This is a genomic window from Streptomyces coacervatus, assembly GCF_029223485.1.
Taxonomy (GTDB): domain Bacteria; phylum Actinomycetota; class Actinomycetes; order Streptomycetales; family Streptomycetaceae; genus Streptomyces; species Streptomyces coacervatus.
Genome location: NZ_JARHTP010000004.1, coordinates 507,453 through 615,004, shown reverse-complemented (window position 1 = coordinate 615,004; position 107,552 = coordinate 507,453). Strand labels below are relative to the sequence as shown.

Genomic DNA, 107,552 nt, shown 5'->3' with positions numbered 1-107,552 from the left:
CACCCCACCGCCACCCCCGCCCTCACCACCGACTCCGACACCACCCCCGGAGCCCTCCCCGTCCCCGATCCCGCCCGGCCCGGAACCGGTGCCGAATCCGGAGCCCGGGCCACCGCTGACCTGAACACCGCCAACTTGCCTTACGCAGGCGGGAATTGAGGTTCCGGGCAGGCCGGTTGTCGCGTGTATGACCCTTGGCGTAGCGCTCGCTCTCCAGAACCGGATCGATCCCACGGTGCAGCTCGCACGGGAGGCCCATGAGGCCGGCCTGCGCTCCGTGTGGTTCGGGCAGACCTTCGCGTACGACTCGCCCTCGCTCGCCGCGATCGTCGGCCGTGAGGTGCCCGGACTGCACGTCGGGACCGCCGCGATCCCCGTCTTCGGCCGGCATCCGCTGCTGGTCGCCAGTCAGGCCCAGACGGCCCAGGCCGCCACCGGCGGCCGCTACCACCTCGGACTCGCGCTCGGCACCAAGCACCTGACGGAGACCGGCTTCGGTCCCCTACGAGCGCCCCATCGCCCGGCTCCGCGAGTTCCTCACCGCCCTGCGCCGGCTCGTCGAAACGGGCAGCGCCGACTTCCACGGAGAACTGCTGACCGCCACCACACCGCTGCCGGCCGCGGTGCCGGGCGCCGAACCGCCGGTGCCGCTGCTGGTGGCCGCCATGGCGCCGCAGGCCCTGCGCGCCTCCGGCGAACTGGCGGACGGCATCCTGCCGTTGCTGGCCGGTCCGCGCGCCCTCGCCGAGCACATCGTGCCGGCCGTCACCGCGGCGGCCGAGGCGGCGGGCCGCCCGGCACCGAGGATCGTCGCGTTCGTGCCCGGCGTGGTCACCGCCGATGTCGAGGCCGTACGGCAGACCGCGACCGAAAGGCTCGCGTTCTACGAGCAGTTCCCCTCCTTCCAGCGCGTCATCGGCCTCTCCGGCGCCACCCGCGCCGCCGACGTGGCGGTCATCGGCGACGAGGAGACCGTCGCGGCCGAGGTGCGCCGCTACCGCGAGGCCGGCGCGACGGAGGTGGTGTTCACCGCGACGGATCTGGGCGGCCCGGAGGACCAGCACCGAACGTGGAGACTGCTTGGAGAACTGGCGGCCGGCTGAGCGGCCCGGTGGGATCCCGCGCCCCGTAAGGGGCGCGGGGCTGCATCAATGTGCGGCTCCGCCGCGTGGGCGCGACCAGCCCCCACCGGCCCGCGGTTTCAATCACCGCTGCATCCAGCGGAGCGCTACGCGGAGACCTCCGACCGATCCCCGCCCCACAGCGTGTGGAACGCCCCGTCCCGGTCCGTGCGCCGGTACGTGTGCGCCCCGAAGAAGTCGCGCTGCCCCTGCGTCAGCGCGGCAGGCAGCCGTTCCGCGCGCAGGGCGTCGTAGTAGGCGAGGGCCGCGGCGAAGCCGGGGGTCGGGACGCCCTGGCGGGTGGCGGCGATGATGACCTCGCGCCAGTCGTCCTGGGCGTCCGCGATCTCGCGCGCGAACGCGTCGTCGGACAGCAGGCTCGGCAGGTCGGCCCGGGCGTCGTACGCGGCCCGGATGCGGTCCAGGAAGGCCGCGCGGATGATGCAGCCGCCGCGCCAGATCGCGGAGACGGCGCCCAGGTCGATGTCCCAGTCGTACTCGTCGCTGCCCGCCTGGATCTCGTGGAAGCCCTGCGTGTACGACACGATCTTCGAGGCGTAGAGGGCCTGCTCCACGCGGTCCGCGAAGGCCGCGGCCTCCGACTCGGACAGCGGGGACGCCTTCGGGCCGGCCAGCCCGCGCGAGGCCTCACGCAGCGCCGCGTGACCCGACAGGGAGCGGGCGAAGACCGCCTCCGCGATCCCGGACACCGGAACGCCCAGGTCGAGGGCGATCTGGACGGTCCAGCGGCCGGTGCCCTTCTGCTCCGCCTGGTCCACCACCACGTCCACGAACGGCTTGCCCGTCGCCGCGTCCACATGGGACAGCACCTCGGCCGTGATCTCGATCAGATAGGAGTCCAGCCGGCCCGTGTTCCAGGTGCGGAAGATCTCGGCGATCTGCGCGGGGGAGTATCCGGCCACGTCCCGCAGCAGCTGGTACGCCTCGCCGATCAGCTGCATGTCGGCGTACTCGATGCCGTTGTGGACCATCTTCACGAAGTGCCCGGCACCGTCGGGACCCACGTGCGTCACACAGGGCGCGCCGTCCTGCGCCTTCGCGGAGATCTTCTCCAGCATCGGGCCGAGCGAGTCGTACGACTCCTTGGGGCCGCCCGGCATGATGCTCGGCCCGTTCAGCGCGCCCTCCTCGCCGCCGGAGACGCCCATGCCGACGAAGTGGATGCCCTGTTCGCGCAGCGCCTTCTCGCGGCGGCGGGTGTCCGCGAAGTGCGCGTTGCCGCCGTCGATGATCATGTCGCCGGGCTCCAGGAGCGGCGCGAACTCGTCGATCACCGCGTCCGTCGGACCGCCCGCCTTGACCATGATGACCAGCCGCCGCGGCCGCTCCAGCGCCGCCACGAACTCCTTGGCGGTCTCCGCCGCGACGAAGTCGCCCTCGTGCCCGAACTCCTCCACCAGGGCGTGCGTGCGCGCCGCCGTCCGGTTGTGCAGCGCGACCGTGTAGCCGTTGCGCGCGAAGTTGCGGGCGAGATTGCGGCCCATGACCGCGAGTCCCGTGACGCCGATCTGGGCTGAGTTGCTCATTCGGTTGGCTCCTAAAGGATCCGGTATCGGTGGTGCCGGTCGTGCACGTCAGTATCGCCCCACCGACCATCCTGACTTGCCGGTACGCCGGGCGCATGTCCGGGGTGCCCGACGTTCCGCAGGCAGATACGCACGACCGACCCCACCTGCCTCAGCATTTCTGCAACTGCGGCGTATTCCTGTTTCCTTGAGGGACAGTGCGGCCGAATTGCTGTCTTGTCATGGCCTGTTCGGGGCGCTTACTTTTGGCCCTCCTGACGCATGTCGAGGGGGATCTTCATGGCCGTACGCGGCCGGCACCGCCGGTATCAGCCGAACAGGATCAACCGCGCCTCACTCACCGTCACGGTCGGCGGCGCCGGCATGGCCATCCCGCTGATCGGCACCGGCTCCGCGCACGCGGCCGACGTGTCCACCTGGAACAAGGTCGCCGCCTGCGAGTCGACGAACAACTGGACCATCAACACGGGCAACGGCTTCTACGGCGGACTGCAGTTCACCCAGTCCACCTGGGAGGCCTACGGCGGCGCGAAGTATGCGCGGCGCGCAGATCTGGCCACCAAGGACGAGCAGGTCGCCGTGGCCGAGAAGGTCCTCAGGGGGCAGGGGCCACGTGCCTGGCCGGTGTGTTCTGCACAGGCCGGGCTGACGCGCGGCGGCGGCACCCCCGGCATCCACCCCGACGGCACCACCGCCGAGAAGACCCCGGCGAAGGACGTACGGCCGCAGACCACGCCCCAGTCGAGGGCGGGCACCGCCGAGATGTACACCGTGGTGCGCGGCGACAGCCTCTCGCAGATCGCCGAGACCGAGCATGTGCCGGGCGGGTGGCAGCGGCTGTACGCCGCGAACCGGAAAACCGTCGGTGGCGACCCCGACCTGATCCTCCCCGGTCAGCGGCTGAACCTGCGGGCGAAGGCCCCCGCGACGGCTCACCCGGCGACCCGCACGACGCCCCACACCGGCTCCAAGTCCTCGACCCACACCGGCTCCAAGTCCTCGACGGAGAAGGCTTCTTCGGCCACCGAGGAGAAGGCCACGACCAGCCACTCCCTCGTCGCCCCGGTGAGCGGCCCCATCGGCACCCCGTACCACGTGGCCGGCTCCTCCTGGTCGAAGGGCTACCACACCGGCGTCGACTTCCCCGTGCCCACCGGCACGACCGTGAAGGCGGTCGCGGCGGGCCGGGTCGTCTCCGCCGGCTGGGGCGGCTACTACGGCTACCAGGTGGTGATACGGCATGCCGACGGCCGATACAGCCAGTACGCCCATCTGTCGGCGATCTCCGTGAAGGCCGGGCAGAGCGTGGGCGGCGGACAGCGCATCGGCCGCTCCGGGGCGACGGGCAACGCAACGGGCCCACATCTGCACTTCGAGGTGCGGACGGGGCCCGGCTTCGGCTCCGACATCGACCCTGTCGCCTATCTCAGGGCCGGTGGCGTCAGGATTTGATGCGTACCCGGTGCCGGTCGGGGTCCGGCGACGGGATGTACGAGCCGCCGTAGAAGGGACCGTAGAAGCGGTAGCGGGCCGGGTCCGGGGGCAGCGAGTCGTCCTCGTCGTAGGCCACTGCCAGGACGGTGGGTCCCACCTGGGCGGGGACGAGGACCTCGGCGCGGAGCGCGGCCGTCGGCTGCCCGGGAATCGTGGCGAGCAGTTCCTCGACGGATCCCTCGATGGATTCCTTGACGAGGGCCGCCTCGGTGACCGGCGGCGCGGCGGGCTCCGGCGCGGCCTCGGCGGTGGTGCGGGCGATGCGCTCCGTGGTCAGCAGGATGAGGCCGCCGGCCGCGACCACGCCGCAGCTCAGCGCGAGCGCGGTGCCCGTGCTGCCGTACCGGAAGGTCTCGCCGAACATCGTGATGCCGACCGCGGCCGCCACCACCGGGTTCACGACGGTCAGCGTGGCCAGCGGAGCCGCGAGCCCGGCGCCCCGGTAGGAGGCCTGGGACAGCAGCATGCCGGCCGTGGCGAAGACGCCGATCACGGCGAGGGAGGGAAGGTCGGTTGCGGTGACGCCGCCGGTCCAGTCGACCGCGACGGTCTTGGTGAACACGGACGACATGCCGAAGGCTATGCCGGACGCGGTCGCGAGCAGCATGCTGCGCACCGCGGGATGCCGGTGGGCGGCCCGTCCCGCGATCATCAGGGACGCGACCACGCCGCCGGAGACCACGGCCACCGCGATCCGCTGGGCGGTGTCCAGCGACTGCGCGTCGGAGGAGCCGACCAGAGCGAGCAGACCGGCGAGTCCGACCGTCGCCATGATCGCGCCCCGCCAGGCGGTCGCACCGGCCCTGCGGCCCACGAACAGCGCCGCCATCGGCAGCGCGAACACTATGGTCAGCGCGCCCAGCGGCTGCACCAGGCTCAGCGGGCCATAGGCGAGCGCCACCACGTGCAGCAGTCCGCCGAGGCCGTTGAGGGCCACCGCGGCCCACCAGGTCGGCCGGCGCAGCGGCGCGTACTCCTGAACGGGGGAGGACACCGCCACGTACTCCTGCACGATCGCCCCGCCGGCGTACGCGACGGCGGAGACGAGCGAGAGAAGAACGGACAACGCGAGGGCACTCATGTGCTGCTCCTCTGCGTGTGGCGGGGGCGCTGCGCCCTGCGCGACGAACGGTCGGCCTTCATAGCCAACACGATGCCTTGTCGATCTGTTCCCGTCGTCGTCCCTGAGCAGGCAATGGGTCCTACTGCCGATGGAGTACGAATCGGGCGCCGTCCTCCCCAAGGTGGGCGACACGGGGTGGAGGCCCCCCAGGGGCAACCCCTAGGGAGCTTGGTACTACTGCTCCTCGTGGACCTCGAACAGGATCTCGCCGCCCTCGGACCGCTCGGCGGCTTTTTCGTACTACGGACGGGCGGAGCGCCGCGCACGCCACTACCGACGCTCGCTCGCGTGTACGAGAACCGGTCTTCGGATGTGTACGGAAATGCTATTACTTTTCGGGTTGAAAAGGTGGCGAACGCCCTCCGTGCCCCCGAGTTGCGGATCGCCGCCTCCGTGGCCCAGCAGGGGCTGGCGGCCCGGCTCTGGTCGGTGATGCTCGGCTGTGCCGCGGTCTACGGCCGCGTGCCCGACCTCGACCCCGGGCTGCTGCACTGGGACCCCGACGCCTCCGCCCCCGGCGACCTGTGGCTCTCCGAGGTGCGCCCGCTGCCCGCGGACTCCGCGACCGTCGCCGATGTCGTCCTGCACGGCCACCTCGCCCCGCTGGCGACGGCCCTGCGGGCGCACTACCGGATCGCGCCCGGCCTGCTGTGGGGCAACGCGGCCTCCGCGCTGGCGGGAGCCGCCCGCCAGCTGGACCACTGGGCAGGTCCGCTCGGCCGTACCGAGGCCGCCACCCGCACCCGTACCCTCGCCGCCGAACTCCTCGCCCACCCCCTCCTGGCCGGCGCCGGCACCCTCACCGGTACCGCCTTCCGGCGCCGCAGCTGCTGCCTCTACTACCGGGTGCCCGGCGGGGGAGTGTGCGGTGACTGTTGCTTCCTACGACCGCCGCGCTCTTCCGCGCGCGGCGCATCTGGGTGACCATGAGGGAACCGGTCGCCGAGAGCTGGGGGTTGCGGGTGCGAGTGGGACTGCTGACCCGGGAGTACCCCCCGGATGTGTACGGCGGTGCGGGCGTCCATGTCGAGTTCCTCGCCCGGGAGTTGAACTCCCTGGTCGACCTCGAGGTGCACTGCTGGGGCGAGGGCCGCGGAGTGGGCGTCGTACGCCACCGCTCCTGGGCCGCCCTCGACACCGCCAACGACGCGCTGCGCACCTTCTCCGTGGACCTCGCGATGGCCGCCGGCCTCGAAGGCCGCGAGCTCGTGCACTCCCACACCTGGTACGCCAACCTCGCCGGCCACTTCGGCAAGCTGCTGTACGGCATACCGCATGTGATGACCGCGCACTCCCTGGAGCCACTGCGCCCCTGGAAGGCCGAGCAACTCGGCGGCGGATACGCCCTCTCCAGCTGGGCCGAGCGCACCGCGATCGAGAGCGCCGACGCCGTGATCGCCGTCTCCGGGGCCATGCGCGAGGACATCCTCACCTGCTATCCGACGCTGGACGCGGCCAAGGTCCAGGTCGTGCACAACGGCATCGACACCACGCTCTACCGACCGGACCACGGCACCGACGTGCTGGACCGAATCGGCCTCGACACCGGCCGTCCGTACATCCTGTTCGTCGGCCGCATCACCCGCCAGAAGGGCGTGCCCCATCTGCTGCGGGCCGTGCGGGACATCGATCCGGGCGTGCAGGTCGTGCTGTGTGCCGGGGCGCCGGACACGCCGGAGATCGACCGGGAGTTCCGCGATCTCTATCAGGAGCTGAGCCGCGTCCGCGAGGGCGTGCACTGGATCCCGCAGATGCTGCCGCGTCCCGAGGTGATCCAACTCCTCACACACGCCGCCGCGTTCGTCTGCCCGTCGGTGTACGAACCGCTCGGCATCGTCAACCTCGAGGCGATGGCCTGCGGGACACCCGTCGTGGCCTCCCGGGTCGGCGGCATCCCCGAGGTCGTGGACGACGGCAAGACGGGCCTGCTCGTCGACGTGGACGACGACTTCGAGGCGGGCCTCGCGCGGGCGCTGGACTCGGTGACCGGTGACCCGGAGGCCGCCCGGCAGATGGGCGAGGCCGGCCGGGAGCGTGCGGTGGGGGAGTTCGGCTGGGACGCGGTCGCCCGGCGCACGGTCCGGCTGTACGAGGAGATCCTCAAACAGGAATAGCACAGACAGATCGGCCGGGAGCGCCTCGAACAGGCTTACTGTGCCCCGTGCAGGGGCAGGCATGGATCAACCACGGTGAGGGGAGCGGCCATGCGTCGTGGCGGACCTTCGGTGCTCGGGATCGTACTGGCGGGCGGAGAAGGCAAACGCCTGATGCCCCTGACAGCGGACCGCGCGAAACCAGCGGTCACCTTCGGCGGCACATACCGCCTCGTCGACTTCGTCCTGTCCAACCTCGTCAACGGCGACATCCTGCGCATCTGCGTCCTCACGCAGTACAAGTCGCACTCGCTGGACCGGCACATCACCACCACCTGGCGGATGTCCAGCCTGCTCGGCAACTACGTCACCCCGGTCCCGGCCCAGCAGCGGCTCGGCCCGCGCTGGTACCTGGGCAGCGCCGACGCGCTGCTGCAGTCGCTGAACCTCGTGCACGACGAAGGGCCCGAGTACGTGGTGGTGTTCGGCGCCGACCACGTCTACCGCATGGACCCCCGCCAGATGCTCGCCCAGCACATCGAGAGCGGCGCGGGCGTCACGGTCGCGGGCATCCGCGTCCCGCGCTCCGAGTCCTCGCAGTTCGGTGTGATCACCCCGGGCTCGGACGGCCTGACGGTCGAACGCTTCCTGGAGAAGCCCGCCGACCCGCCCGGCCTCGCGGACGACCCGGAGACGGTCTTCGCCTCGATGGGCAACTACATCTTCACCACCAAGGCCCTGATCGAGTCGCTGCAGCGGGACGCCGAGGACGAGCACTCCATCCACGACATGGGCGGCTCGATCCTGCCCCAGCTCACCGACCGCGGCGAGGCCCAGCTGTACGACTTCAGCGCCAACCACGTGCCCGGCGAGACCAATGGCGACCGCGGCTACTGGCGCGACGTCGGCACCCTCGACGCGTACTTCGACGCCCATATGGACCTGATCGCCGAGCGCCCCGCCTTCAACCTCTACAACCGGCAGTGGCCCATCTACACCCACTCCAACCAGCTCTCCCCGGCCCGCTTCAACGCGGGCGGCATGGCCAGCGAGTCGATCATCAGCGCCGGCTGCCTGATCCGGGGCCAGGTCACCCGGTCCGTGCTGTCCCCCGGCGTCAGGGTCGACCCGGGCGCCGTCGTCCAGGGCTCGATCCTGCATGACAACGTCCACATAGGCCGGGGCGCGGTCGTGCGCGGGGCGGTGCTGGACAAGAACGTCGAGGTACCGCCGGGCGCGACGATAGGCGTCAACCCGGAGCGGGACGCGGAGCTGTACACCGTCTCCAAGGGCGGAGTGATCGCGCTGGGGAAGGGGCAGATCGTCACCTAGGCGCCGGGCGGCCGCATCGACTCGAAGTTCTTCATGATCACCTCGCTGGTCTTGCGCAGCTCGTCCTTCGGGCTGATCTGCAGATACTCGCTGCCCGGCTCGGTGTGGACGGGCACATGGCCGGGCGGGGCGTAGAACGCGTCCCCGCTCTGGTAGGTCTCGTCGTGATCCGCGTAGTGGAAAGTCAGCTCGCCCTTGAAGACATAGCCCCAGTGCGGGCACTGGCACCGGTCGTCGGGCAGTCCCTTGAGCAGCGGCCGGTGGTCGATGTCCTCGCGGAACGTCAGGAAGTCGACCGTGTAGTCGTCGAACTCCTCGGAGCGGTCCACGACCGGGCCGTAGTCGCCGCCCTCGGTGGCCGTGTCCCTGGAAACCTTCGGCATCTTCGTCGCCTTCTCTCCGCCGAGGTGGGCTCTCCTGCCCATCCTCCGCGCCGGCCAGGGGAACGGCATCCGCTGGAACTTGTCATGTCCCTGGACGGAATGCGGAATCCGTGTTGTCATGCCAACTGCTGTCCATGACAACGTTGTTATGGAGGTTCCGTGCGCATCAGACGCCTCAGAGACCGACTCGCCTTACTGCTCGCCGCGGCCCTCGGCGCCGCCGGACTCGCCACCGCCCCTACCGCGACCGCCGCCGACGACCCTGTCGAGATCCACGGCCTGAAGGGCGAGTACTACACCCAGTCCGCCCCCGGCGCCTTCGACTTCGACCAGCTCAAGGCCACCGGCTTCGACCCGAACCTCGACTTCGACAACCTGGAGCCGCGCCTTGCCTTCACCACCGGGCAGTCGGACGACGTCAGCGTCCGCTGGACCGGAAAGATCGTCCCGGAGAAGACAGGGCCCCACACCTTCTCGATCATCGGCGACAACGGCTTCCGGCTGTGGATCGACGGGAAGATCGTCATCGACCACTGGGTGGACGACTGGGACCACGAACAGACCGGTGAGCCGGTCGAGTTGACCGCGGGCAGGGCCTACGACATCAAGGTCGAGTACTTCGAGCACTACGGCGGCTCCAACCTCCACCTGCGCTGGACCCAGCCCGGCGGCAGCAAGGAGGCCGTCCCCCAGTCGGCCTTCCGCCTCCCCGACGGATGGGCCTACAACGGCGCCACCGCCGCCACGGTCACCGGCACCGGCCGCACCCTCAAGCTCGACTTCGCCCAGCGCCTCGCCGCACCCCCGGCCGGCCTGACCGACCACCTCGTAGCGGTGATCGGCGGCGCGAAGTGGCCGCTGGGGGCCGCGACACTGGACCCGGCCGATCCCAGCACGCTGCTCGTCGCCCTGAAGGAACCGGTCGTCGGCAACAGGACCGGCACCGCGCACGGCACCGCCGACGTCCGCTACGACGGAAACGGCGGCCTCGGCACCGCGGACGGCAACGTTGTCAAGCAGTTCTGGAGCAGCGGCCCCAACCATTCCACGTACGAACTGCGCACTAAATGGGCCGACCAGGTGGGCCCGGACAACGCCCTGCCCGAATACCCGCGCCCACAGCTGACCCGCACCGACTGGCTGGGCCTCAACGGCCGCTGGCAGTTCGCCGCGGCCCGGGCGGGGGAGCAGCCGCCGGTCGGCAAGACGCTCGCCGAGCGCATCCTCGTCCCGTATCCCGTGGAGTCCCAGCTCTCCGGCCTCGAACGGCACGAGGACCGCATGTGGTACCGCCGCACCTTCACCGTCCCCGCCGACTGGAACATCGGCTCCGGCAAGCGCCTCAGGCTCAACTTCGGCGCCGTCGACTGGCGGGCCGAGGTGTACGTCAACGGCACCAAGGTCGCCCAACACCAGGGCGGATACGACAAGTTCGGCGCCGACATCACCGACGCCCTCAAACCCGGCCGCACCCAGGAGCTGATCGTCGGTGTGTACGACCCCACCGACGCGGCCGCCGGCGAGAACCCGCCGCTGGGCAAGCAGCGGCTGAACCCGAGCGGCATCTGGTACACACCGACCTCGGGCATCTGGCAGACGGTGTGGATGGAACCGGTGGCGGCCGATCATGTCGACTCCCTGAAGCTGACCCCGGACGTCGCGCACAGCACCCTCACCGTCCAGGCGCAGGGCGTCCGCGACGGCGTACCGATCACGGCGACGGCGTACGACGGACACCGCAAGGTCGCCACGGCCCGGGGCCGCACCGGCGGCCCGCTGACCCTCACCCTCGACAACCCGCACCTGTGGTCGCCGGACGACCCGTTCCTCTACGACCTGAAGGTCACGGTCGGCGCCGACCGCGTCGGCAGCTACTTCGGGATGCGCTCGATCGCCGTCGAGAAGGTGAACGGCGTCCCGCGCACCCTCCTCAACGGCAGACCGATCTTCATGATGGCCACCCTCGACCAGGGCTTCTGGCCCGACGGCCTGTACACCGCACCTACCGACGACGCCCTCGCCTTCGACCTGAAGGTCCACAAACAGCTCGGCTTCAACGCGGTGCGCAAGCACATCAAGGTCGAGCCCGACCGCTGGTTCTACTGGGCCGACCGGCTGGGCCTCATGGTGTGGCAGGACATGCCCGCGATGACCGCCGGGGTGAACCCGAGCGCCGACGCCCGCGCCGAGTACGAGCGCGAGATGAAGCAGATGATCGACCAGCACATCAGCAGCCCGTCGGTCGTCATGTGGGTCACCTTCAACGAGGGCTGGGGCCAGTACGACGAGGCCCGCATCGCCGACCAGGCGGGGGCCTGGGACCCGACCCGGCTGGTCGACTCCATGTCGGGGCTCAACCTCGGGGCCGACGGCGGCACCGGCGACATCATGGACGAGCACGGCTACCCCAGCCCCACCCTGCCGCCCCACCCCGACGGCCGACGCGCCCTGGTCAGCGGCGAGTACGGCGGCCTCGGCCTCGCGGTGCCGGGACACGCGTGGTCCGTGCAGCAGTCGTACGTCGACGTCGACCCGACGGCCTACACCGACGACTACCTGGCCAAGCTCGCCGAGGTGCACGCCCTGGCCTGCAAGGGCGGCAACGGCGCGGTCTACACCCAGATCTCGGACGTCGAGGGCGAGCTGAACGGCCTGCTGACGTACGACCGCAGGGTGCTCAAGCCCGACGCGCAGCGCGTCCACGACGCACAGCAGGCCTTGATCCGCGACGCTTCCCGAGCGACTCCCGCAGGCTGCCCGACCGCCTGAGCCCGAGCCCCATCACGCCCGACGGAGGACTTCCCGTATGAGATGGACCCGGCGCCTGCGCCTGTGCCTGGCGGGGGCGGTGGCAGCGTCCGCGCTGTTCGCCGTACCCGCCACCGCGCAGGCCACCGAGCCGAACGACGGTCGACTCACCGATCTGGTCAACCCGTTCATCGGAACCCAGAACGAGGGCAACACCTATCCCGGCGCCGCCGTGCCCTTCGGCATGGTGCAGCTGTCGCCGGACACCGGCCACTACACCGGCTACGACTACGCCCACAACCACATCCGAGGGTTCTCGCTCGTCCATCTGTCCGGCGTCGGCTGCGGGCTCGGCGGTGATCTGCCCGTGCTACCGACCACCGGTGACGTCACACAGACGGACTACGCCAAGTACGCCGCCGAGTTCAGCCATGACGACGAGACCGCGAGCCCCGGCTACTACCGGGTCGGCCTGAAGTCCGGCATCGGAGCCGAGCTGACGGCGACCGAGCGCACCGGGGTGCAGCGGTACACCTTCCCGGCCACCGACAAGGCCAACGTCCTGCTGAACGCGGCCCAGTCGCTGCACAAGAACGTCTCCAGCGAGGTCGAGATCCTCGACAGCCGCACCGTGCGCACCGCCATCACGGGCCGTGGCTTCTGCCAGGACACCAAGCCGTACACGGTCTACACGATCACCCGCTTCGACCGGCCCTTCACCGCGTACGGCACCTGGGACGGCTCGACCGTGACCCCGGATTCGAAGAGCGGAGCCGGCGGCGCGTACGTCCGCTTCGACACCACCAAGGACCGCACGGTCGAGGCGACCACCGCCCTGTCCTACGTCGACGCGCACGGCGCGGCGGTCAACCTCCGTGCGGAGGGCGGGCGTTCCTTCGACGCCGTACGCCACAAGGCGCAGCAGGCGTGGGAGGACCGGCTCGACGACGTCCGCGCACAGGGCGGCAGCGACACCCTGCGCCGGACCTTCTACTCGTCCCTGTACCGGTCCTTCCTCGCACCGAACATCGGCAGCGACGCGGACGGCCGCTACACCGGCTGGGACCAGAAGATCCACCGGACCGACGGCTTCACCTACTACCAGAACTGGTCCCTGTGGGACACCTACCGCACCCAGTCCCAGCTGCTGTCCCTGCTCGCGCCCCGCGAGGCCCGTGACATGGCGATCTCGGTGATCAAGATCTCCGAGGAGAGCGGCTGGCTGCCCAAGTGGGGCTACGGCACGGTCGAGACCAACATCATGACCGGCGACCCGGTCACCCCGTTCCTCACCAACGCCTACCAGCAGGGCCTGCTCAAGGGCTACGAGGAGCGGGCGTACCGGGCCCTGAAGCAGAACGCCGACGGGGTGCCGCCCGCGGACTCGCCCGCCGTGGGCCGGGAGGCGAACAAGGAGTACATCGCCGACGGGTTCGCGCCGTACATCAAGGGCCGCCCGCATGTGAAGCCCGGTGACTCGGACTACGACCACGGCGCCTCGGCGACCCTGGAGTACGCCCTGTCGGACGCCATGCTCGCCCAGATGGCACGTGGCCTCGGCCACGACGCCGACGCGGCGCGCTATGCCGCCCGCGCCCAGAGCTACCGGCACATCTTCGACCCCTCGACCGGCTTCTTCCGCGCCCGCGACGCCTCCGGTGCCTTCACCGGGCCGGCCGACCCGGCGCAGAGCGAGGGCTTCCACGAGGGCACGTCCTGGCAGTACCAGTGGCTGGTGCCGCAGGACCTGCCCGGCATGGTCGGCCTCATCGGCGGCAAGCAGGCGGCCAACGACCGGCTGGACTCGTTCTTCGCCTACGACCAGCTGCTGGCCGACCCGGCGAAGACGGCCCGCGAGGTATGGGTGAACGGGCCCTACGACTACTACAACGCCGACAAGTACAACCCGCAGAACGAGCCCGACCTCATCGCCCCGTACACCTACCTGTCGACCGGCGAGCCCTGGAAGACCACCGACGTCGTGCACGCGGCGCTGACCCTCTTCACGGACACGCCGACCGGCATGACCGGCAACGACGACCTCGGCACGATGTCCGCGTGGAACGTGCTGTCGTCGATCGGGATCTTCCCGGTGCAGCCCGGCTACGACACCTGGGGGCTGTCCACGCCGGTCTTCGACCGGGTCGACCTGACCCTGGACCGCCGCTACTACCCGCGCGGCGCCCTGACGATCACCGCGCAGGGCACCTCCGCCGCCGAGCGGTACATCCAGTCGGCCCGGATGGACGGGGCGGCCTACGACCGGACATACCTGACGACCGGTTCGTTGCGCTCCCTGCGCTCGCTCGACTTCACGGTCGGCTCGCGCCCGTCTGAGTGGGGTACATCGGCGCAGGCGGCGCCACCTGCACTGAAGTGACCTCAGGTGTCTCTTGAGTCCCGCCTCTCACAGCGAGGCGGGACTTAATCTGCTGTTAACTGTGCGTAGCTTGATCGTACTTGACCGTAATCGCTCAGGGGAGGTTGACTGCTGCCTCACCCGTCGTCGACGCGAGGCAAGCCCTTGACTTCTGACCAGCTCGCTCCCCTCGACCTGGCGTTCTGGAACCTCGAGTCCGCCGAACACCCCATGCACCTCGGTGCGCTCGGGGTCTTCTCGTCCCACTCGCCCACCGCAGGCGCCCACGCCGCCGACCTGCTCGCCGCGCGGGCCGCGGCCGTACCGGGACTGCGGATGCGCATCCGGGACATATGGCAGCCGTCCCCCCTGCAGCCGCTGTCCTTCGGCAGCGCCACCCGCGAGCCCGACCCCGACTTCGATCCGCTCCACCATGTGCGGCTGCACGCCCCGACCGCGGACTTCCACGCCGAGGCCGGCCGGCTCATGGAGCGCTCGCTGGAGCGCGGCCGGCCGCCGTGGGAGGCGCATGTGCTGCCGGGGGACGACGGGGTCTCCTTCGCAGTGCTGTTCAAGTTCCACCACGCCCTGGCCGACGGGCTGCGCGCGCTGACCCTCGCCGCCGCCATCCTGGACCCGATGGACCTGCCGGAGCGAAAGCCCCGCCCCGAGGAGCCCAGGCGCGGCCTGCTGCCCGACGTGCGCAAGCTGCCCGGCCTGGTCAGGGGGACGCTGTCCGACGTGGGCCGCGCCCTCGACATCGGCGCCTCGCTGGCCGTGTCCAGCCTCGGGGTGCGCTCTTCGTCGGCGTTCACCGCCGAGGCCACCGGCACCCGCCGCACCGCCGGCGTCGTCCTCGACCTCGACGACGTGCACCGCGTGCGCAAGGCCCAGGGCGGCACCGTCAACGACGTCCTGATCGCCCTCGTCGCGGGCGCCCTGCGCCGCTGGCTCGACGAGCGCGGCGACGGCAGCGACGGCGTCCGGCCGCGCGCCCTGATCCCCGTCTCCAAGCGCCGCCCGCGCACCGCCCACCCACAGGGCAACCGGCTCTCCGGCTACCTGATACGGCTCCCCGTCAACGACCCCGACCCGCTGGGCCGCCTCGACACGGTCCGCTCCGCCATGGACCGCAACAAGGACGCCGGCCCCAACCGGGGCGCGGGCGCCGTCGCCCTGCTCGCCGACCATGTGCCCGCGCTCGGCCACCGGCTCGGCGGCCCGCTGGTCAGCCAGGCCGCCCGGCTCTGGTTCGACATCCTGGTCACCAGCGTCCCGCTGCCCAGCCTCGGCCTGAAGCTCGGCGGCAACCCGGTCACACAGGTCTTCCCGTTCGCCCCGCTGGCCCGCGGCCAGTCCCTTGCGGTGGCCGTCTCCACGTACCGCGGCCGCGTCCACTACGGCCTGGTGGCCGACGCCGAGGCCGTACCGGACCTGGACCGGCTGGCCGCCGCCCTCACCGAGGAGGTACAGACGCTGATCTCTGCCTGCGGTCCCTGATCAAGGCGGGTTTGGTGGACCGGCCCGGCGCTCCGTAAAATTCGCCGTTCGAAAGCGAGCGCGACCGGAGCGCCGCACGGGTGATCAGGGAACGGCAGCGGCGATGACGGTGACAGACAACGGCTCGGCGGCCATGGACGAGGTCGTGTACGGGCCCGGCATCGACCCGGAGCGGCTCGCCGTCTGCCTGAGCGTGCTGGAGGAACTCGACAAGCTGGAGGTCGACCACCCCGACGCGATCGCCGTGCGCCGCGCCACCGCCGGCGTCTACCGCACGGTCAAGCAGCGCCGCCGCCAGGAGCGCCGGGCCGCCAAGACCGCGCACGACAAGGCGGTCACGGAGGCCACGGCGACCGGCTCCGCCCAGCGCATCGACGACGAGACCGAGGGCATCCTCCCGTCGTCGGTCACCGAGGAGGGCAGGATCGCGGGGATACTCCAGCGCCCCCGCTCCTGCTACACCTGCAAGACCCGGTTCGTGGAAGTCGACTACTTCTACCACCAGCTCTGTCCCGACTGCGCCCGCCTCAACCGCGGCAAGCGCGACGCCCGCGCGGACCTCACCGGCAAGCGCGCCCTGCTCACCGGCGGCCGCGCCAAGATCGGCATGTACATCGCGCTCAGGCTGCTGCGCGACGGCGCCCACACCACGATCACCACGCGTTTCCCGAAGGACGCCATCCGCCGCTTCAAGGCCATGGACGACTCGGCGGACTGGATGCACCGCCTGGAGGTCGTCGGCATCGACCTGCGCGACCCGGCGCAGGCCGTCGCTCTCGCCGACCAGGTCGCGGAGGCGGGCCCGCTCGACATCCTCGTCAACAACGCGACGCAGACCGTACGCCGCCTGCCCTCGGCCTACGCCGCCCTGGTCGACGGCGAGAGCGCCCCGCTGCCCGCCGGGGAGCTGCCCGCCCACCACGTCATCGGCGCCTTCAACTCCGGCGCCGTCGACGGCATCGCCGCGCTGCCGCTGGGCACCAGCGGCCTGGACGCCCAGAAGGTCGCCGACCTCGCCCTGGTCGCGGGCAACGCCAGCGTCGCCCGGCACCTCGACGGCACCGCGATCGACGCCGGCGGCCTGGTCCCCGACGTCGTCGACACCAACACCTGGGTGCAGACCATCGAGCAGATCTCCCCGGTGGAGCTCCTCGAAACCCAGCTGTGCAACTACACGGCGCCGTTCATCCTGATCAGCGCGCTGCGCCCGGCCATGGCCGCCGCCGCGAAGAAGGCGACCAGCGGACGCGCGTACGTCGTGAACGTCTCCGCGATGGAAGGCGTCTTCGGCCGCGGCTACAAGGGCGCGGGCCACCCGAACACCAACGCCGCCAAGGCCGCGATGAACATGGTGACCCGCACCAGCGGCCAGGAGATGTTCCAGACCGACGGCATCCTCATGACCTCGGTCGACACCGGCTGGATCACCGACGAGCGCCCCCACTACGACAAGCTGCGCCTTGCCGAGGAGGGCTTCCACGCACCGCTCGACCTGGTCGACGGGGCCGCACGGGTTTACGATCCGATTGTGCGCGGCGAACAGGGCGAGGACCTGTACGGCGTCTTCCTGAAGGACTACGCGCCCGGCAAGTGGTGAACCACCGGCCGTGACGCGTGGCCCGGCGACCGTCGGGATGCCGGACCCTGGTGAGTACCGCGCCAGGGAGTGACCATGGCCAGTCACAGCATCGATCCGCGAGCGCACGGCGATCCGCGCAACCGCTACCCGACCGACGAGGAGTTCTACGCGAGCGATCGCCCGGAACACGCCGCACTGCCGGAGGACCGGCCCCGCGGAGGCAGGACCGAGTTCGTCCCGCTCAAGCACCGTGGTACGTGGGCCACGGTCGCCCTCGTCGCCGGCATCATCCTGCTGATCCTCGTAGGGATCGCACTCTTCCCGTGAGGGAACCACAGCCACCGTCAGGAGCGAGGTGGTGCGTATGAGCGAAGGCGGTCGTGGACGGCGTACTCCCGCGCGGAGTGCGCCGTCCTGACGCGTGTGCCCCCGTCCACCAGCAGATCCGCGCCGGTGACCCACTCCGCGGCGTCCGAGGTCAGCCACACCACGGCCCGCGCGACGTCCTCCGGCTCACCGATCCGCCCCAGCGGCAGCCCGGCGGCCAGCTGTTCCTCTCCCGGCTCCCACACGAACCGCGCCATCTCGGTGCGCACCAGCCCGGGGGAGACGGAGTTGACCCGTACCTTCGGCGCCAGCTCCCCGGCGAGCTGCTGCGTCAGATGCAGCAGCGCCGCCTTGCTGGTGCCGTACGCGCCCACATTGGGCCCGACATGTCCGGCGCCCTCCGTGCAGACGTTGACCACCGAGCCGCCGTGCTCGCGCATCCAGGCCCGCCAGGCACACTGCACCAGCCGCAGGGGCGCCTCGACATTCACCGCGAACGCCTCCCGCCACGCCCCGGGATCGGCATCCATCAGCGGTCCGTACGGCTGGTTCGTCGCCGCGTTGTTGACCACGACGTCGATCCGGCCGAACGCGCGCAGGGCCAGCTCCGTGACCTCCCGCAGATGATCCGGATCCCCCACACTGCCGCTCACGCCGATGCCGCCCAGCTCGTCCGCCGTGCTGCGCACCTCGTCCGCATCCCGCGCGGTCACACACACCAGCGCCCCCGCCGCGGCCAGCTGCCCGGCAACGGCACGCCCGATCCCGCGCGTCGCCCCGGTGACGACGGCGGCCCTGCCCCGCAGCCCGTAACCCTCAAGTCCGTACGACGACGTCATCGCCGTACCGTCTCATGACGGACCGTCAGTCAACAGCCCCCAGACGGGAGTTGCGCGCCGCGACGAGCTCCAGCACCGTGCGCCAGTCCTCCAGCACCCCCGCGTCGAAGCCGGCGCTGCGGCCCTCCTCGTCCGCCTGGCGCAGGCGCAGCAGATCGTCGTCGGCGGGCAGCTCGCAGCGATGGTGCTCGCGGACGAGCCGGGACACCCGCTCGCCGAGCAGGCCCCGCACGGCGTCGGCCGCGCAGTCCGGGTGGGCGGCCTCGTCGCCCGGCCGCAGCAGCGGGCCTATCGCATGGACCAGCCCCGCGACCTGGAGCTCCTTGTCGGCGGGGCGGCGGCGCCGCAGCAGTGCGGCGGTCTGCAGCGCGTGCTGGTGCAGATCGACCCGGCGACTTCGCAGGCCCGGGGCGTCCCATGAGCCCCGGCAGGCGTGCAGCAGATCCATCAGCTCTTCGACACTGCGCAGCTCCATGCGCCAGTCCTTCCGCCGGACAAGCCGTTGCCGTCCCGTCAGCAGATCATGGCCGCCTTGCGATTCGGCCAACGGGACTTGAACTGCGCGGCCGTTTCGCAGCTCTCCGTGACCTCACGTCGCAGCCGAAGCCTCCGCGTCCTCGGGCAGCCGCTGTCCCGTCACCGCGGAGAAGCAGTGCACGCCGTCGGCGCGCACCGCCACCCGGAGGGTGGCTCCCCTGCCGTACGTGGGGCGTCCCGGGAGTCGCACGACGATGCGGGCGAGGCCCTCGCCGGACCACGCGGTCGTATGCAGGTAGACAACGGCGCCGGTGTCCTCGACCGCCTCCACCACGAGGTCCAGTCCCGGGCTCTCCCGGTCCTGAGGGGAGAGGAAATCGAACTGCTCGGGCCGGACGCCGAGCACGATCTCTTCGGCGCCTCCGGCTCCGGCCGCGCGCAACGTACCGCGGGGCAGCGGCACCTCAAGGGCCCCGAGCCGGGCGCCGGCCGCGGACAGCGGAAGCCGGAACAGGTTCATCGCGGGCGACCCGATGAAACCGCCCACGAAGGTGTTGGCCGGGCGCGCATAGACCTCCTTCGGTGTGCCCACCTGCTGCAGCACCCCGTCCTTGAGCACGGCCAGGCGATCGCCCACGGCCATCGCCTCGGCCTGGTCGTGGGTGACGTACACCGTGGTGATCCCGAGGTGGTTCTGCAGCCGGACGAGCTGCGTACGGGTCTGCGCCCGCAGCCGGGCGTCGAGGTTGGACAGCGGCTCGTCCATCAGGTAGACCCGCGGGTCCCGCACCAGCACCCGTCCCGTCGCGACACGCTGCTGCTCGCCGCCCGCCAGCGATCCGGGTCGGCGGGCGAGGAACTGCTCGATGTCGAGGACGGACGCGGCGTACTCGACCCGTTGCCGGGCGCGCACCCTGGACATGCGGGCGATCTTCAGGGCGAAGCCGATGTTGTCGGCAGCCGACAAATGCGGGTAGAGGGCGTAGTCCTGGAACACCATCGCGATGTTGCGGTCCCGGGGCGGAAGATGGGTGACGTCCCGGACGCCGATGAGGATCGATCCCGAGTCGACGTCCTCCAGTCCGGCGAGCATGCGCAGACAGGTCGACTTCCCACACCCGGAGGGACCGAGCAGGACCATGAACTCACCGTCCTCGATCTCGAGGTCGAGCGAGTCGACGGCAGGCCGGTCCATCGACGGGAAGCGCCGGGTGGCCTTGTCGAAGGTGACGGACGCCATGACATCCCCCCTCCCGGACATGTTCCTCGCACCCAGCATGGAACGGGTGTTGGCCTTCGGCACGCTTGTAGGCCGAACGAGTGACAGGAGAGGCGTTGGAAACCGGACGACTTATGACAGTAACCCCAAGTTTTCAGCCCCATAGAGCAGACGCCCGCTCATTTGGTTAATCTGGAGTGGACGGACAGTACAACCGGGTCCAACCCACACCCACGTCCGTCCCGGGGCAAGCCGGTCGACAACGGCCTGTTCTCACACGAGTTACCGGCGCCACCGCGTCCGAACTGCTTTCGACTCACACCCGAGCGGGCGTCAGGCGCCGGACCGCCAAGTGGCCGGCACGCCCCGAGGGTGACCCGACACATAAGGAGTGCGCGGTGACACCAGAGAAGACGAATCGCGAAGAGCGCCCCAAGGAACGCACGGAGCGCCCCGGCCGACGGTCGGACGAACTCGGCAGCCTGGAAGTCTGGGCCCACGCGGCCCCCATCCGCCTGGCAGGCTACGAGGACGACCTGGCCGAGCCCCACATCCTGCCCAGCGTGGACTGAACCGGCAGGAGCCTTCGCGATCGCCGAGCATGGGCGTGCGACACTCACGCCCATGCAGATCAGAGAAGCCGCGGCCGAGGACTGGCCGCGGATCTGGCCTTTCTGGCACCGCATCGTCGCCGCCGGCGAGACCTACACCTGGGACCCGGACACCTCCGAGGAGGCTGCCCGGGCCCTGTGGATGAACCCGGCCAAACATGTCTACGTCGTAGAGGACGAGACCGGCGCCGTCGTCGCCTCGGCCTACGTCACCCCCAACTACGGGGGCCCCGCTGCCCACATCGCCAACGCCGGCTTCATGGTCGACCCCGATCAGGCGGGCCGCGGCATCGGCCGTGCCCTCGCCGGACACATCCTGGCCGCTGCCAAGTCCGACGGCTACCAGGCGATGGTCTTCAACGCCGTCGTCGAGACCAACCCGGCCGTGCAGCTGTGGACCTCCTTGGGCTTCGAGATCCTCGGCACGGTGCCGGACGCTTACGAGCATCCGCGGTACGGGCGGGTGGGGCTGCATGTGATGTACCGGGCGCTGTAGGGCTCCGCTACTCCTTGCGCCCTGTCACGGCCACGGTCACTCCGAGGCCGATCATGGTGAGGCCGCCGACTCCGCCGACCATGGAGAGCCGACGCGGGGAGCGCGCGAACCAGCTGCGGGCGGTGGAGGCGATCAGCCCCCACACGCTGTCGGAAGCCAGCGCGATCACGTTGAAGACCAAGCCCAGCAGCAGCATCTGCACCGTGACGTGTCTGCTGTCGCGGTCCACGAACTGCGGCAGCACGGCCGCGAAGAACACAATGGTCTTCGGGTTCGTCACACCGACCGTGAACCCCTCCCAGAACGTGCGCAGCACGCTGTGCGCCGGTACCTCGCCGCCCGCGAACACCGCCCGCAGCGAACCACGTTCGCGCCACGCCTTGACGCCCAGGTACACCAGATAGGCCGCGCCGGCCATCTTGAGCACCGTGAAGACGAGCACCGAGCGTTCCACGACGGAGCCGATGCCGAAGGCCACCGCCACGACGAGCAGATAGGCCCCGAGCGTGTTGCCCACGACAGTGGTCAGCGCGGCCCGGCGCCCCTGCGCAAGCGCTCGTCCGATCACGAACAGCACACTGGGGCCGGGTATCACGATCAGCAGGAAGGACAGCGCCGCGAAGGCGAGCAGACGATCGGCGGACATCATGCGGTCCATGCAAGCACGGGGCGGGGCCGGTCTTCAGCCCTATTTCTCCCGGGGCTCGCTCCTTCGGGATCTACGCCTCTGCCTGCGCCGTGCACGCAGGCCGCTCCGTGCGCCGGCGCAGCCGTTCGGCGAGGGGCAGGGCCGCCGCGCCGAGGAGGAAGCCGTAGACGGTGACCAGGCCGTGGCCGTTGTCCTGGGCCAGCCACATTGCCAGGCCGGCCGCGGGCACGCTCAGCGCGAGCAGACGCTGCCTCGTGTCGCTCGTGGTCAGGAGGAGGGCCGCCGCGAGCGTGGCGGCCAGGAAGTACGTCGCACCGGAGCTGCCGGCGAAGTTGCGCGGGTCGGTGCTGTGGGAGGTCTCGCCGAACAGCGCGTCGATCCGCTCGGGCAGCAGGATGCCGGCGGCGAAGAGGCCCACCATGAGGGGGCCGCGCCAGAACCACTGGGCCAGCGCGGCCATCGCCGCGAGTGTGACGATGTTCCAGGCTGCGCCGAAGAAGCCGCCGTTCTGCATGAACACCGATGTCACCACACGCCACCAGCCGCTTTTCCGCGGGTCGCTGTCGAGCGCGTCCATCGCCCCGGACCAGCAGAGCTGGAGCACCACGCCGCCGACCACCACCGCCGTGAGGGCGACGGCCGCCCACGGGACGGGGCGTCGGCGGAGGGTGTCCTCGCCGATGAGGGCCAGACCGCTCTTGAACATCAGCACCATCAGTGCTGCGGTCGTCAGGTTGAACACGATGGCGCCCACGCGGATCAATCCCCCGTTGTAATGATCACGGTTCTAGGTCGGGTGGAACATAACCCCTACTCCAGCGGCGCCGTCCGCTGCCATGGATGCAGCTTCTCCAACTGCTGCGCCACCTCCAGCAGCATCGCCTCCGAGCCGGGGCGGCCCACCAGTTGGACGGCACAGGGGGCGCCGGAGGGCAGGCTGCCGAACGGGACGGACATGGCCGGCCAGCCGGTCAGGTTCCACGGCGGGGTCAGGGGCGAGTAGTTGGTGTTGGCGAGGACGTTGGCCAGCCAGCCGCGCTCGTGCCAGGCCTCCGACTTGGGGGAACGGCGGGCCAGCGCGGGCGTGAGCAGGACGTCGTACTCGGCGAAGAACGGCTCCATGCGGCGGCGCAGCTGCTCCCGGCTGTCGCCGGTGCGGACGCTGCTCAGGAAACGGCGGCCGATGGTGGCGTGCACACGGGTGCGTCGGGTGAGCAGACGCGGGTCCAGGCCCTGGGCGTCCACCGCAGTGCCCGCGGTCCAGTGGGCGAGGGACATCGTGCTCAGGGAGAGCGGGTAGGGCGGGTCGGCGCGGCGGACCTGGTGGCCGGCCTTGATCAGGACGGCGGCCGCGTCCCGGGCGGCGGCCGTGTACGGCTTGCTGATCGTGACGCCGGCCAGCGGGCTGCGCAGCGAGACGGCGATCTTGCGCATGGCGGGCTCGGACGGCGCCGCGGCCTCGGTGTCCGCCAGGACCGACAGCATCAGCCGTACGTCCTCGACACTCGTCGCGAGCGGACCGTTCTCCGACATACCGAACCAGTCGCCGTCGCCGATGCCCGCCGGGACGACCCCGTGGCCCGGCTTGATGGTGACCAGGCCGCAGTTGGCGGCCGGGATGCGCAGCGAGCCCATGCCGTCGTTACCGAGGGCGATCGGCACCAGGCCGGCGGCGACCGCGGCAGCGCTGCCGCCCGAGGAACCGCCCGCCGTGCGGGTCGGGTCCCAGGGGTTGCGGGCGGTGCCGTGGACGCCCTCGGTGGTGCCGAAGATGCACAGCTCGGGCACGTTCGTCAGGCCCACGACCACCGCGCCCGCCGCCCGCAGCCGGGCCACCGTGATGTGATCCTCGGTGGCGGGCGTGTCCGGTGTCGCCGCCGAGCCGACGCGGTTGGACTCGCCGCGCACCGCAAGGTTGTCCTTGACCGCCACCGGCACGCCGGCCAGCGGCAGTTCGGCCAGATCGTCGCGGGAGGCCAGCTCGTCGGCCTCGGCGAGCGCCGCCTCGGCACGCACGACCCGGAATGCTCCGACCCGCCCGTCGAGCCGCTCGATCCGGTCGAGGTGCTCGGCCACCACTTCACGGGGCGTGGCCCGCTTCTCGCGTACGGCGGCGGCGATCTCGGCGGCGGTCCGGCCGACCCAGCTGGTCACGGGCGCTCCTCGGGGTGCGGTACAGGCAACTACTCATGAGTACGCAGAGCACTCTGCCCCGCTGCGGCCTCCGCGTCGAGAGCACTCGCTCTTGGACATTCGGGCGGCTCTTCTTGGACTTTTCGCGGGACGTCCGTCGGCCGCGACAACCTTCGCCCGCAGGTCATCCGATCAATGGGGCAACTCCGGCCCGATCACGCCCCATTGACAGGCTCCTGAGCCCGCCCAATCATCAGACATCGGATGAATCGGGAGCCGCTCATGAGTATGAGTCCCTGTCCAAGACGCCAGGTCCTGACTGCCGCGGCCGGAGTCGCCGCCGCGGCCGCCCTGCCCCTCACCACCTCGACCGAGGCGCAGGCCGCCGCACCGGTCGACGACCGCGCCGGATCACCCCACTGGGTCCCCGTCCCCGACCCGGTCCCCGTCCCGCTCGACAGCCTCTACGACAACGACGGCATCGACACCGCCTCCGCCCGCGGCGGCGACTTCGACGGCTCCGGCTACACGTTCCCGGGCGAGGAACTCCCCGTCGGCCGCGTCGAGGTCGAGGGCATCCCCTTCCTCTTCCCGGCAGCGACACAGGGTGCCAAGAACAACGTTGTCGCGCTCGGCCAGCGCATCGAACTCCCCAAGGGCCAGTACCTGTCGGCCGTGTTCCTCACCGCCGGCAGCTACGGCAACGCCTCCGGCAAGGTCACCGTCCATTACGCGGACGGCTCGACCAGCACCGCGGGCCTGACCGCCGCCGACTGGTACTCGGCGGGCGGCTCCCTGTCCGCGCCGTACCGCTACAAGCCGGACGGCACCAAGGACCAGCACAGCGTCGGGATCGGCACCTCGGAGGTGTGGACCGATCCGCGGCGCGAGACAGTCGCCGTCACCCTGCCGGTCGCCGGCCCGGCCGAGGTGAACAAGACGTCCCTGCACATCTTCGCCCTCTCCCTCCAACCCGTCGCCCAGGGACGGGCGTTGGCCCTGCGCGACGCCCACTCCACGAACTCCCTGCTGCCCGCCACCGGCGCCCAGAGCGTCGAAGCCACCGTCGTCAACGCCGGCACCGTCGCCGTCCTGGCCGCCGACGAGGTGTCCGTACGCGTCGATGCCCCCGGCGCCCGCACCGTCGAACCCGCCCGCATACGCCGCCTCGACCCCGGCGAACAGGCCCGCGTCCGCATCGGCATCCGCAACCGCACGGGCACCGCACCCGGAACGGAGCGGGACGGCTCGGTGACGCTCACCGGACGGGGCTCCCAAGTCGCCGCCAGCCACGGAAAGTTGACGCTCGGCACCGCCGACTACCAGCCCACCGAGGCCTCCCTCTCCGGCCACCAGGCGCCGTACTGGTTCCAGGGCGCCAAGTTCGGCATCTTCATCCACTGGGGCGTCTACGCGGTGCCCGCCTGGGCACCGGTCGGCAAGCAGTACGCCGAGTGGTACTGGGACCAGATGCAGGACCCGAACAACCCGACGTACGCATACCACCGCGACACCTACGGGGAGGACTTCGCGTACGACGACTTCATCCCGCGCTTCACCGCGGAGAAGTTCGACCCGCGGGCGTGGGTGGAGCTGTTCCGGGACGCCGGCGCCCAATACCACGTCCTGACCTCGAAGCATCACGAGGGCTTCGCCCTGTGGGACACCAAGGTCTCCGACCGCAACGCCGTGAAGCTGGGCCCGAAACGGGACCTGCTGAAGGAGCTGTACGACGCGTCCCGGCGCTACGCCCCCGAACTCCACCGCGGCCTCTACTTCTCCATGCCGGAATGGTTCAACCCCGACAACCCGTGGATGGGCCACGCCCCGCGCAACCCCTACACCCTCGACCCGGTCCCGTACACCGGATACACCGCAGGCAAGGACTATGTGAGGGACTACCAGGCCCCGCAGCTGCTGGAGCTGATCCACGGCTACGACCCGGAGCTCATCTGGTGCGACATCGGCGGCGTGAACGACAGCCTCCACGTCCTCGCCGACTACTTCGACCACGCCAAGAACCGGCCCCGTCCGGTCGACGTCACGGTCAACAACCGCTCGGGCATCGCCTTCCACGACTTCACGACCCCCGAGTACACGACGTACGAGAACACGGTCGTCGCCAAGTGGGAGTCCAGCCGCGGCCTCGACCCCTTCAGCTACGGCTACAACAGCGCGACCCCGGACGACGCCTACATGACAGCCGAGGAGGTCGTGCGCAGCCTCGTCGACATCGTCTCCAAGAACGGCAACTTCCTGCTCGACATCGGCCCGCGCGCCGACGGCACGATCCCGGAGATCATGCAGACCCGGCTGCGCGAGACGGGCGCCTGGCTGGCGGTCAACGGCGAGGCGATCTACGACACGACGTACTGGTCGCGCATGGCCCAGCTCGGCGACGACCTGCGCTTCACCGTCCGCCCCGACCAGGCCTTCTACATCCACTCCCTGACCCGGCCGGGCGCGAAGCTCACCGTCGAGGCGCCCGTCCCCGTCCAGACCGGCGACAAGGTGACGATGCTCGGCCACGACCGGGCCCTGACCTGGACCGTCAGCAAGGGAGCACTGGTGATCGACGTACCCGAGACAGCCCGGAAGGCGGGACAGCACGTGTGGGTGTTCAAGGTGGAGTGGCATGGGTGAGTTGAGAAAGAGACTGCTGGGGCTGTTCGGCAGTGCGGCGGCGCTGACGCTGCTGGTGGCGCCGACCTCGGCGGTCGCGCGGGACCAGCAGAAGGCGCCGGTCACCGTGCCGGCGCTGACCAACTGGGCATCGGAGTCCGGCAGTTATCAGTACGGCAGGGGCGTGCGGCTGGTCGCCGACAGCCCGGCCGAGCGCCGGGTCGCGGACACCCTCGCCGACGATCTGCGGGCGGCGGGCCATGGCACCGTCCCGGTCGTCGGTGGTGGCGCCCGCACCGGCGACATCGTGATCGACGTACAGCCCGCGACGACCTCACTCGGCGCCGAGGGCTACGAACTCCACGCAGGCCGACGGCTGTCGGTGACCGGCGCCACCGAGACCGGCGCCTTCTACGGCACCCGTACCCTCCTCCAGCTCCTCGCGCAGGGCGACCGGATCCCCGCCGGGCGCACGGTCGACGTCCCGCGCTACAAGGAGCGGGGCGTCGGCGTCTGCGCCTGCTACATCCACATCACGCTGCCGTGGCTGGAGAACCTGGTCCGCGAGATGGCGTACAACAAGCTCAACCAGCTGCTCGTGGAGCTGAAGGTGAAGAGCGACGCGCATCCGGAGGCCGACACCTGGGGCTACTACACCAAGGACGAGATACGGCAGCTCGTCGCCCTCGGCGACAAGTACCACGTGGAGATCATCCCGGAGATCAACTCCCCGGGCCACATGGACCCCTGGATCGAGAACCGCCCCGACCTGCAGCTCACCGACTCCGACGGCAACAAGCAGCCCGCCCGGCTCGACGTCACCCAGCAGGCGGGCTTCGACTACTACACCAGCCTCATGGACGAGTACGCCCAGGTCTTCACCGCCAAGTCCTGGCACATGGGCGCCGACGAGTACATGCTCGGCTCCGACTACTCCAAGTACCCGCAGATGCTGCGCTACGCCCAGGAGAAGTACGGCGCGAGCGCCACCCCGCAGGATGCCTACATCGACTTCATCAACCGCGTGCAGGCCTACGCCGCGAACAAGGGCAAGCAGCTGCGCATCTGGAACGACGGCCTCACCGGCGCCAACACCGTCCCGGTGGCGGCAGGCACGACGGTCGAGCACTGGCTGAACGTGACCACCAAACCCAGCCAACTCATCGCCCAGGGCTACCCGTTGATGAACGCCGCCTACTCGCTCTACCTGATCCGCGGCGGTTTCCACAGCGACACCGAGTCCCTCTACGACCAGAGTTGGGACCCGCGCAGCTTCGACGGCGAGAAGCTGGCGTCCAGCAAGGGGATCACCGGGGCGAAGATCAGCCTCTGGCCGGACAACGGCCGCGGTGAGACCGAGAACGAGGTCGCCGTCGAACTCTGGCCCGCACTACGGCACATCGCGCAGACCACCTGGGGCGACCCCCATCCCGACGCCACTTACGCCGAGTTCACGGCGCGTGGTACGGACGTCGGGCACGCGCCCGGGTGGCGGGACCTGACACGGCTTCCGCTGGCGGACGGCACGTACACCTTCCGTACCACCGGCGCGTCCTTCGAAGCCGACATCACGCGCACCGCCGACGGATACGCGACCGTGCGCACCGCGGAAGGCTGCCTGGAGGTGAGCGGCGGCAAGCTGACCCTCAATGTGCCGCTCCAGCCCGGCGTCGAGGCGACCTGGAAGGCGTGCGACGCGACCGACACCCTGCAGCGCTGGCAGCTGACCCCCGCGTCCGACGGCTTCCAGCTGGTCAATGTGATCACGCAGATGGCGCTGACCGTGACGGGCGACGGCCGGCTCGTGCAGTACCCGCCGGACCAGCGCACCCCCGCCGTCTGGCACCTGACCGCACCCTGATGTGAGGAGTGGACCTCAAAATGGCCCTCTCAAGACGCCTCTTCGTGACCTCGGCGGCCGTGCTCGCCACCACCGGCCTGCCCGCGCTGCCGGCCTCGGCATCCCCGCGGCCTGCCGAATCCCGCTACCGCATCCCCGTCAGCCCCGACGACACCGCGGACGAGCTGGTCCGCAAGGCCTCCCAAGTCCGGCCCACCGCACGGCAGATCGCCTGGCAGGCCCTGGAACAGACCGCGTTCCTGCACTTCGGCGTGAACACTTTCACCGGCCTGGAGTGGGGTACCGGTGACGAGGACCCCAATGTCTTCCAGCCGACCGGCCTGGACACCGACCAGTGGGCCCGCGCCCTGCGCGACGGCGGCTTCAAGCTCGCCATCCTCACCGTCAAACACCACGACGGCTTCGTCCTCTACCCCTCCCGTTACACCAACCACACGGTGGCGTCGAGCAGTTGGGAGGGCGGCCACGGCGACGTGCTGCGTTCCTTCGCCGACTCCATGCGCCGCTACGGCCTCAAGGTCGGCGTCTACATCTCGCCCGCCGACGAGAACCAGTACCTGCACGGCGTGTACGCCAACGGCAGCGCCCGCGCCACCCGGACCATCCCGACCCTCGTCGACGGCGACACCCGCTCCCCGGACCGCTTCTACACTCTGGACGCCACCGACTACGGCGCCCACATGCTCAACACCCTCTACGAGGTGCTCACCCAGTACGGCCCGATCGACGAGGTCTGGTTCGACGGCGCCCAGGGCCGCATCCCGCCGGGCAAGGTCGAGGACTACGACTGGGACGGCTGGTACACCCTGGTCAGGTCACTGGCCCCGGAAGCGGCGATCGCCGTGACCGGCCCGGATCTGCGGTGGGTCGGCAACGAGGCCGGCACCGCGCGGGAGAACGAGTGGAGTGTCATCCCGGTCAAGGAGAACCAGTACGGCCGCACGGACTGGGCGCTGTCGTACGACACGCCCGACGAGGGCAGCCGCACCGCGCTCGTCACTGCGCTGCCGAACACCGACTACCTGCAGTGGTGGCCCGCCGAGTGCGACGTGTCGATCCACGACGGCTGGTTCTACCACCCCGATCAGCTCCCCAAGAGCGTCGACGACTTGATCGACATCTACTTCGGTTCGGTGGGCCGCAACGCGGTCCTGCTGCTCAACGTCCCGCCGGACACCGACGGCCTGCTGGCGGACCGGGACGTGGCACGGCTGCGCGAGTTCCGCGAACGCGTGGACCGCGAGCTGCCCGAGGACCTGGCGCGCGGAGCCCGGACCACCGTCTCGCCGGGGCAGGTCGCCGTCGACCTCGGCACGGAACGGGAGGTGGACCGCATCCGGCTGGCCGAGGACATCCGGCACGGCCAGCAGGTCGAGAGCTTCGTCGTCGAGGCGTACCGCGACGGCGCCTGGACGCAGGTCACCGGCGCCGGAACGATCGGCGCGAGCCGCATCCTGCTCCTGCCGACGCCGATACGGGCCCGACGGTGGCGGCTGCGGGTGACGGGGGCGCGGGACGCCGTACGGATCGCGCGGTTCGAGCTGTACCGGTCACGGGTCTGAGGCGTACCCGCGGCGATGATCCACAGGCCGGACGCGAGGTCAATTCACCGGGGCTTTTGGGCTGCCGGAGCGTCGGTGCAGGCGGATCCGCCAGACGACCAGGGCCACGACGACGGCCGCGGCAGCGGCCAGGGCGACGGTCCGGCCGACCAGGCTCACGGCCCGCTCGTAGGCGGCTCCCGCGGCATAGCCGAGGAGGACGTTGCCGACGCCCCAGATCAGGCCGGCCAGGGCGTTGTAGAGCAGGAAGCGGCGGTACGGCATGTCCGACGCGCCCGCCATCGCCGGGACGAGGGACCGGAAGAAGCCGACGAAACGGCCGACGAACACCGCTGCCGGGCCGCGCCGCCGGATCAGGTCGCGCGCCTTGTCCACGCCCTCGGCCCGCCGGCGCAGGGGGCGGCGGTCGAGAAGCGGCGGTCCGAGCCGTCGGCCGATCTCGTACCCGACGCTGTCCCCGGCGATCGCCGCCAGGACGACGGCGACCGTCAGCCAGGCCAGGTCGACGGTGCCCTGCCGGGCCAGCACACCGCCGACGATCACAGCGGTCTCGCCCGGCAGCAGAAACCCGACGAACAGCGCGTCCTCGGCGAACACCATGGCCGTTACCACGACGTACACCACGGCCCCGGACAGCCCGGCGAGCCAGTCGACAAGAGCGTGCATCTGCCGACTCCTTCCCAGCCCCTTACGAGTACCCGGCAGGAGCGGTCTCGCCCGAGGCCGTGCGGAGCAGCAGAAAGTACACCGCGGTCCTGGTCAGGACCGGCGCGGCGGGCTCAGATCTCCTTGAGGACCTGTTCCAGGAAGGGCACCGAGTCCACGGGCGGCGAGGCCACCAGGCTGAGGCGGTCCATGACCGCGAGGTAGTGGTCGACCTCCTCGGGTTTGTCCAGGTACAGGGCGCTGGAGAGCTGCTCCAGGTAGACGACGTCCGGCAGGTCGGGGACGGGGAAGCGCAGCACGGTGATCGGCCCGCCGGCCGCCGCATGGCCGCCGACGTGGAAGGGCAGCACCTGGAGCGTCACATTCGGCCATGCGGCCGCCGCGATGAGGTGCTGCAGCTGGGCACGCATCACCGCGGCCCCGCCGAGCGGACGGCGCAGTGCCGCCTCGTCCACCACGACCCACAGCTTCGGCGCGTCCGGCCGGGAGAGCAGTTCCTGCCGGGTCATGCGCAGCTCGACCCGGCGCGCGATGGCGTCCGGGGAGGTGATGGGGTGGCCGAGCCGGATGACGGCCTCGGCGTACGCGGGGGTCTGCAGCAGGCCGGGGACGAACTGGACTTCGTAGGTACGGATGAGGGAGGCGGCCTCTTCCAGGCCCAGATGCTGCTCGAACCAGCCCGGGAAGGCGTCGCCGTACGCACGCCACCAGCCGGGTTCGTTGGCTCGCCGTACCGAATCCAGGAACTCCTGGCGTACGGCCGGGTCGCGGACGCCGTACAGGGTGAGCAGGTCGGCGATGTCACGCTGCTTGAAGCCCACCCGGCCCAGCTCCATGCGGCACAGCTTGGCGTCCGAGGCGCGTATCGCCGAAGCGGCCGTGTCCCGGCTGATGCCCAGGGATTCGCGCAGGCGGCGCAGGCGTGTGCCCAGCATGATGCGCTGCACCGTCGGCCCGCCGCGGCGCAGGCTCAGGACGTCGACATCGGAGGGAATGGGTTCGCGCTGAACTGCCGTCATGGTCATCCCCTCGGCCGCCGCACCGGCTGCTGCTGCATGTATTCGGGACTCAACCAAGGAGAGTAGCACCGAGGCGTCGTACGGCTGCGGTGCGTGAAGTGGCCGGAAGGCGCCGACCGTCGACCGGCGCCTTCCGGCTGTCCGCGGGTGTGCCCGACCTCAGCCGGCGGGGAGTAGGCCGTCGAAGTCGCCGTCCTTCACACCGCGGACGAAGGCGGAGATCTCGGCGCTGGTGTAGACGAGCGCCGGACCCTGGGGGTGGCGGGAGTTGCGGACGGCGACGCTGCCGTCCGGGAGGGCGGCGAGCTCGACGCAGTTGCCCTCGGGGTTGCTGTGGTGGCTCTTGCGCCAGACCGCCTCTGCCAGCTCGGTGGCAGGCATGCCGTTGCTCACGTGCTGCATCTGAACCTCTTTGAGATGAAGTCGCGTTGAGGTGGACTCGCGGTCGGCGCTGCAATTGCATCTTCAATTGCATCCACGGGTGGTGTGCGGGACGATAGCGCCCGGCGCCCGCCACTGGCAAGATCGTCTGCAATTGCAGCGGTAATTGCCGATGCACTTGCGTACGGACTGGCGGACGTAGCACGATACTTCGCACAGGTGTAGCGCTCGGTTGTTCTCTCCGCAGGGGTACCAGGGGGCGCGATGTCCGCAGAGCAGGTCGCAGAACCGGTCAACCCCCTGCATATCGAGGCGACTTGGCAGTGGCTGTGCCAGGCCGTGGATCACATCGGCCGGCCCGGACCCGGGCTGAGCTTCCCCCTCGCCCCCAGCTCCGAGGACGGGCCCGGCCCCACCGACTGCTCGGTGCTCGTCGTACCGCCGATTCCCCAATCCGCCCACATCGCCCGCGACTTCACACGAACGACGCTCGTCGACCGGGCCGCGGACGAACGCGTCGAGGACGTGGCGGTCACCGTGTCGGAACTGGTCAGCAACGCCCTTCGCTACGGCCAGGCACCGGACGGCGAGGGGGAGTTGCATCCGGCGCTGTGGCTCGCCCACTGGGACCGCTGGTCCTGCGCCGTGTGTGCGGTCACCGACGAGAGCGATCTGATCCCCGTCGCCGTGGACGCCGAAGAGCTCGCCGAGTCGGGCCGCGGACTGCAGGTCGTCTCGGCGTTGAGTGACGCATGGGGCTTCAACCCCCGTCCCGACGGCGGAAAGGTCGTCTGGGCCCTGTTCCGGCTCTGACGCTGCGGTGGCTGGCCAGGACCTGCACCGCGGGGTACACCGATAGGACCAGAGCCGAGGAGGTGCGGTCCCGTGGGTGAAGTGCACGTGTCGGCGCAGGACGGCGAGGTGCGCGTGGGGCTCGGCGACGACCTCGTGGTGCGGCTGGCCGAGAACGCCACCACCGGGTACCGGTGGCACGTCGAGGGCATCGAGGGCGGGCTGGAGGTGGCGGCCAGCGACTATGCGCCGCCGGGAGAGCTGGCGCCGGGCGCCGGAGGGACCCGGGTGCTGCGGTTGCGGGCGACAAAGGCCGGTGAGGGGCGGCTGGAGCTCGTGCTCAGGCAGCCGTGGGGTGACGATGTGGCCGACCGGTACGCGCTGCGCGTCACCGTCGAGTGACGCGCGAGGGGCCGCGCCGGCACGGTCGGACGCGGCCCCTCGCCGAGCAGGGTGACAAGGGTTACAGCAGGTAGATCTCGTGGACCAGGCCGTCCGCCTCCTCACGGAAGGAGATCGGCCGGCCCGTCTGGCGGGCCTGGGAGGCCAGCGTCGTCAGCGCGGTGAACGCCCAGTCGCTGCCGTTGAAGATCTTCTTCCAGGCGCCGCCCTTGACATGCAGGAAGGCGTTGCGGGTCTGGTTGATGGACCACATCGCGTCGACGATCGCGTTCTGCGTCCACGTTCCCGTGACCGCCGTGGCGGCCTGCGCCGCCGCGAACGCCTGCAGGTCGCCGTGGAGTTCGGGCGTGATCGTCGGCCGGGCCTCGCCGGACGCCGTCTGCTCGAACCGCGCGATCATCACATCACTGGCCGGCTTGCCCGGCGCGCCGGGCGCGCTGCCGTTCAGGCCGACGTCCACACCCGGCGGCAGCAGTACGGGCCGGCCGGCCTCGTCCTGCTCGGCCGCGGAGCGGACCGCCTGCGTGGTGGGCGGCTGCTGCTTCGGCTGCTTGGGGCCGCTGTTCTGCGGGCTCATGTCGTGCTCTCCTCTCCCTGGTTCCGCGGTCTCACCAGGCGTAGATCTGCTGGACGCTGCCGTTGTCCTCGTACAGGCCGACCTTGGCGCCGTTCGCCTTGGACGCGGCGAGTTCGGCGAGCATCGCCGAGTCGGTCGCGCCGACGGAGCCGTTGAGGCTCAGCCAGCCGCGCAGCTCGCCGTACGCCCATACGTTGGCGTCGGCCTCGTTGCTCCACAGCGCGAGGATGCGCTGGTCGGGCAGCCAGTTGTGGATGAGCGTGCCGAGCGCCGCCACGTTGTGCCAGGTCTCGATTCCGCACTCGCCGTAACCGATGCGGAAGAAGCCCTGCTCGCCCCAGCCCGGACCCCAGCTGTTCTTGCCGATCCAGCACTGCTGCGCGTCGTCGTAGCCGACGAGCGTGACGCAGTGGCCGCCCGCGAGGTCACCGGTGCGATGCCGGTAGACGCCGCTCGAATAGCTGAAGAAGTCCTGGTAGACCAGGAAACAGGCGGTGATGGAGCCGTAGTTGGCGATATCCTCCTTCATCGCCGCCGGGTTGTTGGTGACCGACTGCCAACTGCGGATCTTCACCAGCCGGTTGGGCCAGTCGGCGTTGAGCTTCGAGGCGTCCTGGTCGCCCGCCGTGTACGGGAAGTACTCCTCGATGGTGATGCCGTTGTCGCGCGCCTGGTCGGCGAGGGGCTCCGGGAACCAGCCGTTGCCGCAGTTCCGGCCGGCCTGGCGGCCGTAGTAGTAGAAGGCCTGTGCCTCGGACAGGTCGACCGGGAGATAGGGCGCGCCGTAGCCGTAGCGAGTGACGTGCTCCATCATGCCCACGGTGCCGAAGGCCACGCAGGAACCGCACGAGCCCTGGTTCTTGACCGGCGTCGTGTAGTTCACGCCGCCGATGTTGCGCAGGTCGAACGCGGCGGGCGCGCCCACCGAGTCGGCGGTCGCCGCCACGGCGGCCGCGATGTTGCTCTGCTTCGCGTTCTCGATCGCGGAGCGGTCGCCGGAGTCGACGGGGACACCGAGGCGCACCACGCGCTGCTCCTCGGTGAGCGCCGTCATGCTGGTCGTGGTCATGTGCCACGGATTGCCCGCCTGGTCGAGTACCGACCTGAGGTGGTCGAGGTCCAGCGGGTCGCTGACAGGCATGAGGAACCCTCCTTCGTTCTCGGGGCGTGTCGGTGCCTTTGCCGGCCGCTGCACGGCGGGCAGGGCAGGGCGGAGCGCGAGCGGGCCCCGACGGGGCGGGGGCGCGTCCGTGACGCCGTGCGGGCACACGTCGCCGCACGGCGGGAAGCGGTGGGAACTACGACTACGAAAAGGCGGGGCGGACGGCGCTGCTCGCCGGATCACGCCTGGGTGAGATCACATTCTCTGAGAGGCTTTCACAGCCGTACCCCCGTAGATGAGCGACAGCGTGGCAACCCCCGGGGCTCCGCGGCTGTCGAGAGGCAGCTAAGCAGAGAACCGGGGGGTCGGGAATACGCCGGAATGGGGGTACCGCAAGGGAGAGGCCGCCCTCCTCTTGGCCGCCGGAGCGACGGCTCAGGCGCCCCGCGCCACCCCCGTGCTCTCCCGCACGATCACCCGGGGCACCGGCACCCGCACCGTCAGCGCCGGACCGCCGTCCAGCAGCGCGGTCAGTGCCCTGGCCGCCGTACGGCCGAATTCCACGCTGTCGCGGGACAGGGCGGACAGCCGCGGCTTGACCATGCGGCACAGGGCCGAGTCCTCCCAGGCCACCACCGACACGTCGGCCGGTACCGAGAAGCCGAGTTCGGTCGCGGTGGCCACGCCGGCGACGGCCATCACATCGTTGTCGTAGATCAGTGCGGTCGGGGGAGCGGGGCGCTCCAGGACCCGGCGGGTGACGGCCGCGCCCTCCGCGTCCGAGTAGTCGGTGGTCACCGACTCCACCTCGGTCAGGCCCCGGCGCACCGCCTCGGCGCGCAGAGTGCGGATACGGCGCTCGGTGTGGGCCAGGCCCGGAAGGCCCGCGATATGCACGATCCGGCGGTGGCCCAGCGCAGACAGCTCGTCCACGACCGAGGCCATCGCGCCCGCGTCGTCCGCCCACACCGTCGACAGGCCGGGGTGGCGTTCGTCGGGAGCGCCGCCGATCACCACGGCAGGCAGGCCGAGTTCGTCGAGGAGGCCGGGACGCGGGTCGTCGGTGCGGGGATCGACGACCAGGACGCCGTCCACTCGGTGCTCGGCCCACCAGCGCCGGTAGACCGCGCACTCGTCGGCGATGTCCTCCACCACCTGGAAGAGCAGGCCGAGATGACGCTCCGCCAGCACCTCCTGTATGCCCGAGACGAGTTGGAGGAAGAAGGAGTCGACGCCCAGGGTGTCGGCGGGGCGGGCCAGCACGAAACCGACCGTCGCCGCGCCCTCCCCGGACAGCTGACGGGCCGCCGTGCTGGGCCGCCAGCCCAGCTGCTCGGCGACCCGGCGCACACGGTCGCGGGTGCCGTCGGAGACGCCGGGCCGGCCGTTCAGAGCGAAGGAGACGGCGCTCTGGGACACCCCGGCATGCCGTGCGATGTCCTTCATCGTCGGGCGGCGCGCCGGTGACCGCTTGCCTGACACGGTGTTCCCCATTCCCCTGACACATTCCCACGTCAGTATGCACTAATGCGGTTCAGCTGGAACGCCCTAATGCGTATTAGCAACTAAAGAGATTAGCCCTGCTGGGGCCATTGACGGGCCTGTGAAACTGCGTGCAAGGTCTGCGTCGTTGGTCAACTCCGCCCCCAAGGAGGCCGGTTCACCGTGCCCGCATCCCGCAGAACCTTCGCCGCTGCCGCCGTCGCCGCCCTCGTCCTGCCGCTGAGCGCCTGCGGCTCCGGGAGCGACGACGGGGGATCGGCCGACGCCTCCGGCAAGGTCGAGGGCGACATCACCTTCCAGACCTGGAATCTCCGCGCCAACTTCAAGCCGTACTTCGAGGGCGTCATCGCCGGCTTCGAGAAGAAGTACCCCGGCACCCAGGTGAAGTGGATCGACCAGCCCGCCGAGGGCTACGCCGACAAGATCAGCGCGGACGCGGCCGGCGACACCCTGCCCGACGTCGTCAACGTCTCCCCGGACCTCGTCGCCCCGCTCGCCAAGGCAGGCCTCGCCCTCGACCTCGACAAGACGGCAGCCAAGTACAAGAAGGAGTATCTGGAAGGGGCTTGGGCCAGCCATCAGATACCAGGCATGACCGGCACGTACGCCTTCCCCTGGTACCTCAACACCGGCCCGCTGTTCTACAACAAGTCCCTGTTCAGCAAGGCCGGACTCAACCCCGACCAGCCCCCGAAGACATACGACGAACTCTTCGCCGACGCCCTGGAGCTGGCGAAGAAGAGCGACGGCAAGGTCGCCACCCTCGCCAACGTCCCCACCGTCGAGGACTTCGGCCGCTACGGCGTCGGGCTGATGAACAAACAGGGCACGGCCTTCTCCTTCAATGACACGAAGGGCATCGAACTCCTCACCAAATACAAGGAGTTGTACGACGCCAAGGCGCTCGACCCGCAGGCGCTGACCGCCACCCCCGAATCGTCCGGCAAGAAGTTCCTCACCGAGGCCGTCGCCATGAACCCCGGCAGCGCCCTCGACCTCGGCAACTTCAAGAAGAACGCGCCCAACCTGTACAGGAACATCGGCATCACCGATCAGATCACCAGCACCGGCCACGTCAACATGTACGTGATGGGCGTGATGGTCAACTCCAAGACCAAGCACACCCCTGCGGCCGTCGCCTTCGCGCACTACGTCACCGACGCCGAGCACCAGATGTCCTTCGCGAAGAAGGTCGCCATCTTCCCGAGCACCGCCGGCTCGCTCGACGACCCGTACTTCACCAAGGAGGACGGCACGGACGAGACGCGGGTGCGGATCGCCGCCGCCAAGTCGCTGAAGAACGCGGTGAATTACACGCCCGTCCTGTTCAGCGAGCAGATGAAGACCGCACTTCGGAACGAGGTGGCCAAGGCCCTACAGGGCAAGGAGAGCCCCAAGGCGGCTCTCGACAACGCTGTCAAGGCCTGCAACACGCTGCTCCAGCAGCAGGGCTAGTCCGCGATGGCCACCTCTGCCGTGTCCCGGGTGCGAAGTGCGAGGGGCATGAGGCGCGTGCGGCGTCAACTGCCCACCAGCCCCTGGCTGTTCGCCGCCCCCGGACTGCTGATCACCGGCGTGTTCGTCCTCTACCCGTTCGTCTCCACGCTGGCCAACGCCTTCACCGACCGCCGCACCCTGATCCCGGGCCACTTCGTGGGCCTCGCCAACTTCCGCGAGCTGCTCCACGACGACATGTTCTGGACCGGACTGCGCAACAGCACGCTCTACGTCCTTGGGGTCGTCCCCGCGCTCGTACTCCTGCCCCTGCTGCTCGCGCTGCTGGTGCAGAAGAACATCCCCGGCATCACCTTCTTCCGGTCCGCCTTCTACACCCCCGTCGTCGCCTCGATCGTCGTCGTCGGGCTCATCTGGGTGTGGCTGCTCGACGAACGCGGCCTGATCAACTCCCTGTTGGAGACGATCGGCATCGGCCGGGTCGGCTTCCTCAGCGACCAGTGGCTGCTTCTGCTGAGCGCCATGGCCGTCACCGTGTGGAAGGGCCTCGGTTACTACATGATCATTTATCTGGCGGCGCTGGCGAATGTCCCGCGCGAGCTGCACGAGGCCGCCGCCGTCGACGGTGCGGGCGCGGTGCGCCGCTTCCTCACGGTCACCGTCCCGGCCGTCCGCTCCACCATGGTCCTGGTCGGCGCGCTCTCCTCGGTCGCCGCCTTCAAGGTGTTCTCCGAGGTGTACCTGATGGCGGGCCCCAGCGGCGGGCCGGCCGGCGAGGACACCACCCTCGTCATGCTCGTCCAGCGCACCGGCACCGGCCTCACCGGCCGTGTCGGCTACGCCTCCGCCCTCTCCGTCGTCGTCTTCGTCGTCACCGTGGCGCTGATGCTGCTCGTCCTGCGCGCAGATCGGAGGGACGAGACATGAGCGTCGCTGAGAAGGTACGGCCCGTGCAGCAGCCGACTGCCGTACGGGAGCCCCGCGTTCGGGTCACCGACGAGCACGGCCGCCGCATCCGGGTCTGGGAACTCGCCCTGCGCTACGTCCTGTTGCTCGCCGTACTCGCCCTGACCGTCGGCCCCTTCCTGTGGCAGCTGTCGACCTCGCTCAAGGGGCCGACCGAGGACATCTACAGCTCCCCGCCCAGCTTCCTGCCCGGACACCCCACCCTGCACAACTACGAACGGGTCGCGGACACCATCCCGGTGTGGGACTACGCCTTCAACTCGCTGAAGGTCGCCACCGCCAACGTCGTGACCAACTGCGTCGGTTCGGCCCTCGCCGGCTACGCCCTGGCCCGGCTGCGCTACCGCGGCCGCCGCGTCGCCACCCTCGCCTTCATCCTGGCGATGCTCGTGCCGGTGGAGGGCATCATCATCGCCCAGTTCACGACCATGCGGGAGCTCGGCCTCAACAACACCCTCGTCGGTGTCGTCCTGCCGGGCTGCATCGGCGCCATGAACGTGCTGCTGATGCGCAACGCCTTCCTCAACCTCCCGTACGAGATCGAGGAGGCGGCCTACGTCGACGGCGCCAACGCATGGCAGCGGTTTCTGCGCATCGCCCTGCCGTCGGTGAAGGGGACCCTCGCCGTCGTCGCCATCTTCGCGTTCATGGGCGCCTGGGACGACTTCCTGTGGCCGCTCATCGTGTTGAGCGACCCCTCCAAGTTCACCCTGACCATCGGCCTCAACTACCTGCACGGCACCTTCGCGGGCGACGAACGGCTCGTCGCCGCGGGCACGGTCATCGCCGTCGCACCGCTGATCGCCCTCTTCGCCTGTCTGCAGCGGTACTTCTTCCGCGGGGTGGGCGAGGGGGCCGTCAAGGGCTGACCCCCGCCATCGAGCATCAAGGACTTCCGTATGCCTCCTGCCGTGCGCTTCGGCGTCAACTACACCCCCAGCGAAGGGTGGTTCCACCACTGGCTCGACTTCGACCTCGACTCCGTACGCGCCGACCTCGACTCCATCGCGACCCTGGGCCTGGACCACATCCGGGTCTTCCCGTTGTGGCCGTACTTCCAGCCCAACCGGTCGCTGATCCGGCCACGGGCCGTCGAGCAGCTCGTCTCCCTGGTGGACGCCGCCGCCGAGCGCGGACTCGACGTCAACGTGGACGCTCTGCAAGGCCACTTGAGCAGCTTCGACTTCCTGCCGGCGTGGACGCGTACCTGGCACCGGCGCAACCTCTTCACCGACCCGGACGTGCTCGACGGCCAGGCCGCCTATCTGCGCACCCTCGCCGCCGCCCTCGCGGACAGGCCGGGATTCCTCGGCATGACCCTCGGCAACGAGGTCAACCAGTTCTCGGCGGGCCCGCACCCCGACCCCGACCGTGCCACCGAGGCACAGATCGACGCCTGGCTGGAGCGCATGCTCGCCGCCTGTGAACAGGGCGCCCCGGGCAAGCTGCATCTGCACGCCGAGTATGACGCCACCTGGTATCAGGACGACATGCCGTTCACCCCGGCCCAGGCCGCCCGGCACGGTGCCGTCACCGCCGTACATTCCTGGGTCTTCAACGGCACCGCCCAGCGGCACGGCCGCACTGCCGTCCCCACCGAACACCACGCCGCCTACCTCGTCGAACTCAGCAAGGCCTGGGCCGAGGACCCCCACCGCCCCGTCTGGCTCCAGGAGGTCGGCGCACCCGCACCCCTGGTCCCGCCCGAGCACGCCGCCGCCTTCACCGAGGCGACCGTCGCGAACGCCCTGGACTGCCCCGACCTGTGGGGCATCACCTGGTGGTGCTCGCACGACGTGTCCCGGGACCTCGCCGACTTTCCCGAACTCGAATACGGGCTGGGCCTGTTGACCAACGACCGGCGCGCCAAGGACACCGCACGGGTACTGGCGGAGGCTGCGGCGCGCGCTGACGCGTACACCCCGCCCGCACCCCGCACCACGGCACTCGTCGTCCCCGCCGACCCTGCTGCACGCTCGCTCTGCGCGCCCGGCGGAGCGGTCTTCGACGCCTACTTCCGGCTGACCGCCGACGGCGCCAGGCCCACCACCGTCCTCGACACCCGCGCGGACGACAAGGACCACCTTGCCGAGCGCGGCATCACCGAAGTCGTCACTCCCGAACAGGTACTCCACACCCCACAAGGAGGAACCAGCTCGTGAACCCCACCAGACGCACCGTCCTGCTCGCCGGCGCCGCGGCCGCGCTGCTGCCGCCGCTGCCCGCCTTCGCGGTGCCGCAGACCGCCGCGGCCACTCCGCCGTACGCCTCCTACTGGTACCCGGATTCGCTGCCCTCGGGTACTCCCGGCACCGGCATCACCTGGCGCAGCCTGAAGTCCTGGACGGCCGACACCGACACCGACCTCGCCTTCAACGCAGCCTCCGTCCCGCTCGCGCCGCGCTTCACCCCGACCCCGGCGAACAGCACCGCCCGCTCCGGACAGGCCCGCATCCAGTCGCTGGTCTCCTTCGGGCCGACGTCGGGCAACCCCTCGCAAGGCTCGGCGACCGCCGACTACTACGCCCTCACGCACTGGGCGTACCTCGACGAGCTGGTGTTCTGGGGCGGCTCGTCGGGGGAAGGGCTGATCCTCGCGCCGAACGCGCCGATCGTGGACGCCGCCCACCGGCACGGCGTCCCGGTCCTCGGCAATATCTTCCTGCCGCCGACCGCCTATGGCGGGCAGTTGCAGTGGACGCGGGACCTGGTGCAGAAGGACTCCTCCGGGCGCTATCTGCTGGCCGCCCAACTCGTGGCCGTCGCCGCCGCGTACGGCTTCGACGGTTGGTTCGTCAACGCCGAGACCGGTGGCGGGAACGCCGCGCTGGGTGCCGACATGCTCGGCTTCGTCAAGGAGCTGAAGTCGCTCGCCGCCGCGCGGGGGCAGCGGGTGACCTGGTACGACGCGATGACCGTGAACGGCACGGTGAGCTGGCAGGGCGCGCTCGACAGTCAGAACCAGGCGTTCTTCCAGGCTGCCGACGACATGTTCGTGGACTTCCGGTGGAGCGCGGGCACCCTCGCCTCGTCCGGGGCGAAGGCCGACCAACTCGGGCGTAATCGCTACGAGTTGTGGGCGGGTGTCGATGTCGAGTCCAACGGGTCGAACACTTCGGTCAGTTGGGACGCGATCGTGCCGAGGAGTAAGGCGCATGTCACGTCGATCGGCTTCTACCGGCCCGAGTGGACCCGCAACCACTTGCCGGCGTCCCGGACTCCGGGTGACTTCCACGCCGTCGACGACCGATTCTGGACCGGCCGGTCGCTGGATCCCTCGCGGCCGGACGCCTCCGATCCCTGGCGGGCGCCCGCGGTGTCGGTCGCGGACCGGTCGACGGTCTCCGGGGTACCGTTCGCGAGCGTGTTCAACACCGGTCACGGGCTGCGGTGGTACGAGGACGGGGCGGTCACCTCGGACGCGCCCTGGAATCACCTCGGGTTGCAGGACCGGCTGCCGTCGCGGCGGTGGGTGGTGCGGACGGAGGGGCAGCGGCCTGCTGTTTCGTTCGACTTCGCGGACGCGTGGCGTGGTGGCAGCAGCGTGCTGGTGGACGGTGAACTGGACGAGCCCACGACGGTGGAGTTGTACGCGACACGGCTGCCGATCGCTGTTGACACGGTTGTCGAGCTGACGCATCGGACCGACGCGGGGGCTGTGAACGTCGAGCTCGCCGTGGCCACCGCCGAGCCGAGCGCTCCGGGTGCGACACCGCCGTACGCATATCTGCCTGTGAACTCGGTCAACGGCTGGCAGACCGTGACCGTCCCGCTCACAGGGCTCGAAGGCACCGTCCATGCCATCGGCGTGCGGCTCACCGCGACCGACGGGCCTGTGAAGTGGCGCCTCGGCGGGCTGGCGGTCCGCGACACCGCCGACACGCCCGACGCCCCCTCCGGCCTGCACATCACCGCCGCCTCGGGAGGCGACCTGCGCCTCGCCTGGAACCCCGCCCCCGGCGACGTACGCCACTACACCCTGCACCGTCTCCTGTCCGACGGCACCCGGCGCTTCCTCGGAGCCACCGGCCAGCGGGCCTACTTCCTCGCCGGCCTGAAGCCTGAACAGGGCGAGTCCCAGGCGCGGTTCGAGCTGCGTGCCGTGGGGGAGCTGTACACCTCGTCGGACCCCGTCACCGTGACCCACACCTGGTAACCACCCACCACCGGAAGACCCCGGTAGACCTACGGAGCACCCCGCATGCATGACGACCGCAGCCTGGTCGAGGCCCGTCTCAAGCGCGTTCTCGACGAGCGCATCCGCCCCGCCGTGTACCCCGAGTCGGTGCCGCTGGAGGTGGCGGTGTGGCACGCGCCAGGCGAGCCCGTGCCGGTGGTGGAGGGGCTGGCCGCCGAGCCCGTGCCGATCGCAGTGGGCGCCCGGTGGGGTGCTCCGTGGGGGACCAGCTGGTTCCGTGTCACCGGGACGGTCCCCGAGACATGGGCCGGCCGGACCGTCGAGGCGATCCTGGACCTCGGTTTCGACGAGAACATGCCCGGTTTCCAGTGCGAGGGCCTGGTCTACCGGCCCGACGGCACCCCGGTGAAGGGTCTCAACCCGCGCAATCAGTGGGTGCGCGTCGGTGCACCCGTCGTCGGCGGCGAGGAGGTGCGCCTGCACGTCGAGGCCGCCTCCAACCCCGTCATCCTCGACTATCACCCCTTCCTGCCCACGCAGTTGGGCGACAAGGAGACCGCCGGCAGCGAACCCCAGTACATCCTCGCCCGCATGGACCTCGCCGTCTTCGACGAGACGGTGTGGCAGCTGGTGATCGACCTGGAGGTCCTCGGCGAGCTGATGGCCGAGCTGCCCGTGGAGTCGGCCCGGCGCTGGGACATCCTGCGGGCGGTGGAGCGCGCGCTCGACGCGGTGGACCTGCAGGACGTCAACGGCACGGCGGGTGCGGCCCGTTCACGCCTCACCGGCGTTCTCGCCGCACCTGCCGCCCCCTCCGCACACCGCATCAGCGCCGTCGGCCACGCGCACATCGACTCGGCATGGCTGTGGCCGCTGCGCGAGACGGTCCGCAAGGTCGCCCGTACGACCTCCAACATGACCGCGCTCCTCGACGACGAGCCCGACTTCGTCTTCGCCATGTCGCAGGCCCAGCAGTGGGCGTGGGTGAAGGAGCACCGGCCCGAGGTGTGGGCGCGGGTGAAGAAGGCAGTGGCGGACGGGCGGTTCGTGCCGGCCGGCGGCATGTGGGTGGAGTCGGACACCAACATGCCGGGCTCGGAGGCGATGGCCCGTCAGTTCGTGCACGGCAAGCGGTTCTTCCTCGACGAGTTCGGCATCGAGAACGAAGAGGCCTGGCTGCCCGACACCTTCGGCTTCGCCGCCGGGCTCCCGCAGATCATCAAGGCCGCGGGCTCCAAGTGGCTGCTGACGCAGAAGATCTCCTGGTCCCAGACCAACAGGTTCCCGCACCACACCTTCCGTTGGGAGGGCATCGACGGCACCCGGATCTTCACGCACTTCCCGCCCGTCGACACCTACAACTGCTCCATGAAGGGCAGCGAAATCGCCCACGCGGCAAGCAACTTCAAGGACAAGGGCGTCGCCCGCCACTCCCTCGCGCCGACCGGCTGGGGCGACGGAGGCGGCGGCACGACCCGCGAGATGGTCGCCAAGGCGGCCCGCCTCCGCGACCTGGAGGGCTCGGCGACCGTCGGCTGGGAGACCCCGCGGGAGTTCTTCGAGAAGGCCGAGGCCGAATACCCCGAACCGCCCGTCTGGGTGGGCGAGCTCTATCTCGAACTCCACCGTGCCACCCTCACCAGCCAGGCGAAGACCAAGCAGGGCAACCGCCGCAGCGAACACCTCCTGCGCGAGGCCGAACTCTGGGCCGCCACGGCCGCCGTACGCACCGGATTCCCTTACCCGTACGAGGAGTTGGACCGGATCTGGAAGACGGTGCTGCTGCACCAGTTCCACGACATCCTGCCCGGCTCGTCGATCGCGTGGGTGCATCGGGAGGCGCGGGCGACGTACCGGCGTCTCGCCGCCGAGCTGGAGGCGATCACCGAGGCGGCCCAACAGGCCCTGGCGGGCGAGGGATCGATGCCGGTCGTCTTCAACTCCGCCCCGCACGCCCGTCACGGCATCCCGGCCGGCGGCGCGGGGACGGCGACCGCCGAAGGCAGGACGACATCGACCCCGCGCCCCGAGGGCGGGCACCTCCTGGACAACGGCCTGCTGCGGATCGCGATCGACGCCCAGGGCCTCGTCGTATCGGCCTACGACATCGAAGCCGACCGGGAGACGATCGCCCCGGGCCGGGCGGCCAATCTCCTCCAGCTCCACCCCGACTTCCCGAACATGTGGGACGCCTGGGACGTGGACGAGTTCTACCGCAACACCGTCACCGACCTGACGGAGGCCGACGAGGTGGCCCTCGGCGAGGACGGCGCGTCGGTGCGGATCGTACGGTCCTTCGGGGCCTCGCACGTCACGCAGGTGCTGTCGCTGCCGCCGGGGGAGCGGCGGCTGGTGCTGGACACGGAGGTGGACTGGCACGAGACGGAGAAGTTCCTGAAGCTCGCCTTCCCGCTGGACGTGCATGCCGAACGGTATGCGTCGGAGACCCAGTTCGGGCACTTCCACCGGCCCACGCACACCAACACCTCCTGGGAGGCCGCCAAGTTCGAGGCCTGCAACCACCGCTTCGTCCACTTCGAGGAACCCGGCTGGGGTGTCGCCGTCGTCAACGACTCGACGTACGGCCACGACGTGACCCGCACGGTCCGCACCGACGGAGACCGCGGTACGACCACCACGCTCCGGGTGTCGCTGCTGCGCGCCCCGCGCTTCCCGGACCCGGAGACCGACCAGGGCATGCATCGCTTCCGGCATGCGCTGGTGCCGGGGGCGGGGATCGGGGACGCGGTGCGGGAAGGGTGGCGGATCAATGTGCGGGAAGGGTCGGTCAACGGGGCAGGTGAAGTCGCTCCGTTGGTGACGGTCGATCATGAGTCGGTCGTGGTGACTGCGGTCAAGCTCGCCGACGACGGCAGCGGCGACGTGGTGGTTCGTTTCCACGAGGCCCACGGGGGTCGCGCCCGGGCCACGTTGACGGCCGGCTTCGAGGTGGCGGGCGTGACGGAGACGGATCTGCTGGAACGGCCGGTGCCCGAAGCGGCGGTCGAGCGGGGTGAGGGAGACCAGGTCGGTGTGCGGCTGCGCCCCTTCCAGCTGGTGACCTTGCGGTTCCGGCGGGCCTGACACGGCCCGGCGCAGGCATGATGTGCCGATGAGAAGAAGAACGATCACCGACCGGGACTGGGCCGCCGCGCCGGATCCCGTACTGGCGCTCGCGCAGCAGGACTTGGCGTTCTACGCCCGTACCCGGGACCGGTCGCGACGCATGCACTACGCGACGGAACTTGGCGCCCTCGCCGCCACCTCCTCGACGGTGGTGGCGGCGGGGCTGCACGCCCCGGCGTGGCTGACTGCCCTGATCGCGGGCGGTGCCGTCTTCTTCACGGGCGTGCGCCAGCTGTTCAGCCCCGCCGCGCGATGGGTCGTCGGCGGGCAGTCCCACGAGTCGTTGCGGCGGGCCGTCGACCGCTACCGGCTGCTGCCGCCCGCGGAACGCGACGCCGCGGCGCGAGCCGCGCTGCAGACGGCGATCGAGGAGGTGGGCGGCAACGAACTCCGGGAGTGGTCCGAGACCCAGGGCCAACGCGGGGAGCCGCCCGTGCCGACACCGGGCGGCTGATCGAGATGCCGTCCTGTGTTCTGCTGCCGGCCGGCCAGGTCGTCGCCCGTCGGGTAATCACCGTCAGCCGGCAAGAACCGCTTCCATCACCTTCCGGGCGATGGGAGCGGCCAGTTCGCCGGTGATCGCATCGGGATGGGCGGCGTCGCCCTCGATGAGGACGGCGACGGCCACGCGGGGACGGCTGCCGGTCATGGCGTAGGAGATGAACCAGGCGTACCAGCGGTCGGCCTTGTCCACGTGCTCTCTGGTGACGCCGGACTTGCCACCCACTGCCGCGCCGCTGATCCGGGCCTTCGCTCCGTTGCCGCTCGTGACGACCGTCTGCATGATCAGCTGCAGTTGACGGGCGTTTTCCGAGCTGAGGGGCTGTCCGTAGCGTGTGAGGACGTGCTTGTCGGGGGCGCCGTCGGCCGGCCGGGTCTCCTCGACGAGGTAGGGCTTCATGAGCTTCCCGTCGTTGGCGATCGCCGCTGCGACCATGGCCATCTGGAGCGGAGTCGCGGTCGTGTCGAACTGGCCGAGGGCCGAGAGCGCGGTCTGCTGCCGGTCCATCGTGGTGGCGAAGTTGCTTCGGGCGGCCGGGATGGGAACGGACAACTGGTCGTTGAAGCCGTACTTCTCGACCTGAACGAGCAACTTGCGGCCGCCCAGGTCCGCACCGATCTTGCCGAAGACGGTGTTGCAGGACACCCGCAGGGCCGTCTGGAGGGAGGCGTCACGACATGGCAGGTCACCGTCGTTGCGGAGTTCGACCTTGCTGTCGGGCAGGGTGTAGGGGAGGGGTGAGTCGGTGGCTTCGGTGACGGACTGGTACAGGCCCTCCTCCAGGGCGGCGCCAGCGGTGACGACCTTGAACGGGGAGGCGGGTGGGTAGGCCTGGCCCAGCGCGCGGTCGAGAAGAGGTCTGTCTCGGTCGGTGTTGAGGTCGTTCCAGGCCTGCTTGTCACTCCGGGTACCGCCGGTGACCGTGTTCGGATCGTACGAAGGGGTGCTGACCAGGGCGAGGATCGCGCCGGTCGTGGGATTGAGGGCGACCACGGCGCCTTTGTCCCGGCCGAGGCCTTGGAAGGCGGCCTGCTGGGCGGTGGCACTGATGGTGGTGAGTACGTCGTTGCCCTTCGCGTGGTTGCCGGCGGTCAGAACGGAGTTCTCGGCCTTCTCCAGGAGGCTGGTCCCGTGGGTGTGGGAGGCGTAGCCGGTGACGGCCGCGTAGAGCGGACCCTCGGTGTAGGTGCGCTGGTAGCGAGGGTCGTGCCCGGTGTCCTTGTTGCCGGTGACGGCCTTGCCGCCGACGAGGATGTTGCCGCGGGGGCGGTCGAAGGGACCGGTCGCTCCACTGCCTGAGGATCCGGAGCGGTTGGTGAGCAGCAGGCTCAGGGTGAGGGTGCCGGCGGTGAGGAGAGCGGCGAGGACGATGGCGCGTGTTCGGGTCAGCCGCGGTCTCGGGAGGCGTGAGCGGATCGGCGCGGTCACTGTCGGGGCCGGTACGGGGAGGGCCGGGGTGGACGGTTGCGGGCGCCGCGGCGCGTGGGCGATCGGGATGTCGCCCCGACTGCCGAACATCCAGAGCTGCGGGTTCTGGTGCGGTGTGACCTCGCGGACGCGGTCGCCGACGTATTCGGCCAGTTCGGCCAGCCCCACAACGCCGTCGCCGCCCAGGTCGGCCGCGCCGGTGCGCAGGCCTTCGACGAGCGCTCCGGTGAACAGGGACGGCCCGCGTCGTCCTGAGGGTCGCCCCGCCACGTGGTCGCCCTCGAAGGCGTACTCCACGGCACTGGTGGCGGTGAGCACCGCACGGCCGCGCCCGCCGACCGTGCGACGCAGGGCGGTGAAGCTGTCCTCGACGTGGACGTCGTCGTCCGCCCTGCTGACCAGGCCGCGCTCGAACGCCCCGGCGTAGCAGCAGTCGAGAAGGAGTGCTGCCCGCTGCGCCCTGCTACGCATCATCAGCCGTCCGACGTACTCGGCGGGGACGGCCGTGGATTCCAGGCGGGTGTGCACGGTGTCGGAGGCCGCGAGAAAGAGCCGTCCGATGTCGTCCTTCAGCCCGTGTCCGGCGAAGTGCAGCAGCAGGACGTCGCCCGGCGCTCGGTCGGCGAAGAAGTCCTCGATCCTGCGGCGCAGGACGTGCGAGGACGGGTTGTCCAGCACGCCGAGGGTGAAGTCGCCGATTGCCGGATCGCCGAGTACCCGGGCGAGTTGTCTCGCGTCACGTGTCGGGGCCCACAGGCTGCGCAACTCGCTGTGCTGGTAGGTGGCGGTGGCTACGAGGAGAGCGTGCCGACCGGAGCCGAGCTTCGGTTGCGTCATGGCCTGTCACGGGTGACGGCGGCCAGCCAGGCGTTGGCGAGGCGGCGCTGTTCCGCGCTGTCCACTCCGGTGACCTCGAGCCGATGACCGTTGATCTCCAGGACGGCGGTTCCTCGGCTGGTCCGGCCCAGCCAGTCGCGTACGACCGTGACTACTTGGACGAGCAACGGGATCGTCGGCTCCAGGACGACCGCCAGGGCGCCCATGATCTCGACGACGTCCGCCCGGGTGCCTTCCGGCGCGGGTCCGGCGGTTCGTGGCCCGACGCGGGCGACGCTCAACTCAAGGAGATCGGAGCGGAGTCCCTCGATCTGCGTGGGCACAATGTCCGAGTCCTGGTCGTCACCTGCGACGGCGATGAGGCTCAACTCTGTGGGCATGGTGGGCGTCTCCTCCCCCTGCGGAGCCGACAGGAGCTCAGTGTGGCATCCGGCCGGTCCGGAAGGGGAGATACAGCCATCTGTCCTGCAAACGCCTAGATCTGATGAGAAGTTGGGTCCGAATGCGACTTGCAGACCCGACCGGCGCCCTACCCCGCGAGCTGCGACCGCAGCCACTCCTCCACTTCCCCCACATGCGCGGCCGCGGCCGCCCGCGCCGCCTCCGGATCGTGTGCCACCAGCGCCCGGTGGATCGCCGCGTGCTCCCGCCGGGTCCGGTCGAAGGCGCCCTCTTCCTGGTAGCCCCGCCACACCCGGGCGCGGAACGTTCGCGACGACAGGCCCTCCAGGATGGCCGCCATGGTGTCGTTGCCCGCGGCCGCCGCGATCTCGCGGTGGAAGGCGAGGTCGTGGGCGATGATCTCCTCGGGGTCCTCGGTGGCGTTCATCGCCATCAGGTGCTTCTCCACCTCGGCCAGCTGATCCGGCGTGATACGGGCGGCGGCCAGCGCCGTCGCCGTCGACTCCAGGATGCGGCGCACCTCCAGGAGCTCCACCAGACGCGGGCCCCGGGACAGATCGGCGACCACGCCGAAGGTCTCCAGCAGGTCACCGGCCTCCAGCTGCGTGACGTAGATGCCGGAGCCATGGCGGGCCTCCAGCACGCCGAGCACCGTGAGCGCGCGGATCGCCTCGCGCATGGAGCTTCGGGAGATGCCGAGCTGGGCGGCGAGGTCACGCTCGGTGGGCAGGCGCTGGCCGGGCTCCAGACGGCCCTCCCCGATCATGGCCTTGATCTGCTCGATGGCGCGCTGCGTCACGGTGCCCTTCTGTGGGGCTGTCTCGTCCACGCCATTCCTCCACTCACCGGGTGCGCCGCAGTCTAACCGGCAAGGTGGTCGGACCACTATGGCTCGAATCCAGGGAAATCTGTCGCCTGAGGCTGTTCTTTCGGCAGAGTGGTCTGATAAGTATGCGGGCATCTGCTCGAACACGCTCAACGAGGAGCCGCCAGATGCCCGGCAGGACAGTGAGGAAGCGGAACAGGTTTCGAATGATCGGTGTGCTGGCCGTGGCAGCGGGCGCCTCGCTCGCCCTCGCCGCGTGCGGAAGCACCAAGGACACCGGGGGCTCCGGCAGTGCTGGAGGCGGCGGCACCGGCAAGGTCGGGGTGATCCTGCCGCTGCTGACCTCGCCGTTCTGGCAGTCGTACAACGACTACGTGCCGAAGATGGCGAAGTCCGAAGGTGTCGACGCCCTCAAGACGGTCAACTCCAACAGCGACCCCTCGCAGCAGATCACCGACATCAACAACCAGCTCAACCAGGGCGTGAAGGGATTGGTCGTCGCCCCGCTGGACAGCGCCGCCATCGAGGCCGGCCTCGACCAGGCCGATCGCAAGGGCGTGCCGGTCGTCGCCGTCGACGTGGCGCCGGACAAGGGCAAGGTCGCCATGGTCGTACGCGCCGACAATGTCGCGTACGGCACCAAGGCCTGCGACTACCTCGGCCAGCAGGTCACCAGCGGCAAGGTCGTGCAGATCATGGGCGACCTGGCCTCGGTCAACGGCCGTGACCGCTCCGAGGCCTTCCGGTCCTGCGTGAAGACCAAGTACCCCAAGCTCAAGGTCCTGGAGATCCCCGCCAAGTGGGAGTCCGACACCGCGGCCTCCAAGCTCGACACCCTGCTGAACGCCAACCCCGACATCAAGGGCATCTATATGCAGGCCGGTGGTGTCTACCTCGCGCCGACCCTGCAGACCCTCAAGGCGAAGAGCATGCTCAAGACGGTGGGCCAGAAGGGCCACATCGTCATCGTCTCCAACGACGGCATCCCGCAGGAGTACGACGCCATCCGCAAGGGCCAGATCGACGCGACCGTCTCCCAGCCCGCCGACGCCTACGCCAAGTACGGCATGTACTACATCAAGGCGGCGATGGAAGGTAAGACCTTCAAGCCGGGCCCGACCGACCACGACTCGACCATCGTCAAGCTGCCCAGCGGCATCCTCGAGGACCAGCTGCCCGCCCCGCTGGTCACCAAGTCCAACGTCGACGACCCCAAGCTCTGGGGCAACACGGTCAAATGAGCGTCCAGGAGAGCCAGTTGGTGCCCCTCGTCGAGGCGCGGGGCATCGTCAAGCGCTACGGTCCCACCACCGCCCTTGCCGACGGCCGGCTCACCGTGCTGTCCGGCGAGTCGCACGCCCTCGTCGGCCGCAACGGCGCCGGCAAGTCGACCCTGGTCACCGTCCTCACCGGACTCCAGGCGCCCGACGAGGGCACGGTCCGCTTCGACGGCGAGCCCGCGCCCCAGCTCGCCGACCGGGACGCCTGGCGCCGCAAGGTCGCCTGCGTCTATCAACACCCCACGGTCGTACCCGAGTTGACGGTCGCCGAGAACCTCTTCATCAACCGGCAGCCGCTGCACCGCGGCTTCATCAGCTGGCGTCGGCTGAAGACCGAGGCGGCCGCGCTCCTCGACACCTGGGACGTGCACGTCGACCCGGAGGCGCGCACCGCCGACCTCAAGGTCGAGGACCGCCAGATGGTGGAGATCGCACGGGCGCTCAGCTTCGGCGCCCGCTTCATCGTCCTCGACGAGCCGACCGCCCAGCTCGACAAGCGGGAGATCGAGCGGCTCTTCAGCCGCATGCGTGCGCTCCAGGACTCCGGCGTCACCTTCCTGTTCATCTCGCACCACCTCCAGGAGGTGTACGAGGTCTGCCAGACCGTCACCGTGCTGCGCGACGCCCGCTGGATCACCACGGCCCCCGTCGCCGACCTGCCGAGGGCGGCGCTGATCGAGGCCATGGCGGGCGAGTCCATGGAGACGATCGCCGAACAGGCCGTGCAGGAACAGATCGTCGACGACTCCGCTCCCGTACTCCTCGAAGTCCGCGGGCTCACCTCGGACGCGTACGACAGCGTCGACCTGACCGTCCGCCGCGGCGAAGTCGTCGGGCTCGCCGGCTCCAGCGCCAGCGGCAAGATCGAGCTGGCGGAGGCCATCGCGGGGTTGCGTGCACCCACCGCCGGAACGGCCCGACTGGACGGCGAGCGGCTGCAGTTCGGATCCGTGCAGGCCGCCCTGAAGGCCGGCATCGGCTGTGTCCCGCGCGACCGGCACGAGCAGGGCCTGGTCCGCGGGATGACCATCGGCGACAACGCCACCATGAGCGTCCTGGACCGGTTCGGCCGCTTCGGCTTCATCGGCACCGACCGCAAACGCGGCTTCGCCACCGAGCTGATCGACCGCCTCGACATCCACGCCGAGGGCCCCGAGCAGCCCGTCTCGGACCTGTCCGGCGGCAATGCGCAGAAGGTCGTCATGGCCCGCGCCCTCGCCTCCGACCCGCGACTGCTCGTCCTGATCAACCCCACCGCGGGCGTCGACGTGAAGTCCAAGGAGTCGCTGCTGGCCCGCGTGGACAGCGCCCGCGAGGACGGCACCGCGGTCCTGGTCGTCTCCGACGAACTCGACGACCTGCGGCGCTGCGACCGCGTCCTCGTCCTCTTCCACGGCCGCGTGGTCGCCGAGCACCCGGCGGGCTGGCGCGACCACGAGCTGATCGCCTCCATCGAAGGAGTGGACCACCATGGCTGACACCAAGGCGGCCGAGCCGCTCGCGCCGCTGAGCGCCCCCGTCGCGCGGTCGGCCAAGACGGTACTGCTGCGCCGGGCGCGCGAACTCGCCCTCGTACCCGCCCTGTTGCTCCTGATGGTGCTGGGCGCGGTGGTCAACGACGCGTTCCTCACCGAGCGTAACCTGATCTCCATCCTGGGCGCCTCCGCCGCGCTCGCCATGGTCGTCCTCGCCGAGTCCCTCGTGCTGATCACCGGCAAGTTCGACCTGTCCCTGGAATCGGTCGTCGGTATCGCGCCCGCCGTGGGAGCGCTCCTCGTGCTGCCGGCCGCGCAGTCCGGCTGGGGCACCGAACTCCCCCCCGGGCTCGCCCTGTTGGCGGTCCTGCTGGTGGGCGGGGCGGTCGGCGCCTTCAACGGCGTCCTGGTCGTCAAGTTCAAGCTCAACGCGTTCATCGTGACGCTCGCGATGCTGATCGTCCTGCGCGGTCTGCTGGTCGGCGCGACCAAGGGCAAGACGCTGTTCGGCATGCCCGACAGCTTCTACTCCCTGGCGACCACCACCTTCCTGACCGTCCCGATGTCGGTGTGGCTGGCGGCGGTGGCCTTCGCCGTCGCCGGGCTCGTCCTGAAGTACCACCGCGCCGGCCGCGCCCTGTACGCCATCGGCGGCAACGCGGACGCCGCCCGTGCGGCCGGGATCCGGGTCGACCGCGTGATGCTCGGCGTGTACGTCGCCGCCGGTGTCCTCGCGGCGGTCGGCGGGATCATGCAGACCGGGTACGTCGGCGCCATCAGCGCCAACCAGGGCCAGAACATGATCTTCACCGTGTTCGCGGCGGCAGTCATCGGCGGCATCAGCCTCGACGGCGGCAAGGGCACCATGTTCGGCGCCCTGACCGGCGTACTCCTGCTGGGTGTCGTACAGAACCTGCTCACCCTCGCCCAGGTGCCGTCCTTCTGGATCCAGGCCATCTACGGCGGAATCATCCTGGTCGCCCTCATGATCGCCCGTGTGACGACAGGCCGCGCACAGGACTGACCTCCTCCGCCCGACCTGCCCCCGACCGAAAGGCCCTCCGTGTCCCCGACGCCCGGCACCCCCGCCCGTATCTCCGCGGTCGACACCTACGACATCCGGTTCCCGACCTCACGCGAGCTCGACGGCTCCGACGCCATGAACCCGGACCCCGACTACTCGGCCGCGTACGTCGTGCTGCGCACAGATGGTGAAGAAGGCGCGGACGGTCCGGAGGGGCACGGGTTCACCTTCACCATCGGGCGGGGCAACGAGGTCCAGGTCGCCGCGATCCACGCGCTGCGCCACCACGTGGTCGGACGGTCCGTCGACGAGGTGTGCGCCGACCCGGGAGCCGTCTACCGGGATCTGATCGGGGACAGCCAACTCCGTTGGCTGGGGCCCGAGAAGGGGGTGATGCACATGGCGATCGGCGCCGTCATCAACGCCGTGTGGGACCTGGCGGCCAAGCGCGCCGACAAACCGCTGTGGCGGCTGCTGGCCGAGGCCGACCCCGAGTGGCTGGTCGGGCAGATCGACTTCCGGTACCTGACCGACGCCCTCACCCCGGACGAGGCGCTGGAGATCCTGCGTCGCGGCAGGCAGGGCGCCGAGGAGCGCACGGGCAGGTTGCTGGAGCGCGGATACCCGGGGTATACGACGTCCGCCGGATGGCTCGGCTACAGCGACGAGAAACTGACCCGGCTCGCCGCCCAGGCTGTCGCCGACGGCTTCACGCAGATCAAGCTCAAGGTCGGCGCGGACCTCGACGACGACGTACGCCGCTGCCGGGTTGCCCGCGCCGTCGTCGGCCCGGACATCCGCATGGCGATCGACGCCAACCAGCGCTGGGGCGTCGACGAGGCGATCCGCTGGACCAAGGCCCTGGCCGAGTTCGACCCGTACTGGATCGAGGAGCCCACCAGCCCCGACGATGTCCTCGGCCATGCGGCGATCCGCAAGGCGGTGGCCCCGGTCAAGGTCGCCACCGGCGAGCATGTCCAGAACCGGATCGTCTTCAAGCAGCTCCTGCAGGCCGGCGCACTCGATGTCGTCCAGATCGACGCGGCCCGTGTCGGCGGCGTCAACGAGAACCTCGCGATCCTGCTGCTCGCCGCCAAGTTCGGCGTACCGGTCTGCCCGCATGCGGGCGGCGTCGGCCTGTGCGAACTCGTGCAGCATCTGTCGATGTTCGACTACGTGGCGGTCTCCGGCACCACCGAGGACCGGGTCATCGAGTACGTCGACCATCTGCACGACCACTTCCTCGACCCGGTGGTGATCCGCGAGGGTCACTACACGGCACCCACCGCGCCGGGCTTCTCGGCCGCCATGCGACCGGAGTCCATCGCGCGGTACACCTTCCCCGGCGGTACATTCTGGGCCGCCGACCTCGACGAGAAGAAAGGACGGGCCGCATGAGCGACTTCGAGGGGCTGAGGGCCCTGGTCACGGGCGGGGCCTCCGGCATCGGGCGGGCGACGGCCGAACTCCTCGCCGCCCGCGGCGCCCAGGTCGCCGTCCTGGACCTCGACCCGACCTCGGTCGACAAGCCGCTGCTGGCCTACCGGGCCGACGTCACCGACGACACATCCGTACGGGAGGCGGTCGCCGCGGCGGTCACCGAGCTCGGTGGCCTCGACATCGTGATCAACAACGCGGGCACCGGCGCCCGGGGCACCGTCGAGGACAACAACGACGCCGAGTGGCACCGCGTCCTGGACGTCAACGTGATCGGCATGGTCCGCGTCGCCCGCGCCGCGCTGCCCCACCTGCGCCGGTCGCAGCACGCGGCGATCGTCAACACCTGCTCCATCGGCGCCACGGCCGGCCTCCCGCAACGGGCGCTGTACTGCGCCAGCAAGGGCGCGGTGTACTCGCTGACCCTCGCCATGGCCGCCGACCACGTCCGCGAGGGCATCCGCGTCAACTGCGTCAACCCCGGCACGGCGGACACCCCGTGGGTCGGCCGCCTGCTGGACGCGGCCGACGACCCGGCCGCCGAACGCGCCGCACTGGAGGCCCGCCAGCCCACCGGCCGCCTGGTCAGCGCGGCCGAAGTCGCGGGCGCCATCGCCTACTTGGCCAGTCCGCTGTCCGGTGCCACCACCGGCACGTCACTCGCCGTGGACGGCGGAATGCAGGGCCTGCGCCTGAGGCCGGTGGGCCAGTGACAGCGAACCGGCTGGGCGGCAGCAACGTCGACGTCAGTCCGCTGGCCTTCGGCGGGGCGGTGATCGGCAACCTCTATACGGAGGTGAGCGAGGAGCAGGCGTACCAGGCCGTATCCGCCGCCTGGCACCAGGGCATCCGCTACTTCGACACCGCCCCGCACTACGGTCTCGGCCTGTCCGAACGGCGCCTCGGCACCGCCCTGCGCGAACACCCTCGTAGCGCCTACGCGGTCTCCACCAAGGTGGGCCGCCGCCTGGAGCCCTGGGACGGCGGTGGCGACGACCTGGCCAACGGCTTCGCGGTGCCGGCCACCCGGCGGCGCGTGTGGGACTTCAGCGCGGACGGCGTACGCCGCACCCTGGACGCAAGCCTCGAACGGCTCGGCCTCGACCGCGTCGACGTCGTCTACCTCCACGACCCCGACGACCACGCCGAACAGGCCTTCCGGGAAGGCTATCCGGCCCTGGAGAAGCTGCGCTCCGAGGGCGTGGTCGGGGCGATCGGCGCCGGGATGAACCAGGCCGGGATGCTCACCCGCTTCGTCCGCGACACGGATGTCGACGTCGTCCTGTGTGCGGGCCGCTACACGCTCCTCGACCAGCGGGCGCTGGCCGAGCTCCTGCCTGCGGCCGAGCAGCGGGGCACGTCGGTGGTCGTCGGCGGCGCCTTCAACTCCGGTCTGCTGGCGGACCCGAAGCCGGGAGCCACGTACAACTACGCGGCCGCGCCGGAGGAGTTGCTGAAGCGCGCCCTGCACCTGAAGGCGATCGCCGACCGCCACGGCACCACCCTGCGCGCCGCCGCCCTCGCTTTCTGCGCCGCGCATCCGGCGGTCGCGAGCGTGCTCGTGGGCGCTCGCTCGGCTGCGGAAGTCCGCGACTGCGCCGAGCAGTTCGCGGCCGACGTGCCCGCCGCGCTCTGGCAGGAGCTGCGCGAGGAAGGCCTGCTGCCGCCCGACGCCCCCGTCCCCGCAGAGGAGGCGTGATGAGAGTCGCCCTGCACACCAAGGTCCGCGCGTCCCGCATCGCCGAGTACGAGTCCGCCCACCGCGAGGTCCCGAAGGAACTCACCGACGCGATCCGCGCGGCCGGCGCCACCTCGTGGACGATCTGGCGCAGCGGCACCGACCTCTTCCACGTCCTGGACTGCGAGGACTACGCCCTCCTCCTCGCCGAACTGGAGAAACTGCCGGTCAACATCGCCTGGCAGGCCCGCATGGCGGAACTGCTGGAGGTGGTCCACGACTACTCGGGCGAGGGTGCGGATGCGGGCCTGCCGGTGGTCTGGGAGCTGCCATGACCGTGGACGCCCATCACCACGTCTGGGACCTGTCGGTCCGGGACCAGGACTGGATCCCCGAACTCAGCCCGCTCCGCCGCAACTTCACCGTCGCCGACCTCGAACCTCAGGCGAGTGCAGCGGGAGTCGACCGCACGGTCCTCGTCCAGACGATCACAGTGCCGGAGGAAACCCCGGAGTTCCTGGCACTCGCCGCCGCCCACGACCTGATCGCGGGTGTGGTCGGCTGGACGGATCTCACCCGCCCGGACATCACCGACGAGCTCTCCCGCCTGCGCGAACTCCCCGGCGGCCACTACCTGAAGGGCATCCGCCACCAGGTCCAGGGCGAGCCGGACCCCGAGTGGCTGCTCCGCCCGGACGTACACCGGGGCCTGGCCGCGGTGGCCGAAGCGGGCCTGGTCTACGACCTGGTCGTCCTCCCGCACCAGCTGCCGTCCTGCACGAAGGCGGCCGCCGCGCTGCCCCAACTCACCTTCGTCCTGGACCACTTGGGCAAGCCGCCCATCGCCTCCGGCGCCCTGAATCCCTGGGCCGCCGAACTCCGCGCCCTCGCCGCCCTGCCGAACATGGTCGCCAAACTCTCCGGCCTGGTCACCGAGGCGGACCCCGCCTCCTGGACCGTCGACGACCTCCGCCCGTACACCGACACGGCCCTGGAGGCCTTCGGCCCGGACCGGCTGATGTTCGGCTCGGACTGGCCGGTGTGCACGGCAACAGCCACTTACGCCGAAGTCCTCGACATCACACGCCAGTTGACGAGTACAGCCGAACACGCACAGCTGTTCGAGTCCACCGCAACCCGCGTCTACGGTCTGGCCGATCCCGGCAAATGATTGCGCGCTCTCAGCGCGCCGACGGCTCGGAGGCGGTGAAGCGCTCGAAACCCGCGTGGAAGGCCGTGCCCTGCGGGTCGGTCGCGCTGTAGTGGAAGGCCGCCAGACCGCAGCCCCTATCGGCGAAGGCGGCTCCGGTGTACGAGGCGACCCGGGTGCCGTCGACGGCGAGCTCCACCTTGATCAGGCCCGCCCCGGCCGAGGAACAGGTCATCGACATGTCGACCTGCTGCTGACTGTCCACCTTCAGGCCCAGGTTCGCGAGATTGACCTCGACGACCCGGTCATGCTGGAAAGCTCCCTTGAACCGGAACTCGCGTACGATCAAGGCCTCCTGATCGGTCGTCACATACGCCGCCCAGCGGGAGCCTTTCCGGTAGTCCCCCGAGCCGTTGCACCACAGTCCGACCCCGCCCTCGCCCCCGTACCACTCCGCCTGGGTGCTCAGCTCCACCGCGAACGAGGACGGCTCGAAGGGCGCCTGCGGCCACACCTCCAGCTCAGTCCTCGGATCCACCAGCATGGTCCCGCCCTTGTGCGTGATCTTCGCCAGGGTCGGGTCCTTGTGCGACCAGTCGCCGGAGTCGGTCAAGTCATCGGTGTACGAGAGGGGTTGGGAGCCCGCGGATCTCCCGGACGACGGGGACGAGGACGGGGAGGCCGAAGGTGATCCCCCCGAGGAGGTGCTGAGCACGACGGCAAGCAGCACCGCCGCCGCGGCACTGCCGGCCGCGAACCCCCACAGCCGCAGCTGCTTGGCGCTCCCGCGTCCGGGCCGTGGCGGTTGCGGTGGCGTGCCCGGCCCCGTCTGCCCACCCTCCGCCGCCCCCGCGAGCCGGGTGACGAGCTGGGCGGCGGTGGGCCGTTCCGCCGGGTCCTTGCGCAGACAGTCGGCGACGACCGAACGGACCGGCTCCGGCACCGCCGCGAGATCCGCGTCGCGCTCGCACACGGCGACGATCACTTCGTAGGCGTTCTCCCCGTCGAAGGGATGCCGCCCCGTGGCGGCGAAGTACAGCGTGCCGCCGAGGGAGAACACGTCGGAGGCGCTGGTGACCCGGTCCGACTTGACCTGCTCGGGCGACATGTACGCGGGCGAGCCGAGCACACCGCCCGGGGTGGTGAGCGCCGACTCGAGCAGCCGGTCGTCCCGGGCGATACCGAAGTCGATGATCCGCGGACCGTCCGGGGAGAGCAGGATGTTGGACGGTTTGATGTCCCGGTGCACAATGCCCACCCGGTGCACCTGCGCCAACGCGTGCGCGACAGCCAGCGCGAGCGACTGGAGCCGCCCGGAGGACAGCGGGCCACTGGCCGCCACATGCTGGTGGATCGTAGGTCCCGGGACGAACTCGCTGACGATGTACGGGTGCCGCCCGGACAGGTCGGCGTCGAGAACCCGCGCCGTGGCCAGCTCGCCGACCCGGCTCGCCGCACCGAACTCCCGGCGTACGCGGGCGAGCGCGACCTCGTCGTACTCCTTGCCCGGCAACAGGAACTTCACCACGACCTGCTGCCCCGCCCGGTCTCTGGCGAGCCACACGACACCTTGCCCGCCCCGGCCCAACTCGCGCTCGCAGACGTACCCGCCCACCGACAACTGCATCCGCGGATCCATGCCCCCGCCCCCAGCCCCGCCCCCGGTTACATGGCTGCCCTCCAGCGTATCGGCCTTTGACGGTGGGGGAGAGGCTCACGACTTCTGTGCCACCCCCGCCAAGCGCGTAGGCGGCAGATACTCCCGCACATACGTCCGCTCCCAGCACGCCCCTGTCTCCCGCAGCTCCCGCCAGCTCGTGTACTCGTAGCGGAAGAGGCGGGCCCGGACATGGCGGGGCGGTGCGTCGGGCGGGAACGGGGAGCGGCGCAGCAGGCGCAGTGTGTCGCGGTCGTTCTCCAGGAGCCGTTCCACCAGGGCGCCGAACCACGGGCCGGCGTACGAGGGTGAGAGCGCGGCGAACCACATCAGCCAGTCCAGGCGCAGGTGGTAGGGCGCGAACTGGCGTGGCCAGTGCCGTGGATCGCCCGGCTTGCCCTTGAACTCGTACTCCCGCCAGTCGGAGTCCTCGTGCGGTACGGCGTCGTACGTGCCCTCGACGACCACCTCGTAGCGGATCCGGCTGACGCTGCCGAACGCGCCGTAGGTGTTGACCAGATGGAGGGGGTCGAAGGAGCGGTTCATGATCTGGCGGCGGGAGATCATGTTCGCCACCGGGTGGTAGCTGAGCGCGAGGAGCAGCGCGGCGACCGCGAGGACCACGGTCTCGTACCAGAGCGGGGCGCCGGGCACGGAGGACGGCGCGCCGGCAGGGAGCTTCAGTGCGGAGACGGCGAGCACGATGGTGATCCAGTTCAGCCAGGCGAAGTTGCCCGACAGCACCAGCCACAGCTGAGTCACGATCATCAGCGACGCGGCGGCCGTGGCGACCGGCTGCGGGGTGAACAGCAGCACGGGCACGACGAGTTGGGTGACGTGGTTGGCGGCCACCTCGACCCGGTGCAGGGGGCGGGGGAGGTGGTGGAAGAACCAGCTCAGCGGGCCCGGCATCGGCTGCGTCTCATGGTGGTAGTACAGGCAGGTCAGCTTCCGCCAGCACGCGTCGCCGCGCATCTTGATCAGGCCCGCACCGAACTCCACCCGGAACAGGATCCAGCGCAGCAGGAAGAGGACCACGACCGGCGGGGCCACGTCGTCGTTGCCGAGGAAGACGGCCAGGAAGCCCACCTCCAGCAGCAGGGACTCCCAGCCGAAGGCGTACCAGGTCTGGCCGACGTTGACGATCGAGAGGTACAGGACCCAGGGCACCAGCCACAGCAACATCCCTGCCCAGAGGGGGAGTTGGGAGTCCACTCCGGCGATCAGCGCCGCCGAGACCCCGCAGCCCGTCCAGGCGCAGGCCGCGAAGAAGCGGTCCGAGTAGTGGAGTTGGAACAGGCTGGGCGCCTGTCTGAAGCGCACCCGGTCGACGAAGCGGGGGACCGGCAGCATGCCCCGCTCGCCGATCAGCGCACGGAACTGCAGGGCTGCCGTCAGGAACGCCACGAGATACAGGCCGGCCAGAGCCCTCTGGAAGACCAGCCGGCTCCACCAGTACTCGGGTGCGATGAACCAGTCCACGGCCGTGCCCTCCTCACTCCATTGTCGCGCCGAACCCTATGTCACTCTCCGTATATCCATCTTCCGCTTGCGTAACCCAAGTGAGTGACGCAGACAATGGTGATGAATTGTCTGAAGTGAGGCGGGAGGAACAGGAGGAAGAGGTGCGGAAAGTCACCGGAACCTTCGCCACGGTCTGCGCGCTCATGACGGCGCTCCTCGTCGCCGGCTGCGTCGCCGGCGTCCGCAGTGTCGGCAAGGACACGAAGTCGAGTGAAGAGGTATTCCTCCAGCCCGTCGCGGCACAGGGCCCGGACCCCTTCACGCCCTCCACGGCCGTTTCGACGGCCACCCCTTCGCCCGCCACTCGCACACCGCGTACGGACCCTTCGACGTCGACGGAACCTGCGCAGGCGGTGCGGTCGATCCCCGGCTCCACGCCCGGCCTCTACGGCGGCACCGAGCGCATCGGCAGCTGCGACGTCGACCGGCAGATCGCCTACCTGACCTCGGACCCGGCCAAGGCCCGCGCCTTCGCCGAGGTCGTGGGCGTCTCCCCGGCGTCCGTCACCGGCTATCTGCGGGGGCTCGCCCCGGTCGTGCTGCGCGCCGACACCCGGGTCACCAACCACGGGTTCCGCGGCGGCCGGGCCACCAGTTTTGAGGCCGTGCTCCAGGCCGGCACCGCCGTCCTGGTCGACAACCGGGGCGTGCCCCGCGTGCGTTGCGCCTGCGGAAACCCCCTGAAACCGGCCACGGCGACCGAGAGCGGCCGGCACCTCAACGGCCGCCCCTGGTTCGGCTACCGGCCCGCCCAGGTGATCGTGGTGACACCGGCACCCCAGGTGATCACCAACATCACGATCATCAACATCGTCGACAACACCTGGATCGAGCGGCCCATCGGCCACGGCGTCCATCACGACCACACCGTGTCCCCACCGACGTCGACGACGCGTCCGCCGAGCCCGGACCACAGCGGGGCGAGCACCGGGCCGAGCACGAGCACCGGCAGCCCTTCCCCGAGTGCAAGCACCGGCACCCCCTCCCCGAGTGCAAGCACCGGCAGCCCCTCCCCGAGTGCCCAGAGTTCCTCCCCGAGCGACCTGAGCCCCTCCCCGTCCGGGTCTGCCACCGGCTGTGCAACCCCGACCCCCACCCCGGGGGCCACCGGCGACGTGACGACCGGAAAGCCGTCCGCCGGGCCCACCGGCTGTCTGTCGACGACGGCCACAGCCGCACCCCCGGCGTCGAAGCCCGGCTCCAGCACGCCCGGCGCGGCGACGACCGCAACGCGGGTACCCGAGACGTCCCCGGGCCCCACGGACGAGATCGGCCCCGGGACAGTGACGGACACCCCCGGCCTGCCCGACGGCGGCGGACTGGTCCCCGGCGGCACCACGAGCCGCAGCATCCTCGACAGCCCCACGGGCGTTTTCGGCAGCTGACCACCGACGGCGACCGGGAAGCCGGGAATTCCTCCCCGCTCCCCGGTCGAAGAATCGTGCGAACCCTGGCAAGGTGTCCCCATGGTTGATCGGGGCGTGAGCGCCCTGTCTCTCCCGGACGACTGGCCCGCCCACCCGGATCCGATCCTGGCGCTCAATCGCATGGGCAGCTTCGACTGGGACCTGGACAGCGGTCTGTTCCACATGGACGCCCAGGCCCACGAGGTCTTCGACCTGCGCCCCGACGAATACGACGACCACCCCGAGACGCTCGCCGTCCGGGTCCCCCGGGCCGAGGCCTACCGGCTCGACGGGCTGGTCGCCCAGGCCATGAAGGACGGCAGCGAGAACTACGGCGCCTACTTCCGTATCCGCCGCCGCGACGGCACCCTGCGCTGGACCCACACTCAGGGCTACATCCGGCGCGACGAGACGGGCCGCCCGCGCCGGATCATCGGCATCGTCCGGGACGCCACCCAGGAGCTCAGCGAGAGCCAGGACGGCCGCGAGGAGGCCGCCGAGGACGCGGCGCGGCGCGAGCAGACCAACGTCGTCCAGCTCACCACGGCCGCCCTCGCGCACGCCCGCACCGTCCAGGACGTCATCGACGTCCTCAAGGACACCCACGGCCTCGTCCACCTCGGCGCCACCAGCCTGGTCATGGGCCGGGTCGAGGCAGGCCGCATCCGGTTGATCGCCGAGGGCCCCGCAGGCAGCTTCGTCCCCGGCACCGACCTCACCCGCATCGACGAGCCCTACCCGATGAGCGAGGTCGTACGGACCCTCGCGCCCCGTTTCATCGAGTCGCCGGAGGAGTTCGCCGAGGGCTACCCCAAGCTGTGGCCGCACCTCACCGACCTCAACATCACGTCGGCCGCCTACCTGCCGTTGATCGTCCAGGCCCGGCCGATCGGCGCCATGGGCCTGCTCTACAGCGACCGTCGCGGCTTCACGCCCGAGGAACGCAACGTCCTGCTCGCCCTCGGCAGCAGCATCGCCCAGAGCATGCAGCGCGCCATGTTCTACGAGCAGGAGAAGGACCTCGCCACCGGCCTCCAGCAGGCGATGCTGCCGCGCACCATCCCCAGCGTCCGCGGCGCCGACGTCGCCGTCCGCTACCGCTCCGGCTCCACAGCGGGCTCCCTGGGCCGTGACATCGGCGGCGACTGGTACGACCTGATCCCGCTGCCCGGCGGCCGGGTCGGCGCCGTCATCGGCGACGTCCAGGGCCATGACACGCACGCGGCCGCCGTCATGGGCCAGCTGCGCATCGTGCTGCGCGCCTACGCCGCCGAGGGGCACACGCCCGCGACCGTCATGGCCCGCGCCTCCGTCTTCCTCCATGAACTCGACACCGACCGCTTCGCGACCTGCCTGTACGCGGAGGCCGACCTGACCACCGGGGTGGTCCAGGTGGTCCGCGCCGGTCACATCGACCCGCTGATCCGGGCAGCTGACGGCAGCTGCCGCCGCATCTCCCTGCCGGGCGGACTGCCACTGGGACTGTCCGCCGAGTTCGGGAGCCTCGAATACCCCGTCGGCACCCTCGAACTCGACCCCGGCAACACCCTCCTGCTGTGCACCGACGGCCTGGTCGAACAGCCCGGCGCCGACCTCGACGACGGCATGCGCACCCTCACCGCCCTCATCACCGGCGGCCCGGACGACGTACGGGACCTCGCGGACTGTCTCATCGACGTGGCCGAGGAACGCGGCGGCGACGACGACGTGGCCCTGCTCCTGCTGCGCCGCCGCGGACTGGACACCCCGCAGTCCGGCGGTCGGCTCCAGCAGCATGTGGCACCGGGCGACCCCGAGGCCCTGACCTCGGCCCGGCACATGATCCGGGCCGCGGTCCGCGCATGGGGCGCCCGGGACCGCGCCGACGAGATCGAGCTGGTCGCCGACGAAATGATCACCAACGCGCTGATGCACACGGAGGGATCCGCGATCGTCACCCTCCGGGTCCTCGGCGGCAGCGACCGCCGGCTGCGCGTCGAGGTCGAGGACTCCTCCAGCGCCCTGCCGCGCCGCCGCGAGGCGGGGGAGTCGGGGGTCTCCGGCCGGGGCCTGCTCCTGGTCGACCTGCTCACGGACGTGTGGGGCGTGGAGGCGCGGGGCGGCGGCAAGTGCGTGTGGTGCGAGTTCGTCGTCCCGGACCTCGACTGAACCCACCTGGCACTGTCGGTGCCGGGTGGCACTCTGGACGTATGCCGGAACTCCCCGAGGTCGAAGCGCTCAAGGACTTCCTCACCGAGCACCTGGTCGGTCACGAGATCGTGCGGGTGCTGCCCGTCGCCATCAGTGTCCTCAAGACGTACGACCCCCCGCTCACCGCCGTCGAGGGCCGCGAGGTCACCGCCGTGCACCGGCACGGCAAGTTCCTCGACCTGGAGACGGACGGCGGCCCGCACTTCGTGACCCACCTGGCCCGCGCGGGCTGGCTGCACTGGAAGGACCGGCTCCCGGACGGCCCGCCCCGCCCCGGCAAGGGCCCCCTCGCCCTGCGCGTGGCCCTGGAGACGGGGGAGGGCTTCGACCTCACGGAGGCGGGCACCCAGAAACGCCTCGCCGTCTACGTCGTCCACGACCCCCAGCAGATCCCGGGCGTCGCCCGCCTCGGCCCCGACCCGCTCGCCGCCGACTTCGACGAAAGCCGCTTCGCCGAACTCCTTGGACCCGAGCGCCGTCAGCTCAAGGGCGCCCTGCGTGACCAGAGCCTGATCGCCGGCGTGGGCAACGCGTACAGCGACGAGATCCTGCACGCGGCGAAGATGTCCCCCTTCAAACTGGCCGCGACCCTCACCCCCGAGGACACCACCCGCCTCTACGAGGCCCTGCGGGCCACCCTCACCGAGGCGGTCGAGCGCTCCCGCGGTGTGGCCGCCGGCCGTCTGAAGGCGGAGAAGAAGAGCGGCCTGCGCGTCCACGGCCGCACCGGCGAGCCCTGCCCGGTATGCGGCGACACCATCCGCGAGGTTTCCTTCAGCGACTCGTCACTCCAGTACTGCCCAACCTGCCAGACGGGAGGCAAACCACTGGCGGACCGAAGAATGTCCCGCCTGCTGAAGTAGCGGATATTCGGCTGCGCGGAGAGCGATGCGGTTCGGCAGCGCCCTGAAGGGGCGCGGGGAACTGCGCGACAAGCCACAACGGCGCTGCAGACGAAGACGCACCCCACGGGGCACTCAGCGCGCCGACAGCGTCACCAAATGCTCCCCGTCCACCGTGCGGAGCTCATACCGCGCGATCTCACCGGTATGCATGGCGGAGCCACCCCGCATGGTGATCGGCCGCGCATCATGGCTGGGCACGGTCCAGCTGGTCACGGTCTGCTCGGAACCGTCACGGCCGACGGCGACCAGACGACAGGAGCGCGGCCCCGCTCCGTCCTTCACCTCAAGCTTCACCACGCTGCCCGAGTAGTCGTCCGCCGTCGTCACCCGGGCCCACACGCCCGACTTGGCGTCAGTTGCGGTGATTCGTACGGCTTTGTCGCCGCCGGCCGTGGCCATCATGATTCCGGGTCCGGCCGCGGCGACCGCCACCGAGGCGGCCACGGCGTACAGGAAGCGCCGCCGGCCGGCCCGGTGCCGGGTGGCCACCGCGCCGAGCAGCCGGTCGAGCAGCTGCGGGCCGGGCCTGGTCATGGGGCTCACGAACCGTGGCGTCGCCCGGCGGTACAGCATCATCTGCCGGGTGATGGGCCCGAATTCGGTCACGTGAGCGGCGCAGCGCGCGCACTCCATGAGGTGGTCCTCGAAGCGGAAGGCGTCCGCCTCGTCCAGCACGCCGAGCGCGTACGCGGCGACGTCGCGATGCCTCTCCTGGGACCTCATGCCGAATCCTCGTGCCGTTGGGTGCGGGTGGGGTTACTCCTTGCTCCCACCGGTACGCACCAGACAGTCGAATCACTCAAGGCCCGCACAGAATCGCAACCAATGGATTCGGAGCGGCCGGGCCCGCGGATTGGTCCGGTTCGGAACGAGTTCAGAAAAGGTGGATGGCGAGGTGGCCCAGGGGCAGGCCCAGTTGCCACGCCTTAGTCCACACCTTCGGACCCTCGTCCTCGCCGACCATCGCGGCGCCGCCCGGCACCGCGTTCAGGTCGGGCGCGAGGAGCTCGGTCTCCTCGAGCCAGCGCCAGGCGGCCCGGGCCAGTTCCAAGTCGGGTGCGGGGCCGCCGGATTCGGCTGCCTCGGCGGCGAGCTTCGCCATCCGCTCGCGCACCCAGTCCTGCCAAGGCTGGTCGTACGCCGTCAGCGACAGCCAGGTCTCCAGCTGGGAGACCACCCGGATGCCGGGGAGTTCGCCGTCCGTGTCCGAGAGGAAGACGGTCAGCGCCAGGGCGTCGCGCCCGGCCCGGAACTCGAAGGACGTCGGCGGCATCAGGTCGCCGGTGCGCAGCAGCTCGTCGGCGATGTACTCGGCATACAGCCAGGCCATGGGGACGACCAGCTCACCGCCGCCGGTGCCGTCCGTGCTCTCTTGACCTCTGTGCAGCATCCCTTCCTGCCTTCCTCCGGTGCGTGCGCGTCGCCCGACTCCGGGCCCCGGTCGCGGGACCCCGAGCCCCCAGTCCGGAACACGGATGAGGACAGCTGATTGCTCAACCGGGGTCCTCAGCAAGGCGCTTTACGGAGGTTTGACTCAGCCGACGGTTTCACCGCAGGTCGGCCGCATATCCGGGAAGCACCCGGCGCAGGGCGCGCAGCGCGTAGTACGCGCGGGACTTCACCGTACCGGGCGGGATTCCTAGGGTTTCGGCGGCTTCCGCCACACTCGCCCCCTGGAAGTACACGAGCACCAGGACTTCACGGTGCTCCGGCGTGAGTGTCTTCACAGCCTCGCGTACATCGAGGGCGGCGGCGGCCCGCTCGGCATGGTCGCCGATCACCCGCGCGTTCTCCAGGACCGCGTCCCCGACCTCGGGCGGCCGCGCCTGCCGGGCCCGCCGTGCGTCGATGGCGAGCCGCCGTCCCACGGTCATGAGCCACGGCCGTACGGAGTCGAAGTCGTCGGCGCGCAGCGCCTCGGGATGCTGCCAGGCGCGGACGAGGGTCTCCTGCACGAGGTCCTCGGCGCGCTGCCGGTCGCCGTCGCAGAGCCGGAGGAGGAGTGCGAAGAGGGGTCGGCCGTGCTCGCGCTGCAGCGCGGCGAGCTCGTGCTCGGCGGTCGTCGCGTTCGTGAGGGTGGTTCCGGCCGTCATGGCCGTATGGCATCGCAGGGTGCCGTTTCGGGACAGGGCCCGTACCGGGATCTGCGGCGGACGGTCGATCGCGTCGACGAACGGTACGACGAACGGTCCCGCACAGCCCGCGAACGGTCCCGGGCGCCCGTTCGCGGGCGCCGGACGGGCTAATCGGGGCGCCGGGGTTGTTTGGGGGCGCACTCAGCTTCGTACCTATTTTTCATATCTATTTGTGCGTAAATGTGACAACAGTGGGGTGAGCTGATGATTGCACGGAGACGACAGGTCGCCGTGGCCCTCATGGCCGTTCTGACCGCGGGCGCGGCCTGCCAGACCCAGCATCACCAGGCGTCCACCCGTGCCGGACACCCGGCGGCCCCGGCCCCGGGTGCGCCCGCGGCCCGGGAGTTCACACTGGTCGCCTCCGGCGACGTCATCCCGCACAGCTCGATCATCGACCGTGCCCGCTTCGACGGCGGCGGCGTCGGCTACGACTTCCGGCCGATGTTCTCCGGCATCAAACCCGTCGTCGCCCGCGCGGATCTGGCGCTGTGTCACATGGAGACCGTCTACGGGGCGAACGGCGTCTACACCGGCCGCCCCGTCTTCAAGTCCCCGCCCGAGGTCGCCCAGGGCCTGGCCGCCACCGGTTACGACGGCTGCTCCACCGCCTCCGACCACAGCCTCGACGACGGCGCCGACGGCATCCGCCGCACCCTCGACGCCCTCGACGGCGTGGGCGTGCGGCACGCCGGTACGGCGCGGAGCGAGGCCGAGGCGCGCACGGTCACGATGCTGCGCGCAGGCCCCGCCAAGGTCGCCCACCTCGCCTACACCTTCGACACCAACGGCATCCCGCTGCCCCAGGGCGAGCCGTGGGCCGTCAGCCTCCTGAACGAGAACAGGATCATCGAGGACGCCCGCGCGGCCCGGCGGGCAGGAGCCGACGTGGTCGTCGTCTCCGTGCACTGGGGCACCGAATGGCAGGATGCGCCCGACCAGCAGCAGCTCGCCCTGGCCCAGCAGCTCACGGCCTCCCGCACCGGCGGCCGGCCCGACGTCGACCTCATCCTCGGCACCCGCGCCCATGTCCCGCAGGCGTACGAGAAGGTCAACGGCACCTGGGTCGTCTACGGCCTGGGCGACCAGGTCGCCGGCGAGATGTACAACAAGGAGGGCGCCCAGGACCCGCGCGCCAACCAGTCCACCCTCGGCCGCTTCACCTTCACCCGGCCCGCCCGGCCGGGCGGCTGCTGGGAGGTCACCAAGGCGGAGTTCGTCCCGCAGCTCTTCGACGTCGACGCCGGGCGGGTGGTCGACCTCAACCAGGCCATCGCCCGGGGCGCCGAGGTGAAGGGCGTGCGCGACGCGATCCGGAACGTGGTGCTCAGCCGGGGCGCGGCCAAGGACGGGCTGACGATGGGGCAGTAGCCACTCGTCGGCTCAGTCCAGGTCCACGTGGTCGAAGGTCTTCAGCAGCTCCGTCAACACCCGTACGCACGCCCGGACTTCGGCGTCGGTCAGATCGCCGCCGACCTGCCGGTTCAGGTAGTGCTCACGGCCCAGGACGGCCGTGATGGTCGCCCGGCCCTCCTCCGTGAGCCCGATCAGGGACGACCGTTGGTGCGCGGGGTTGGGAGTGACCTCGATCCACCCCTGGGCCGCCGCGTCGTTGACCATGCGCTGCACGAACTGCCGGCTCAGGGTCAGGATCCGGCCCATCTGAGGCACCGTCATGGGCCCGTGCTGCCGCAGCAGATCCAGCACGGCGCGGACGCCGACGGAGACCCCCTCGACCGCTTCGCCCTGCTCGACCTTGCGCAGGGCGCGCCGGTACAGCGGGCCGACCAGGTCGAACACCTCGGTGAGGCGGTGGCCCAGCTCGTCGGGGGTGAGGGGCTTGTCGATGTCGTTCACCCGGCCATCATGACATCCCGGTTGTCAAAACCCTCCGAAGATGACACCTTGGTTGTCATGAATGGTGCTTCGAACGTTCGCTTCTTCCCGTCCTCCGACGGTGACCTCGCCTATCTCGACACCGGCTCCGGTGACCTCGTGGTCCTCCTCCACTCCGGGTACGTCGACCACCGTGTCTGGGACGACCAGATACCGGCCCTCGCCGCCGAGTACCGCGTGATCGCCCCGGACGTACGCGGCCACGGATCCTCCGCCAACGCCACCAAGCCGTTCCGCTGGGCCGACGACCTCGCCGCCCTGCTCCGCCACCTCGACGCGGGCCCCGCGGTCCTCGTCGGCCTGTCGATGGGCGGCGTGATCGCCACCGACACCGTGCTGGAATACCCGGAGCTCGTGCGCGCCGTGGTCACCTGCGGCGCCGCGACCGGGGACTTCCAGTACACGGACGACTGGACCCGGGAGATCCAGGCCGAGTACGCCCGCACGCTGGGCGCCGGTGACCTCGAGGGCTGGCTCGATGTGTTCGTGCGGGTCGTGCCCGGCCCGTACCGCAGTGCCGACGACGTCGACCCGGACATCGCGCGCCGGCTGAAGGAGATGGCCTTCAACTCGATGTCGAAGCACACGCCCGGTGAGAAGGACTGGCACGAGCGCGTGACCGACTCCTGGTCCCGCCTGCCGAAGATCGACGTCCCGGTGCTCACCGTCAACGGCACCCTGGAGCCCCCCGAGATGCTCGACGCGGCCGAACGCCTCGCCCGCGCCGTCCCCGACGGGCGTGCCCACACCGTCGAAGACACCGCCCACTACCCGAACATGGAGAAGCCGGAGGTCTTCAACAGGATCCTGCTGGAGTTCCTCCGCACCCTCTAGGAAGGGCTCGGGGAGGCCGACACGGGCGGAAAACTCGGGTGCAGCGAGGGAGAGAGCGGAGCCAGCCCCTTGCACAGCGAGGCCGGGAAATCCGGCTCCCTGCGCTGCACGTCCCGGCAGCCTCCGGCCACCCCTTCGGCGATCGGCACCCAGCCGGACTTCCGGGCCCGGAAGAACCAGCGGTCACCGAGCCGGGACGAGCAGCCGGGCGCCGACCCGTCGCCGCAGGCCGGTCCGGTCCGCCAGGAGAAGTCCAGCACCAGCCACTTGCCGTCGCACTCCTCAGAGTCCCGGTACGTGTGCTCGGGCGCGTCCACCGCCATCAGCGCCTGGTCGTAGGAGGCGGCCGTACAGCCCGTCGCCGGCGGCGTGCAACCCAGCTTCCCGCACAGCCGCAATGCGGGCGGCCGGGCGCCGTCGGCGGTGAACTGCACGTAATTGTCGACGACCACCTTCCGGCTGCCCAAGGGGGCGGGCAGCCGGACCCGCGCCGTGGCCGACCTCTCCTTGGTACAGCCGGAACTCCGGTCCCCCGCCGGGGAGTAGAAGCTGATCTGGACCCGCACGAGGTCCTCCTGCACGGGGTCGGTGAGCACCGCCTTGAGCTCCCGCACACACGCATGCGCGCCACTGGGCACCTGCGCGTCGAGGAGCAGCGTGCGGCCCCCGTCGGCGAGACGGGCCCCGGTCACCTCCGAGGGCTCCCCAATGGTCCACGGGATCGGCCCGGTCGGCGACTGCGACGTCCCCCGGCCGGCCACCTGCGTCCCGCACGCGCCGAGCAGCAGCACGGCGGCCACGGCGCAGAGCACAGCGGTCACAACCGCACCGCGCCTGTTGCGTCTTCCAACTGATCCCATCAGCACTCAATCCCCCCGTGTCGCACCGGAGTTGTCCCGGCCGACGCAGAACTCTAGTGCCGTGACACAGCTCACTGGGAAAGGGTGACAGGGTGTTGTCGCGGACACCTGCGACCGTCGACGTCATGACGATCACTGATGAGGACTGCCTCGCCGAGACCCTCGCATTCAACGAGCAGTTCGAGGCCACTGCCGCAAGCCGTCCCACCCGCGGGCAGGCGCCGGACGCCACCATGCTCGCGCTCCTGCGGCGCAACCGGCTGGGCGGCCACACGCCACCGGTGAGACTGCCACAGGGCCAGGACCGCGTCGTGGCAGGCGGGGTGCGAGTGCGGGCGTTCGTGCCGGACGGCATCGACGGCGTATATCTGCACCTGCACGGAGGTGGCTGGGCGTTCGGCTCCGCGGACGGGCAGGACGAGAGGCTGTGGCGGCTCGCCGTACGGGCACGGCTGGCCGTGGTGAGCGTGGAGTACCGGCTGGCACCGGAGCACCCGTTCCCCGCCGGACCCGACGACTGCGAAGCGGCGGCCCGATGGCTGGTGGACCACGCCGCAGCCGAGTTCGGCACCGAGCGGCTCCTGATCGGCGGCGAATCAGCCGGCGCCCACCTGAGCGTCGTGACACTGCTGCGCCTTCGCGACCGGCACCGCATCACCGGCGCGTTCCGGGCGGCCCACCTGCTCTTCGGCCCGTACGACCTGTCGATGACACCGAGCCAGCGGTTGTTCGGCCCCAGGCGGCTGCTGAGCAACACCGAGACGCTGCACGGCAGTTACGAGCTGTTCACACCGGGCATGCGGGCGGAGCAGCGCCGCGACCCGGAAATCTCACCGCTCTTCGCCGACCTGACCGGTCTGCCGTCCGCCCGGATCGTCGTCGGTACCGAGGATCCGCTGCTGGACGACTCACTGTTCCTGGCCCAGCGGTGGCAGGCGACGGGTGCGCCCGTGCAACTCGGCGTCGTCGCCGGCGCGATGCACGGATTCACCCTGTTCCCGCTGACCGTCACCGAGCGGGAACAGGGACGTGAACGGGAATTCCTGACCACGGAGGGACGGTAGCGTCGCCGTCATGAACCGCACTGCCCGGCTCTATGCGCTGGTCGAAGAGTTGCGCGCGTCGGCGCCGCGGCTACTGACGGTCGCGGCGCTCGCCGCACGGTTCGAGGTCGGCACCCGCACGGTGCAGCGTGACCTGCAGGCGCTGATGGAGTCCGGCGTCCCGGTGCGCACCACACCCGGGCGAGGCGGGGGCTGGACGATCGACCCGGCCACGACGCTACCTCCGATGCACTTCACGACGGATGAGGCCTGGGCCTTGGCCGCCGCGCTGGCCGCGGCCGACGCCTCCGCCCCCTATGCCGGGGCGGCCCGCACGGCGTACCAGAAGATCACGGCCTCGATGACCGCTCCAGCCTCGGCGGCGGCCCGGGAGCTCGCCGCACGGATCGTCGCGCTGCCGGCGCGGACCGACTCCACGGTCCGCGCCGCAGTGGAACAGGCCCTCACCGACAACAGGGTGCTGCGACTGTCCTACGTCGACGCGGCAGGACGCGAGAGCGACCGCGAAGTGGAACCGGCCGGACTGCTCACCGCCGACGGCCGCTGGTACCTCATCGCCTGGTGCCGCACACGGCGGGCCGGCCGGGGCTTCCGCCTGGACCGGATCGCAGCAGCAGCTCCGACCGATGAGCGGGCGAACCCCCACGACCTGGCCGAACTGCTGCTCGGCTCGGTCGCCGCAGGCGCGGTGCGGCCCCGGCCCGCGGCACTGGCCTCACTGCCCTAGCTTGTCCTTTAACCTCCGTGCGCCTGGGGCTGCGGGTGGCTCTCCGTAGAGTGCGGTTTCTGATCACACGGACGGGGAGAGCTGTCCGCGCACCCATTCGGGGTCGGGGTTGGTGTGTGGCTGGCCCGCCACGATGACGGTCGGCACGGTCTCGTTGCCGTCGTTGGCTGCTCTCACCGTTGCGGCTCCTGCCGGGTCGCGCCAGATGTCGACCCAGTGCAACTGGCGGGCGCCGCGGCCCAGCCGGATGCGCAGTCGTATGCAGTACTTGCAGCCGGGCCGCCAGAAGACGACCGGTCGGCCGTCGACCGCGCTGCGGCGTTGTGCCTCCTGCGCACCGATCGACCTCGGGAAGATCAGGGGTGAGTTCACGCCGGCGAGCGCCAGGAACGCCAGCAGGAGTGCTGCGGCTGTGCCGGGGCTCCCCTGGAAGATCTGCCCGGCCGCGACGGCTGAGCCGCTGAGCACAAGCAGCATCGGCAGGATCCAAGCGCGCATCATGGTGATGCAGGTTACCGGTGAGTCGAATCGGCCCTCGAACTAGGTCGTTCACCTGGGTGTTCGCCGGACGCTGAGGCGGCCTTCGTCTGATCATGTGCTCCGACCAAGGATGCACGTGACCACGACGAAGGCCGTGAAGGTGAGTCTGCTGCCTGACCATGCTCGGGGGAAGCGGCCGATCCGACGGGTGCTCGCTGGCCTCAGGCACGTCGGTGAGTCTCGTGCGCTCCTCGGGAGCTTCCGAGCGCCATCACGCCGGGAATACCGGTACAGCAGGGCCGCGACCGGGAATACTCCCAGCCCATTCACACCTGTGCCAACGAGCACACATTTTCAGGAAGCCTGCCACATGACCCCTGTACGCCGGTTCGTCACCGCGGGAGCAGCAACCGTCCTTCTCGCACTTGGCAGTATCACGCTAGCCACCCCCGCTCAGGCCGCTCCTGGCCCACTTGGAGGGGTCGCGGACGGCGTCTGGAACGTCACCGAGTCAGCCGTAGGCCTCCTCGGGAAACCTGTGAGTCTTTGAGGGGGAGATGAACGGCTAGCTTGATCTTTAAGGTCAAGGTCCGAATGCGACCTCGAACTCGATCACTCGTGACGGTAACTCCCGTACGTGCAGGCGGCCTTCGGCTGATCATGTGCTCCGACCAAGGACACACATGCTCAGCACGAAGGCCGTGGGATGAGTCTGCTGCACAACGCTGCTCCGGTGGAGCCGTTCGCCGAACTGTCACGCTTCCGGGGCGAGTTCTACTCGTGTCTGACCTCGCGTGCGGACGCATTGTTCGACCTGGCGGATGCGGTGTTGTGTGCGGACGGCCCGGTCAGGTCGCTGGTGGGCGAGCATCGCCGTGGGCACGGCAGCCTCTACTCCGCCCTGACGGCGGGGCGGGTGGATGTGTCCCGGCTGCGGCGAGCCGTGGCCACAGTCCCGCTGCCACGGGCCGCCGACGGTCGGCTCGTGCTGGCCGCTGACCTCACCTGCTGGCTGCGGCCGGATGCGCATACCTCGCCCGAGCGGGTCCTGTGCCACACCCACGGCCGCGGCAAGGACCAGCACATTCCCGTTCCGGGCTGGCCGTACTCGGTGATCTGCGCGCTGGAGACGGGCCGCAGCTCGTGGACCGCGCCGCTGGACGCGCTGCGGCTGGCTCCGGGCGACGACGGCGCCACGGTGACCGCGCGGCAGATGCGCGAGCTCATCGAGCGCCTCATCGAGGCCGGGCAACGGCACCAGGGCGACCCGGACATCCTCATCGTGGTCGACGCCGGCTACGACGTGCTCCGCCTGGCCTTCCTCCTGAACGACCTGCCCGTGCAGGTGCTTGGGCGGATGTGCTCGGACCGCGTCCTGCGCCGGGCCGTCCCGCCGCGCGAACCGCACACCATGGGCCGCCCGCCACGGCACGGCGGCGAGTTCGTCTTCGGTGATCCGGCCACCTGGAACACGCCCGAGGTCGAAACAGTGAACGAGACCCGCCTCTGCGGGAAGGCCACCGCACAAGCATGGGACCGCCTTCACCCGCGGCTGACCCACCGGTCCGCCTGGACCGCCCAGCTGGGCGCCCTCCCGGTCGTTGAGGGCACTGTGATCCATCTGCGGGTCGAGCACCTGCCCAGCGGGGCCACCCCGAAGCCGGTGTGGCTGTGGTGGTCGGGCACCGGCGCTACCGCCGCGGGGGTCGACCGGCTCTGGCAGGCGTTCCTGCGGCGCTTCGACATCGAGCACACCTTCCGGTTCTTCAAGCAGACCCTGGGCTGGACCTGCCCGAAGATCCGCACCCCCGAGGCGGCTGACCGATGGACCTGGCTGATCCTCGCCGTCCATGCCCAGCTCCGGCTCGCCCGCCCTCCCGTTGGCAGCCGATCTGCGACGCCCCTGGGAGAGGCCCAGCGAACCGCACAAGCTCACTCCCGCCCGCATCCGGCGCGACTTTCGGCACCTCCGGCCTAAGGCCACCTGCCCGGCTGGTGCACCGAAACCCACCAGCCCAGGGCCAGGGCGGCCGCCAGGCCGCAAGAACGCTCGCCCGACCCCGCGCCACGACGTCCACACAGTCCGCAAAACGGACACTGCGAAACGGAAGAAGAAGAAGTCAACCACCCCTCGCCCACGGCGCACAGGTTAAAGATCAAGCTAGGCCGTGTCCGCAAAGTCCCGCCTGCGCCGCGACGCCTGGCACGCACTCTCGCCGCACCGGGCAGACGCCGCGACGCCCGCCCTCCGGGCGGACGACGGGACTTTACGGACACGACCTAGCGGCGGGCGGGCCTACGGGTGGTCCCGGTCCTTGGACCGGCGGTGGGAGACCTGTTCTCGTGCGGTGCGCCAACGCGAACGAGCCTGTTCGACGATGGTGTCCCACTGCTGGCGAACCTCGTGGTCGGAAGGCCGGTCGCCCTCACGGATCCGGGTGAGCTCCTCGTGCACCTCCCGCCCCAGCGCCGCCGACGCCACAATCACCAGCATGGCCGAGAACAGTGCAGAGATCATCGCGAAGACGGCACCGAACGCTCCGAAACGTTCGGTGTAGGAGTTGAAGAGGCCCGGCAGATACACGGTCGCACCCAGGGAATAGGCCGCCGTCAGAGCAGCCCCGATGACGCCGAAAGGGAGCAGGCTCAGCCAGTCGATGCGCTTGGCGGACAGGACGCGGCCGCTCCAGAGGAGGAAGGCTGCGGTCAGCGGGGCCTCGCACAACGTGGCCGCCAGACCGAGCCGGTCCCCGCCGAGGAACGCCTGGAGCCAGCCGGTGACCGCTGCATAGGCGCCGAGCGCAAGGATCCACATCAAGCCGTTGCGCGTGTTGCGCACGCTGAGGGGCTTGAGTTCCCAGGTCTGTTCGAACAGCCGTTGCGCGGCGCGGGCGAAACTCAGTGCCGAGATGGTCAGAAACACGACCCCGAGGGCGCTCACGCTCACGCCGGTGCCCTCGGCCGGGCTCAGGAGTGAGTTGACCGCATCGGCGCCCTTACCGGTGAGGCCGTATCGCCTGATGATCCGCTCTGCGGCGTCGTAGTCGACGAAGCTGCTCAGAAAGGCGCCGCCGAGCACCGCGAGCGGAATCAGCGCGGTCAGCGCGCTCGACGCGAGCGCCATCGAGCGGTCGAAGCCCACGATCTTCTGGAAGCGGTTGACGACCCGCAACGCGAAGGCCGGACGCAGCCAGAACGTGAGAGTTCTGGTGAGGCGCTCGCGTTTGGTCCCCGCCGTGCTGCCCAAGGCTGCGCAGTCCCGCGCCTAGTAGCGCACGGCCCTGCCGACTTCGGCGCGGATGGTGCCGCTCAGCTTGCGATTGCTGCGGGCCGTGGCAGTACCGTCCTTTCCGGAGCCGACATCGCCGACCGTCACGACGGTGGCATCCAGGAGATTGCCGTCGCCGTCGCGGAAGTTCACCTGCACCGCGAACGACTTCGCGGAGTCCGCGGTGTTGTGCACCGTCACTTGTACGGAGCTCCGCCCGCCGTCGGCCGGGGTCGGGACGCCGAGGTGCACGTCGCCCGTGGCGTCGATTCCGTTCTTCACCTCGTCCAGTCTCCGGTTGGCCTCGGCCGACGCCGAAGCCAGTGCGGAGGCGCCCTCCGAGGCCAGGGAGGCAACCGCGGAGGAGGCCGCCGAAGCCACGGCCGAGGCGGCCGATGCCGCCCGGCTCTGCACGTTCGACGGGGATCCCGAGTTGTCGGAGCACCCGGCCACACCGGCCACGGCGCACACCATGAGCAGCGCACCCGCGGCACACCGGACGCGGGTGCCCGTCCTTCCCAGCAGTCCTGCCATGTCGTCTCCCGTGCTGTCGCGGGCGGTCACCGACTTCCAGTGAAGGACGGTCGGCGCGCAGCCGCATGCCGGGAGCCGCCATCGCGGCCCGTCACAGCGTCGCGGTCGTCCCCTGCCCGGAGCCGCTGCCCGCGAGCCACTCGTCCCATCCCAGGTTGAAGTCGGCGTAGCCGTTGTCGGCCGGGGCCTTGCCGCGGGGTGAGCCGGTGACGGTGACGGGGTCGCCCTGCTTGACCTGGCCGTAGAACCACTTGGCGTCCGACAGGGACAGGTGGACACAGCCGTGCGAACCCCGGGCGCTGCCGCTGCCCGGATTCGGGTCGCCGGTCGAGTAGTGCACATAGGTGCCGGACTGGGTGAGGTGGATGTCCCAGGGCAACGTCAGGTCGTAGTAGTTGGCGCTGCCCTTGTCGCAGCTGATGCCGACGCTGCAGGAGGTCATGTGGACCTTCTCCTGCTTGTCGATGACGGCCATCGTGCCGTCCCACGTCGGATACTGGGCGCTGCCCGCGTTGATCGACAGGGTGCGCACCGTGCTGCCGTTCCGGGTCACCTTCATGGTGTGGCCGGTCACCGAGACATCAGCGCGTACATCGTCGCCGACCTTGAAGGTGTGTGTGTAGTTGTGCACGCCGTAGCGTCCGTTGCCGTTGCTGACGCCGTTCATGTCGGCGTCGATCTTCACCGTGGTACCGGAGGGCCAGTACGTCTTCGGGCGCCAGTCGGCGCGCCTGTCGCCGAACCAGTGCCAGGCACCGGCCACCGGCTGCGAGGCGCTCACCTTCATGTGCTTCTCCACCGTGGCCCGTGCCTTGGCCGCAACCGGGTTGGTGAAGACCACCGAGATCGGCATGGCCACGCCGACCGTGGTTCCCGTCTGCGGGGTGATCGTCTCCAGGAGCATCGGCGGGCCCGCGGGCTTCGTGGGTGAGGGAGAGGCGCTCGCACCCGGCTTTCCCGCCGCCTTCGCGTCGTCCGCACTCGCCTTGGTGCTACCGCCCGCGCCGCAGGCGCTCGCGCCCACCAGCACCACACCGGTGACGAGTGCGATCCCTATGCTGCCCTTGCGCCGTCCCACGATCTGCCCCGCTCTCTCGGTCTCCGGCCCTGACGAGGCCCGACTCCCTGTCAGATGACGGCGGCGGGGGCCGCAGTTGCACGCGTTTCGTAAAACGTGTCCCAAGATTCGATTCGTACCGCGGGCCGGGGAGGACGAGGGGCGGGCGCCTCACATGACGTCACCGCGCCTCACGGCACCACCGTCACCGGCCACCGCCCCGCCTTCACCAGCCGCACCGCCACCGAGCCCACGATCCGGTGGCCGGCCTGCTCGGAGGCGCCCACCACCACCGCGTCCGCCTTCAGCTCGTCCGCCGCCTTCACCAGGCCGCCGTAAGGGTCGCCGCGGAAGGTGTGGAACTCCCAGCGGACGTCGAATATCCCCTTCATCCGCTCGGTCGCCTCGCGGATGTAGGCGACCAGATCCTCGGCGATCTCGTCCGTCGTCTCGGCGACCGGCGCGCCCATGGCCGCGCCCGCGGCCATCACCGGCTGCACGTAGACCACGGCGAGCAGCGCATGCTGGCGCCGGGCCAGGCCACCGGCATATGCCGCCGCGCGCATCGAGGAGTCGGAGCCGTCCACCCCGACCACGATGACCTTGGGTCCGTCGGTGCCCCGCTCGAACTGGTGGGAGTGCTGTTCCGTCACGGCTGTGAGGCTATCGGAAACCGCAGGTCCCGCCGCCATGCGGGACCTCTCGACGGGCGAGGCGGCCGAGCCCTTCCTACAGTCGGAACCATGAGTGCCACTGTGGAGGCCTCCCCGCCCAAGGACACCACGGGCCCGATACGGCCGCCCGGAAACGGGCCGATGAGCAAGGTTCCCGAGGTCTTCGCGGCCTTCTTCGGCGCCCTCGGCCTGCTCTGCGGCCTGCTGGCCCTCGTCCCGCCGCTGCGCGCTCTGCTGCGCCCGGTCGTCCGCTTCCTCGACCTGCTGATCGTCCCCGTCAGCGCCAACCTCGCCTACGCCGTCTTCCTCTTCCTGCTCGCCGCCGCGACCGCGGCCCGTAAGAAGATCGCCTGGTGGCTGGTCGTCGTCTACCTGGGCCTGCTGGTCCTCGACGACATCCTCGGTGTGGCGCTCGGCCTGTATGCGGAGTCCATCCCGTCCCTGGTCGTGTGCTCGCTCGCACTCGCCGTGCTGATCGTGGCCCGCGGGGAGTTCTACGCCGCCTCCCGCCGCGCCGCCGTACGCCGTGCCCTCGTTGTGCTGCTGGCCGGACTCGTCCTCGGCATCCTCGCCGGCTGGGGCCTGGTCGCCGCCTTCCCCGGCACCCTGCCCGAGGGCCAGCGCTTGCTGTGGGCCGCCAACCGGGTGTGCGGCGGCCTGGTCTCGGGCCGTTCCTTCGACGGCCGCCCACCGCGCGCCCTGTTCTTCCTGCTCGGCCTGTTCGGCGCCCTCGCCCTCCTCAACGCGGCTGCCACGCTGTTCCGTTCGCAGCGCCTGGAAGGCGCCCTGCACGGCGACGAGGAGCCCCGCATCCGCGCCCTCCTGGGGGCCTACGGCGAGCAGGACTCCCTCGGCTACTTCGCCACCCGCCGCGACAAGGCCGTCGTCTTCTCGCCCAGTGGCAAGGCCGCCGTCACCTACCGCGTCGAGGCCGGCGTCTGCCTCGCCAGCGGTGACCCGGTGGGCGACCGGGAGGCCTGGCCGCACGCCATCGCCGGCTGGCTGGACGTGGCCCGCCGGCACGCCTGGGCGCCCGCCGCGATGGGTGCCTCGGAGGACGGCGCCAAGGCCTTCGCCCGCGCCGGACTCGGCGCGCTCCAGCTCGGCGACGAGGCGATCCTGCATGTGCCCGGCTTCGACCTCGACGGCCGCGACATGCGGGTGACCCGGCAGGCCGTGCACCGGGTGCGCCGCACCGGCGCCCACTGCCGCATCCGCCGCCATGCGACCCTCACCGACGAGGAGATGGAGGAGGTGATCGACAAGGCCGACGCCTGGCGCGACACCGAGACCGAACGCGGCTTCTCCATGGCCCTGGACCGCCTCGGCGACCCGGCCGACGGCGACTGCCTCCTCGTAGAGGCACTGAGCGAGGACGGCCGCCTGCTCGCCCTGCTCTCCTTCGTGCCCTGGGGCCGCGACGGCGTCTCCCTCGACCTGATGCGCCGTGACCGCACCGCACCCAACGGGGTCATGGAGTTCATGGTCGCCGAACTGTGCGTGGCAGCACCGAAGTTGGGGGTGCGAAGGATCTCGTTGAACTTCGCGGTCTTCCGCTCGGCCTTCGAGGAGGGCGCCCGCATCGGCGCCGGACCGGTGCTCCGGCTGTGGCGGCGCCTGCTGCTGTTCTTCTCCCGGTGGTGGCAGCTGGAGGCGCTCTACCGCTCCAACGCCAAGTACCAGCCGGAGTGGTATCCGCGCTTCATCTGCTACGGCGACACCGGCTCCCTCGCCCGGATCGGGCTGGCCTCCGGCATCGCCGAAGGTTTCGTTTCGGTACCGTCCCTGCGCAAACTCTGGGGAAAGGGGCACCCGAAGGGCGCGTCCAGGCCCGCGACCACCGAGGGCCTGCCGTCGCTGTCGGCGCTCGGCCTCGACGGAGGGGGCGAGGCCGGGCCCGGCGATCCGTATGCCGGCCTGCCCGAACAGGTCCGGATCCGGCACGGAACCCTCGACCGGCTGCGCGCCGAGGGCACCGACCCCTATCCGGTCGGCATCCCCGTGCGCACCCACGCCCTCGCCGACGTCCGCGAGGGCCAGCAGGTCACGGTCGCCGGCCGGATCATGCTGGTGCGCGACTTCGGCGGCATCGTCTTCGTCACGCTCCGCGACTGGTCCGGCGACCACCAACTCGCCCTCACCCGCAAGGACTCCGGCCCTGCCCTCGACCGCTTCACCGCCGACACGGACATCGGCGACCACATCACCGCCACGGGACGGGCCGCCATGAGCGACAAGGGCGAACCGACCGTCTTCGTCACCTCCTGGCAACTGATCGGCAAGTGCCTGCGCCCGCTGCCCGACAAACGCCGCGGCCTGGCCGACCCCGAGACCAAGGTCCGTATGCGCTACCTCGACCTGGTCTCCAGCCCCGACGCCCGTCGGGTCGTCCGCGCCCGCTCCACCGCCGTACAGGCCCTGCGCCAGGGCCTGTTGGAACGCGGCTACCTCGAAGTCGAGACGCCGATGCTCCAGCAGATCCACGGCGGCGCCAACGCCCGCCCCTTCACCACCCACATCAACGCCTACGACCTCGACCTGTACCTGCGCATCGCGCCCGAGCTGTACCTGAAGCGGCTGTGCGTCGGCGGCCTGGAGAAGGTCTTCGAACTGGGCCGCACCTTCCGCAACGAGGGCGTCTCCTACAAGCACAACCCCGAGTTCACGATGCTGGAGGCCTACCAGGCCTTCGCCGACTACGACGTCATGCTCGACCTCACCCGCGAACTGATCCAGGGGGCGGCGACCGCCGCCTTCGGCGCACCCGTCGCCCGCAAGGAGGGCAAGGAGTACGACATCTCGGGCGGCTGGCCGGTCAAGACTGTCTACGGCGCGATATCGGAGGCACTGGGGGAGGAGGTCGACGCTGACACGGAGCTGCCGGCGCTGCACCGGCTGTGCGACCGCGCGGGTGTCCCGTACACGGCGGACGACGGCCGCGGCGACGTGGTACTCGAAATGTACGAACGCCTGGTGGAGGAGAAGACCCAACTCCCCACCTTCTACAAGGACTTCCCGACCGAGGTCTCCCCGCTCACCCGCCAGCACCGCACCGACCCACGACTGGCCGAGCGCTGGGACCTGGTCGCTTTCGGCACCGAACTCGGCACCGCCTACTCCGAGTTGACCGACCCGGTCGAACAGCGCCGCCGCCTCACCGCCCAGTCCCTGCTGGCCGCCGGAGGGGACCCCGAGGCGATGGAGCTGGACGAGGACTTCCTCGACGCCCTCGAATACGCGATGCCGCCCACCGGAGGACTGGGCATCGGCGTCGACCGACTGGTCATGTTCCTCACGGGCCTGACGATCCGTGAGACGCTGCCGTTCCCGCTGGTGCGCCGCCACTGACCGCTCACACCAGCAGTTGCGCGACCTCGACATCATGTGATCACTCTGCGTGAGCCCCGGCGACGCCCGATCGCTTGGGCCGGGCGTGTGTTTTCCTGCGGCCGGTGCGGTGTTGTTGGGGAGCGTCGGTCCTGATTCGGGCGACTGATGAGTCATGAAGAAGGATCAGTTGCTCACGAGGCGCGGGGCGTTGATCGCCGGCGCCGCCGCTCTGGGCGCGGCCGGCTGCGCCGGTGTGCTCGCGTCGGGCGGGGGCGACGAGCCGGTTCGGCCGGTCGCGCCCGCTCCCGCCCCATTCCCCGGCCCCCAGGCGAGCTCCGTGCCCGAGCCGTCCGGCTACCGCCTCCAGCCGCTGACGGGATACGCGCCGGCCCGCGCAGCGCCGCACAGGACCCGTGTACGGCATGAACCGTTCCTGCGCGTGTACGGACGCGGTCGCACCATGGTGCTCACCTTCGACGACGGGCCCGACCCCCGCTACACGCCGCACATCCTGGACACCCTGGCCGAGTACGACGTCCGTGCCATGTTCTTCGTGTGCGGGGAGATGGCCGTCGACAACCAGGACCTGCTGGCACGGATGGCCGACGACGGCCATATCGTCGGCAACCACACCTGGACCCACCCCCTGCTGACCCAGTTGAAGCGGTCCCAGATCCGCTGGGAGATGAAACGCACCAGCGACGTCATCGAGAACGCCTACGGCCAGCGGCCCCTGTGGTTCCGTGCACCCTACGGCGCCTGGAATCGTGCGGCCTTCCAACTCGGCGCCGAGATGGGCATGGAGCCCCTCGCCTGGACCGTCGACACCCTCGACTGGACCACGCCCGGCACGCGCACCATCGTCGACCGGGTCGAGGACGGCGCTGCCCCCGGCGTCGTGGTCCTCTCGCACGACGCCGGGGGCAACCGTTCACAGAGCGTCCGGGCCCTGCGCCACTATCTGCCGGATCTGCTGGATTCCGGCTACCACATCACCGTGCCGAGACGGCGCTACGCATAACCGGATTCCGCCCGCCCGGCCGGGGAACGCTCAGCGGACCTCGACCAGGCGGGCGAAGGCGACGACGTTCCCGTCGTAACCGTGCTTTTTGGAGAAACCGCCTCCACAGGTGATGACCCGCAATTCCGCGGTGCCTTTGGAGGCGTAGACACGGTCGCCGGGGAAGTTGTTCTTCTCGAAGACCTCGATGCCGTAGATTTCGAACACGGCCGTCTTTCCGTCCTTGCGGGCGATCTCGACGCGATTTCCCTTCTTCAGCGCCCCGAGGTTGTAGAACACGGCCGGGCCCTGTTTGTTGTCGACGTGGCCGACCACGACCGCCGTGCCCTTCTCGCCGGGGGAGACGGCACCGGTGAACCAGCCCGCCAGGTTCGGGTCCTCGGGGGGCGGTGCACCGACCCAGCCGTCCGATGCCAGGCCGACCGGCAGGACCGGTGCATCGACCCGGATCGTGGCGATCCTGACCCGGTCGGGCGGGGCGAACGGCAGCGGCTGGACGGTGTCGACGGCGCCCACGGCGCCGACGCCGGCGACGTGGCTGTCCGCGGCCGCCGCAGAAGCGGGCTGCGGCGGCCCCACGTCGAACTCGCCCGAACCGTTCCGAATGAGCGCGATGCCGGTCAGCAGAACAAGCGCTATTACGCCCCAAGGAGCGCGCTTCTTCCGTCGCTCCTCCTCTTCGGCCAGTTCGGCCAGTTCGGACGCAGACATTCATCACCCCTCTCGACGGGGCCGCGGCCACGTCATTCGCCCATGAGGCAACGCTAAATGGCGTGCGTGAAACCGGCGACGGGGCGGATGCGAACGGGTGGCCCGCTCGTTGGAGGTGCGCCATCCGAGTTGCCGCGCACAGGAATTTTCCAACAGCCGTGACCTGCGGCGATATCCGATTGTGAGCTTATTGCCCGGCGTGTCTTCTCACCAGGACGGACCATCGCCGAAATGCGGGCGCGCGCACCGCATCTGACTGTCTTTCTGGGAGGCGCTTTCTCGCCGACGATGCCGGGGAAGGGCCCCGGGGCGTCTTCCGCGGAGGATCACATGAGTAGTCATCGTGCCCTGGCGGTCTCAGCCGCCGCGGTCGCCGCCCTCGGCCTCGCCGCGCCGGCGGCCGTCGCGAGGGACGGAATGAATTTCAACCCGAGCAATATCGTTGCCCTGCCCAGTGTCATCGCCCGTGGCGGGCAGTTGACCATCACCGTGGACGGCTGCCCGGGCGGAGCCACTGCGACCTCGGACGCGTTCCCGAGCACACAGCTGGTGTCGGTCGGAGGCAGCAACACATCGAGGGGCACCGCAACGGTGGACAGGGACGCGAGAAACGGCGCACACCCCATCACCGTCACCTGCGGCGGCAAGTCCCTGACCAACCCGGCCGCCTTCACCGTCATCGGAGGCGTCCAGGGCGGGTTCGGTGGCGGCAGCTCCACCGGGGCGACGCCCACCGACATGGCCATCGGCGGTGGGCTCGTGGCCGCGGCCTTCATCGCCGGCGGAGTGTTCTGGATGCGACGGAGGTCCGAGAAGCAGATCTGATCTCCCCCCTTCGGAGAGCTGATCGCACGTCACATCGCACGTCAAAGGCCTTCGCCCCTGGTGGTCCCTGATGAGGATCCGGGGCGAAGGCCCTTTGTTCAGGTCCCCTCCTCGGCGCTGCGGCGGCGCGAGAGGCGGTACGCCGTACCGACCGAGCCGGCGATGAGGGCGAGGCCCATCCCGGTCTCCTTGAGGTCGAACCCGGCGATGCTGCCGCCCAGACCGGCGTGTACTCCCCGGTGGGGGTTGGCCGGCACCGGGACGGGGTCGATGGGCACCGGTCTCGGGTGGTGCGGGCGGCCGCCCACGATGGTCAGGTCCGTGGATCCGCTCGCGCCGTCGCACGAGAACCTCACCCGGTACACCGCGCCCGGCTTGGCGTCCCAGTCGACCTGCGCCGTCGCCCAGGACCGTCCCGGCGGGATGACGACCGTGTCGAACACCACCGACGTGACCCGCGCCGGCCCTTTGCATTCGCCGTCCCGGTTCACATGCAGCTTGACCTGGCCGCCCGGCGCGATGGTCGAGGGCAGCACGCTGAAGCCGAACGGCGTGATGTTGTGTCCGTCGTCCCTCGCGGCGGCGGAAGGTGCGGTGAGGGCGAGGGCACTGAAGCCGAGCAGAGCGGCCGAAGCAATGCGTATCGCGTGCATGGTCGTTCCTTCCGGTCCCCGAGGAGCAGCTGCGGACCCGTTCCGCTGTGCGGGCACATGCGCCTCGACAACCGAAACGCTAGGAACAGGTGTGCGTCCGCGCGATCGGTGTAGCGCGAACGGGGCAAAAGCGTGGGCCACCCGAGGGATGTGTGCGGCGTGGCGCGCGTCCCCGGGTGGCCCGTCGGGTCAGGACCTGGCGGTCGGTCAGGCCCGGATGTGCGGGAACAGGTCCAGGAAGGGGGACGCCGAGGCCGTGATGCCCCGGGTGTAGGGCGCGTCGAAGTCCCAGATGAGGAAGAGCAGGAATGCGATCAGGGCGGAGAACAGCCCGGCGAGGACCAGTTCACGCATGGTGCGCCGGATCTGCAGTGCGAAGACCATGCCGATGGTGACCACGGCCCCGCCGAGCAGCCCGAACCACACCACGCCCGGCATGGTCGCCCCCATGGAGTCGGCCCGGGCGCTGCGGGCCTGGTCCGCGGCGGTGACCTGATCGAGGAGCGGCTGGTAGGCCTGGGCCTCGAAGTCCGTCTTCGGCTGGTAGTCGGTGACGTCCTGTCGGATGCGGGCGAAGAGCTCGGCGCCGCGCGGGGTGACCTGCCCGTCGTCGGCCATCGTCTTCCACTCGGTGTTCACGACCTGTCCGACATAGGCGTTGACATCGTCCCGAATGCGGTCACGGATGTCGGTCGGATAGACCCGTACCCGCTCCGAGATCTCGTGCAGCGCAACGGCCTCCGCCTGCACATGGTCCTGGGCGGCGCTGCGGCCCTCCCACACCCCGGCGATGGCAAGGCCCAGGACGATGGCGTACACCACGCCGATCCACATCGTCATGTACTCGATGACGTCCGGTGTCTCGTTGGGGTCCTCGTCCACGGGCGCGGCCCGGTGCCGTACGAAGGTGACGATGACCACCACGGAGCAGGCGGCCAGCATCGCGAGGGTGAGAACAAGCCATTCCGGCAAGGGATGCCTCCAGGAGTCAGCGCGGCCGCAGCGCCGCGACGGCGATCACGGCGGGCGCCGTGATGAGCAGGACAAAGGTGACCGGCGAGGGACCGCCGTTCGACGGCCGTCCGGGCGCCGGCGCCCGATAGCGCGGGTAGGTCACCCGGGCCATGAGCGGATGGGGGACGGGCCTGGCCGACGGCTTCGGGGCGGGGGTCGGTGCGGGTGGGGGAGTCGGGCTCGGGCGGGGTGGTGCCGGGCGCGGTGCGGGCGGGGAAGGCGGCGGCGGTTCGGGTTTCGGCGTCGGCTTCGGTGCGGGGGTGCGCGGCGGAGGCTTCGGCTCCGGCGGCGCGGGCCTCGGTGTCGGTGTCGGCGTCGGCGTGGGTTCGGGGCAGATCGGCGGAGCAGGCCAGGCGGGGTCTCCGGCGACCGCCACCGCCACCGCCCGGGTGCCGTCCGGGCCGGTCGAGGCATACGCGCAGGCGTCGGCCGCCGCTATGCCGGCCGGTGCCCCCAGCAGGAGCCACGTCAGTGCCGCCAGTGCCAACGCCCTTGCGGCGAGGGCGGTTTGGGTCGGTTCGGGTCCATGCACGACGGAGATCATGAGCCCTGGTGCGCCGGGGCGCGCCCGAGCGCGCCCGGTAATGGCCCGAACGGGGGATGAGGGGCGTACGGCGGTTTGATTCGGCGCCCACCCGGGAGTACGACGACGCGCACGCGTGTACGGATTGGCGCGCCGGTGCCACAGGTTCCGGAAAGAAATTTGTGAGGCGGTTGAACACAACCGTGGGTCCCATTCGTACCCATGCTCGTGCGGCGGCGCAGCAGGGCGCTGCAACACCCTTGTGAATTATGGGGAGTTGAAGATGAAGACCTCCTGGCGGAGCGCCTCACTCGTGGCAAGCGCTGCGGCTGTACTGGCGCTGACGACGGCGTGCGGTCAGGAAAGCGGCACCTCGGCGGTGGGCAGCCAGAACGTGGGTGCCACGGCCGCGGCGGGCGATTACGGCAGCGTCGGCGCAGGTGCCGGTGCCGGTGCGAGCGCCAGCCCCAGCAATGGCTACGGGGCCGACGGGCAGAACTCCGGGGCCCAGTCCGCGGCCGCGGGCAAGCTTGCCGTCACCCAGAACGCGCAGCTCGGCAAGGTGCTGACCGACGGCAAGGGCATGACCCTGTACCGCTTCGACGAGGACACCGCCGAGCCGCCCAAGTCCAACTGTGACGGCGACTGCGCCAAGGCCTGGCCGCCGGTTGCCGCGGACGACGCCACGGCCGGCGCCGGCATCGACAAGGCCCTGCTCGGCGAGGTCACCCGGTCCGACGGCAGCAAGCAGTTGACCATCGGCGGCTGGCCGGCGTACCGCTATGCGAAGGACACCAAGGCCGGCGACATCGCCGGGCAGGGCGTGGGCGGCAAGTGGTTCGCGCTCGCCCCCGACGGCAAGAAGGCCACCCTTGCGAGCCTGCCCGGACTCTCCGTGCGCAAGGACCCCAAGCTCGGGGACATCGTCGTCGACAAGAACGGCATGACGGTCTACCGCTTCCTGAAGGACGTGGCCTGGCCCAAGCCGATCTCCAACTGCACCGGTTCCTGCCTGGAGAAGTGGCCGGCGGTGGGGATCGTCTCCCCGGACGACACCAAGGGCATCGAGAAGAAGGGCCTGATGGGCTTCACCCGGCCCGACGGCGTCAAGCAGATGACCGTCGACTGCTGGCCGGCGTACACCTTCTCCGGCGACGCCAAGCCGGGGGACACCAACGGCCAGGGTGTCGGCGGCACCTGGTACGTCATGGCCCCCTCCGGAAAGCCGATCGGCGCGCCGAAGAAGTAGCCGTCACCTCCCCAGGGTTGATCGCACCGGACGCGCGCACGATCGCAGGTCCGCCCCCTCCGCACCGCACGGAGGGGGCGGACCGCTTTTCACGTTCTGCCGTTCTGCCGCTGGGGGTCCGGGGGCCCGCGGCGGAGCCGCTGATGTCACAGCCCCGGAAAGGCGCAGTAGCGGGCGAATGCGGCACGTGCCGCAGGCAGTGACCGGGAACGGACGGTCAATTTCCGTTTCGGCTCGCCCCGTTGGCAGGCGATCAGTAGCCTCAGCTCGAACACCGGATCGCCTACGCCTTGGAGAGATAGATGGAGCGTCCCGCCTGGGCCCCACGGAGCATCGACATCTCGGTGCCCAGTGTCTCGCGGATCTACGACTATTACCTGGGCGGTTCGCACAACTTCGAGGTCGACCGGGAGGCGGCGCGCAAGGCGATGGAGTTCATGCCGGGACTCCCGAAGATCATGCAGGCGAACCGGGCGTTCATGCGCCGCGCGGTGCGCTTTGCTGCCGACGAGGGCATCGACCAGTTCCTGGACGTCGGTTCCGGGATCCCCACCTTCGGAAACGTTCACGAGGTGGCGCAGTCGGCGAACTCCGGCGCGCGCGTGGTGTACGTCGACCACGACCCGGTCGCCGTCGCGCACAGCCAGGCGGTCCTCGCGGGCAACGACGGCGCGGGAGTCGTCGCCGCCGACCTCCGCAAGCCCCGGGAGATCCTCGCGAGCGCCGAGGTGGAGCGCCTGATCGACCTGAACCGGCCAGTGGCGCTGCTTCTCGTTGCCATACTGCACTTCGTGGAAGACGCGGACGACCCGTACGAGGCGGTGGCCGAGCTGCGCGACGCGCTCGCGCCCGGCAGCCTGCTCGTGCTCACGCATGCCTCGTACGAGGGAATCCCGCTGCCGGCGGAGCGGGCCGAGGGCGCGGTGGACGTGTACAAGGACATCCGCAACCCGCTGATCATGCGCTCGCGCGAGGAGATCGCGCGGTTCTTCGAGGGGTACGACATGGTGGAACCGGGATTGGTGCCGCCGCCGGTGTGGCGGCCGCAGGAGGCGCCGGAGGACGAGGATCCATATGCCTTCTCCGGGTTCGCGGGCGTGGGGCGTACGGCGTGAGGGCGGAGCCGGACGGGCAGCCGGACAGACTGCGCAGGTTCGCGACCATCTGGAGCCGGGCAGTGTTCCCGGTGACCTCGACGTCGCTGACCCGGCCGGAGTTCGAGGAGCAACTCCTGCCGCTGGCCCGTCGGTTGAGCGAGGCGCTGCACGCCCGGATCCTCGACCTGGACGAGGGCAGGGCGGTCGGTGCCGCCCTCGTCGCCGCGCACTGCACCGACCCGGACGCCCTCACCCGCACCCTGGACTGCGTCGACGCCTACCTGGTGCTCTACTGCGGCGGGGACGGCGACCAGGAGGAACTGCGGGCGCGTTCCTCGCGGTTGCAGCACGCCATGGCCGCCGGGTTCGCCGGGGCGCTGCGCCAGCGGACGCTGGCCGAGCAGGAGGCGATCTCCGCGGCCGCCCTCCAGGCGCAGGGCGTGGTCGCCCAGGCGCTGCACGCCACCGAGGCCCGCTTCCGGGCGGTCTTCGAGGGCGCGGCCATAGGGATCGGCATCGCCGACCTGGAGGGCAACATCCTCCAGGTCAACGGCGCGCTGCTGCGCATGTTCGGCATCACGGACACCATGGCGTACGGCCGCAGGGTCCAGGAATGGACCCACCCCGAGGACGCGCCGCAGACCTGGAAGCTCTACGAGGAGCTCGTCCGCGGCGAGCGCGAGCACTACCACGTCGAAAAGGCCTTCTACCGCCCGGACGGAACGGTCCTGTGGACCAATCTGACGGTCTCCCTCCTGCGCGACGCGGACGGCAACCCGCAGTACCAGCTCGCCCTCATGGAGGACACCACCGAGCGGCGGCTGCTCAACCTCCGGCTGCGCTACGAGGCCACGCACGACGCGCTCACCGGCCTGCCCAACCGCACCTTCTTCTTCGAGCGCCTGGAGAAGGCGCTGGGCGCGGGCCGGGGCCAGCGCTACGGCCTGTGCTACCTCGACCTGGACGGCTTCAAGACCGTCAACGACAGCCTCGGCCATGCGGCCGGCGACCGGCTGCTCGTCGAGGTCGCCGACCGGCTGCAGGCCTGCGCGACCGCGCCCGGCGAGATGGTCGCCCGGCTCGGCGGCGACGAGTTCGTGGCGCTGACCACCGGCGCCGACACCGAGCGCGAGGTCGACGAGCTCGCCGCCCGCATCATGAACGCGCTCATCGCCCCGATCAGCATCGACGGCCGGGAGCTGACGGTGCGCGGCAGCATCGGCATCGTCGAAGGCCCGGCGGGCGAGCGCAGCCCGGCGGAGGTGCTGCGCAGCGCCGACATCACCATGTACCGGGCCAAGTCGGCGGGCGGCAACCGCTTCGAGCTCGCCGACGAGGAGGCCGACGCCCGCGCCATCACCCGGCACGGCCTCACGACCGCGCTGCCGGCGGCCCTGGACCGGGGCGAGTTCTTCATCGAGTACCAGCCGCTGGTCCACCTCGGCGACGGCAGCGTGCGCGGCGCCGAGGCCCTGGTGCGCTGGCTGCACCCGCAGCACGGCATCCTCGGCCCGGACCGCTTCATCCCGCTCGCCGAACACACCGGCCTGATCGTGCCGCTGGGCCGCTGGGTCCTGGAACAGTCCGTCCGCCAGGCGCGCGAATGGCGAGAACGGTACGACGATGCGGGCCCGCTCCGCATCAACGTCAACCTCTCGCCCTGCCAGCTCACCCACCCCGGCCTGGTCCAGGACACGGTCGACATCCTGGAACGCGCGGGAGTCGAACCGGACGCGCTGTGCCTGGAGGTCACCGAGTCGGCCCTGATCGGCGCCGACGACGACCTCCTCAAGCCCCTGCGCCGCCTCGCCGAGATGGGCGTCGACATCGCACTCGACGACTTCGGCACCGGCTACTCGAACCTGGCGAACCTGCGCCGCCTCCCGGTCAGCATCCTCAAGCTGGACCGCTCCTTCACCCAGAGCATGCAGCAGTTCCCGGCCGACCCCGTCGACCTCAAGATCGTCGAAGGGATCGTCTCCCTCGCCCACAGCCTCGACCTCGCGGTGACGGTGGAGGGCGTGGAAACCGGTGCCCAGGCCGAGCAGTTGCGGATACTGGGCTGCGACACGGCCCAGGGCTGGTACTACGCTCGCCCCGGCCCGCCGGACCGGCTGCACGAGCTGGCACTGGTGGACGCCACGGGCTGACGTACGCACGGGCACACAGGGGGACGGATGCCGGAGCGGCTGCTGGACGCGCGCTACCGACTGGCCGGCCGGATCGGTTCCGGCGGTATGGGAGAGGTGTGGCGGGCCTACGACGAACATCTGCACCGTGACGTGGCCGTCAAACTGCTCACGGGGGTCGGCGCAGGCCAGGACCACAGCCTCGCGGCCCGCTTCGTCCGGGAGGCGCGCGCCGCCGCGCGCCTGTCCAGCCCGTACATCGTCACCGTGCACGAGCTGGGCATGGCACAGGCGGTCGGTGACGCCGAGGTGCCGTACCTGGTGATGGAGCTGCTGAACGGGCGGTCGCTGGACCGGGTGATCCGTGAGGACGGCCCGCCGGTCCTGGCGCACACCGCGCGGTGGGCCGAGCAGCTGTGCCGGGCGCTCGGCACGGCCCATGCGGCGGATGTGGTACACCGCGACATGAAGCCGGCGAATGTCCTGGTCACCGGCGGCGAACGGGACGCCCCCGACAACAGCGACGACCGCGCGGTGAAGGTGCTGGACTTCGGCATCGCCCGCATCCTGGACGGCGCGGCATCGTCCGCCACGCTGACCGCCACCGGCTCGATCGTGGGCACGCCGGCCTATATGTCGCCGGAGCAGGCCCGCGGCGACGGACCCGTCGACCTGCGCACCGACCTGTACTCCCTGGGCTGCATCCTCTACGAACTCACCACCGGCCGCCCGCCGTTCGAGGCACCCGCCTGGCACGTCCTGCTGCTCAAGCACATGAACGAGCCGCCGCTGCCGCCGAGCAGACTGCGCCCCGGACTGCCGCGTGCATGGGACGAGTTGATCCTCGCCCTGCTGTCCAAGGAACCGGACGACCGCCCGGCCTCGGCGTTGGAGGTACGCGGCCTGCTGGCCGCGCTCGACGCCCCGGCACCACCCACCCCGCGCCCAGGAGGGCCGGCCGCCGAAGCGGCCACGCGGACGACACCGCCCCCACCGCGCTCGACCCCGGTCCGGCCCCCGACCCAACTGGACGCCGGGGGAGGGGCGTTGCAGCGCAGCGAGCCCACGGCGCCGCCACTCGCTGCCAAGGCCGACGGATTCCAGAAGCCCGCCCGGACCCGGGCGAACGCTCCGCAGCCCGCCGTCCGGTCACCCGGCATGGCCGAGCCCCTCTCGGCCGCAGCCGTCGTACTGGTGATCACGGGCCTCCTGCTGCCGTGGTGGGCGGCCATCGCACTCACAGCCGCCACCGGCACCGGCGTACACCTGCGCAACCGCCGCCGCTCCCGGCGCTATCTCGGCCGACACCTCTGACCTCGTCCTGAACGAGAGTTGAGACCGGCGCGGGCGTCCTATGTGCGTAATCGACGGCCCAACCAGTGGCATTCGTGCGCATGATGGGCTCGGAGTGAGTTTCCTGCGACCGGAGGCAGAGATGGACGTCGGAATCGGTCTTCCCAACACGGTTCCCGGAACGGAACCCTCCAGGCTGCTGGACTGGGCCCGGCAGGCAGAGGGGGCGGGGTTCAGCACCCTGGGTACGATCGGGCGGCTGGTGTACCAGGGCTATGAGGAGCTGATCGCTCTCACTGCGGCCGCCGCGGTCACCAGCAGGATCCGGCTGACGACGAGCGTGCTCCTCGCACCGCTCTACGCCAACGCCGCCTTGCTGGCCAAGCAGGCGGCGTCCCTGGAGCGCATCTCCGCCGGACGTTTCGTGCTGGGGGTGGGCCTCGGCGGGCGCGACGACGACTTCGCCGCCAGCGGGCTGTCGACCAAAGGCAGGGGGCGCCGCTTCGAGGAACAGCTGCGGGAGATGAAGGACATCTGGTCCGGCGAGGAGCGCGGATTCGCCGGCGCGATCGGACCGCGGACCGTGCGCGACGGCGGCCCCGAGCTGATCCTGGGCGGTACGACCGCGGCCAGTTTCCGGCGGGTGGCCGAGCTGGGCGACGGCTGGATCATGGGCGGCGGCACCCCGGAGATGTTCGCCCAGGCCGCGGCCGGCGTGGACGCGGCCTGGGCGGACGCCAAGCGCCCGGGCACGGCCCGCAAGCTGTCACTGGCCTACTTCGCGCTCGGCCCCGACGCCCGCGCGCAGGCCGACTCCTACCTCCTGGACTACTACGGCTTCCTCGGCGACGTCGCCGGCCAGGTCGCCGCGAGCGCCGCGGTGACCCCGGACATGGTCAGGGCCTATGTCGCCGCCTTCGAGGCGGCCGGCTGCGACGAACTCATCCTCGTTCCCACCGGATCGGGGCTCGACCAGATCGAACTGCTCGCCGAGGCGATGACCTGACCTGCCGTACGTGGGCCCTGCCGGGCGGAAGGCTTGACGGTCGGCCGACCGCTCTGTATGTACATGCCAGAAGGTTGGTATGGACCAATGCTGTGCGGCTTCACGCGCCGCCCCGGCGCCCACCCCCCAGTGGAGGCAGCAAATGCGAAGACCGTCGGTACTCCTCACCCTGTTCGCCGGGTTGCTTCTCATGATCCTGGCCCCGCCCGCCTCCGCCGCGGGCACACCGAACGCCGTCTTCTCCAAGACGTCGACCTGGGAGGGTGGTTACCAGGGCGCGTACACCATCACCAACGCCGGCAGCACCACCCTGTCCGCCTGGAGCGTCGAGTTCGACCTTCCCTCCGGCACCGGCGTCGGCTCGTACTGGGACGCGCTGCTCACCCAGAGCGGCAACCACTACACCTTCAAGAACCGTGAGTACAACGGCACTTTGGCGCCGGGTGCGTCCGCGTCCTTCGGCTGGGTGTCCAACGGCAGCGGCACCCCCGCCGGCTGCAGGTTCAACGGCGCTTCCTGCACAGGTGGTTCGAGCACCGACACCACGCCGCCCAGTGTCCCGGGCGGAGTGACCGTGGGCTTCGCGACGGCCTCCGCCCTGACCGTGCGGTGGAGCGCCGCGACCGACGACTCGGGATCAGTTGCCGGTTACGAGATCTCGCGCGACGGCGGCACACCCGTCACCGCGACCGGCACCTCGTACACGGCCACCGGGCTGCAGGCAGGCACGAGTTACTCGTTCCGGGTGCGGGCCCGCGATGCCGCGGGCAATGTGTCCGCCTACTCCGCGGCCGTCAGCGGCACGACCTCCACCGGCAGTCAGCAGCCCAGCGGGGGTCTGTCCACCGCGCCGTACATCGACATGGGCGCGTGGCCCACGCCGAGCATGCCCGACATGGCCTCGGCGAGCGGGCTCAAGAACTACACGATGGCCTTCATCACCGCCTCCGGCTGCAAGGCGATGTGGTTCAACGCCTACGACCCGCGTGACGGCTGGGCCAAGGACCAGATCGACGCCATCCGGGCCGCCGGGGGAGACGTCAAGGTCTCCTTCGGCGGCGCCAGCGGCATCGAACTGGCCCAGGCCTGCAGTTCGGTGGACGCGCTCTACGCCGAGTACAACGCGGTCGTGAACGCCTACGGCCTGAAGTACGTCGACTTCGACATCGAGGGTGCGGCCACCGCGGACCCAGCCTCCGTCGCCCGTCGCTCCCAGGCTCTGGCGCGACTGCAGCAGGCCCACCCGGGGCTGCGGATCTCGCTGACGCTTCCCGTCCTCCCGGAGGGGCTGACCGCGGACGGCCTGAGCGTGGTGCAGTCGGCGCGCGACGCCGGGGTCGACGTGGACGTGGTGAACGTGATGGCCATGGACTACTACCGCAGCGTCGACTACGGCGACGCCGCCGTCCAGGCAGCGCAGAGCACCTTCAGCCAGCTGAAGTCGCTCTATCCGGGCAGGACCGACGCCCAGGTCTGGGCGATGGTAGGAGTGACACCGATGCTCGGGCAGAACGACGACGGTCATGTCTACGACCAGGCCGACGCCCGCCAGTTGGTCTCCTTCGCCCAGGACAAGCACCTGGGTGAGCTCGCCTTCTGGGAGGCCACCCGGGATCGCAACGCCTGTACGGGCGCGCTGTACCAGTGCACCAACATCCCGCAGTCTCCCTACGAATTCGCGAAGATCTTCGCCGCCTACAGCGGCTGAAGCGCCGCCGACATGACATAGATCACTCCAGGGTGTGGCTCGATCTTGGAATGCGCGGCCCCGTAACCACTGCTGCAGTGGTTACGGGGCTTGCCCTGTTGCACTGCCGCTTTCGAAAGGTTCTCCCGCACCATGCCCCTGGCTCTGCTGGCCCTGGCTGTCGTCGCATTCGGCATCGGCACGACCGAGTTCGCCACGATGGGGCTGCTGCCCCAGATCGCTGACGGGGTCGGTGTGTCGGTGCCACACGCCGGCAACCTGGTGTCGGCCTATGCGCTGGGCGTGGTCGTCGGCGCCCCCGTGCTGACCGGCATCGGTGCCCGCGTACCGCACAAACGGCTCCTGCTGCTTCTGTCGGGACTGTTCGTGGTCGGCAATATCGCGTCCGCGCTTGCTCCCGACTTCGGTCTGCTGTTCGCCGCGCGTTTCCTGGCGGGGCTGCCGCACGGGGCGCTGTTCGGCGTCGGCGCGGTCGTCGCCTCCCGGCTGGTCGCCCCCGAACGGGCTGCGCGCGCCGTCTCGAAAATGTTCCTCGGACTGACCGTCGCGAACATCGTCGGCGTCCCGGCCGGGACCGCCCTCGGACAGCAGCTGGGCTGGCGGGCCGCCTACGCCGCCGTCGCCGTCATCGGTCTCGTCGCCCTCGCCGCGCTGGCCCTCTTCGTCCCGCACCAGCCACGCGGCCGGCAGTCCGGCATCCGGCACGAGCTGCGGGCCATGGGCAACAGGCAGGTCGCGATCGGCCTGGCCACGGCGGTCGTGGGCTTCGGCGGGTTCTTCGCCGTCTACAGCTATCTGGTGCCGATGCTGACGCACCTCACGGGCATCTCCGACTCCTCGACCACCCTGGTTCTCGCGCTGTACGGCGTCGGCATGACGCTCGGCACGCTGCTGGCGGGCCCCCTCACGGACCGGGCCCTGCGCCCGACGCTCCACGCGGGCCTTGCTCTGCTCGCCGCGGGGCTGGTGACGTTCTACTTCACCATCCACCACACCGTGCCGGCCCTGGTGACGATCACCTTCATCGGTGCGATGGGCGCCTTCGTCACCACCCCCGTCCAGATGCTGCTCATGGCCAAGGCGAAGAACGCGCCGACGATGGCTGCCGCCTCCAATCACTCCGCCTTCAATCTGGCCAACGCGGGCGGCGCCTGGCTGGGCGGACTGGCCATCTCCGCAGGTTGGGGCTGGGCTTCACCCAACCTGGTCGGCGCCGCCCTGGCCGTGGCAGGCCTCGGCCTCGCCTTCACGGGCGGCCTCATGGACCGGGGCAGCCGACGCTCCGAGGTGATCACGTCCTCCACGCCGGAGGCCTCGACGGAAGCGGGACACACCACGGCAGCCCGACCGGCGGCAACGCCCGGGGCCGGGGACCGGGGGTAGCGGCTGTCGCGTCAGCGCACCACGCGGTGCTTTCGTCCGCCACGGCGGAAGCGCAAGGCGGCGTACGCGAGATCGGCGACCAGAACGACGGCTCCGATGACCAGCAGGTAGAACAGGCCGTGCGCGGCGAATCCGATGATGCCGAGAACGACGGCCATCAGGGCGAGGAACAGAAAGAGACTCATCGGCGCTCCCGGCGGCTCAGCGACGGGCGAGACGGCGTTCGCCGCCGCCTCCCCGTGCATAGTCGAGTTCGTAATGCGCGAAGATCTCCGGCTCGTCCGTGGCGGGCAGCTCACCGTCGGTGTCGATCGCGGGGGCGTTCCTCACCAAGTCCTTGGGGTGAGCGACCTTGAGATAGCCCGGTCCGACGGTCGCGCCGGAGAGCGGCACGAAAACCAGGCGTCGGCGAGTGGGCAGACCCACTGTCACCGTCGCGAAGAAAGGCAGGTCGGTCGCGGTGTCGACATAGACCGCCTCCAGGACGCCGATCTTGCGGCCCTGCGGGTCGACCACGGCGTGACCACGCCATTCACGGATGTCGCCTGCCTCGAACATCATGAACCTCCGTAAGTGGGGTACCCCCTGATCGCGTTCCTGATGTCTGGAATGCCGCTTCTGGGTCAGCGCTCCAGCAGCATCCGCTGCAACTCGCGGGCGGCCCGCGGCGGTGCCACGTCGCTGCGGTGGGCCAGCGCGATGGTGCGGTGCAGTCCGGGCCGGGCGAGCGGAGTGACCCGTAGCCCCCGTCCGGACCGCGTCGCGACCATACGGGGTACGACGGCCACGCCGAGCCCCGCCCGCACGAAGCCCAGCACCGCGTCCATCTCGCCGCCCTCCACCGCGAAGTCCGGCTCGAAGCCCTCGGCGCGGCATGCGGCGACGGTCAGTTCGCGCAGGTCGTAGCCGTGCCGGAACATCACCAGGGGTGCGCCCTCCAGGTCGGGGATGCGCACGGTGCGCCGCCCCGGGCCGGTGGGCGCGGGCGACTCCGGCGACGACACCACCACCAGGTCCTCACGCAGCAGCTCCACCGTCGTCAGCGCGGGGGAGGGCGAGGGCAGCGGCAGCACGACCAGGGCGAGGTCGAGGGCGCCGCGGGCGAGTTCCCGTACGAGATCGTGGGAGCCGCCCTCCTCGATCAGCAGCCGGATGCCGGGATAGCGGTCGTGGAAGGCGCGCAGCACATCCGGCAGCAGACCCGTGCACACGCTCGGCGTCGCGCCCAGCCGGACCCGGCCGCTGCGCAGCTGCACCAGCTCCTGCACCTCATGCCGGGCCGTGTCCGCGTCGGCCAGGATGCGGCGGGCCAGCGGCAGCAGCGCCTCGCCCGCGTCGGTGAGGGTGATGTTGCCGCGCGCCCGCAGGAACAGATCGGCCCCGAGCTCCCGCTCCAGCGCCTTGATCTGCTGGGACAGGGAGGGCTGCGCGACATGGACCAGGTCGGCGGCCCGGGTGAAGTGCCGCGTCTCGGCGACCGCCACAAAGTACTGGAGCTGCTGGAACTGCATGGTCGTACGATAGCCGTTCCCTATGGAATCAAGCCGGACCATGTCTTGGACCGATCGGGACCTTCGGCCCTAGCGTCTTGACCCATGGCTCTGGCAACGCGGACGGACCGACGGCCGTCCATGGCGCGCACCGTGTGGGACAGCTCCGTCGGCAAGAAGACAGTGATGGCCGTCAGCGGCGTGATCATGCTGCTGTATCTGGTCGTCCACATGATCGGCAACCTGAAGATCTTCTTCGGGGCGGGCGAGTTCAACCACTACGCCCACTGGCTGCGCACCATCGGCGAGCCGTTCATGCACTACGAGTGGACGCTCTGGCTGATCCGGATCGTGCTCGTGGTCGCGGTCGTCGCCCACGCCACGTCCGCCTACCAGCTCAGCCGCCGCGACATCAAGGCGCGGCCCAGCAAGTACGTGCACAAGAAGCCGCGGGCGAGCTACGCGACGCGCACCATGCGCTGGGGCGGGATCATCCTGGGTCTGTTCATCGTGTGGCACCTCCTCGACCTCACGACCGGCACCGTGCACTCGGGCGGCTTCCAGGAGGGCCACCCGTACCAGAACGTCGTGGACACCTTCTCCACCTGGTACGGCAACGTCATCTACATCGTCGCGATGCTCGCCCTCGGCCTGCACGTGCGGCACGGCTTCTGGAGCGCCGCACAGACCCTCGGCGTCGGCAGCCGCACCCGCGACCGCGCGCTCAAGACCGTCGCCAACGTCCTCGCACTGCTGCTCACGGCCGGTTTCATCGCCGTACCCGTGGGCGTCATGACCGGAGTGGTGAGCTGACCATGACGTACACCGACTACGTGACCGGCGAACCGGTCACCGACTCCAAGGCCCCCTCCGGGCCCGTGGCCGAGCGCTGGGACAAGCGCCGTTTCGAGGCCAAGCTGGTCAACCCGGCCAACCGGCGCAAGCACACGGTGATCGTGGTCGGTACGGGGCTGGCCGGGGGTTCCGCGGGTGCCACGCTCGCCGAACAGGGCTACCACGTCGTCCAGTTCTGCTACCAGGACTCCCCGCGCCGCGCCCACTCGATCGCCGCCCAGGGCGGCATCAACGCCGCCAAGAACTACCGCAACGACGGCGACTCCATCCACCGGCTGTTCTACGACACCGTCAAGGGCGGCGACTTCAGGGCGCGCGAGTCCAACGTCCACCGCCTGGCGCAGATTTCGGTGGAGATCATCGACCAGTGCGTGGCGCAGGGCGTGCCGTTCGCCCGTGAGTACGGCGGCCTGCTCGACACCCGCTCCTTCGGCGGCGTACAGGTCTCGCGGACCTTCTACGCCCGCGGACAGACGGGCCAGCAACTGCTGCTCGGTGCCTACCAGGCCCTCAGCAGGCAGATCGCCGCGGGCAACATCGAGATGCACCCGCGCACCGAGATGCTCGACCTGATCGTCATCGACGGGAAGGCGCGCGGCATCGTGGCGCGCGATCTCATCACCGGCCGCATCGACACCTACTTCGCGGACGCCGTCGTCCTGGCCAGCGGCGGCTACGGCAACGTCTTCTACCTGTCGACCAACGCCATGAACTCCAACGCCACCGCCGTCTGGCGCGCCCACCGGCGCGGCGCCTACTTCGCCAACCCCTGCTTCACCCAGATCCATCCGACCTGCATCCCGCGCACCGGCGACCACCAGTCCAAGCTCACCCTGATGAGCGAGTCGCTGCGCAACGACGGCCGGATCTGGGTGCCGAAGGCCAAGGGCGACGACCGGCCGCCGAACCAGATCCCCGAGGACGAGCGCGACTACTACCTGGAGCGCATCTACCCGTCCTTCGGCAACCTGGTCCCGCGCGACATCGCCTCCCGCGCCGCGAAGAACGTCTGCGACGAGGGCAGGGGAGTGGGACCCGGCGGCCAGGGCGTCTACCTGGACTTCGCCGACGCCATCCAGCGCATGGGCCGCAAGGCGGTCGAGGAGAAGTACGGCAACCTCTTCGACATGTACGCGCGGATCACCGCCGAGGACCCGTACACCGTCCCGATGCGGATCTACCCCGCCGTGCACTACACGATGGGCGGCCTGTGGGTCGACTACGACCTGCAGACCACCGTCCCGGGCCTGTTCGCGATCGGCGAGGCCAACTTCTCCGACCACGGCGCGAACCGCCTCGGCGCCTCCGCGCTGATGCAGGGCCTGGCCGACGGCTACTTCGTGCTGCCGGCGACCATCAACGACTACCTCGCCCGCAACCCGCACCACGAGGCCGTCACCGCCCAACACCCCGCCGTACAAGAGGTGTTGGCGGAAACCGAGGACCGGCTCAACCTGCTCCTCTCCGTCGACGGCGACCGTACCCCCGACTCCTTCCACCGCGAAGTCGGCGAACTCATGTGGGAGTTCTGCGGCATGGCCCGCACCGACAGCGGACTGCGCAAGGCACTGGAGCGCATCCCGCAGATCCGCGAGGAGTTCTGGCGGCGCATCAAGGTGCCAGGCACCGGCGAGGAGTTCAACCAGTCGCTGGAGAAGGCCAACCGCGTCGTCGACTACCTCGAACTCGCCGAGCTCATGTGCCTGGACGCACTGCACCGCGCCGAGTCCTGCGGCGGCCACTTCCGCGAGGAGTCGCAGACCCCGGACGGCGAAGCGGCCCGCAGGGACGACGAGTTCGGCTATGCGGCGGCCTGGGAGTTCACGGGCACGGGCGAGGCCCCGGCCCTGCACAAGGAAGACCTCGTCTTCGAGTACGTCCACCCCACTCAGCGGAGCTATGCATGAAGCTCACCCTGCGCGTCTGGCGGCAGCAGAACGCCGACGCCGACGGCGCCATGTCCACGTACGAGGTGGACGGCATCTCCTCCGACATGTCGTTCCTGGAGATGCTCGACACCCTCAACGAGGAGCTCATCCTCAAGGGCGAGGACCCGGTCGCCTTCGACCACGACTGCCGCGAGGGCATCTGCGGTGCGTGTTCCCTTGTGATCAACGGGGATGCGCACGGCCCGGAGCGCACCACCACCTGTCAGCTGCACATGCGGTCCTTCAAGGACGGCGACACGATCGACATCGAGCCGTGGAGGGCGTCCGCGTTCCCGGTGATCAAGGACCTGGTGGTGGACCGGTCCGCGTTCGACCGGATCATCCAGTCCGGCGGCTACATCTCCGCCCCGACGGGCGCCGCACCGGAGGCCCATGCCACGCCCGTCCCGAAGCCGGACGCCGACTTCGCCTTCGAGCACGCGGAGTGCATCGGCTGCGGGGCATGTGTGGCGGCCTGCCCGAACGGGGCGGCGATGCTCTTCACCTCCGCCAAGGTCAACCACCTGAATGTGCTGCCGCAGGGTGCGCCCGAGCGCGAGACGCGGGTGCTGGACATGGTGGCGCAGATGGACGAAGAGGGCTTCGGGGGCTGCACGTTGACGGGGGAGTGTGCGACTGCCTGCCCGAAGGGCATTCCGTTGGTGTCGATCACGAGTATGAACAAGGAGTGGTTGCGGGCTACGCGGAAGGTGGCGAAGCGGTAGCGCCGTAGGGGGAGCGGTTGGGTGGCGGCTGCGGGTGCGTCGTGGCTTGTCGCGCAGTTCCCCGCGCCCCTGCGGGGGCGCTGCAGTGAACGTTCGCCGAAATCGTGCGGACGGGCGGGGTCGGGAGGTGCTCCCCGGCCCCGTCTCGCATATGTGCGGGCAGCCGTTCAACAACCGCACACCCGCTCTCTCTGCGCCGGACACGCGAAGGTCAGTCGGCATCGGAAGAACTGTTGAGGCCGGACCTACGGCACCGGCCCGCGCGTTGCTCCGCCGTCCCCGGCCGTTGACCAGGAGAGAACCATGACCGGCGTAACCACCCTCGACCGTCCCCCGAAGCCCGCCGCACCCACCCGCTACACCGTCACCATCGCCCGCGACGAGGCCGACGTGCGTGCTGCCCAGCGGCTGCGGCACGAGGTCTTCGCCGGGGAGATGGGCGCCCTGCTGGCCACCCCGCAGCCCGGCTACGACATCGACGCCTTCGACGCGTACTGCGACCATCTGCTGGTGCGTGAGGAGGTGACCGGCCAGGTCGTCGGCACCTACCGGCTGCTGCCGCCGGAGCGCGCCGCGGTCGCCGGACGGCTGTACTCCGAGGGCGAGTTCGACCTGACCGCGCTCGATGCGATCCGGCCCGGCCTGGTCGAGGTCGGCCGCTCCTGCGTCCACCCCGACCACCGCGACGGCGCCGTCATCGGCCTCATCTGGGCCGGGATCGCCCGCTACATGGTGGACCGAGGCCACGAGTGGCTGGCCGGCTGCTGCTCCATCCCGCTCGCCGACGGCGGTGCGCTCGCCTCCGCCACCTGGGAGAAGGTGCGGGGCAAGTACCTGGCCCCCGAGGAGTACCGGGTACGGCCGCTGCTGCCCTGGGTCCCCGACGCCGCCACGCCCGCCGCCGCCACCGAACTGCCCGCCCTGCTGCGCGGCTACCTCCGCCTCGGCGCCTGGGTGTGCGCGCAGCCCGCCCACGACCCGGACTTCGGGGTCGCCGACCTGTATGTGCTGCTGTCGATGCGCCGGGTCAACCCGCGCTATCTGCGGCACTTCCTCTCCCTCGTGCCGGCCTGATGAGCGTCTGGCAGCCCAGCGCGCCCTGCACCCCGGGGGCCTGCATCGAGGCGACGGGGTCCGCCACGGCCGTACCACGTGCCGTGCTGCGGATGGCGGCGGTCCTTGCCCTGGTGCTCGCCGGGGTCGTGCTGTCGCCGCTCGGCGGGCGGATCCCCGCCGAGCTGGTGAAGCGGTGGTGCCGGTGGATCGTGCGGGCCGCAGGGGTCCAGGTCCGTATGACCGGCACCGCCGCGCCCACCGGCGGACTGCTGCTGGTCGCCAACCACATCTCCTGGCTGGACATCCCGCTGCTCGCCGCCGTCCGCCCGGCCCGCATGCTCGCCAAGTCCGACATCCGGGACTGGCCCGTGGCGGGCCCGGTGGCCGCCCGAGCCGCCCTGTTCATCGACCGCAACCGGCTCCGCGCCCTCCCCGGCACGGTCGCCCGTATCGCCGACGCGCTGCGCGCCGGGCAGGCCGTCGGGGTCTTCCCCGAGGGCAGCACCTGGTGCGGACGCGCCCAGGGCAACTTCCGGCGGGCCGTCTTCCAGGCCGCCCTCGACGCGAACGTGCCCGTGCAGCCGGTACGTCTGCGCTACCGGATCGCCGGGGGTACGGCCAGCACGGCGCCCGCCTTCATCGGCGACGACTCGCTGCTGGCCTCGGTGTGGCGGGTGGTGACGGCGCGCGGGCTGGTGGCCGAGGTCGACGTACGGGACGCCATCGCGCCGGGCAGCCACCCGGACCGGCGCTCACTCGCCCGCGCGGCCCAGCCGGGGGCCACGGCCCAAGCGGACTGGATCCACGCGGCGTTGGTGGCCTAGAAGGCCTCGGCGCGAGGCGGGCCCCTGCTACCGGATCAGGTGATCGCACTCTTCGGCGGCACTCTCGTAACTGCCCAGCAGGAAGGCGTGGATCGCCGCCAGTTGGTCGCCGTCGAAGGTGGCCATCAGTCGACGGCTGCGGGCGTCGAGCCCTTCGTAGAACGAAGCGATCCGTTCGAGTCCTGGGGCCCAGGCCTCGACGAGTACGCGGCGGCGGTCGTGCGGGTCCGGTTGGCGCCGGACGTATCCGGCCTTCTCCAGGCGGTCGATCATGTGCGTGACCGCGCCGGTGGTGCGCCCGAGTCGAGAGGCGAGTGCGCCGGCGGTGGAGGCTCCGGCGCGGTTGAGTACGTGCAGGCAGAGCAGGTCGGTCTGCGCGATGCCGAGATGCTGGGCGATCAGGTCGTTCAGGCGTCCCAGGGCTCCGGCGAGGTCCGTCATGGACGCGATGATCCGGTTGGCCAGTTCGTCACTCTGGTCGTCCTGCGGTTTGACGGGCATCCATGACTCCATTTACCTTCATGATTAAGATACTTAGTGATGCAGGTATTGTATAAGGAGTCCGGCCATGGATGCCTGGTACGTGGACGACCGCTGCATCAACTGCGATGCCGCCCGACAGCTCGCGCCCGGCCTGATCGGCGAGGCCGGCGGACGGTCGCAGATCCTGCACCCGCCGAACGACGAGGCGGAATTACGGCGCCTTCACGCGGCCGCCTTCGCCTGCCCCACCCGCTCGATCCGCCCGGCGGCCGGGCGGCCGGACCAGACGCTCGACCCTTTCCCGATGGCCTTGGACGACGGCTTACTGCTGTGCGGGCACAATTCCCGGCACACCGCCGGGGCCAACTCCTACCTGCTGTTACGGCCGTCCGGCACGGCCATGATGATCGACACGCCCCGCTGGAGCCGTGAACTCGCCGAGCGTTACGCGGCATCGGGCCCCGTCACCGATGTGCTGCTCACCCACCGGGACCACGCCGCACACGGCCGACGCTATGCGGACCACTTCGGCGCCCGGCTGTGGATCCACGAGGGCGACCTCGACGCGGCACCGGACGCGGATCATGTGATCCGGGGCCTTGAACCTCTGCAGATCGGCGACGGGGTCACCGCCCATCCACTGCCCGGCCACACCAGGGGCAGCGTGCTCTACCTCGCGGATGACCGGTACTGCTTCAGCGGAGACAGCTTGTACTGGTCACGCGCCACCGGTGATCTGGAAGTCGTGCAGAGCGTGACCTGGTACTCCATCGAGGAGTTGGCCGCATCCTTGGCCAGGACGGCCGGACGGCTGCGCTTCGAATGGATCCTGCCGGGCCACGGCGACCGCCACCGGCTGGCCGCCGACGAGATGTCCCGGCGACTGCAGGCCCTGGCAGCACGCACGCGCCTGCTGCGCCCCGCGCCGATCGACTTCACGGCCGTCCGCTGGTGAGGGACCCGGCCCGACCGGCACCAAGGCGCACGGCGTCGGCCACGACCTTCCAGTCCACACGGGCAAGTGACAAGGAAACACCATGACGATCCTGGGAACCCTGCTGAAGAACAAGCGCGCCGGCGAAGCCAAGCTGGCTTGGCACCTCCCCGCCCTGGCCGGACCCGAGGCGCTGGACCTGCGCAGCCCCGACTTCCAGCACGAGAGCGTCATCCCCAAGGTCCATGTCGGCAAGCGCGCAGGCGGCGAGAACCGCTCTCCCGCTCTGGCCTGGAGCGGCACACCCGACGACACCGCCCAACTTCTGCTGGTTGTCCAGGACATCGACTCTCCCACCCGCACCCCGTTCGTCCACTGCGTCGCCCTGCTCGATCCCGATCTCGTCACGCTGCCCACCGGAGCCTTGAACACAGGGAGTTCCGTCAAGGGAGTGCGAGTACTTCGCTCAGGAATGGGGCGCGGCTACCTGGGCCCCGAACCGATCAAGGGACACGGCCTGCACCGGTACGTCTTCCAGCTGTTCGCCCTGCCCACCGCAATCACCTCGGCGCAGGGCGGCACAAACCTGGACACCGCCAAGCCCGCGGCCGTGCTGGCCACCGTCAGCGGCCCGGCCCTGGCACGCGGCCGCATGGACGGTCTCTATGGGCGCTGACGGAGGTGAGCCTCGCTCGCCTGCGGGTTCAGCCCCAGAGGTCGTACTGCTCGAAACCGGTGCCGACCGAGACCCGGCCGGCAAAGATCTCTCGGTGGTCGCCTTCCGGTGCCCTTGTAGAGGTAGAGCGTGCCGCCGGGGGTGCGGGCCAGGAGGTCGGCCAAGCCGTCGCCGTTGACGTCCCCGACCGGGTCGAAGGCGTTGCAGCCGGTCCAGGCGCTGCGCACCTTGATCCGGGAGGAGAAGGCCTCGGAGCCGGACTTGCCATCATGGGTGAGGTCGCCGTGGCCGCGCACGGAGTTGTACTGGTTCCAGCCGGTGCGGACCGAGTGGCGGGAGCCGAAGGTGCCGTTGCCCCTGCCCGGGTAGATCCACATTGTCCCGCCGGAGTCCACCCACAGGATGTCGGTCGGTACCGCCGATGATCATCGGTTCGGCGCTCGCCGTGTTCGTGCCGGAGCTCAGCGACGACGCCTTGGCCGTCCCACCCGCGGTGGCGTCGCCGGCGAGGGCGCCCGTGATGCGCTTCTTCAGGGTGGAGAGCGAGGGCGAGGCGATGGCCGGCTTGACCGTCGGGGTCGGCACGGCGGTGGCCGCACTGGCGGAGGAGGTCAGCAGCGCGGCGGCGACGGCCGCGGCGACAGCGGCGGCGACGACGGGCAGGGCGATGTGTATCCGGCGTCTGTGACGGCCGCCGGACGATGTCGTGGTCAAAGAGTCCCCCGGAGGAACATGAGACAGGAGGGACGCGAGGTGCGTATTTCCTTGTCAGCGCCACGAAGCCGGCCTCCGTCACTGATTGGCGGAGGCCGGCCTCAAAGCCTCTCGTCCCGCTCCGCCAGGATCAGGAGGTCGCCCCGGTGACGAGGTCCGGGGCGGCGACGTCGACCGGCCGCTCGAAGTACTCCGCGGCCGCCTCCCGTGCGGCCGTCGCATCCGTGCCCGGCCACAGGTGGGTGAGCAGGAGCCGGGCGGCGCCCGCCTGGCGGGCGTACTGGCCGGCCAGCCGTGCGGTCAGCAGGTACGGCGCGTCGGCGGCCGGCACCTGATGGATGTAGGTGGCCTCCGACAGGAACAGGTCGGCGCCTTCCGCGAGGCGCACGATGTCGGCGCTGGGGCCGGTGTCGCCGGTGTAGGCGAGCACGCCGCCCGGGGTGCTGAGCCGGATGCCGGCATTCGGCACGAAG

96 protein-coding genes and 2 pseudogenes (1 of these 98 only partly in view) are annotated in these 107,552 nt (G+C 70.4%); 58 read left to right on the top strand and 40 right to left on the bottom strand.

Annotated features, from left to right (window positions below; translation table 11 throughout):
• Positions 1–187 precede the first annotated feature (187 nt).
• Positions 188–1,103: pseudogene (locus P2Q00_RS13700) on the top strand (TIGR03564 family F420-dependent LLM class oxidoreductase).
• Positions 1,104–1,228: 125 nt separating this feature from the next.
• Here the strand turns inward: P2Q00_RS13700 and gnd are convergent.
• Positions 1,229–2,668, bottom strand: coding sequence for an NADP-dependent phosphogluconate dehydrogenase (gene gnd, locus P2Q00_RS13695; RefSeq protein ID WP_275772697.1), 1,440 nt, complete (start codon positions 2,666–2,668; stop codon positions 1,229–1,231).
• 279 nt (positions 2,669–2,947) lie between these two features.
• On the opposite strand from gnd, the gene P2Q00_RS13690 reads away from it, so the two are divergent.
• Positions 2,948–4,120, top strand: a complete 1,173-nt coding sequence (locus P2Q00_RS13690) for a transglycosylase family protein (protein ID WP_275772696.1) — start codon at positions 2,948–2,950, stop codon at positions 4,118–4,120.
• Here P2Q00_RS13690 and P2Q00_RS13685 read toward each other — a convergent pair.
• Positions 4,110–5,243 carry a DMT family transporter gene (locus tag P2Q00_RS13685; protein WP_275772695.1) on the bottom strand — a complete coding sequence of 378 codons (1,134 nt, stop codon included), beginning with the start codon at positions 5,241–5,243 and terminating at the stop codon, positions 4,110–4,112. The two genes, P2Q00_RS13690 and P2Q00_RS13685, sit on opposite strands and share 11 nt — an antisense overlap.
• A 210-nt stretch (positions 5,244–5,453) precedes the next feature.
• Here P2Q00_RS13685 and P2Q00_RS13680 point away from each other — a divergent pair, with 210 nt between their 5' ends.
• The 3 genes from P2Q00_RS13680 to glgC all read left to right on the top strand — a co-directional run bounded on the left by P2Q00_RS13680 (position 5,454) and on the right by glgC (position 8,710).
• A complete protein-coding gene (locus P2Q00_RS13680; RefSeq protein WP_275772694.1) occupies positions 5,454–6,209 on the top strand; it encodes a (2Fe-2S)-binding protein in 756 nt (251 codons plus the stop codon).
• A 38-nt stretch (positions 6,210–6,247) separates the two neighbouring features.
• On the top strand, positions 6,248–7,399 hold the full coding sequence (glgA, locus tag P2Q00_RS13675) for a glycogen synthase (protein ID WP_275772722.1): 1,152 nt from the start codon (positions 6,248–6,250) through the stop codon (positions 7,397–7,399).
• Between the two features lie 90 nt (positions 7,400–7,489).
• On the top strand, positions 7,490–8,710 hold the full coding sequence (glgC, locus tag P2Q00_RS13670) for a glucose-1-phosphate adenylyltransferase (protein WP_275772693.1): 1,221 nt from the start codon (positions 7,490–7,492) through the stop codon (positions 8,708–8,710).
• Here the strand turns inward: glgC and P2Q00_RS13665 are convergent.
• Positions 8,707–9,093: a cupin domain-containing protein gene (locus P2Q00_RS13665; RefSeq protein WP_275772692.1), complete on the bottom strand. Its 387-nt coding sequence runs from the start codon at positions 9,091–9,093 to the stop codon at positions 8,707–8,709. The genes glgC and P2Q00_RS13665 overlap by 4 nt on opposite strands.
• A 159-nt stretch (positions 9,094–9,252) precedes the next feature.
• Between P2Q00_RS13665 and P2Q00_RS13660 the strand changes: the two genes are divergently transcribed.
• The 5 genes from P2Q00_RS13660 to P2Q00_RS13640 all read left to right on the top strand — a co-directional run bounded on the left by P2Q00_RS13660 (position 9,253) and on the right by P2Q00_RS13640 (position 17,606).
• Positions 9,253–11,862, top strand: coding sequence for a PA14 domain-containing protein (locus tag P2Q00_RS13660; protein WP_275772691.1), 2,610 nt, complete (start codon positions 9,253–9,255; stop codon positions 11,860–11,862).
• Between the two features lie 37 nt (positions 11,863–11,899).
• A complete protein-coding gene (locus tag P2Q00_RS13655) occupies positions 11,900–14,221 on the top strand; it encodes a GH92 family glycosyl hydrolase (protein ID WP_275772690.1) in 2,322 nt (773 codons plus the stop codon).
• Positions 14,222–14,365: 144 nt separating this feature from the next.
• Positions 14,366–15,700: a wax ester/triacylglycerol synthase family O-acyltransferase gene (locus P2Q00_RS13650; RefSeq protein ID WP_275772689.1), complete on the top strand. Its 1,335-nt coding sequence runs from the start codon at positions 14,366–14,368 to the stop codon at positions 15,698–15,700.
• Positions 15,701–15,803: 103 nt separating this feature from the next.
• Positions 15,804–17,297 (top strand): SDR family NAD(P)-dependent oxidoreductase, encoded by a 1,494-nt coding sequence (locus P2Q00_RS13645; RefSeq protein WP_275772688.1) that lies wholly within the window; start codon positions 15,804–15,806, stop codon positions 17,295–17,297.
• 75 nt (positions 17,298–17,372) lie between these two features.
• The gene (locus P2Q00_RS13640) at positions 17,373–17,606 is read left to right on the top strand and encodes a hypothetical protein (RefSeq protein ID WP_275772687.1); all 234 of its coding nucleotides are present in this window, start codon (positions 17,373–17,375) and stop codon (positions 17,604–17,606) included.
• 17 nt (positions 17,607–17,623) lie between these two features.
• On the opposite strand, the gene P2Q00_RS13635 is transcribed toward P2Q00_RS13640, so the two are convergent.
• From P2Q00_RS13635 to P2Q00_RS13625, 3 genes are all read right to left on the bottom strand, one after another.
• On the bottom strand, positions 17,624–18,445 hold the full coding sequence (locus tag P2Q00_RS13635; RefSeq protein ID WP_275772686.1) for an SDR family oxidoreductase: 822 nt from the start codon (positions 18,443–18,445) through the stop codon (positions 17,624–17,626).
• A 25-nt stretch (positions 18,446–18,470) separates the two neighbouring features.
• Positions 18,471–18,920: a hypothetical protein gene (locus P2Q00_RS13630; RefSeq protein WP_275772685.1), complete on the bottom strand. Its 450-nt coding sequence runs from the start codon at positions 18,918–18,920 to the stop codon at positions 18,471–18,473.
• 114 nt (positions 18,921–19,034) lie between these two features.
• Entirely contained in the window at positions 19,035–20,162 is a 1,128-nt protein-coding gene (locus tag P2Q00_RS13625) for an ABC transporter ATP-binding protein (protein WP_275772684.1), read from the bottom strand.
• Between the two features lie 377 nt (positions 20,163–20,539).
• Here P2Q00_RS13625 and P2Q00_RS13620 point away from each other — a divergent pair, with 377 nt between their 5' ends.
• Both P2Q00_RS13620 and P2Q00_RS13615 read left to right on the top strand, forming a co-directional pair.
• Positions 20,540–20,713, top strand: coding sequence for a hypothetical protein (locus P2Q00_RS13620; RefSeq protein WP_275772683.1), 174 nt, complete (start codon positions 20,540–20,542; stop codon positions 20,711–20,713).
• A gap of 52 nt (positions 20,714–20,765) precedes the next feature.
• The gene (locus tag P2Q00_RS13615; protein WP_275772682.1) at positions 20,766–21,248 is read left to right on the top strand and encodes a GNAT family N-acetyltransferase; all 483 of its coding nucleotides are present in this window, start codon (positions 20,766–20,768) and stop codon (positions 21,246–21,248) included.
• Positions 21,249–21,255: 7 nt separating this feature from the next.
• Here the strand turns inward: P2Q00_RS13615 and P2Q00_RS13610 are convergent, their stop codons facing one another.
• The 3 genes from P2Q00_RS13610 to P2Q00_RS13600 all read right to left on the bottom strand — a co-directional run bounded on the left by P2Q00_RS13610 (position 21,256) and on the right by P2Q00_RS13600 (position 24,051).
• Positions 21,256–21,897, bottom strand: coding sequence for a LysE family translocator (locus tag P2Q00_RS13610; RefSeq protein ID WP_275772721.1), 642 nt, complete (start codon positions 21,895–21,897; stop codon positions 21,256–21,258).
• Positions 21,898–21,967: 70 nt separating this feature from the next.
• Positions 21,968–22,651, bottom strand: coding sequence for a hypothetical protein (locus tag P2Q00_RS13605; RefSeq protein ID WP_275772681.1), 684 nt, complete (start codon positions 22,649–22,651; stop codon positions 21,968–21,970).
• Positions 22,652–22,707: 56 nt separating this feature from the next.
• A complete protein-coding gene (locus tag P2Q00_RS13600) occupies positions 22,708–24,051 on the bottom strand; it encodes an amidase (RefSeq protein WP_275772680.1) in 1,344 nt (447 codons plus the stop codon).
• Between the two features lie 267 nt (positions 24,052–24,318).
• Between P2Q00_RS13600 and P2Q00_RS13595 the strand changes: the two genes are divergently transcribed.
• The 3 genes from P2Q00_RS13595 to P2Q00_RS13585 are packed head-to-tail and all read left to right on the top strand — an operon-like array spanning position 24,319 to position 30,075.
• The gene (locus tag P2Q00_RS13595; protein ID WP_275772720.1) at positions 24,319–26,673 is read left to right on the top strand and encodes an alpha-L-fucosidase; all 2,355 of its coding nucleotides are present in this window, start codon (positions 24,319–24,321) and stop codon (positions 26,671–26,673) included.
• The gene (locus tag P2Q00_RS13590; protein WP_275772679.1) at positions 26,666–28,513 is read left to right on the top strand and encodes a glycoside hydrolase family 20 protein; all 1,848 of its coding nucleotides are present in this window, start codon (positions 26,666–26,668) and stop codon (positions 28,511–28,513) included. Before P2Q00_RS13595 ends, P2Q00_RS13590 begins: the two co-directional genes overlap by 8 nt.
• 20 nt (positions 28,514–28,533) lie before the next feature.
• Positions 28,534–30,075, top strand: a complete 1,542-nt coding sequence (locus tag P2Q00_RS13585) for an alpha-L-fucosidase (protein WP_275772678.1) — start codon at positions 28,534–28,536, stop codon at positions 30,073–30,075.
• Between the two features lie 39 nt (positions 30,076–30,114).
• Here the strand turns inward: P2Q00_RS13585 and P2Q00_RS13580 are convergent, their stop codons facing one another.
• The 3 genes from P2Q00_RS13580 to P2Q00_RS13570 form a co-directional block, all read right to left on the bottom strand.
• Positions 30,115–30,741: a DedA family protein gene (locus tag P2Q00_RS13580; protein WP_275772677.1), complete on the bottom strand. Its 627-nt coding sequence runs from the start codon at positions 30,739–30,741 to the stop codon at positions 30,115–30,117.
• Positions 30,742–30,854: 113 nt separating this feature from the next.
• The gene (locus P2Q00_RS13575) at positions 30,855–31,760 is read right to left on the bottom strand and encodes a Sco1979 family transcriptional regulator (protein ID WP_275772676.1); all 906 of its coding nucleotides are present in this window, start codon (positions 31,758–31,760) and stop codon (positions 30,855–30,857) included.
• A 159-nt stretch (positions 31,761–31,919) separates the two neighbouring features.
• Complete coding sequence (locus P2Q00_RS13570; RefSeq protein ID WP_275772674.1) at positions 31,920–32,162, bottom strand: DUF397 domain-containing protein; 243 nt, start codon at positions 32,160–32,162, stop codon at positions 31,920–31,922.
• 243 nt (positions 32,163–32,405) lie between these two features.
• Between P2Q00_RS13570 and P2Q00_RS13565 the strand changes: the two genes are divergently transcribed.
• Both P2Q00_RS13565 and P2Q00_RS13560 read left to right on the top strand, forming a co-directional pair.
• Positions 32,406–32,954: an ATP-binding protein gene (locus P2Q00_RS13565; RefSeq protein ID WP_275772673.1), complete on the top strand. Its 549-nt coding sequence runs from the start codon at positions 32,406–32,408 to the stop codon at positions 32,952–32,954.
• Between the two features lie 72 nt (positions 32,955–33,026).
• Positions 33,027–33,335, top strand: a complete 309-nt coding sequence (locus P2Q00_RS13560) for a protease inhibitor I42 family protein (protein WP_275772672.1) — start codon at positions 33,027–33,029, stop codon at positions 33,333–33,335.
• 61 nt (positions 33,336–33,396) lie between these two features.
• Here P2Q00_RS13560 and P2Q00_RS13555 read toward each other — a convergent pair whose 3' ends face one another.
• The 3 genes from P2Q00_RS13555 to P2Q00_RS13545 form a co-directional block, all read right to left on the bottom strand.
• Entirely contained in the window at positions 33,397–33,912 is a 516-nt protein-coding gene (locus P2Q00_RS13555) for a hypothetical protein (RefSeq protein WP_275772671.1), read from the bottom strand.
• 31 nt (positions 33,913–33,943) lie between these two features.
• On the bottom strand, positions 33,944–35,053 hold the full coding sequence (locus P2Q00_RS13550; protein WP_275772670.1) for a C1 family peptidase: 1,110 nt from the start codon (positions 35,051–35,053) through the stop codon (positions 33,944–33,946).
• A 396-nt stretch (positions 35,054–35,449) separates the two neighbouring features.
• Complete coding sequence (locus P2Q00_RS13545; RefSeq protein ID WP_275772719.1) at positions 35,450–36,460, bottom strand: LacI family DNA-binding transcriptional regulator; 1,011 nt, start codon at positions 36,458–36,460, stop codon at positions 35,450–35,452.
• Between the two features lie 219 nt (positions 36,461–36,679).
• Here P2Q00_RS13545 and P2Q00_RS13540 point away from each other — a divergent pair, with 219 nt between their 5' ends.
• From P2Q00_RS13540 to P2Q00_RS13510, 7 genes are read left to right on the top strand one after another with little or no spacing between them, the layout of a single operon-like run.
• Entirely contained in the window at positions 36,680–37,972 is a 1,293-nt protein-coding gene (locus tag P2Q00_RS13540) for an ABC transporter substrate-binding protein (RefSeq protein WP_275772669.1), read from the top strand.
• A 6-nt stretch (positions 37,973–37,978) separates the two neighbouring features.
• The gene (locus tag P2Q00_RS13535) at positions 37,979–38,899 is read left to right on the top strand and encodes a carbohydrate ABC transporter permease (RefSeq protein ID WP_275772668.1); all 921 of its coding nucleotides are present in this window, start codon (positions 37,979–37,981) and stop codon (positions 38,897–38,899) included.
• The gene (locus tag P2Q00_RS13530) at positions 38,896–39,807 is read left to right on the top strand and encodes a carbohydrate ABC transporter permease (RefSeq protein WP_275772667.1); all 912 of its coding nucleotides are present in this window, start codon (positions 38,896–38,898) and stop codon (positions 39,805–39,807) included. Before P2Q00_RS13535 ends, P2Q00_RS13530 begins: the two co-directional genes overlap by 4 nt.
• A 30-nt stretch (positions 39,808–39,837) precedes the next feature.
• Positions 39,838–41,100 carry a glycoside hydrolase 5 family protein gene (locus P2Q00_RS13525; protein WP_275772666.1) on the top strand — a complete coding sequence of 421 codons (1,263 nt, stop codon included), beginning with the start codon at positions 39,838–39,840 and terminating at the stop codon, positions 41,098–41,100.
• Positions 41,097–43,094 carry an endo-beta-N-acetylglucosaminidase gene (locus P2Q00_RS13520; protein ID WP_275772665.1) on the top strand — a complete coding sequence of 666 codons (1,998 nt, stop codon included), beginning with the start codon at positions 41,097–41,099 and terminating at the stop codon, positions 43,092–43,094. Before P2Q00_RS13525 ends, P2Q00_RS13520 begins: the two co-directional genes overlap by 4 nt.
• Positions 43,095–43,139: 45 nt before the next feature.
• Positions 43,140–46,160: an alpha-mannosidase gene (locus tag P2Q00_RS13515; RefSeq protein ID WP_275772664.1), complete on the top strand. Its 3,021-nt coding sequence runs from the start codon at positions 43,140–43,142 to the stop codon at positions 46,158–46,160.
• Between the two features lie 28 nt (positions 46,161–46,188).
• The gene (locus tag P2Q00_RS13510) at positions 46,189–46,656 is read left to right on the top strand and encodes a DUF4231 domain-containing protein (RefSeq protein ID WP_275772663.1); all 468 of its coding nucleotides are present in this window, start codon (positions 46,189–46,191) and stop codon (positions 46,654–46,656) included.
• 63 nt (positions 46,657–46,719) lie between these two features.
• Here the strand turns inward: P2Q00_RS13510 and P2Q00_RS13505 are convergent, their stop codons facing one another.
• The 3 genes from P2Q00_RS13505 to P2Q00_RS13495 all read right to left on the bottom strand — a co-directional run bounded on the left by P2Q00_RS13505 (position 46,720) and on the right by P2Q00_RS13495 (position 50,200).
• Positions 46,720–48,969, bottom strand: coding sequence for a caspase, EACC1-associated type (locus P2Q00_RS13505; protein ID WP_275772662.1), 2,250 nt, complete (start codon positions 48,967–48,969; stop codon positions 46,720–46,722).
• Positions 48,966–49,349, bottom strand: a complete 384-nt coding sequence (locus P2Q00_RS13500) for a hypothetical protein (protein WP_275772661.1) — start codon at positions 49,347–49,349, stop codon at positions 48,966–48,968. The genes P2Q00_RS13505 and P2Q00_RS13500 overlap by 4 nt, the downstream gene beginning before the upstream one ends.
• 149 nt (positions 49,350–49,498) lie before the next feature.
• On the bottom strand, positions 49,499–50,200 hold the full coding sequence (locus tag P2Q00_RS13495) for a FadR/GntR family transcriptional regulator (protein ID WP_275772660.1): 702 nt from the start codon (positions 50,198–50,200) through the stop codon (positions 49,499–49,501).
• Between the two features lie 164 nt (positions 50,201–50,364).
• On the opposite strand from P2Q00_RS13495, the gene P2Q00_RS13490 reads away from it, so the two are divergent.
• The 8 genes from P2Q00_RS13490 to P2Q00_RS13455 are packed head-to-tail and all read left to right on the top strand — an operon-like array spanning position 50,365 to position 58,262.
• The gene (locus tag P2Q00_RS13490) at positions 50,365–51,438 is read left to right on the top strand and encodes a sugar ABC transporter substrate-binding protein (protein ID WP_275772659.1); all 1,074 of its coding nucleotides are present in this window, start codon (positions 50,365–50,367) and stop codon (positions 51,436–51,438) included.
• Positions 51,435–52,955: a sugar ABC transporter ATP-binding protein gene (locus P2Q00_RS13485; RefSeq protein WP_275772658.1), complete on the top strand. Its 1,521-nt coding sequence runs from the start codon at positions 51,435–51,437 to the stop codon at positions 52,953–52,955. The genes P2Q00_RS13490 and P2Q00_RS13485 overlap by 4 nt, the downstream gene beginning before the upstream one ends.
• On the top strand, positions 52,948–53,976 hold the full coding sequence (locus tag P2Q00_RS13480; protein ID WP_275772657.1) for an ABC transporter permease: 1,029 nt from the start codon (positions 52,948–52,950) through the stop codon (positions 53,974–53,976). The genes P2Q00_RS13485 and P2Q00_RS13480 overlap by 8 nt, the downstream gene beginning before the upstream one ends.
• A gap of 39 nt (positions 53,977–54,015) precedes the next feature.
• A complete protein-coding gene (locus tag P2Q00_RS13475; protein WP_275772656.1) occupies positions 54,016–55,374 on the top strand; it encodes an L-fuconate dehydratase in 1,359 nt (452 codons plus the stop codon).
• Positions 55,371–56,126: an SDR family NAD(P)-dependent oxidoreductase gene (locus P2Q00_RS13470; protein WP_275772655.1), complete on the top strand. Its 756-nt coding sequence runs from the start codon at positions 55,371–55,373 to the stop codon at positions 56,124–56,126. The genes P2Q00_RS13475 and P2Q00_RS13470 overlap by 4 nt, the downstream gene beginning before the upstream one ends.
• The gene (locus P2Q00_RS13465; protein WP_275772654.1) at positions 56,123–57,112 is read left to right on the top strand and encodes an aldo/keto reductase; all 990 of its coding nucleotides are present in this window, start codon (positions 56,123–56,125) and stop codon (positions 57,110–57,112) included. Before P2Q00_RS13470 ends, P2Q00_RS13465 begins: the two co-directional genes overlap by 4 nt.
• Positions 57,112–57,426 (top strand): L-rhamnose mutarotase, encoded by a 315-nt coding sequence (locus P2Q00_RS13460; RefSeq protein WP_275772652.1) that lies wholly within the window; start codon positions 57,112–57,114, stop codon positions 57,424–57,426. Before P2Q00_RS13465 ends, P2Q00_RS13460 begins: the two co-directional genes overlap by 1 nt.
• Entirely contained in the window at positions 57,423–58,262 is an 840-nt protein-coding gene (locus P2Q00_RS13455) for an amidohydrolase family protein (protein WP_275772651.1), read from the top strand. Before P2Q00_RS13460 ends, P2Q00_RS13455 begins: the two co-directional genes overlap by 4 nt.
• Positions 58,263–58,272: 10 nt before the next feature.
• On the opposite strand, the gene P2Q00_RS13450 is transcribed toward P2Q00_RS13455, so the two are convergent.
• On the bottom strand, positions 58,273–59,880 hold the full coding sequence (locus P2Q00_RS13450; RefSeq protein ID WP_275772650.1) for a serine/threonine-protein kinase: 1,608 nt from the start codon (positions 59,878–59,880) through the stop codon (positions 58,273–58,275).
• A 75-nt stretch (positions 59,881–59,955) separates the two neighbouring features.
• Positions 59,956–61,380, bottom strand: a complete 1,425-nt coding sequence (locus P2Q00_RS13445; protein ID WP_275772649.1) for a lipase maturation factor family protein — start codon at positions 61,378–61,380, stop codon at positions 59,956–59,958.
• Between the two features lie 143 nt (positions 61,381–61,523).
• On the opposite strand from P2Q00_RS13445, the gene P2Q00_RS13440 reads away from it, so the two are divergent.
• From P2Q00_RS13440 to P2Q00_RS13430, 3 genes are all read left to right on the top strand, one after another.
• A complete protein-coding gene (locus P2Q00_RS13440) occupies positions 61,524–62,807 on the top strand; it encodes a DUF6777 domain-containing protein (protein WP_275772648.1) in 1,284 nt (427 codons plus the stop codon).
• Positions 62,808–62,888: 81 nt separating this feature from the next.
• Positions 62,889–64,976, top strand: coding sequence for a SpoIIE family protein phosphatase (locus P2Q00_RS13435; protein ID WP_275772647.1), 2,088 nt, complete (start codon positions 62,889–62,891; stop codon positions 64,974–64,976).
• Positions 64,977–65,017: 41 nt separating this feature from the next.
• Complete coding sequence (locus P2Q00_RS13430) at positions 65,018–65,881, top strand: Fpg/Nei family DNA glycosylase (RefSeq protein WP_275772646.1); 864 nt, start codon at positions 65,018–65,020, stop codon at positions 65,879–65,881.
• 114 nt (positions 65,882–65,995) lie between these two features.
• Here the strand turns inward: P2Q00_RS13430 and P2Q00_RS13425 are convergent, their stop codons facing one another.
• The 3 genes from P2Q00_RS13425 to P2Q00_RS13415 all read right to left on the bottom strand — a co-directional run bounded on the left by P2Q00_RS13425 (position 65,996) and on the right by P2Q00_RS13415 (position 68,016).
• Positions 65,996–66,646: a zf-HC2 domain-containing protein gene (locus tag P2Q00_RS13425; protein WP_275772644.1), complete on the bottom strand. Its 651-nt coding sequence runs from the start codon at positions 66,644–66,646 to the stop codon at positions 65,996–65,998.
• A gap of 151 nt (positions 66,647–66,797) precedes the next feature.
• Positions 66,798–67,313: a hypothetical protein gene (locus P2Q00_RS13420; RefSeq protein ID WP_275772643.1), complete on the bottom strand. Its 516-nt coding sequence runs from the start codon at positions 67,311–67,313 to the stop codon at positions 66,798–66,800.
• A gap of 157 nt (positions 67,314–67,470) precedes the next feature.
• Entirely contained in the window at positions 67,471–68,016 is a 546-nt protein-coding gene (locus P2Q00_RS13415; RefSeq protein ID WP_123969136.1) for a sigma-70 family RNA polymerase sigma factor, read from the bottom strand.
• A 246-nt stretch (positions 68,017–68,262) separates the two neighbouring features.
• On the opposite strand from P2Q00_RS13415, the gene P2Q00_RS13410 reads away from it, so the two are divergent.
• Positions 68,263–69,429 (top strand): CapA family protein, encoded by a 1,167-nt coding sequence (locus P2Q00_RS13410; protein ID WP_275772642.1) that lies wholly within the window; start codon positions 68,263–68,265, stop codon positions 69,427–69,429.
• Positions 69,430–69,441: 12 nt separating this feature from the next.
• Here the strand turns inward: P2Q00_RS13410 and P2Q00_RS13405 are convergent, their stop codons facing one another.
• Positions 69,442–69,915, bottom strand: coding sequence for a MarR family winged helix-turn-helix transcriptional regulator (locus P2Q00_RS13405; RefSeq protein WP_275772641.1), 474 nt, complete (start codon positions 69,913–69,915; stop codon positions 69,442–69,444).
• Positions 69,916–69,972: 57 nt separating this feature from the next.
• Between P2Q00_RS13405 and P2Q00_RS13400 the strand changes: the two genes are divergently transcribed.
• The gene (locus tag P2Q00_RS13400) at positions 69,973–70,788 is read left to right on the top strand and encodes an alpha/beta fold hydrolase (protein ID WP_275772640.1); all 816 of its coding nucleotides are present in this window, start codon (positions 69,973–69,975) and stop codon (positions 70,786–70,788) included.
• Here P2Q00_RS13400 and P2Q00_RS13395 read toward each other — a convergent pair.
• Entirely contained in the window at positions 70,785–71,609 is an 825-nt protein-coding gene (locus P2Q00_RS13395) for a hypothetical protein (RefSeq protein WP_275772639.1), read from the bottom strand. The two genes, P2Q00_RS13400 and P2Q00_RS13395, sit on opposite strands and share 4 nt — an antisense overlap.
• 164 nt (positions 71,610–71,773) lie before the next feature.
• Between P2Q00_RS13395 and P2Q00_RS13390 the strand changes: the two genes are divergently transcribed.
• Together P2Q00_RS13390 and P2Q00_RS13385 are read left to right on the top strand one after the other, a co-directional pair.
• Complete coding sequence (locus P2Q00_RS13390) at positions 71,774–72,712, top strand: alpha/beta hydrolase (RefSeq protein ID WP_275772637.1); 939 nt, start codon at positions 71,774–71,776, stop codon at positions 72,710–72,712.
• 10 nt (positions 72,713–72,722) lie between these two features.
• Positions 72,723–73,439, top strand: a complete 717-nt coding sequence (locus P2Q00_RS13385; protein ID WP_275772636.1) for a helix-turn-helix transcriptional regulator — start codon at positions 72,723–72,725, stop codon at positions 73,437–73,439.
• Between the two features lie 63 nt (positions 73,440–73,502).
• Here the strand turns inward: P2Q00_RS13385 and P2Q00_RS13380 are convergent, their stop codons facing one another.
• Complete coding sequence (locus P2Q00_RS13380) at positions 73,503–73,940, bottom strand: glutaredoxin domain-containing protein (RefSeq protein ID WP_275772634.1); 438 nt, start codon at positions 73,938–73,940, stop codon at positions 73,503–73,505.
• A 685-nt stretch (positions 73,941–74,625) separates the two neighbouring features.
• On the opposite strand from P2Q00_RS13380, the pseudogene P2Q00_RS13375 reads away from it, so the two are divergent.
• Positions 74,626–76,072, top strand: a pseudogene (locus P2Q00_RS13375) (NF041680 family putative transposase).
• Between the two features lie 143 nt (positions 76,073–76,215).
• On the opposite strand, the gene P2Q00_RS13370 reads toward P2Q00_RS13375, so the two are convergent.
• From P2Q00_RS13370 to P2Q00_RS13355, 4 genes are all read right to left on the bottom strand, one after another.
• The gene (locus tag P2Q00_RS13370; protein WP_275772633.1) at positions 76,216–77,166 is read right to left on the bottom strand and encodes a YhjD/YihY/BrkB family envelope integrity protein; all 951 of its coding nucleotides are present in this window, start codon (positions 77,164–77,166) and stop codon (positions 76,216–76,218) included.
• A gap of 18 nt (positions 77,167–77,184) precedes the next feature.
• The gene (locus tag P2Q00_RS13365; protein WP_275772632.1) at positions 77,185–77,721 is read right to left on the bottom strand and encodes an FxLYD domain-containing protein; all 537 of its coding nucleotides are present in this window, start codon (positions 77,719–77,721) and stop codon (positions 77,185–77,187) included.
• A 91-nt stretch (positions 77,722–77,812) separates the two neighbouring features.
• Positions 77,813–78,799 carry a L,D-transpeptidase gene (locus tag P2Q00_RS13360; RefSeq protein WP_275772631.1) on the bottom strand — a complete coding sequence of 329 codons (987 nt, stop codon included), beginning with the start codon at positions 78,797–78,799 and terminating at the stop codon, positions 77,813–77,815.
• A 170-nt stretch (positions 78,800–78,969) separates the two neighbouring features.
• Positions 78,970–79,431 carry a universal stress protein gene (locus tag P2Q00_RS13355; RefSeq protein ID WP_275772630.1) on the bottom strand — a complete coding sequence of 154 codons (462 nt, stop codon included), beginning with the start codon at positions 79,429–79,431 and terminating at the stop codon, positions 78,970–78,972.
• A gap of 90 nt (positions 79,432–79,521) precedes the next feature.
• Between P2Q00_RS13355 and lysX the strand changes: the two genes are divergently transcribed.
• Both lysX and P2Q00_RS13345 read left to right on the top strand, forming a co-directional pair.
• On the top strand, positions 79,522–82,800 hold the full coding sequence (gene lysX / locus P2Q00_RS13350; RefSeq protein ID WP_275772629.1) for a bifunctional lysylphosphatidylglycerol synthetase/lysine--tRNA ligase LysX: 3,279 nt from the start codon (positions 79,522–79,524) through the stop codon (positions 82,798–82,800).
• 154 nt (positions 82,801–82,954) lie between these two features.
• Complete coding sequence (locus tag P2Q00_RS13345; protein ID WP_275772628.1) at positions 82,955–83,803, top strand: polysaccharide deacetylase family protein; 849 nt, start codon at positions 82,955–82,957, stop codon at positions 83,801–83,803.
• A 30-nt stretch (positions 83,804–83,833) separates the two neighbouring features.
• Here P2Q00_RS13345 and P2Q00_RS13340 read toward each other — a convergent pair whose 3' ends face one another.
• Positions 83,834–84,514 carry a class F sortase gene (locus P2Q00_RS13340; protein ID WP_275772627.1) on the bottom strand — a complete coding sequence of 227 codons (681 nt, stop codon included), beginning with the start codon at positions 84,512–84,514 and terminating at the stop codon, positions 83,834–83,836.
• 330 nt (positions 84,515–84,844) lie between these two features.
• On the opposite strand from P2Q00_RS13340, the gene P2Q00_RS13335 reads away from it, so the two are divergent.
• Positions 84,845–85,339 carry a hypothetical protein gene (locus P2Q00_RS13335; protein WP_275772626.1) on the top strand — a complete coding sequence of 165 codons (495 nt, stop codon included), beginning with the start codon at positions 84,845–84,847 and terminating at the stop codon, positions 85,337–85,339.
• A gap of 98 nt (positions 85,340–85,437) precedes the next feature.
• Here P2Q00_RS13335 and P2Q00_RS13330 read toward each other — a convergent pair whose 3' ends face one another.
• From P2Q00_RS13330 to P2Q00_RS13320, 3 genes are all read right to left on the bottom strand, one after another.
• Positions 85,438–85,992 carry a hypothetical protein gene (locus tag P2Q00_RS13330; RefSeq protein ID WP_275772625.1) on the bottom strand — a complete coding sequence of 185 codons (555 nt, stop codon included), beginning with the start codon at positions 85,990–85,992 and terminating at the stop codon, positions 85,438–85,440.
• 207 nt (positions 85,993–86,199) lie between these two features.
• The gene (locus P2Q00_RS13325) at positions 86,200–86,964 is read right to left on the bottom strand and encodes a bestrophin-like domain (protein WP_275772624.1); all 765 of its coding nucleotides are present in this window, start codon (positions 86,962–86,964) and stop codon (positions 86,200–86,202) included.
• Between the two features lie 16 nt (positions 86,965–86,980).
• Positions 86,981–87,538 carry a hypothetical protein gene (locus tag P2Q00_RS13320; protein ID WP_275772623.1) on the bottom strand — a complete coding sequence of 186 codons (558 nt, stop codon included), beginning with the start codon at positions 87,536–87,538 and terminating at the stop codon, positions 86,981–86,983.
• 274 nt (positions 87,539–87,812) lie between these two features.
• Between P2Q00_RS13320 and P2Q00_RS13315 the strand changes: the two genes are divergently transcribed.
• The 7 genes from P2Q00_RS13315 to P2Q00_RS13285 all read left to right on the top strand — a co-directional run bounded on the left by P2Q00_RS13315 (position 87,813) and on the right by P2Q00_RS13285 (position 97,394).
• On the top strand, positions 87,813–88,778 hold the full coding sequence (locus tag P2Q00_RS13315) for an SCO0930 family lipoprotein (RefSeq protein ID WP_275772622.1): 966 nt from the start codon (positions 87,813–87,815) through the stop codon (positions 88,776–88,778).
• A gap of 302 nt (positions 88,779–89,080) precedes the next feature.
• On the top strand, positions 89,081–89,893 hold the full coding sequence (locus P2Q00_RS13310; RefSeq protein ID WP_275772621.1) for an SAM-dependent methyltransferase: 813 nt from the start codon (positions 89,081–89,083) through the stop codon (positions 89,891–89,893).
• A complete protein-coding gene (locus P2Q00_RS13305) occupies positions 89,890–92,025 on the top strand; it encodes a putative bifunctional diguanylate cyclase/phosphodiesterase (protein ID WP_275772620.1) in 2,136 nt (711 codons plus the stop codon). The genes P2Q00_RS13310 and P2Q00_RS13305 overlap by 4 nt, the downstream gene beginning before the upstream one ends.
• 27 nt (positions 92,026–92,052) lie before the next feature.
• Entirely contained in the window at positions 92,053–93,318 is a 1,266-nt protein-coding gene (locus tag P2Q00_RS13300; protein ID WP_275772619.1) for a serine/threonine-protein kinase, read from the top strand.
• A gap of 121 nt (positions 93,319–93,439) precedes the next feature.
• On the top strand, positions 93,440–94,303 hold the full coding sequence (locus P2Q00_RS13295; protein ID WP_275772618.1) for an LLM class flavin-dependent oxidoreductase: 864 nt from the start codon (positions 93,440–93,442) through the stop codon (positions 94,301–94,303).
• A 142-nt stretch (positions 94,304–94,445) separates the two neighbouring features.
• Positions 94,446–96,011, top strand: a complete 1,566-nt coding sequence (locus P2Q00_RS13290; protein ID WP_275772617.1) for a cellulose binding domain-containing protein — start codon at positions 94,446–94,448, stop codon at positions 96,009–96,011.
• A 132-nt stretch (positions 96,012–96,143) separates the two neighbouring features.
• Complete coding sequence (locus tag P2Q00_RS13285) at positions 96,144–97,394, top strand: MFS transporter (protein ID WP_275772616.1); 1,251 nt, start codon at positions 96,144–96,146, stop codon at positions 97,392–97,394.
• An 11-nt stretch (positions 97,395–97,405) separates the two neighbouring features.
• Here P2Q00_RS13285 and P2Q00_RS13280 read toward each other — a convergent pair whose 3' ends face one another.
• The 3 genes from P2Q00_RS13280 to P2Q00_RS13270 all read right to left on the bottom strand — a co-directional run bounded on the left by P2Q00_RS13280 (position 97,406) and on the right by P2Q00_RS13270 (position 98,905).
• Entirely contained in the window at positions 97,406–97,579 is a 174-nt protein-coding gene (locus P2Q00_RS13280) for a hypothetical protein (protein ID WP_275772615.1), read from the bottom strand.
• A gap of 16 nt (positions 97,580–97,595) precedes the next feature.
• Entirely contained in the window at positions 97,596–97,952 is a 357-nt protein-coding gene (locus P2Q00_RS13275) for a PRC-barrel domain-containing protein (RefSeq protein ID WP_275772718.1), read from the bottom strand.
• 65 nt (positions 97,953–98,017) lie between these two features.
• Positions 98,018–98,905 carry a LysR family transcriptional regulator gene (locus P2Q00_RS13270; protein ID WP_275772613.1) on the bottom strand — a complete coding sequence of 296 codons (888 nt, stop codon included), beginning with the start codon at positions 98,903–98,905 and terminating at the stop codon, positions 98,018–98,020.
• A 120-nt stretch (positions 98,906–99,025) separates the two neighbouring features.
• Here P2Q00_RS13270 and P2Q00_RS13265 point away from each other — a divergent pair, with 120 nt between their 5' ends.
• From P2Q00_RS13265 to P2Q00_RS13245, 5 genes are all read left to right on the top strand, one after another.
• Positions 99,026–99,697 carry a succinate dehydrogenase gene (locus tag P2Q00_RS13265; protein WP_275772717.1) on the top strand — a complete coding sequence of 224 codons (672 nt, stop codon included), beginning with the start codon at positions 99,026–99,028 and terminating at the stop codon, positions 99,695–99,697.
• A gap of 2 nt (positions 99,698–99,699) precedes the next feature.
• Entirely contained in the window at positions 99,700–101,646 is a 1,947-nt protein-coding gene (locus P2Q00_RS13260) for a fumarate reductase/succinate dehydrogenase flavoprotein subunit (RefSeq protein ID WP_275772612.1), read from the top strand.
• Complete coding sequence (locus tag P2Q00_RS13255) at positions 101,643–102,392, top strand: succinate dehydrogenase/fumarate reductase iron-sulfur subunit (protein ID WP_275772610.1); 750 nt, start codon at positions 101,643–101,645, stop codon at positions 102,390–102,392. The genes P2Q00_RS13260 and P2Q00_RS13255 overlap by 4 nt, the downstream gene beginning before the upstream one ends.
• A gap of 303 nt (positions 102,393–102,695) precedes the next feature.
• Positions 102,696–103,466, top strand: coding sequence for a GNAT family N-acetyltransferase (locus P2Q00_RS13250; RefSeq protein WP_275772608.1), 771 nt, complete (start codon positions 102,696–102,698; stop codon positions 103,464–103,466).
• Positions 103,466–104,272, top strand: a complete 807-nt coding sequence (locus tag P2Q00_RS13245) for a lysophospholipid acyltransferase family protein (RefSeq protein ID WP_275772606.1) — start codon at positions 103,466–103,468, stop codon at positions 104,270–104,272. The genes P2Q00_RS13250 and P2Q00_RS13245 overlap by 1 nt, the downstream gene beginning before the upstream one ends.
• A 27-nt stretch (positions 104,273–104,299) precedes the next feature.
• Here the strand turns inward: P2Q00_RS13245 and P2Q00_RS13240 are convergent, their stop codons facing one another.
• Positions 104,300–104,773 (bottom strand): MarR family winged helix-turn-helix transcriptional regulator, encoded by a 474-nt coding sequence (locus P2Q00_RS13240; protein ID WP_275772605.1) that lies wholly within the window; start codon positions 104,771–104,773, stop codon positions 104,300–104,302.
• A gap of 67 nt (positions 104,774–104,840) precedes the next feature.
• Here P2Q00_RS13240 and P2Q00_RS13235 point away from each other — a divergent pair, with 67 nt between their 5' ends.
• Together P2Q00_RS13235 and P2Q00_RS13230 are read left to right on the top strand one after the other, a co-directional pair.
• Positions 104,841–105,710 carry an MBL fold metallo-hydrolase gene (locus P2Q00_RS13235; protein WP_275772604.1) on the top strand — a complete coding sequence of 290 codons (870 nt, stop codon included), beginning with the start codon at positions 104,841–104,843 and terminating at the stop codon, positions 105,708–105,710.
• Between the two features lie 82 nt (positions 105,711–105,792).
• Positions 105,793–106,365 (top strand): YbhB/YbcL family Raf kinase inhibitor-like protein, encoded by a 573-nt coding sequence (locus tag P2Q00_RS13230; protein WP_275772602.1) that lies wholly within the window; start codon positions 105,793–105,795, stop codon positions 106,363–106,365.
• Here the strand turns inward: P2Q00_RS13230 and P2Q00_RS13225 are convergent.
• Positions 106,353–106,742: an FG-GAP repeat protein gene (locus P2Q00_RS13225; protein WP_338059311.1), complete on the bottom strand. Its 390-nt coding sequence runs from the start codon at positions 106,740–106,742 to the stop codon at positions 106,353–106,355. The genes P2Q00_RS13230 and P2Q00_RS13225 overlap by 13 nt on opposite strands.
• 44 nt (positions 106,743–106,786) lie before the next feature.
• Here P2Q00_RS13225 and P2Q00_RS13220 point away from each other — a divergent pair, with 44 nt between their 5' ends.
• Entirely contained in the window at positions 106,787–107,053 is a 267-nt protein-coding gene (locus tag P2Q00_RS13220) for a hypothetical protein (RefSeq protein WP_275772600.1), read from the top strand.
• Between the two features lie 156 nt (positions 107,054–107,209).
• On the opposite strand, the gene P2Q00_RS13215 is transcribed toward P2Q00_RS13220, so the two are convergent.
• A protein-coding gene (locus P2Q00_RS13215; protein WP_275772598.1) for an MBL fold metallo-hydrolase crosses the window boundary here: on the bottom strand, positions 107,210–107,552 show its final stretch. Its footprint extends 404 nt past the window's final position; 343 of the gene's 747 nt are visible here — the last part of the coding sequence; its start codon lies beyond the right edge, outside the window — the gene reads right to left on this strand; the stop codon is at positions 107,210–107,212.

Excerpts from the sequence above, each read along its gene's own strand:
- P2Q00_RS13400 (WP_275772640.1), top strand. The coding sequence starts at position 69,973 with ATGAATGGTGCTTCGAACGTTCGCTTCTTCCCGTCCTCCGACGGTGAC.
- P2Q00_RS13630 (WP_275772685.1), bottom strand. The coding sequence starts at position 18,920 with ATGGAGCTGCGCAGTGTCGAAGAGCTGATGGATCTGCTGCACGCCTGC.
- P2Q00_RS13545 (WP_275772719.1), bottom strand. The coding sequence starts at position 36,460 with ATGAAGGACATCGCACGGCATGCCGGGGTGTCCCAGAGCGCCGTCTCC.
- P2Q00_RS13335 (WP_275772626.1), top strand. The coding sequence starts at position 84,845 with ATGAGTAGTCATCGTGCCCTGGCGGTCTCAGCCGCCGCGGTCGCCGCC.
- P2Q00_RS13430 (WP_275772646.1), top strand. The coding sequence starts at position 65,018 with ATGCCGGAACTCCCCGAGGTCGAAGCGCTCAAGGACTTCCTCACCGAG.
- P2Q00_RS13455 (WP_275772651.1), top strand. The coding sequence starts at position 57,423 with ATGACCGTGGACGCCCATCACCACGTCTGGGACCTGTCGGTCCGGGAC.
- P2Q00_RS13385 (WP_275772636.1), top strand. The coding sequence starts at position 72,723 with ATGAACCGCACTGCCCGGCTCTATGCGCTGGTCGAAGAGTTGCGCGCG.
- P2Q00_RS13645 (WP_275772688.1), top strand. The coding sequence starts at position 15,804 with ATGACGGTGACAGACAACGGCTCGGCGGCCATGGACGAGGTCGTGTAC.
- P2Q00_RS13225 (WP_338059311.1), bottom strand. The coding sequence starts at position 106,742 with ATGTGGATCTACCCGGGCAGGGGCAACGGCACCTTCGGCTCCCGCCAC.
- P2Q00_RS13570 (WP_275772674.1), bottom strand. The coding sequence starts at position 32,162 with ATGCAGCACGTGAGCAACGGCATGCCTGCCACCGAGCTGGCAGAGGCG.
- P2Q00_RS13615 (WP_275772682.1), top strand. The coding sequence starts at position 20,766 with ATGCAGATCAGAGAAGCCGCGGCCGAGGACTGGCCGCGGATCTGGCCT.
- P2Q00_RS13665 (WP_275772692.1), bottom strand. The coding sequence starts at position 9,093 with ATGCCGAAGGTTTCCAGGGACACGGCCACCGAGGGCGGCGACTACGGC.
- P2Q00_RS13270 (WP_275772613.1), bottom strand. The coding sequence starts at position 98,905 with ATGCAGTTCCAGCAGCTCCAGTACTTTGTGGCGGTCGCCGAGACGCGG.
- P2Q00_RS13590 (WP_275772679.1), top strand. The coding sequence starts at position 26,666 with ATGGGTGAGTTGAGAAAGAGACTGCTGGGGCTGTTCGGCAGTGCGGCG.
- P2Q00_RS13340 (WP_275772627.1), bottom strand. The coding sequence starts at position 84,514 with ATGTCTGCGTCCGAACTGGCCGAACTGGCCGAAGAGGAGGAGCGACGG.
- P2Q00_RS13640 (WP_275772687.1), top strand. The coding sequence starts at position 17,373 with ATGGCCAGTCACAGCATCGATCCGCGAGCGCACGGCGATCCGCGCAAC.
- P2Q00_RS13330 (WP_275772625.1), bottom strand. The coding sequence starts at position 85,992 with ATGCACGCGATACGCATTGCTTCGGCCGCTCTGCTCGGCTTCAGTGCC.
- P2Q00_RS13260 (WP_275772612.1), top strand. The coding sequence starts at position 99,700 with ATGACGTACACCGACTACGTGACCGGCGAACCGGTCACCGACTCCAAG.
- P2Q00_RS13530 (WP_275772667.1), top strand. The coding sequence starts at position 38,896 with ATGAGCGTCGCTGAGAAGGTACGGCCCGTGCAGCAGCCGACTGCCGTA.
- P2Q00_RS13610 (WP_275772721.1), bottom strand. The coding sequence starts at position 21,897 with ATGATGTCCGCCGATCGTCTGCTCGCCTTCGCGGCGCTGTCCTTCCTG.
- P2Q00_RS13535 (WP_275772668.1), top strand. The coding sequence starts at position 37,979 with ATGGCCACCTCTGCCGTGTCCCGGGTGCGAAGTGCGAGGGGCATGAGG.
- P2Q00_RS13390 (WP_275772637.1), top strand. The coding sequence starts at position 71,774 with ATGACGATCACTGATGAGGACTGCCTCGCCGAGACCCTCGCATTCAAC.
- P2Q00_RS13240 (WP_275772605.1), bottom strand. The coding sequence starts at position 104,773 with ATGCCCGTCAAACCGCAGGACGACCAGAGTGACGAACTGGCCAACCGG.
- P2Q00_RS13485 (WP_275772658.1), top strand. The coding sequence starts at position 51,435 with ATGAGCGTCCAGGAGAGCCAGTTGGTGCCCCTCGTCGAGGCGCGGGGC.
- P2Q00_RS13480 (WP_275772657.1), top strand. The coding sequence starts at position 52,948 with ATGGCTGACACCAAGGCGGCCGAGCCGCTCGCGCCGCTGAGCGCCCCC.
- P2Q00_RS13515 (WP_275772664.1), top strand. The coding sequence starts at position 43,140 with ATGCATGACGACCGCAGCCTGGTCGAGGCCCGTCTCAAGCGCGTTCTC.
- P2Q00_RS13250 (WP_275772608.1), top strand. The coding sequence starts at position 102,696 with ATGACCGGCGTAACCACCCTCGACCGTCCCCCGAAGCCCGCCGCACCC.
- P2Q00_RS13685 (WP_275772695.1), bottom strand. The coding sequence starts at position 5,243 with ATGAGTGCCCTCGCGTTGTCCGTTCTTCTCTCGCTCGTCTCCGCCGTC.
- P2Q00_RS13290 (WP_275772617.1), top strand. The coding sequence starts at position 94,446 with ATGCGAAGACCGTCGGTACTCCTCACCCTGTTCGCCGGGTTGCTTCTC.
- P2Q00_RS13345 (WP_275772628.1), top strand. The coding sequence starts at position 82,955 with ATGAAGAAGGATCAGTTGCTCACGAGGCGCGGGGCGTTGATCGCCGGC.
- P2Q00_RS13230 (WP_275772602.1), top strand. The coding sequence starts at position 105,793 with ATGACGATCCTGGGAACCCTGCTGAAGAACAAGCGCGCCGGCGAAGCC.
- P2Q00_RS13410 (WP_275772642.1), top strand. The coding sequence starts at position 68,263 with ATGATTGCACGGAGACGACAGGTCGCCGTGGCCCTCATGGCCGTTCTG.
- P2Q00_RS13655 (WP_275772690.1), top strand. The coding sequence starts at position 11,900 with ATGAGATGGACCCGGCGCCTGCGCCTGTGCCTGGCGGGGGCGGTGGCA.
- P2Q00_RS13275 (WP_275772718.1), bottom strand. The coding sequence starts at position 97,952 with ATGTTCGAGGCAGGCGACATCCGTGAATGGCGTGGTCACGCCGTGGTC.
- P2Q00_RS13265 (WP_275772717.1), top strand. The coding sequence starts at position 99,026 with ATGGCGCGCACCGTGTGGGACAGCTCCGTCGGCAAGAAGACAGTGATG.
- P2Q00_RS13315 (WP_275772622.1), top strand. The coding sequence starts at position 87,813 with ATGAAGACCTCCTGGCGGAGCGCCTCACTCGTGGCAAGCGCTGCGGCT.
- P2Q00_RS13255 (WP_275772610.1), top strand. The coding sequence starts at position 101,643 with ATGAAGCTCACCCTGCGCGTCTGGCGGCAGCAGAACGCCGACGCCGAC.
- P2Q00_RS13500 (WP_275772661.1), bottom strand. The coding sequence starts at position 49,349 with ATGCCCACAGAGTTGAGCCTCATCGCCGTCGCAGGTGACGACCAGGAC.
- P2Q00_RS13295 (WP_275772618.1), top strand. The coding sequence starts at position 93,440 with ATGGACGTCGGAATCGGTCTTCCCAACACGGTTCCCGGAACGGAACCC.
- P2Q00_RS13365 (WP_275772632.1), bottom strand. The coding sequence starts at position 77,721 with ATGGCAGGACTGCTGGGAAGGACGGGCACCCGCGTCCGGTGTGCCGCG.
- P2Q00_RS13635 (WP_275772686.1), bottom strand. The coding sequence starts at position 18,445 with ATGACGTCGTCGTACGGACTTGAGGGTTACGGGCTGCGGGGCAGGGCC.
- P2Q00_RS13555 (WP_275772671.1), bottom strand. The coding sequence starts at position 33,912 with ATGAGCCCGCAGAACAGCGGCCCCAAGCAGCCGAAGCAGCAGCCGCCC.
- P2Q00_RS13450 (WP_275772650.1), bottom strand. The coding sequence starts at position 59,880 with ATGGATCCGCGGATGCAGTTGTCGGTGGGCGGGTACGTCTGCGAGCGC.
- P2Q00_RS13460 (WP_275772652.1), top strand. The coding sequence starts at position 57,112 with ATGAGAGTCGCCCTGCACACCAAGGTCCGCGCGTCCCGCATCGCCGAG.
- P2Q00_RS13490 (WP_275772659.1), top strand. The coding sequence starts at position 50,365 with ATGCCCGGCAGGACAGTGAGGAAGCGGAACAGGTTTCGAATGATCGGT.
- P2Q00_RS13220 (WP_275772600.1), top strand. The coding sequence starts at position 106,787 with ATGATCATCGGTTCGGCGCTCGCCGTGTTCGTGCCGGAGCTCAGCGAC.
- gnd (WP_275772697.1), bottom strand. The coding sequence starts at position 2,668 with ATGAGCAACTCAGCCCAGATCGGCGTCACGGGACTCGCGGTCATGGGC.
- P2Q00_RS13380 (WP_275772634.1), bottom strand. The coding sequence starts at position 73,940 with ATGATGCGCGCTTGGATCCTGCCGATGCTGCTTGTGCTCAGCGGCTCA.
- glgC (WP_275772693.1), top strand. The coding sequence starts at position 7,490 with ATGCGTCGTGGCGGACCTTCGGTGCTCGGGATCGTACTGGCGGGCGGA.
- P2Q00_RS13235 (WP_275772604.1), top strand. The coding sequence starts at position 104,841 with ATGGATGCCTGGTACGTGGACGACCGCTGCATCAACTGCGATGCCGCC.
- P2Q00_RS13625 (WP_275772684.1), bottom strand. The coding sequence starts at position 20,162 with ATGGCGTCCGTCACCTTCGACAAGGCCACCCGGCGCTTCCCGTCGATG.
- P2Q00_RS13525 (WP_275772666.1), top strand. The coding sequence starts at position 39,838 with ATGCCTCCTGCCGTGCGCTTCGGCGTCAACTACACCCCCAGCGAAGGG.
- P2Q00_RS13585 (WP_275772678.1), top strand. The coding sequence starts at position 28,534 with ATGGCCCTCTCAAGACGCCTCTTCGTGACCTCGGCGGCCGTGCTCGCC.
- P2Q00_RS13470 (WP_275772655.1), top strand. The coding sequence starts at position 55,371 with ATGAGCGACTTCGAGGGGCTGAGGGCCCTGGTCACGGGCGGGGCCTCC.
- P2Q00_RS13580 (WP_275772677.1), bottom strand. The coding sequence starts at position 30,741 with ATGCACGCTCTTGTCGACTGGCTCGCCGGGCTGTCCGGGGCCGTGGTG.
- P2Q00_RS13280 (WP_275772615.1), bottom strand. The coding sequence starts at position 97,579 with ATGAGTCTCTTTCTGTTCCTCGCCCTGATGGCCGTCGTTCTCGGCATC.
- P2Q00_RS13285 (WP_275772616.1), top strand. The coding sequence starts at position 96,144 with ATGCCCCTGGCTCTGCTGGCCCTGGCTGTCGTCGCATTCGGCATCGGC.
- P2Q00_RS13420 (WP_275772643.1), bottom strand. The coding sequence starts at position 67,313 with ATGCTGCACAGAGGTCAAGAGAGCACGGACGGCACCGGCGGCGGTGAG.
- P2Q00_RS13565 (WP_275772673.1), top strand. The coding sequence starts at position 32,406 with ATGTCCGCAGAGCAGGTCGCAGAACCGGTCAACCCCCTGCATATCGAG.
- P2Q00_RS13690 (WP_275772696.1), top strand. The coding sequence starts at position 2,948 with ATGGCCGTACGCGGCCGGCACCGCCGGTATCAGCCGAACAGGATCAAC.
- P2Q00_RS13415 (WP_123969136.1), bottom strand. The coding sequence starts at position 68,016 with ATGACGGCCGGAACCACCCTCACGAACGCGACGACCGCCGAGCACGAG.
- P2Q00_RS13245 (WP_275772606.1), top strand. The coding sequence starts at position 103,466 with ATGAGCGTCTGGCAGCCCAGCGCGCCCTGCACCCCGGGGGCCTGCATC.
- P2Q00_RS13435 (WP_275772647.1), top strand. The coding sequence starts at position 62,889 with ATGGTTGATCGGGGCGTGAGCGCCCTGTCTCTCCCGGACGACTGGCCC.
- P2Q00_RS13575 (WP_275772676.1), bottom strand. The coding sequence starts at position 31,760 with ATGACGGCAGTTCAGCGCGAACCCATTCCCTCCGATGTCGACGTCCTG.
- P2Q00_RS13595 (WP_275772720.1), top strand. The coding sequence starts at position 24,319 with ATGAGTCCCTGTCCAAGACGCCAGGTCCTGACTGCCGCGGCCGGAGTC.
- P2Q00_RS13300 (WP_275772619.1), top strand. The coding sequence starts at position 92,053 with ATGCCGGAGCGGCTGCTGGACGCGCGCTACCGACTGGCCGGCCGGATC.
- P2Q00_RS13550 (WP_275772670.1), bottom strand. The coding sequence starts at position 35,053 with ATGCCTGTCAGCGACCCGCTGGACCTCGACCACCTCAGGTCGGTACTC.
- P2Q00_RS13510 (WP_275772663.1), top strand. The coding sequence starts at position 46,189 with ATGAGAAGAAGAACGATCACCGACCGGGACTGGGCCGCCGCGCCGGAT.
- lysX (WP_275772629.1), top strand. The coding sequence starts at position 79,522 with ATGAGTGCCACTGTGGAGGCCTCCCCGCCCAAGGACACCACGGGCCCG.
- P2Q00_RS13425 (WP_275772644.1), bottom strand. The coding sequence starts at position 66,646 with ATGAGGTCCCAGGAGAGGCATCGCGACGTCGCCGCGTACGCGCTCGGC.
- P2Q00_RS13310 (WP_275772621.1), top strand. The coding sequence starts at position 89,081 with ATGGAGCGTCCCGCCTGGGCCCCACGGAGCATCGACATCTCGGTGCCC.
- P2Q00_RS13505 (WP_275772662.1), bottom strand. The coding sequence starts at position 48,969 with ATGACGCAACCGAAGCTCGGCTCCGGTCGGCACGCTCTCCTCGTAGCC.